The organism is Acinetobacter sp. GG23 (genome assembly GCF_057766365.1).
This window is the reverse complement of the sequence record NZ_JBYMDJ010000008.1, coordinates 1-115,343: the sequence shown is the minus strand read 5'-3', so window position 1 is coordinate 115,343 and position 115,343 is coordinate 1. Positions and strand designations below refer to the sequence as shown.

Here is a 115,343-nt window from a genome sequence, read left to right as displayed (position 1 = left end):
GCAATACAAAATAATAATAAGCAGGAATTTCTTTAGGCAATAGCGCAGTAAAAATACTGGCCAACACAATCGCAATTTTCGGATTTGAAAGCTGGGTAATAAGTCCAGTACTAAAAGCCCGGTGCAGTGACATTTGAGAGTTTGTATCATTATTGCTTTCGATGGGGTCTTTGGCATGTTTAATAATTTTGGCAGCCAACCACAGCAAATATAAACCGCCACATATTTTTAAAGCTAAATAGGCTGACGGCACCGCCAACAAAAATGCCTGTAATCCAAGCACCGCCAACAAACCAAAAATGGCCGCCCCAGTCCCTGTACCTAAAGCGGTAAATAGGCCGTGTTTTCGTGAAATGGCTATTGAATTTTTAGCGACATAAATTGATGTCGGTCCAGGACTCATCGCGCCTAACATGAGAGCAAAGGCAATTGAGCCCAAAATCCAAAATGATTCCACCTGAAATGCCTTTATAAATTAATTTCGTGCTAATTCTACAGTTTAAAAAATTGAATATCTCGCTATTTTTCTCAGACTTTTTGCAATTTCACCGAATAATTCACTAAAATTTTATTCAATCAAGAATTAAAGTATTCTATAAGCCGAATAAAACATTTATTTATTTAAAAGCAGATGAACCAATTAAGAGCATTGCTGCTGAAAGTGATCTACAAAACCGACTTGTAACCCGAATAAATCGATAACAACATGCAGCTAAATAAAGGTAAAAACCAAAAACTAAAGATGAGCTGCAAAATGAACCGACCATATCAATCGCTAATTACCGGCAAAAATTGTAGATTCTGATATTTTAACTCACCATTCAATTGAATTTAAAATTTTAAGCCCTTCCTATTTCATTTTGAAGATTAGATGAGTACAAACCATTTTTCATAGTGATTACATCTTTAAATAAGACAAACAATTTGCAAGGAGTCAGGTATCTACTTCAAATTTTCTTAAATCTGGCCTAGACACCTCAATTTCTTTCCAATCTTTTACTGTTGCACCACCGGTTTGATTTCACGGGCGTTGAGCTGTGAGAGAAGATAATCATGCTCATGAACTGGCATACCGCCAATAATCATGGTACGAACTTCAGTTTTCGGCTTGTTATAATCATCTTTTGCATCACAAGCTGTCAGCAATAACAGCAAGCAAACAGATAAACCCACGGATAGCTTTTTCATTACATATCCTCTTTTTCATAGTTGTTATATTTTCTAGCTTAGCATCAATGCTTGTTTTTTGATCACTTATTTGTGTTTTTAATTCAACTATTTAAGATATTTTTACAAATCAGTACAGAGCGTAAAATTTATTTCAATCATCTTACTTTATAAAATTGAACGCCTTTCCCCTGACATGTCTGTAGCAATTACCGTAGATCCACCCTCTTAAGCAAATAATATAACTATAGATAAAAGTATTTTGCGTACAATACATTTGAATATTCAGGGATCATGATGAAATGTTTGATCAGATTGCGCAGTCAGTAGCATACCAAAAGCTTAATATTAAAGCCCCTGTGACTGTGACCATTAAGCGTTTAGATCAAATTCATCCGCAAATTTCGGGCAATAAATTTTTTAAACTAAAATACAATTTTCTTGAGGCGCAACAACAAGGCTTAAATACGGTTCTGACCTGTGGCGGCGCATATTCCAACCATATTTCTGCAACAGCGTATGCAGCTTATTTATTCGGTTTTAAAAGCGTGGGTATCATTCGTGGTGAAGAACTGGCAACTAAACCATTAAATCCGACTTTAGCCACGGCGCAGCAGTTTGGTATGCAGCTGCATTTTGTTTCGCGTGAACAGTATCGGCAAAAAAATCAGCCTGACTATCTGGGTAAATTGAACCAGCAATTTCCTGAACATTTTTTTATTCCTGAAGGTGGGACCAATCCGCTTGCCATTCAAGGCTGTAAAGAAATTCTGAATGCCGAAGACCTGCAAAATTACGATGTAATCTGCTGTGCCGTCGGTACAGGAGGAACCATTTCAGGAATCATTGAAGCAAGTTCAGAGCATCAAAGCATTCTTGGTTTTTCAGCACTCAAAGGTGATTTTCTGCAATCTGATGTACAACAATGGACGGCCAAGAAAAACTGGAAAATTACTGATGTTTATTGCTGTGGAGGCTATGCCAAAACCACGCCTGAACTTTTACAATTTATGCAGTCTTTTGAAGTCGAGCACCATATTCCTTTAGAGCAGGTTTATACCGCTAAAATGATGATGGGCTTATTTGATTTAATTGAACAAAATTACTTCTCCCAAGACACACGAATTTTGGTGATTCATAGTGGCGGCTTACAAGGTCGTCACACGGGCTAAGATCAATCCTGAAATTGCGGCTAAAATTGTCTATAATGCCCTGCTTTTATCTCCCACGAGTTGTTCCATGTCTACAAATCAGTACGATGTCATTGTTTTAGGTGCAGGTGCATCAGGTCTGATGTTGGCATATATGGCGGCACAACGTGGTCGTAAAGTTTTGGTGATGGAAAAAGCCAACAAAGTGGGTAAAAAAATTCTGATGTCAGGCGGTGGTAAATGTAACTTTACCAACCTCTATGTCGAACCTGAAAACTTCATTTCACATAATCCGCACTTCGTGATTTCAGCTTTGACCCGTTATACCAATTGGGACTTTATTGGCTTGGTTTGCGAACACGGCATTGAATACGAAGAGCGCAAACACGGTCAACTGTTTACCTTAAACGGCGCTAAAGAAATTTTAGCTATGCTGTTGGCTGAATGCGATAAAACAGCTTTAGTCGATATTAAAACCAACTGTGAAGTGAAAGCTGTGACACATGTTGATGATCAAGGTTTTCAAGTGGCAACTTCTGTTGGCTATTTTGAAGCTGAATCAGTAGTCGTCGCAACGGGTGGTTTATCCGTTCCCACCCTCGGCGGCTCAGGCATTGGGTATGAGATAGCCAAACAGTTTGGGCATCATATCCATCCCACCCGTGCAGGCTTGGTGCCCTTTACCTTTTCTGATCAATTCAAAGAAGTCACGACCCGTTTAAGCGGTAATGCGGTAGATGCGACCCTCTCCAATAATTTGAACAGTTTTACCGAAGCCTTGCTGTTTACTCATCGCGGTTTAAGCGGGCCAAGTTCTTTGCAACTTTCTAACTATTGGGATGTCGGGCAAAGCTTCAAGATTAACTTTCTGCCTTATGTCGACCTGGTTGATTTCTTTAAATCGAAAAAAGCCAGTCAACCCAAAGTCTTACTGCGGACTTTGTTAAATGAGCATATGCCTAAAAGTGTGGTACTGGAATTACAAACACTCATCTGGGCTGAATTGGCAGATACCGCAATTGGCAATTTGAGTGATGAAAAGCTGGAACAGATTGCAACGCGCTTGCATGCTTTTGAAGTTAAACCTTCAGGAACCGAAGGTTATCGTACAGCTGAAGTGACTTTGGGCGGTGTAGATACTACAGAAGTTTCATCCAAAACCATGGAAAGTAAAAAGCAAAAAGGCATTTACTTTGTCGGTGAAGTGCTGGATGTATCCGGTCATTTAGGTGGTTACAATTTTCAATGGGCATGGGCGTCTGCACATGCCGCATCACAATATGTTTAACTAGATAGACATTTTGAGCCGATTATTCTAAATAATCTGTAGATAGTAAACGAACAGATTTAGCCTGCTGTAAGCGAGCAATTGCGATATCCATGTTCGCGATTGCTTGTGCTTCAGATGAAGTTTCAGCAATATTTAATATAGTTTTAAATGACTTAAAAAAATTATTTAATAGCATCGTTTCCTCTCCTTTATTATTACTATTCATATATCCTAATATGGTTCTAACCATTTCATACACATTTATCTAAATGCTTATATTATATAAAATAGTTAATTTATAAATAGCACAAAAAGCCAAGAAAAACGATTATTTTTTAGCTATTTTTATTACCCTCTTCTTGTGACTGATCTACTGAATAAGCAGGTTTTACCGGTTCATCTGCTTGCTTTGGTTTAGCAAAAACGAACCTATAGGCACTGACAAAGAATCCTGCAGTAATTCCTGCAATCACAATTGGTGCGATAAGGTTATTCGGACGTTTTTTCGACATTCTTATTTCCTTTTAATGGTTAAATTAAAATCGGCCACATCACTGTAGCCGATTTTATCTCAATTGAACCGATTACGTATTGTTATCGTTCGGGTTAGGTTTTTTGTCAGTATGAATATCAACTTTTGACTCTGATTCACCCGTTGATCCAAATGGATTATTTTTTGGCGGCTGTTGAGGGTCAATGCGTACAGAATCTGGAACTGCCTGATCTGTACTCGTTATATCGTCCTGAGGTGCGGTCGTAAGTGACGCAGGGGTCGGATTAGACAAATTGTTTTGCACTTGAGAACCATCCCCGTCCTGATTGGATAATGGGAATCGACTCTCTGTTGCAGGTTTTGTCAGATCAGAGCTTGCCGGAGACGTGCCTCCATTTATTCCAAATTCAGAAGATTTATCCACTGAAGGATCAATTCCTTTAGCTACGGCGCCATGTTGAGTAAATGCTTGCGCAGCATGGGCAGAGATTGAGGTGGAAGTCATGAGATCGGAATTATCTTGATGTAAAGGATTAGGTTCCTTCGCATCTTTCTTACATTTATCAATTAAATCCGTTAATACGCGTTCGGCTGGCTGACGGCCGCCTAAACCAAAGGCGAGTGCAAATGCCACTGCAACTGCGCCCAAAGTTAAACCAAAGGCAAGGTTGACAATAGAATCGGCAATACCCATTGCGCGTAAACCCATGGCAATCACTAAGCCCATAATCAGAATACGAACCAAGTTTGCTAACCAGCGTGAACTGTTGTATTCACCACGTCCGATTACTTTTGCAACAATGTTGGCTAACCAGAAACCAATCATCAAGATGACAGCACCAAGTAAAATATTGGCACCGAACTGGATAAACATCGAAATCAGTCCGCTCACCTGTTCAAAGCCAAGTCGGTTTGCGGCTTCCGATACTGCAAATAGCATGGTAAAGAAGACAATCATGTATCCGACAATAGTAGATACTTTAGTTGTCCCTAAAAAACGTTGTGCATCTATTTTGGCAGGTAATTCATCAACCCCTGTTCCAGCCAATACATCAACCACCAAATTAGCTACGAAGCGCGAAACTACATAAGCCAAAATCAGAATTAAACCGGCCGCAATAATATGCGGGATGGCATTCATAATTTCATACAGCATCGCAGTTGCGGGCTGTGAAATTGCAGTAATACCTAAGGCTTCAAATGCAATAATGAGTGAAGTAATAATAATGACAGCGAAAACAAAAGAACCTAATACTCTTGGCAAATTGGAATTTTTTAAGAAACCAATTTTTTGTGTTTCATGCTGTAAATTTAAACTACCGACCAAACCTTCAATAATACCGCGTACAATTTTTGCCAGAACATAACCGACAAACACAATAACAACGGCAATAAAGATATTAGGCAAGTAAGAAACAACTTCACTGACCATATTTTGTATTGGGAATAACAGACCGTTCAGACCTAAAATAGACAATACAATTGGAAGGAATAACAATAAAATTAGCCAATAGACAATATCACTAATATTTTTACTGATTGGGCTCACGCCGACATCTGCACTCAGTTTTTCATCTAGCTGAGTACGATCCAACAGTTTTTGCATGCCAGCTCTAACCAAGGTGGCTACAATCCAGCCAATAAAGCCAACAGCCACGGCAGCTAGAAGCTGTGGAATAAACAACAGGAATTGTTGAATCATATTGCTAAATGGTCCACTCACACTGGTGAGATTGAGCACATTTAATGCACCGATGATGGCCATGATCATCACGATCCAGAACACGACGCGAGATACAATACTTTCAATATTTGCGCGATGTCCAGTGGTACTTGAAAGCCTTTGATTTGTTCCTAGTTTTTCTAAAAGTTTTTTAATTCCTGCTGCAATAATAAGAGCAAGAATCCAACCAATCAATAAAATAGCGACAGCAGCCAGAATAGGATGAAATTGATTCCAATAATACATGGCATCAAATTCTCCCCCTCTAGGGCCTCCAGAAAAATATTCATTCATATTGTGATTTCCTCTTGTTATTACTTATTGAAGTCGAAGGCGTAGGAATTGCACTGTTATTTGAGTGACTTATACCTAATATTATGATGTTGAAAATAACCTTAGATTTAGCGTGTTTTTTATTCAATACAAATCAGCATAAATACAACAAAAGCGCACATTACATTGCAAAAAAGCCCTAATCTTTGCAGACCAGGGCTTTAAATTATTACAATAAAGTTTTCGTTTTAATTACCATTGCTTCGTCCAGTCCCCACATTATCAGCAGCATTCTTAATCGCATCACTTTCACCCGCTTCCGTTGCCGTATCGACATCAGTGGCTACTGCCTCATCAGTTGCGGTCGCCGTTGCAGTATCTGGGGTTGTATTATTCGGTGTAGCTGGTACAGCTGAAGGATTAGGATGTCCAGGAGGCGCATCTTGCGCATCCGGCTTGCTATCGGCAAACATATAAGCCAGTAAAGCAATAAAAAACACACCCACAAGAATTAAAATATAAACAGGCAGACGCTTTTTCTGATTCTTTTCTTCCGGGGTGGTTACATGAGGCGGTTTATTAAAATCATGTGGCATATATTTCTCTGCTTTATCTTGTTTTCATATTTTTATACTAGCAATATCCACAGTTTAGTTATGTGTAAAAGCATAGTGACATGGTGAATACATGTAACTTGGCTTAAATACTTTCACATTAGAAAATAAGTTTTAGCTGAAAGTAAGTAGTAGTCTCAACCACCATTTGATGCTCATCTTTAAGATACACGCCTGAAAATTGGAGTTGGCGAGACTGTCTCATTAATACTATTCAACGCTGAATTGCCACTCCTTCAGGTAAACCGCCAAGAGGTACACTGAATGCAATAATGATTTGGCATCACCATTGCCATACATCAAACCATCTAAAATACTGGGGGAAAATATAGATTAAATCTGCGATTGTAATCGGGTTAATAATCGCTCTTCCAAATCTCTGGTGTTACAACCTGGTATTACGAAATTGAGTGATCAGCCTGCATTTTTTGGCGACTAAAATTAAATCCTGATTGCACATAATCTTGTTCACCGCAGCTATCATTTTTGGCAAAAGCAGCCATCTGACTACGCTTCTTTAATTGATCTATGACAAAATATTTTTCTGTTATGTTTCCACTTATTCGGGAGAGGTATTTTTTTATTACAGTTCTAATGTCTGACATACCTAACTGTTATTCTATTTTTTGAAATAAAAAGATTTACCTATACGCCATACCAATTTTAAAATGTGATAAAAAGCTGTTTAATCAACTGTTATAGTAAAATAAATACCGAGTATTTTTATCTTTAATCTTAAATAAAGATGAATTGGGGTGTAGGTGCTGAAAGGCTTAAAATGAGCTATAATTGTGCACCTTGTTTTTCATGCTGCTTAACTTTATGGCGTATCGACAGAAATCTGTAACGCTTGATTTGGACACTGATGTCACTCATCAATGTTGCTTGCATTACACTCGTGATGAACATCTCATTGGGATTATTGAATTTAATAAACCCAGTTACGTGCTTAAATGGGGTGATCTGGAATATTTCCGTCGTCGTACCGAAGAGTTTTCAGTGATGCCTTTTCCTGAATGTATCAATGCGATGGTGATTGATATTCGTAATATCGCACCCTTTTTAGACAATGAAGTGCCGATTATTCCTTGGCGTTTATTGGAAGAAGAGTGCCCAATTCGTTTGGTAGTTCCACAAGATCGTCTTGAACATTATTCAGGCCTGTTTGAACCGACTTGGCTTACTGCGGACGTTGAAACCGCGATCCAAGAAATTCGCGAATATATTGATATGTTTGTACATTAATTAGAATGATTTGATTTAAAAATCCCTCATTAAAGAGGGATTTTTTATGGCTTGAAGGAAAAGTTTAGAGAGAGTTTCTAGTTCCCTCTTCTTTTAGGAGTTGAGCAGTACTATTGCGCAGGGCAGAGAGGTACTATTTCAATAGATTCTCACCCCAGCCCTCTCTTATACTTCGATTTAAAAGCAATGCTTTAAATCTTGCTCAGGGAGAGAGCAAAATAATTTTCGTAGCTTTTACCAATAATTCTCAACTGCAATATTTCCTTCACCACGACGGTTCATGATTAAACCACGTGCCTTTAAGGCTTCTTTGGTGTCTTCCACCATTTGCGGATTACCACACAACATTACATGACTGGTTTCAATATTTAATTTTAGACCAACTGCTTTTTCTAATTCACCATTCTCAATCAGCACCGGTAAGCGGTCATGTAATGCTGCATTAGGATCACGGGTGATAATGGGCACAAATTTAAATCCGCGATGTCCTTCACCAAAACTTGCTGCAATTTCTTGAATACGCTCTACATAAGCCAGTTCGGCGGCAGTTCTTACGCTATAGACTAAATGAATATTTTTATATTTAGTCCAGGTTTCAAAGTCTTGCAGCATGGATAAAAATGGCGCCAAGCCTGTCCCTGTTCCCAACAACCATAAATCTTGCGGTAAAGGAAGCTGATAACGGGCAAGGGTTAAGAAACCATAAGGTGTTTTTTCCAGATACAGTTCATCACCAACTTGTAAATGTTGTAAATTAGAGGTAAATGCCCCGTCTGGCACCACAATTGAAAAGAATTCCAAAGTTTCATCAAAAGGTGATGACACCACGGAATAAGCTCGAACTACGATCTCATCTCCCAATTTCAGTCCAATACGCGCAAACTGTCCTGCAGTAAATTTGAAATGTGCAGGTCGTGTCAGAGTAAAACTGAATAAATTATTGGTCCAACGGTGTACAGATAAGACTTTTTCTAGGCTAAATTTTTCAATTGACATGATTTCAACGTGGCATGAAAGACTATGCTCATGGTAGCATGACCACATAATTTATTAATATTTTTTAAATGTTAAGGCTCTATTCATGCGCATGACTTTACGCCAGTTGGCTGTTTTTGTAGCAGTCGCCCAAGAAGGCACAGTAACCAAAGCCAGTGATGCCGTAAAACTCACCCAAAGTGCTGCAAGTATGGCTTTAGCCGATTTGGAAGATGGCTTAGGTGCTCCGCTGTTCGATCGCTTAGGTAAACGTCTACAACTCAATGATTTAGGTCGTTATCTCTTGCCGCAAGCATTAGAAATTTTAGGTCGTTGTGATGCATTCGAACAGGCAGCCAAAGGTGAGCTACAAAGTATCGACTTACGCTTAGGGGCAACGCTCACGATTTCGGATTACTTAATGCCCGATTTAATGGCAGATTTCCTTCAAATTCAGCCACAAGCACATTTACAACTTCAAGTCGGCAATACCCGCCAAATGATTGAAGCTGTGAACCAGTTTCAGCTGGATTTAGCTTTAATTGAAGGCTCATGTCACCTACCGCAGTTGCAATGTATTCATTGGCGTGATGACGAACTTGCAGTGTGTTGTTCACCAAATCATCCACTGGCGCAGCTTGACCGTGCATTGACTCCTACTGACTTTGAGGCGGCAGGCGTAGAATGGATTTTACGTGAAGAAGGTTCAGGTACGCGTGAAGTCTTTGATAATGCGATTCTCAAAGATTTACCGGATGCCAATATCCGTCTGACCCTCGGCCATAATGAAGCGATTCTTAAAATTGTAGCTGGCGGTATTGGAATGTCCTGTATTTCTAAACTCGCGATTGAGCCTTTGCTTGAAAAAGGTAAGTTGGTCATTTTAGAAACTCCGTTCTGGCAACTTACCCGTCCATTGTTCATGCTGGTGCATCGTCAGAAGTACCAAGGTCCGGGACTAAAAGCCTTTATGAAGTTCTGCGAAAAATAATTTAAAGTCATAAAAAAAGCGCTTAGATGGCGCTTTTTTTAGCGTCTGAATTGGCGCTCGCAAGGTTCACCATCATTGTTACCGTCCATTTGAGTTCCCGGACAATTCCTTAAAAAGAAGACTGCTTCTTCATAGGAGCCCATTTGTGAGCAATGTGTACGCCCATCACATTTAAATTGTGATGTTGTCACAGAAGCTTGAGTCGGTGCTGTAACATTTATTACTTCGGTTCTCAATGATTGGCTCGATGGGTTATCTAGATGTCTTTTTCCTTGTTCTGAAAGGACTCGATCTGGCAAATCACCCAAAGCTTTACGCTGCTGTTCCACAATCTGCGCCTGTTCTTGTATCAACTGTTGGGTTTTCAATTGCTTGGCCTGTTTATAATCTTGATATTTGTTATAAACCAACACTGCGAGCACAGCGATAATAATCAGCCCAATAATTGTGAAAATGCGCCCTTTACCGCTACGCTCATTAAACCGAGAGGAAACATTGTTACTCGTATAAGAGTTTCGTTGGGGCTGCGACTCTAAAGCTGCTGTGTTCTGCTTTAAATCCAAGCGAACAATCTGATCGGCTTTGAATTTGCCATTATCTTCGACAATTCGAAACTTCAACTTTTCCCCTATTTTAGGTTCGACACTTTTATTGGGAAAATCCTTGATATGAAAAAATAGATCTTTCGACTCCCCGTCCATGCTAATAAATCCAAAGCCACGCTCTACGATATAGCTTTTAACTTTCCCCTCAACAAACATAAGTCGCTCTTATTGTTTAAATCTTATGCCGGGAATTGTAATAAAAAAAGCACCTTAATGGCGCTTTTTAATGAGTATTTTAATCATCTAAATAAAATACTTAGATGACGAAAATTTATTCAATCAACGTTTGAAGTTTGATAACAACGCTGTTGAAATGGCTTCATTGTGTTCCAATATTTTTTTCTGTTTGGTTTTAGCTGGATTTGGATCAACACGCTCAATACGTGTTGCTTTCAGCTTCTCGCCATTTTCTTCAAGCACAAATTTTACTTTTTCATTGCGTTTTGGCTCAACCTCTGTGGCTGTGGCAAAATCTGAGATATGGAAAAATATATCTTCGCCTGCCATTGAAATAAAACCGAATCCTTTTTCAGGATTGTATTTGAGTACTTTGCCGAATCTATATTCTAATTTCATGAACTTTACTCTAATCTGTAAACGCTATTAGCACAGTATATAAAAAAGAGGCTTTAAAAGCCTCCTTTCTGATCAAATTGAAAAATTAGTCTTTTTGAACTGAACCAAAAATTTTATCACCCGCATCGCCAAGACCCGGAACGATATAACCATTTTCATTTAAACCATCATCAATCGAGGCGGTAAAAATAATCACATCAGGATGAGCCGCTTCAACACGTTTAATCCCTTCAGGGGCCGCAACCAAAACCATGACACGGATATCTTTACAGCCACTTGCTTTCAATACATCAATCGCTGCAACAAGTGATGAACCTGTGGCTAACATTGGATCGATAATCATCGCAAGACGGTTTTGAACGTCGGGTACTAATTTTTTATAGTAAGTACGTGCTTCTAAAGTTTTTTCATCACGCTCTAAACCCAGAACTGATACTTTTGCACTTGGAATAAGATTTAGGAAACCATCCAACATGCCAATGCCGGCACGTAAAATTGGCACAACGGTAATTTTTTTACCGACAATGCGATCTACAGTCACCTTGCCATTCCAGCCATCAATTTCGTGATCACATACCGGTAAATCTTTGGTTGCTTCATAAGTCAGCAGCATGGTGACTTCTTGTGCTAATTCACGGAAGTTTTTTGTACTAATGTCCGCACGGCGTAGCAAACCAAGTTTATGTCGAATGAGTGGATGACGGATTTCATGAATAGCCACAGGAGAACACCTAAAAGATGAGATAAAATTACTTCTATTATAAATGTTTTTTATACTTCTTATAAACCAAAAAGCCCCCTAAGTAAGGAGGCTTTTTGCTTAAAACTAATCGTTTTTTTAGATTACTGCTGAGAAAGCATGAAATGCAGTGGAGATAAAATCTCTGCTTGAAGCGCCATCTTAATGATCGGGTCTGGATAGACACCAATCACCAATACCGCTAAGGCCGCAGCAAGTACCATAAGACCACCGACTTTTTGACCCCAATGTTTATCAGCATCAATACGTGGGGTATCTGGAGGTGTCATGTACATCACCACCATCACACGGAGGTAGTAATACAAACCGATACCAGAACCCACGATAATCATTGCAGCAAGGAACCAATGTTGCGTAGTTACCGCAGCCATCACCACCAAGAACTTACCAATGAAGCCTGCAGTTAAAGGAATACCGGCAAGAGACAACATCATTACAGTTAAAGTTGCTGTCAGTACTGGACGACGCCAGAACAAACCACGGTAATCCGCCAAACTTTCTGCTTCATTGTCGTTGTTGTACGGGCTCGACATTAACGCAACTACACCGAACGCACCAATTGTGGTTAACACATAAGTGATCACATAAACCGTTACGTTACCCAGGCTTGCGTAAGTCATGCTGATTAAACCAATCAGCAAATAACCAAAGTGTGCAATTGAAGAGTAACCCAAGATACGTTTCAAGTTGACTTGACGTACCGCAAGGAAGTTACCCACCAAGATTGAAAGCACCGCAACAATCGTGATGATAGTTACGATAGAGTCAATCAGGATTGCACCTGAAGTCAGCAAATAACGTACGAACAGACCAATGGTTGCAACTTTTGCAACAGTCGCAAGGAAGGTTGCGATTGGCGCTGGCGCACCTGCATAAACGTCTGGTGTCCATTTGTGGAACGGAGCAAGAGATAATTTAAATGCAACGGCACAGATAATTAGGCCTAGACCTAAAATCACCATCGGTTGCTGGATTGCTTGCATTAATGCTTGCACATTGTCATAAAAAGACAATGAACCGGTATACGCGTAGATATAAGCCATACCCATCAACAACATTGCAGAGGCAGTTGCTGAAAGAACCAGATATTTAATACCCGCTTCTAAAGAGCGTGAACGTTGATGCGTATATGCCAACAGACCGTATACAGGAATCGACATCAACTCAAGGCTGATGAAGAATGATGCATAATGCGAGCTTGCCACCATGAGCATTGCACCCGCGACCGAGCACAACATCAAGATATACAGTTCTTCACGGTTATCTTTGTAGTTTTCAATATAAGCGTGAGACAAGGTACAGCAAGCAAGAGCTGCAATAATAATCACCAATTGATAAAGCATGCTAAATGGATCAACCATAAACATGCCCATCACGTTCGAAGGTGCAAAAGCACCACCGAACATAGCGAATAGAATATATAGCCCAGCAAGGTTTAGGCCCACTACAGATGCTGTTGCAATTAAATTATGGTTACGTTTAATTGCAACAAGAAGCATCACAACGATCGCAGTTAAAGCCACGATCATCACAGGAGCTAATGGCATGAGCTCAGAAAATGACATTGTGAAGTTCATGGCTTATTGGATCTCCACATTTTGTTGAGATACGACCTGTTGAGTCGCATCGACAACGTCTTGAACTGGGATATAGCTGTTTGCTAACCACGCCATACTTGAATTTGAAATATCAAGGAAGCTTTGTGGGTAGATACCAAGCCATAGTAGAGCAACGGCACAAATCAACAGAATAACAATCTCACGCGCATTTAAGTCTTTCAGCGGATTAGTATAATGTTGTTTTTGCTCTTCGTTTGGTGTACCAAACATTGCTTTGTGGATAAGGATTAAGCCATAAAGACCTGCCAGTACCAAGCTGATTGCTGCCAAAATGGTAAAGGTTGGGAATTTCTCGAATGAACCCATCAAAATCAGGAATTCACCAATGAAGTTACCTAAACCTGGAATACCCACAAGGGCTGCAACAAAGAACATCAAGAAAAATGGCAGGTATTGGAACTGACCACGAATACCGCCCATTTTACGCAAGTCACGGGTATGTAAACGCTCATACACCTGACCACACATAATGAACAATGCAGCAGATGAAATACCATGTGCCAGCATCATGATCATTAAGCCTTGGAACGTTAAGATATTACCTGCGTAAAGTGCAAGTAACACAAAGCCCATGTGCGAAATAGAGGTGTAAGCAAGCAGACGTTTCATATCGGTTTGCTGGAAAGCACACCAAGCACCGTAGAACACACCAATTAAACCAAAAATGATCGCGATGTCTGCAAACTGTGCAGAAGCCGCCGGGAAGAATGGAATAACGAAACGAAGTAGACCGTATGCAGCTGTCTTAATCAAGATACCCGCCAAGTCGACAGAACCTGCTGTCGGAGCTTGAGCGTGCGCATCTGGTAACCAGCCATGCAATGGGAATACTGGAAGTTTTACAGCGAAACCAATGAACATACAAAGCATCAAGGCATAAGCCACTGATGGTAACTGTGCATCAAGCGTATTCGCCACACCTAGCAAGTAGTTGTAATCAAATCCGATCATGCCTGTCATCATGTAACCATAAACCACAAGGCCTAGGATACCGATGAGCATGATCAAACCTGCTACCTGGGTATAGATGAAGAACTTAGTCGCTGCATAGACACGCGACTTGTTGTCCGCACCCTTATGACCCCATAACGCAATCAGGAAGTAGATTGGTACCAGCATCATCTCCCAGAAGAAGAAGAACAGGAACAGGTCAATCGCGATGAATACACCGATTACCCCACCCAAAGACCATAAAAGGTTTAAGTGGAAGAAGCCAACGTTCTTTTGAATCTCACCCCATGAACAGCCAACTGCAAGTACACCCAGTAATGCAGTTAAGCCCACCATAAGAAGTGAAAGACCATCCACTGCGAGGTGAATGTTAATGCCGAGTGTTTGAATCCAAGGCAGCATGAATTCGGCAGACCAAGTCGGAACTTTAGCGCCTAATTCATAGTTGAAAGTACCTGATTGCCAAAGTGCAACGGTTAAGCCCAAAGTAATGAGCATACCGAACAAGGCAATGTAACGTGGCATTCTGTCGTCGAACTTGTCGACGAGCCAACAAATAAAACCTGCAATGAACGGTACCAAGATCAGCGCGGGTAAAATCCAGTTGTTTGTGATTTCCATCTTATTTCCCCACTACCTGAATCACGATCAAGATCATCAGTAACACCACTACACCGAGTGACATACTTGATGCGTATTCACGTAATGAACCTGTTTGACGTGAGCTGGTGAAGCTATGACCACCTTTAACAATCGCAGGAAGCACTAACCACAAACCATCAATTGGATCACGACCTAAAATTTTCGCAATCAGCAAATATGGTTTCACAAATACGATGTTATACAACGCATCAAAACCTAGTGCATTTCGACAAATATTGACCAGACCGGCACCAAATGAAGTTTCAGCAAAAGCTTTAACAGCCTTGTAAGCAAAGGCAAATAAGATCACGCCCACTACAAGACCGGCAAGAGCAATACCGACTGCGGTATATTCAGCACCGTGTACACCCGCTTCAAGTGCTTCAGGAATAATAAACGCCGGAATCTTCGCAGAGTTTAAAATTGCTTCTACTGGTGCTTTTAAGAAGTAAGCCAGACCAGTTGAAAGTACCGCCAAGATACCCAACGGAGCCCAATAAGTCGCACCCTTGATTTCGTGATACGGCGTGTTTTCTTTACCAAAGAATACCACCCAGATTAAACGGAATGTATAAATAGAGGTTAAGAACGCACCAGCAACACCCACCCAGTACAGGCTGTTATAAACTGCAATACTTTGTCCCTGCGCCCAAACTGCACCAAGGATGGCATCTTTCGAGAAGAAGCCGATGGTCAAGAATGGAATGGCTGCCAAGGCACCTCCACCAATGGCGAAGCAGGCAAAAAGGAATTTATTGTGTTTGAACAAGCCACCCATTTTGAAGATGTTTTGTTCGTGGTGGAAAGCCAGAATTACCGCACCAGACGACAGGAATAATAATGCCTTGAAGAATGCGTGTGAAAGCATATGGAACAAACCGGCTTGATACGCTTCAGCACCGACTGCCATAAACATATAACCGAGCTGACTCATGGTTGAGTAAGCCAAAATACGTTTAATATCGGTTTGAACCAATGCAGCAAAACCAGCCACAATCAATGTGACCGCACCCGTGATCGAGATAAACATCATCACTTCAGGAGTCATTTCAAACACAGAGAACATACGGCAGCACAGGTAAATACCTGCAGTTACCATTGTTGCAGCATGGATTAATGCAGAAACAGGTGTAGGACCTGCCATCGCATCGGCGAGCCATGTTTGTAATGGAATTTGAGCAGATTTACCGGCAGCACCCAAGAACAACATTAAAGATGTCCAGATCGCAAGTGAATGGTCACCCGCTAAAACTTGAGGTGCATTGGCAACGATTGTTCCGATATGCAAAGTACCAAACTGTTGATAGAGCAAGAACAATGCGATCAGCAAGAATACGTCACCAATACGGGTTACGGTAAATGCTTTAATTGCTGCATAACCATTTTCAGGTTTTTGGTAGTAGTAACCAATCAGCAAGTATGAACATAGACCTACGCCTTCCCACCCCAAGAACAATAACGCCAGGTTATCGCCCAATACGAGAAGCAACATGCTCGCTACGAACAGGTTGAAGTAAGAAAAGAAACGCGCGAAGTCTTCATCACCACGCATGTACCATGATGCAAAGATGTGGATTAAGAAACCGACACCCGTCACCATGCCCATCATCAGTAATGACAGACCGTCTAGATGCAGACTCATGCCCGGCGCTAAACCACCGACGTTGAACCAGGTCCAAAGATGTTGAACCTGAGCAACCGAGCCATTCGCGACAAAGCCCATACCAGCGATCAAAGCAAATAAAGCAGACAGGCCAACTGACCCTACCCCAATAATTGCAGCTACATTTTCAGGAAGCTTGTTACGCCCTGCCGCTAAAAGGACAAAACCAATGAGCGGAAATAATACTGTTAAATATAAATAACTCATCCGCGCATCTCACTAGCAGCATCCACATCCAAATGATGGAAGCGATGGTAGAACTGAAGGACGATCGCAAGACCAATACATGCCTCTGCAGCAGCAAGGGTTAAAATCAGGATGAACATGATCTGTCCATCTGGCTGTAACCATGCGCTACCCGCTAAAACAAACGCAAGTGCAGCTGCGTTCATCATCACTTCAAGGCTCATTAACATAAATAATAGGTTGCGTCGCACCATTACACCGTAGAAACCGAGTGCAAAAAGAATGGTTGCAACGATCAAACCATGTTCTAAAGGGATGTTGCCCATTATTCTTTTTCCTTTTCCGCACTTGGTTCACGTTTACCCAAATGGAATGCTGCAACCAGGGCTGCAAGCAATAACATCGCGGCAACTTCTACCAATAGTAAGTAGTGAGTAAAGAGCGCTGTACCGACAACTTTCGGTCCAATCACCTCTGTGCCCATCACAGGACCAGCAGTGGTGTAATCGGAGCCAAGCATCCAGACAAGCACAAGGCCCATCAGGAAACTCATCATTGCAGGATATGCCCATGCAGATGAAGTGAGCCACTTACGTTCCTGATCAACCGTATGTTGACCCAAATTCAGCATCATCACCACAAACACGAACAACACCATGATCGCGCCTGCATAAACAATAATTTCAAGCGCACCAGCAAATGGTGCACCCACAATCATGAATATTCCTGCCACAGCAAGCAGAGATACGATCAAGCTCAGCAATGCATGTACAGGATTCGCGTTGGTCACAACACGAATCGTAGAGACAATGGCCACGAGTGCCATCAAATAAAATGGCCACATCATGGTAATAAGCTCCGTACGTCAACAGGCGCGCTTTCGCGTTGTGCTTGACCTTTATCTTTACCTGCTACAGCCATACCGGCTACGCGGTAGAAGTTATAGTCAGGATATTTACCCGGACCCGAAATGAGCAAGTTTTCTTTCTCATAAACCAAGTCTTGACGAACGTATTCGCCTAATTCGAAATCCGGTGTCATCTGAATTGCAGTCGTTGGACATGCTTCTTCACACATACCGCAGAAAATACAACGAGAGAAGTTGATACGGAAAAATTCCGGATACCAACGACCATCTTCTTTTTCTGCTTTTTGTAGTGAAATACAGCCCACCGGACAAGCAACCGCACATAAGTTACATGCAACACAGCGCTCTTCGCCATCTGGGTCACGTGTCAATACAATACGACCACGGAAACGCGGCGGAACAATTTGTTCACCTGGTACTTCTGGATATAAAATGGTGTCACGTTTACGTGTCACGTGGCTAAATACCATCCACAATGAACGTACGATTGACCCGAATCCAGCTAGAATTTTATACATTTTGTACTCCCTGCTGTCCTAGGCCTGATTCATCAGAATCACAGCACCAGTCACCAACAAGTTGACCAACGCCAATGGCAAACAAATCTTCCAACCAAAGTTCATCACCTGGTCATAACGTGGACGCATTAACGAACCACGAGCCAAAACAAACATCATCACAAAGAATGCTGTTTTAATGATGAACCAGAAAACTGGTGGAATAAATGGAATTTCTAAGTTGAATGGCGCAAGCCAGCCACCGAAGAATAAAGTAACGATCAATGCCGAAATAAGAACCACGTTGACATATTCTGCAACGAAGAACATCCCCCATTTCATGCCGCCGTATTCGACGTGGTAACCTTCTGCCAATTCTTGTTCAGCTTCTGGTTGGTCAAATGGATGACGATGCGTTACTGCCACACCCGCAACAATAAAGATCAAGAAACCTAAGAATTGCGGAATAACGAACCACACATCACGTTGTGCTTCAACAATCTCACGCATGTTGAATGAACCCGCAATTGCGACTACACCCATCAATGAGATCCCCAAGAACACTTCATAAGAAATGGTTTGAGCTGCTGAACGAAGACCACCCAATAACGCATATTTGTTATTTGAAGCCCAACCACCGAACAGTACTGCATAGACTGCAATACCGGCCATTGCCATAAAGAACAATAGCCCGATACTCATGTCAGCAACACCTAGTGTTGGACTAACAGGAATTACCATGAACGAAAGTACCGCAGTTGCCATGGCAACTGCTGGTGCTAAACGGAAAGTAAGCTTGTCAGCAAACTTCGGTGTCCAGTCTTCCTTGAACATGATTTTCAGCATGTCGGCAACGATCTGGAACATCCCCCCAGGACCAACACGGTTTGGACCGTAACGGTCTTGCCATAATGCCAGTAAACGACGTTCGATGAATGACATCAACGCAGCGACAAGCACCACCACGAGCAAGATCACAATCGCTTGAACCACTGAATAAGCGATTGGCCAGTTCTCAGCCCAAAGCGGTGTTTGACGTATAATTTCTTGATTCATGAATTACACTCCTACCGCGACTGATACAGGCTCTGCAAGTGAAACTGTCGGTGCAAGACCAACTGGATAACCGATATAACCTGTAGGTAAGTATTCAATCACTTGAACTGGAAGGCTTATTGTTGCCTCGCCTGATTTCACCGTGATTTTTTGGCCGTCTTGAACATTTAAGCGTGCAGCATCTTGTTCACCTACCGCAAACATGGCAGCAGGAATACGTGATTCCATCGCCGGAGTTTTCACAGTGAACTCACCAGAACCGAAAATGTGGTGCATCGGTACTAAACGGAAACTTTCTGAATTCACCACAACTGGGGTTGGTGCAACGAAAGTACGTGCAGGACGTTTTTTCAGACGATCAAATAAACGAATGCCTGAATCACCACCTTTCAAGTGACCACCCACGTTGTCCTGGAATTTGTTCCAGGCCTGTGGAGAGTTCCAGCCTGCAGACCATGCAAATGGTACAAGCGAAGACGGGGTCTGATTCCCCACATAACCTTCCATAGAGAACGTTAATGCAGAATCGATATCAATCGGTTGTTTCGGTTCATGTACAGATAACGGCGCACGCATAGCAGTACGACCTGAATAACGGCGTGGTTCACGCGCAATTTTCAAGCCATGCACACGGAAGCCAGCATCTGGTGCCACATCTTGAATGGCTTCAAGTGCAGGGACATTCTTCACAACAGAATCAATGACGTCATCCAGCAATGTCCATGAAATTGCCTTACCTTGTAAGCCAGTTTCAAGGGCATGTAACCAACGCCATGATTCTTTAATCGCATACTCTGGTTTGTGGTAGCTTGGGTCATACACTTGGTAGAAACGTTGTGCACGGCCTTCTTGCGATACCACAGTACCATCACCTTCCGCGAAGCTTGCCGCTGAAAGTACAATCGATGCTTTCGCAACAGTTGCAGTTTCCGCATGATCAAGCACGATCACTTCATTTGCCTTGGCAAATGCCGCGTCCACTTGAGCGGTTGGCAAACGACGGTATAGGTCATTTTCAACCACGATAATGGCATCATAATCTTGAGCGAATGCTTGTTCCAAGCTTAAACCACCGAAGATTGCCAAGCCCATTGAGTTCACTTCAGGAACAGTCAAGCTAAGACCCGCATTTGAACCCAGGTTTTGCGCAACTTGTGCTGCCGCTTCCATGATTGCAGGGTCTTGTAAGCTTGTACCAGAGATGATCAATGGCTTTTTCGCAGCTTTTAATGTGTCAGCAATGGTTTGCGCAAATGCTTTCGCATCGTCATCTAAACCAGTGATATTTTCACCCGCAACTGCTGCAGCAACCGCAAAGCCTAAACGTGCGATGTCGTTCGGAGACGCAACTACTTCACCCGTCGCAACATCTGCTAAACGAGTTTGAGTTGCAGCAAGGATGTAAATGGGAGATTTCGCATCTTGACCAATACGTTGTACCGGTTCAGCCAGCCATTCTTGAGTACGACGTTCTGCAGCCATTTCTTTGGCTTTGTTTTTCGCAGCTTGACGAACAGACAAGGCCATGCGTGGTGCAGTTTGAGTTAAGTCTTCACCCAAAATCAATACAGCATCATAACTTTCGATTTCACGCATCGTCGGGTTATAAACACCATCGGTTTGCATGATTGATGCAGCCAGTTCAACCAGATTTTGTTCTTTTTGGGACATACCTGTTGAATAGTTCTCTTGACCGACCAATTCACGAAGCGCGAAGTTAGATTCAAGAGATGCACGTGGAGAACCAATACCCAAAACTTTTTTGTCTTGAATATTTGCAATCACGGTATCAAGCGCCTGATCTACAGAAACTGTAGTCACATTTCCACCTGAACGGAACTGTGGCTGACGCGGACGATCTTCACGGTTTACATAACCGGTACCGAAACGACCTTTATCACAAAGGAAGTATTGGTTAACGTCACCATTAAAGCGGTTTTCTACGCGGCGGATTTCACCATAACGTTCACCCGGAGAGATGTTACAACCTGAAGAACAGCCGTGGCATACGCTTGGCGCATATTGCATGTCCCATTTACGGTTATAGCGTTCTGAGTGGGTTTTATCGGTAAATACACCCGTCGGACAAACTTCAGTCAAGTTACCCGAGAATTCAGATTCTAAAGTACCTGATTCTGGACGACCAAAGTAAACTCGAGAAGCGCTCGCATACACACCAAAGTCAGTACCGCCTGCATAGTCATTATAGTAACGAACGCAACGGTAACATGCGATACAACGGTTCATTTCGTGTGAAATGAATGAGCCTAGCTCCTGGTTGTAATGGGTACGTTTGGTGAAACGGTAGCGACGACGGTCGTGCTGTGTCATCACCGTCATATCTTGTAAATGACAGTGACCACCCTCTTCACAAACTGGACAGTCGTGTGGGTGGTTGGTCATCAAGAATTCAACAATCGAAGCACGGAAATCCTTCGCTTCTTTGTCTTCAATCGAGATATAGGTATTGTCAGATGCAGGCGTCATACATGACATGACTAAACGACCACGCGTATCTTCTGGATTCGCGTATTGAGTCACGGCACATTGACGGCAAGAACCAACCGAACCTAAGGATGGATGCCAACAAAAGTATGGAATATCCAGACCCAAAGACAAACATGCTTGTAGCAAGTTTTCCGAGCCATTTACTTCGTAGTCTTTTCCATCGACATGAATTGTAGCCATAGTCGAATTCCTTAAACTTGTTCTGCGTGGCTAGCTTGAGCAGCAGGACGATTCGTCACTTTTGCTTCAAACTCGCTACGGAAATGTTTGAGTGCACCCATAAGCGGTTCCATTGCACCCGGGGCGTGGGCACAGAAAGTTTTACCAATCCATAACTTACGCGTTAACTCTTGTAAGTGATCGATATCTTCCTGTTTACCTTCGCCATTCTCTAAAGCTTTAAGCGCTTTTACTGCCCAAGGTAGACCATCACGACATGGAGTACAGAAACCACATGATTCACGCGCAAAGAATTCTTCTAAGTTACGTGTCGCTGAAACCATACATTGGGTTTCATCAACCACCATTAACAAACAAGTTCCTAAACGTGAGCCTGCTTTCATGATGCTTTCAGCATCCATTGGCAGGTCAATGTGTTCAGCAGCCAAGAAGTCTGTAGAAGCACCACCAGGTAACCATGCTTTTAATTTAAGACCATCACGCATACCACCGGCATGATCTTCAATCACTTCACGCGCTGTCGTACCAAAAGGAAGCTCCCATAAACCCGGGAACTTCACCTTGCCTGATGCGCCATAAATTTTTGTGCCTGGATCTTTCGATTTACCCGCAGATAAATTGACATACCATTCAGGACCACGAAGAATGATGGCTGGCAAGTTATTAAAGGTCTCTACGTTATTGACAATGGTAGGACGACCCCAAGCCCCTGCAACTTGCGGGAATGGCGGTTTGGTACGCGGATTGGCACGGCGACCTTCAAGCGAGTTAATCAATGCAGTTTCTTCACCGCAGATATAACGACCCGCACCGGTATGCACATGTAAATCAAAGTTCCAGCCAGTACCAAGGATATTGTCCCCTAGGTAACCTTTGGCACGAACCTGTTCAAGCGCTTCGTTTAAATACTTCGCAGCTTCAATGTATTCACCACGGATGAAGATATAACCTTGAGTTGCTTCTAATGTATAAGCAGCAATCAGCATACCTTCAATCAATTGGTGTGGAAGATCTTCCATCAACAAACGGTCTTTGAAGGTACCCGGTTCCATTTCATCGGCATTACAGATCAGGTAACGTGGACCGCCATCATTTGGCGCCATCAATGACCATTTAATCCCTGCCGGGAAACCTGCACCACCACGACCTTTTACAGTTGCAGCTTTAACCACGTCAAGTACTTCAGCCGGTTTCATGGCAATGGCTTTTTTAAAGCCTGCATAACCTTCAAGCGCTTCGTAATCATCAGCATTACGGACATTGGCTTGTTTGCTTAAACGCCAAGTAAGTGGATGAGTTTCCGGGTTACCGTCACCGTAAATTGGTTTTGGTTCAGTATTCATAGATACTTCTCCAATAACTGTTTAACCGAAGTCACTTCAACCAATCCGTGAGTGTCTTCATCAATCATTAAGGTTGGGCCTTTGTCACAGTTACCTAAGCAGCAAATCGGCAGCAAGGTAAAACGACCATCAGCGGTAGTTTGACCAAACTGAATACCGAGTTCACGCTGGAACGCTTCAGCCAAAGTTTCTGCACCCATCAGGAAACAGGCAATCGAGTCACATAACAAAATTACGTGACGACCAACAGGTTGGCGATAGATACGGTTATAGAACGTTGCAACACCTTCTAAATCCGCAACACTCATAGAGAGCATTTGTGCAATCGCATTCATTTGCGCATCATCTACCCAGCCATTACGGCGTTGAACGCATTTCAATGCATCCAAACATGCAGCACGCGGGTACGGATAATGTTCAATGTGATGTTCGATATCGTGGATTTCTTCCGAAGTTAAAATCCCTTCAATATTCACACGTGGCTTTTTATCAGTCAAAATCATCATAATGCGTTTACCCCTTAGCGATCCACGTCAGCCATTACGACGTCAATTGTCGCTAAATAAATGATTAAGTCAGATACAAGACTGCCGTTAATCACGGAAGGCATTTGCTGTAAATGGGTGAAAGTTGGTGTACGAATACGGGTACGGTAACTCATGGTTGACTTGTCTGAAGTCAAGTAGTAGTTACTTGCACCTTTCACCACTTCTGCCATCACAGATGCTTCACCTGCAGGCATTACAGGCCCCCATGACACGCTCAAGAAGTGCGTAATCAAAGTTTCAATATCTTGTAATGTCTTGTCTTTTGGTGGTGGAACTGCCAGTGGATGGTCTGCTTTATAGGCACCGGACGGCATGTTATCTAAACATTGCTTCACGATTTTCAGTGATTCTTCAATTTCACGGAAATGCACCATAACACGCGCGTAAGCATCGCCTTCGTACTCTAAAGGCACCTCGAAGTCATAGTTTTCGTAGCCGCTATACGGACGATATTTACGAACGTCAAAGTCAATACCTGTTGCACGAAGACCGGTACCGGTTACACCCCAAGCCAATGCAGATTTTGCATCGTACTGCGCAACATTACGAGTACGACCAACAAACACCGAGTTTTTCAGTGCTGCTGTGTAATACTCGTTCATACGCTTCGGCATCCAGTCCAGGATTTCGCGAATCAGGTGCTGCCAGTTGTTGGGAAGGTCGTGCGCAGTACCGCCAATACGGAACCAAGCTGGATGCATACGGTAACCCGTGATCGCTTCGATGGCGTCATAGATTTTCTGACGATCGGCGAACATATAGAATACTGGCGTCATACCGCCGGCATCCTGAATTGCAGTACCGATATACAACAAGTGGTTATTGATACGGAATAACTCAGACATCATGACACGGATACATTGCGCACGGTCAGGAACAGTGATTCCTGCCATTTGTTCCACACCCATCACATAAGGCATGTTTTGCGCACAACCACCCAAGTAGTCAACACGGTCGGTATACGGAATGAATGAATGCCAGGTTTGACGTTCAGCCATCTTTTCCACACCACGGTGGTGATAACCGATATCAGGCACGCAGTCTTTCACTTCTTCGCCATCTAACTGCAAGATTACACGGAATGCACCATGCGCAGAGGGATGGTTCGGACCCAAGTTCAGGAACATGAAGTCTTCATCGGCATTACCGCGTTTTAGACCCCAGTCTTCAGGAACAAAGCGCAAGTGTTCTTGCTCAAAATCCTGTTTCGCCTGGTTCTGCATATACGGCGTATATTCAGTGGCACGTGCAGAATATTCTTTACGAAGTGGATGACCTTCCCAATAGGTTGGCAACAAAATACGACGGAGCATTGGATGCCCTTCGAAGTTAATGCCGAACATATCGTATGCTTCGCGTTCGTACCAGTTGGCATTTGGCCAAATGTTGGTTGCAGTGGGAAGATTTAAATCACTCTCATTCAACGCAACTTTGATACGAATATCACTGTTACGCTCAAGCGACAACAAGTGATAGAACACGGTAAAGTCTGATGCAGGCAAACCGTCGCGGTGGGTACGTAAACGCTCATCTACCGCCGACAAGTCGAACAACATCACGTATGGACGTGCGACTTTCCGCAAGAACATTAAAACGTCTTGTACACGTGCGCGCTCAACCCAGACCGTTGGAAAATCTTCAAAAGTCGCTTGCACGTAGAAGTTCTCACCAAATTTGGTTTTGAGCTCTTCTACAATTGCAAATGCTGGGCGTGAATCAACAGGCGTTGATTCTGGCATAGCAATGTCAGTTTCAGCCATTGGCTTGGCTTCCTATTTAATACAAATTCAAGTCAACTTTAACGACAATTACACCCAGACCGGGTGCATCAATATTTCATCGTTAAAATTATTTAATTTCATCCATAGAGCGTAAGTTTTTCACTGCAATACGTTCAGCATTCTTACGGTCACGTTCTGGCTGCATCTTTGGCTTATATACTGGCTGAAGATCATCACCAATCACCGCTGAAAGTGGACGGCGCTCTAATTGAATTTGGTCTTGTAACAGCATTAATGCTTGCAACAATGCTTCAGGGCGTGGTGGGCAGCCTGGGATGTACACATCGACAGGAATGATTTTATCTACACCCTGTACAACTGAATAGATGTCATACATACCGCCAGAGTTTGCACAAGCACCCATTGAAATCACCCATTTAGGCTCTAACATTTGCTCGTATAAACGCTGAATTACAGGTGCCATCTTCACGAAGCAAGTCCCTGCAACAATCATTAAATCCGCCTGACGCGGTGAAGCACGAATAACTTCGGCACCGAAACGTGACATGTCATGCACACCGGTTAAAGTGGTTGCATATTCTACATAACAGCACGACGTACCAAAGTTAAAAGGCCATACAGAGTTCTTACGGCCCCAGTTTACAGCTGTATGCATCACGTCCTCTAAACGAGTCATGAATACATTCTTATTCACTTCTTCTTCAAGCGGATCGGTTACGATCTGACGCTCCTGAAGTGGATATTGATCAGCATCCGGATTCGCACGGGTTAATGTATATTTCATCCCGAGTTACTCCTTAATAGATGATGTAGCCGGTGTTTTTGCTTTCACACGACCAGAAGATTGAGCTGGAATTTGACCTGTAGGGTCCATAACCAACTCTTCAATAGAGTTAAAGCGAGTAATGTCTGCAAGGTTCATATTTGCTGAACCGATTTTCGGTTGCATAGCTGCTGATTTGCGACGATCGGTTGGCGCCCAATTTAATGCGCCTACTTTCACTGCATAAATCAACGCAATCAATAAATCGACTACAAAAATCACCACAGTGGTAAAACCGAACCAACCTACCTCACGAACCGATGTAGCCCATGCGTAGAGATAAAGTGCTTCTAAGTCAAATACTACAAAGAAAATCGCAACCAAGTAGAATTTAGCAGACAAGCGGATGCGTGCTCCACCCGCACCTACCACACCTGACTCAAATTGCTCTTGCTTCGCACGGCCCCATGACTTACCCCCAAGGAGTAAAGGAACTGTGAGCATAAAGACGCAAAGAAATGTAACGCCGATCACGAAGGCAATAATTGCCCAATCGTATGGAGTAATGGCACTCATGCGGGGATAACTCCTGGCAGGCCTAATTTATTAACAAAGAATGTATGTATTGGCCTTCTAATACACCAAACACAAAATTAATCCCGCCAATTGTACCTGATTTATGATTTCACTTGCTAGCTTATAAGCCTTAGTCTTTTGGATGATATTTTAGTCAGTTTGCTGTTTTTTCAAAGCTTAAGCCCTATTGTTTGTCTAGCAATCGCTTTATTAAATCAAAAAAAGAAAATTGATTATTTTTTTCAAATTTATGTAATTCAGGCTTATATTTCCCATAAAAAACCCAAATCTTGATGCCATCTATTTATTCAAGCATATTTCATTCGGCATAAAACGATCAAACTTTGGCAAAAATTTTCCAGCCCCCGCTCACCTCCAAATCATTACTGTTTTATCTCTTCCATGAAGATCAGTACGGTCAACAGGCTTATGAAGAATATGGGAAGGCTTTTTAGGGGAGTACTAAAGGCCTAACCTCTATATAAGACAACAAACATGACTTTGCAGTCCGTATTTGTGTGTTTTTTTGCAACTCTAATGCTTCTCATGATGACCTCATTTGCTATTTATGCTATTCCTATTTACATTCGTAGACACAAAGAATAAGGAGCAAACACATGGGTTTAGAATACAAACACGAATCAGAGTATTTTTTCTTTGCACAACTTTTAGTGCGTCATGTGGAAGGGTATGTTCAAAAACATCCGGATGCTCAGAATGCAATTTTTGACCTTCGCGATATTTATGAACTTTTCCGCCAAGACTTTGCCTCTGCCACTACAAATCTGGATGCTATTTTAAATCTTGCAGATCAATATAAAGTTGAAACATTAAATGGCGATCAAAAGCTGATTAGCCATTATGCGATCGACCCTAAGAATAATTCCTTATTACTCGACTTCAATGCGGATGCGCTAGAAAGCCTGAAACAAGGAAAACAGATTATTGAACCCGATGCTACTCTTCACGAGTAATGAGTAAGCAATAAAAAAGCACCAAATCTGGTGCTTTTTTTTAATTCATTACTAAGACTCTATGCCGTCTTTGGTCATGCCTAATTTCTTGGCTGATTTATTAAACCTTTGTGCAGGCCAGGTCATGGTAAAACGCGCACCACCCAAAACCGGGCTTTTATCCACATGAATATTACCGCCAAACCAGTAAGCAATACGGCTTACAATAGACAAACCTAAACCATAACCACCAGAAGCACGGGTTCGGCTGTCATCGAGACGTGCAAAAGCTTCAAAGATCCGCTTCCGCTCTTCCTCGGGAATACCTGCGCCATCATCTTCAACTTGCACATAAGCCAGACCCTCCTCGTTAATGCCACCACTCACAATTATCTTGTCATCACAGTAGCGAATCGCATTGCCAACTAGGTTTTGTACCACACGGTGCAAGTAACGGCGCTCTGCATCCACCACAACGCCAGGTTGCGCTACACGTAACTCAATTTCTTTTTGTGTTTTTAGCGCTTCAGTTTCAACCACCACTTGATCCAAGACTTCAAATAAGGTGATTTTTTCAAAATCTAACGAAGGTGTGCCCTGTTCAAGTTTTGCATAGGTCATGATTTCGTCAATCAAGGTGTTTAGCGCTTCAATATCCTTATCAATCTGTTCAACCTGCTGCAAACGGTATTCATAATCATCTTCTTCTGCCAGCATTTCCATACCAAAACGGATACGTGCTACAGGCGTACGTAATTCATGCGAAACCGCGCGCATCAATTCACGCTGTGCTTCAATCAAACGCTGAATATGATCTGACATACTATTGTAATTCGTCGCCAGACTTGCCATTTCATCGGTACCATCGATCGGTAAACGCAAGGTCATATCACCCGACTTCATTCGATGCAAGGCATAATTGACTTCACGCAAACGACGTTGCATCGGCACAAGCAGACCATATACCCCTAAACTCAACACAAATAAGCTAAGCAAGGTAATCCCAGCTGCAAGCTGAAAAGGCATCCAGTTAAATAACGGTACCGGACCCAGTACCAGCACCTCAGAAGGTGAACTTGGCATAGGGGAAACAATTGAAATTGTGGTTCCACGCACCGAGGCATTATCACGATATAAAATAATACTGTGATCTAATCGAAGTCGACCTATCTGTTCGGAATCAAGTGGCAGGTTTTGAACTTTTTCAATTTGAATGGGATAGGAAAAATTCGATTGAATTTTTGCCAAATATTCTTTTTCTTGTCCTGGGTAATACACCAGATAATCCAGAATAAAAATGGGCAACGCTTTCATTTGGCGTTCACCAATTTTGTCTACTTTTATATAAAGCAAATGTTTTGGATCATCTTTCAAGCCAATAATCACGTAAGCAATCGAGTTCTGCGCATCATAACGAACCGCAGCTTTGCGATCACTAATTCGCTTTTGCTCGGCACGCGATAAATCAACTTTATTTGAATCTACATAATAAATGGGCAACTCAAGTAAATCTGAAGCATCAGAAACCCAGTCTTTTTTCTGTTGCTCATTCGGCTGTCGCGCGATGCCTTCACTAATAATATAAGACACCCCATCGGTTAAAGACTCACGATATTCCTGCGCGCGCTGATAATTAATAATCTGAACCAGCAGGTAGCCAAATACCGCCACCAAAGCGACTAAAATCACTAACCCCGCATAAATACGCAAGAATATACTGTGTTTAAACAAGAGGATGTCCTATAAAAATTAGGTACAACTATTAAAGACCGTTGGTTTCTTTAACGAACAAATAGCCTTTACTACGTACTGTTTTAATACGTTTCGGATTTTCAGGATCATCACCAATTTTTGGACGGATACGCGAAATACGCACATCGATTGAACGGTCTTGACCATCATATTCAATACCGCGCAGACGCTCAAAAATATCTTCACGAGATAGAATGCGACCGGCATTTGAAGCCAATAACCACAACAAGTCATATTCAGCACTGGTGAAATCAACCAACTCACCATTCAAAGTCACCGAACGACCACCGTTATCAATCACAAGGTCATCGAATTCGATACGTTGTGCAACTTCATCTTCCGGTACTTTATCAGTACGACGTAGTAATGCACGGATACGCGCCAAGAGAACACGTGGCTGAACAGGTTTAGCGACATAATCGTCCGCCCCCATTTCCAGACCCAAAACTTGGTCCATATCTTCAGTACGTGCAGTCAACATCAGAATCGGTTGATGATAATGTGGACGAACTTCACGACAAATGGTTAAACCATCTGCACCTGGCAACATCACATCCAGTACTACCAGATCTGGTTGTTCAGCAATAATACGGCGGATTGCGCGATTACCGTCAGGCTCTACCCCAACTTCTAATCCATTACGAATCAGGTATTCTTGAGTCAAACGTGCAAGACGCTCATCGTCTTCAACAATTAAAATTTTAGGTAACTTTTCTTCTTGGCTCATAAAATGCCCCTGTTATATGGATTAAGGTATCCTTAAAAATCCGGTGGATACGCTTTAATATATTCAGCAATATACACACGTTTACATTGTAAACAAGATGGCATTCACCAAACTGATACATCAAAGTAGTTTTTTGTTATATTTTTATTAACTATTGAATTAATTGATATTTTCCCATTTAATGCGGCTTGGAGCTATTTTTTTGACACATTATGTTACAAAATGAGGATTTTATATACATTTTGCCATTTTGTTCAGAATATGAGTAATTAATCGCACTCTTTTAACTTATCCACAAGGTTATCTATAAGCACTTAATTCGAGCTTTGGTATGCTAGACCCCTGTCTAATCAGGCTTATACAAGAAGCATAAAAATAGAGATTTTTTTGCAATGAGATATTGCGAAGAAATAGAAAAATTTTTACTAAAATGTCAATATTGATCTAAGCTCATTTTTCCCGTATCTTGTGTTCAATTCGATTTTAAACCACTAGTTCTTGTGTTTATTCCTCAAACACTGAGATGAGATTTCGTCCAGTTCAAATGGTCCACACACATAACCATAGATGACAATGGAGCTATGCCAACATGAGCGTAATCACTTCAATTCCTGGTCAACTTCAGGTGATTAAACGCACCGGTGATGTTGCTACTTTTGATGCAGAGAAAATCTCTGTCGCGATAGGTAAAGCTTTCTTGGCTGTAGAAGGTCAACAAAGCGCTGATTCAAGCCGTATTCATGATCGTATAGAACAACTTACCGAAATGGTGATGAATACTTTTAACCGTCGTTTACCATCAGGTGGCACGATTCACATTGAAGAAATTCAAGACCAAGTTGAACTTGCGCTTATGCGTACAGGTGAACAAAAAGTTGCGCGTGCGTATGTCATCTACCGCGAACAACGCTCTGATGCACGTAAACAAACTGGCGCACACCATCATCCTACTTTGCAAATTACCGCTGCAAATGGTCAGCTTCAACCGCTTGATTTAGGTGCACTAAAAGCACATGTAGAAAAAGCTGCTGAAGGCCTGGAAGGAATTGACGTTCAGGCGATCGTTGATGAAACCATCAAGAACTTGTATAACGGCGTAAAAGAGTCTGACATCTCAACTACTATGATGATGGCGACCCGTACCCGTATTGAACAAGAACCGAATTATACTTATGTAACTGCACGTTTACTTCGTGACAATCTGGTTGCTACAGGTTTAGAGTTCTTGGGTCTTTCTACAGACACCAACGAAGGTGATGCTTTAGAAACCTTCTTGAAGAAAGGGATCGAGCTTGATCTTCTCTCTCCAGAACTGCTTAACTTTGACCTTGCTAAATTGGCCGCTGCGATTCAACCAGAACGCTCAAACCAGTTCACATACTTAGGTCTACAAACTTTATTTGACCGTTACTTCATCCATTCAAATGGCATCCGTTTTGAATTGCCGCAATTGTTCTTCATGCGCGTTTCGATGGGTCTGTCACTTAATGAAGAAAACCGTGAAGATCGTGCCATCGAGTTCTATAACTTGTTGTCTAGCTTCGACTATATGGCTTCAACACCTACCCTATTTAACTCGGGTACTTTACGTCCCCAGTTGTCTAGCTGTTACTTAACCACCATTGGTGATGACCTGTACAACATTTATGGCGCAATGCGTGATAACGCAATGTTGTCTAAATGGGCGGGCGGTTTAGGCAATGACTGGACGCCAGTTCGTGCCTTGAACTCATACATCAAAGGAACCAACGGTAAATCACAAGGTGTTGTTCCATTCCTTAAAGTTGCCAACGATACTGCTGTTGCGGTAAACCAAGGTGGTAAGCGTAAAGGTGCAGTGTGTGCATACCTTGAAACTTGGCACTTGGATATCGAAGAATTTCTGGAACTGCGTAAAAATACCGGTGATGACCGTCGCCGTACCCACGACATGAATACTGCAAACTGGGTTCCAGACTTGTTCATGCAACGTGTATTTGAAGATGGTGAATGGACCCTGTTCACGCCTTCTGAAACACCTGACCTTCATGATTTAATAGGTGCAGAATTCGCTGAGCGTTATGCTTACTATGAAGGCATTGCCAAAGAAACAAACATGTTGCACAAAGTTATTCGTGCAAAAGATTTGTGGCGCAAAATGCTGTCTATGCTGTTTGAAACTGGTCACCCGTGGATTACATTTAAAGACGTATGTAACTTGCGTTCACCACAACAACACGTGGGCGTAGTGCATTCATCTAACTTGTGTACAGAAATTACGTTAAACACCAATGAAGATGAAATCGCAGTATGTAACTTGGGTTCAATCAACCTTGTACAACATGTTCAAGGTGGTGTGTTAGATCGTGAAAAACTGGCGCGTACAGTAAAAACTGCTGTCCGTATGCTTGATAACGTGATTGACATCAACTACTACGCAGTACCACAAGCACGTACTTCAAACATGAAGCATCGTCCAGTTGGTATGGGCATTATGGGCTTCCAGGATGCATTGTATGAAATGAACCTAGCCTATGGTTCTGATGCTGCAGTTGATTTTGCCGATGAATCGATGGAAGTGATCAGCTACTACGCTATTTCAACTTCAAGCGATTTGGCTGTTGAACGCGGTACGTATGAGACATTTAAAGGATCACTTTGGGATCAAGGTATCTTGCCAATCGACTCTTTAGATCTCGTTGCGAAATCACGTCCAGAACGCATGTTCGAAGTGGATCGTACTACTCGTCTGGATTGGGATACTTTACGCAGCAAAGTTCAAAAAGACGGCATGCGTAACTCGAACGTGATGGCGATTGCTCCAACTGCAACCATTTCAAACATTTGTGGTGTTTCTCAGTCTATCGAACCGACTTTCCAAAACCTGTATGTGAAATCTAACCTTTCTGGTGAATTCACAGTGATCAACCCGTACCTGGTACGTGCGTTAAAAGATCGCGGTCTTTGGGATTCAGTGATGGTGAACGACCTTAAACATTTTGAAGGTTCTGTTCAGAAGATTTCGCGTATTCCTGAAGAGCTTAAAGCCATCTTCGCGACTGCGTTTGAAGTTGAACCACGCTGGATTGTAGATGCTGCATCACGCCGTCAAAAATGGATTGATCAGGCACAGTCTCTTAACCTTTACATCTCTGGTGCAAATGGTAAGAAACTGGACATGACCTACAAAATGGCTTGGTTACGTGGTCTTAAAACCACGTATTACCTTCGTGCATTGGGTGCGACTTCTACAGAAAAATCGACCATTAACACCGGTGCATTGAACGCAGTAAAATCAAACATGGGGCCTGCTGTTGTCACTAGCGCACCTGTGGTTGAAGAAGTGAAAAAACCTGAAGCAGTAGCGGAAGATGATTTTGCTCAAGCAGCGCCAGTGCCATTGGCTTGTTCAATTGACAATCCTGATTGTGAAGCTTGCCAATAAGTTTGCATGACCTCCCCTAACCCCTCCTAGAAGGAGGGGGATTCCTCGAAGCAAATGGCGGGATGCAAGTCCCCCTTTGCAAAATGGGGATTTAGGGGATTCCAAAATTTAGGCAATAAAAAAGCCCTATAGCGTCCGTCAAAACTAACTAAAGGGCTTTTCAATCTCGAAGTGATACCAAAATGGTCACGACGAGGCTGGCATTAGCAAATGCGAGATGAATTGTAGCACTGAATTCTTTCTCGAGCCAGTATGAGTCATTTTGATTTGATATGGAGATAACTCTATGGCTACTAAAAAAGTTTCCCGTGATGCTGGTACTGGTCGCTTTGTTACTGAAAAGTATGCACAAAAGCATCCTAAAACGACAGTGACTGAAACCGTTAAACCTACAAAATCATCTAAAAAATGATTTTGTGAATGTGAATCTTAGTCTCGGCTAGGATTTACATTTTAAATAATTATAGGAAAACACCATGCTCCATATGACTCACAACTACATGTTAGGACTTGTTGCACTGGTCGTTTCCTTTGTTCTGACTTTTTATGTCCCGATTGGCTATTTCTGGCTCAAGGCACATAAAGCGAGCAAGCAAAATAAGTAGTGTGGGTATCTGCTCTATCGAACAAGTTTAGTGCTTTCATCGGCAAAACTTAATTTTGCTTACACAATTTAAGCGTATAGTAAGACATCTCAGCCAAGCTGAATGTCTCATAAAAGATATAAAGCAACGTAGAGAGAATTAATATGTCTATCCTAAGTTGGGACGATTTCGAAGATGATTCGCAAAAACCGGCTGCACCTGAACACAAGTCTGCGCCCATCAACCCGCAAAAAGCGGCTGATACGCAGATGGTATCTGATGCACACAACACATCGTCGGATGTGGCAATTGCACAACCCATTGCAACCAGTAAAGGTCGAACAAAACATTCAGCCGATTCACTGGCAAGAGCATCTGCTGCCTTAGAAACACTTGATGTTGCTCCAGGCTTAGAAGAGCTTGAAATGGGTGCACAGCGCGTACAGGTTGATGATAAAGCCATGATCAACTGTCGTGCTGACTTAAACCAGCTTGTGCCGTTTAAATACGAATGGGCTTGGCAAAAATATCTAGACGGTTGTGCCAATCACTGGATGCCGCAAGAAGTCAACATGAACCATGACATCGCACTTTGGAAGTCTGAAAACGGCTTAACCGAAGATGAGCGAACTATTGTGATGCGTTCACTTGGTTTCTTCTCGACTGCCGACTCATTGGTTGCAAATAATCTGGTATTGGCGATTTACCGTCATATTACCAACCCTGAATGCCGTCAGTACATTTTGCGTCAAGCATTTGAAGAAGCGATTCATACGCATGCTTACCAATACTGTATCGAATCTTTGGGTATGGATGAAGGCGAAGTCTTCAACATGTACCGCGAAGTACCGTCAGTAGCACGTAAAGCGGCTTGGGGCTTAAAATACACTCAGTCTTTAAGTGATCCTACTTTCAAAACCGGTACACCTGAAAACGACCAAATCTTGCTTCGTAACTTGATCGCGTTCTACTGTGTACTTGAAGGGATTTTCTTCTATTGTGGTTTCAGCCAGATCCTGTCTATGGGTCGTCGTAACAAGATGAATGGTGTTGCCGAGCAATTCCAGTACATCCTACGTGATGAATCTATGCACTTGAACTTTGGTATCGACATGATTAACCAAATCAAGAATGAAAATCCAAGTCTTTGGACAGCTGAATTCCAGGAAGAAATCATTCAAATGATTCTTGAAGGTACCATGCTTGAAATCGAATACGCACGTGACACTATGCCACGCGGTGTATTGGGCATGAATGCTGCAATGATGGAAGAATACTTGAAGTTCATTGCAAACCGTCGTTTAGCACAACTTGGCTTGCCTGAACAATTTGCTGGTGTGAACAATCCATTCCAGTGGATGTCAGAAATGATGGACTTGCGTAAAGAGAAAAATTTCTTTGAAACGCGTGTTACGGACTACCAAACTGGTGGCGCGTTAAGCTGGTAATAAATATTAAAAAGGGAAGCATAAAAGCTTCCCTTTTTTTACTTTAAAAAATAAGATCGAGAAGAAATAATGTCTGATGATATTTCAGTCAGTTCAATAGAAGAACTTATTAGTGCCTTATCCCAACTAAGCAATTGGGAAATTAAATGGTATAGAGGACAAGGAAATAAAGATTGGAATTTAATACCAATTTTCTTAAGACAAAATGCCAGAACCTCGGAAAAAACTATTGTTAATAGATTCATGCAAAATGCATCAATGCTTCTAGAAAATAAGCCTAACACTTATTTTGATTGGATGTTTCTAATGCAACATTATGGTGTACCAACTAGATTACTAGACTGGAGTGAAAGCCCATTAGTAGCATTATATTTTGCAGTACAAGGTCACAAGGAAGAAGACGGAGCATTATGGATTTTGGATCCAATCCTACTTAATTCTTCTTCAAATGTAAAAAGAGAAGGTGAATTAGATTTTATACCTTCCTTTGAAGATAAGTATCTTACTACCTATACATTCCAAGCTATGGAAGATACTCCTCATATCATTCTTAAACCACTTGCAACAATTGCAACTCGAAACAATGTACGCATTCAAGCTCAACAAGGTGTATTTACAATTCACCAATTAGATAAAACTCCAATTGATGAGCTTTATGAAAAAAACCATGTAAGAAAAATTATTATAAAAAAAGAAGCAAAAGAACAAATTCTAGGTGACTTAAAACTATTAGGTTTCGGTCGTTTTCAATTATTCCCAGAATTAGCAAGCATTGGTGAATTGGTTAGTGGAGCAATCAAATATGAATTACATTGAAACTCATGATTTAAAAAATTCAACCATCATGAAAATGTTTGCAAACCGTAAACGAATTAAGTTAGACCCTCCTTATCAACGGGCTGGTGGCGTATGGAATATTGAAAAAAAACAATTACTCATAGATTCTCTGCTTAATGATTTTGATATTCCAAAAATCTATTTCCATAGCTACACAAGAAATCAGGAAACAAATTCTGAATTTAGTCACTCTGTAATTGATGGTCGACAAAGACTTGAGGCAATTTGGGAATTTATTGAAGGTCGTTTTTCTCTTGCAAGTGATTTTATATATTTAAGAGACCCTAAAATCAACTTATCGAATCTAACTTACAAGGATATTGCTTCCGAATATATTGACATCAGAATAGATTTTGATTCTGTAATCCTCCCTATTATTGAAGTAATAACAGATGACATCGACCTAATAGAAGAAATGTTTTCAAGACTTAATGATGGTGAACCCTTAAATGCAGCTGAAAAACGAAATGCATTTACTGGAGCAGTTACTAATAGTATTAGAAGTTTAATTAATCACCCTTTTTTTACCGAAAAAGTAAAATTTCAAAATATTAGATACAAACATCAGGATATTGCAGCAAAAATACTTTTTACGGAATCCAATTTAACTAATCATAAAAAATTAGTTGATACTAAAAAAATATATTTAGATAAATTTGTTAAAGATAACATTCGTAATAGCACCCATATTGATGGTATCACTCAAAATGTCGTTAAAACATTAGACAATATGTCACATGTCTTCATGTCTAAAGATGAACTACTCAGGGCACAAGGGAATATAGTAGTTTACTATTTATTATTTAAAAATGCCGAATCAAATAACCAATTGCATTTAATTAATCGAACAAAGTTTATTGAATGGAGAAAAAAACTTTCCGACAATAAATTATTAGCAGATATAAGTGATAGTGAAACTGACGAACAAACCAATATCTCGTATGAGTTATTAGAATTTAATAGACTTTCGCAACAGGGAACAAATGACGTATCAAATATTAGAGAAAGGTTAAGAATTTTATCTGACTACTTTGAAATTACTCTAAATTAGTAAATTATATCCCGTTCATGTAGCGGGATTTTTTGTTAAAAATAAAAACCTAGGTTAATACAATAACTTAAAAACAAATAATATGTTTATTTTTCAAAATACTCTACTATTATAAAATTGAATAACAACACTACATTTACGACTTAATACCCATAAAAATAGAGGCAAAAATGAAAGGACAGATTCTAGATTATTCAATCCAAACCAATTCAGGCATTATCAGTGGTGATGACCAAAACCGTTACAATTTTACCGGTGTAGAATGGCGAGGACAACGTCCACCTACTCGTGGCGATCGTGTGGATTTTGATATCGATAGTACAACAGGGAATGCAACTCAAATTTTTACAGCATTGGGTCACGGTAATCCGGTGCAAAATATTTCCAATCAGTTAGACAAACTTTCCGATCAGAATAAAGCTGAAGAACAATTCAACATGATTGACTGGTTTGTCAAATGTTTAAAAAATTACGTCACCTTTGATGGGCGTGCACGACGTAAGGAATTTTGGTTCTTTATGCTCGTTTGTTTCATTTTAGGCATTATTGTACAAGTGCTTGATGCGATATTAGGTACACACCAAACTCTAAATGGTTTATTAAATCTGGCCTTACTCCTGCCTAGCTTGGCTGTAGGTGCTCGTCGTTTACATGACACAAATCGATCAGGTTGGTGGCAACTTCTGATCCTAACTGTTATTGGAATTATTCCACTGATTATCTGGTGGGCATCAGATACAAAAAGGGAAAACAACCAATGGGGACAACCTGCTAAATAAAGCAGATAAAAAAAGGGCGATAACGCCCTTTTACTCAATCAAAATTTAGCCGTATTTGCGGGCAAAGTCTTCATCTGAGGTACACAAGTAAATAATGAACTCGATGAAAGCCACGATTGCCGGAATAAAGGTCCAGCAAAAAATCAGATAAACAATTCCCCAGCCAATTTGCCCCAAATAAAATTTATGAATACCAAAGCCGCCGAGGAAAAAAGCCAAGATTGCTGCAATAATCCTGTTTTTATCGCCCACTTGCGTAGGAAATACTGACGGTGAACTAAGGATATAAATATCATTGGCCTGACCGGTTCCATCCACGCTAAAATCAACTTTTTGACCTCGGGCAGGTGGAATTTGCCCACGCCACTGCGCCCCAGAAAACTGATAGCGGTTTTGGTCATCACCACTGATCACTCCCGAATTGCTCTGAATGGAAAAATCCAATATCTGCCCTTTCATATACACCCTTAGTTTTTTTATATTATCTTTTTAAATTATAGGTTTAATTGTTCGAATTTAAAACAGGTATCGATAGAGAGCTTATTCGGAGAATATCCCACTGTCAGTACATATAATTTTTGTTCTGTCACTTTATAAAATAGAGCAGTTTAATAACTTCATGCCAAAAGCACTTCAAATAAAAAACCCGGACTTTTTAATCCGAGTTTTTAATGAATGATTTAAACTGACGAGTGATAGATTTATCGCAACTCGATTTGATTGATCTTTTCCAAACCTTGTACAGCAGCAGAAAAATCTAACTGACTCGCGGATTCTTTCTCAATTAAAGCAAATTGCTGCTGAATCAAGTGCATACTTGGAAGCTGCAATGACTCTTGCTGAATCAAATCGACTGCAATGCCAATATCTTTTTGCAACAAATCCAGCGCAAAGGTTTTATCAAAACTTCGACTGAGTACCCGCTGCCCCATAATATTTTCAGACATACTGCTTTTACCACTGGAATGATTAATACAGTTCAAAGCTGCCGATAAATCAACGCTCTTAGATTTCAATACGGTGAGACCTTCTGCCAACGCCCATAAGTGGGTGGCCATCAAGGTATTATTAATTGCTTTCACCGCAAAACCAGAACCGCTTTCGCCGACATATTCGATGAGACCTGAAAATGCAGCAATAATCGGTTTGGCTTTTTCAAAGGCAGCTACATCGCCACCAATCATCACGGTTAAGGTGCCTTTTTCAGCGCCGATGGTTTGACCTGAAACCGGTGCATCCAGATATTCCACCCCTATTTTTTTTAAGGCTTGATTTAACTGTTGTGCAGATTTTGGAACACCACTGGTGCAATCAATCCAGATACTGCCTGACTTGGGTGGATGCTCAGCAATCAATTGCTCTACATCCGCACTGGTCGGTAAACATGAAAATATATAATCTGCTTGCACCGCCTTTTCTATATCCACAGATTGGGTTTGAAAGCTGATTGAATGATGATCTGCCTTGGACTGGGTTCTGTTCCAGACCCAGACTTCATGTCCAAGTTTAGGAAGATGGGAGGCCATATGCCATCCCATTGCCCCGAGTCCAATAAATGCAATTGTCTGATTCAAAATGAACTCCTATGGATGTGTGACTGGTGTAACTGATTCGGTATCTACCCTGACTGGAACTGGACTGATTGCATCTTCACCACGATTCAAAAATAGATTCAGTACAATCGCCGCTAAAGTTGCAGTTCCAATCCCGCCTAAATCGAAGATGCCGATTTTTAAACTAAAGTTACCAGCTCCCATAATCAGGCTCACCGCAGCAATAATTAAAGTGCTGTTTTTGCTGAAATCGATTTTGTTATCAATCCAGATTTTTGCGCCAGCCACGGTAATCAAACCAAATACCATTATGGATGCGCCGCCCAATAATGCCACGGGAATAGTACTAATCACGGCACCAAATTTAGGTGACAAGCCGAGCAAAATGGCAAATAGACCTGCCACAACAAAGATCGTCGTTGAATAGACTTTAGTGACGGCCATCACGCCAATATTTTCAGCATACGTGGTCATACCTGTACCGCCGACCGATGCAGACATTGAAGTACATATACCATCTGCAAAGAATGCACGTCCCATGTATGGATCAAGATTTTTGCCGGTCATGCCCGAAACTGCTTTAAAGTGACCCAGGTTTTCAGCCACTAAAATTAGTGCCACAGGTGCAATCAATAAAATGGCATTGGCGTTAAAAACAGGATTATGCAAAGTCGGCAAACCAATCCAAGCTGCGTCTGAAATAATGCTGAAATTAATCGGTGTACCGAACCCCATGACATTGGTCATCAGGAAATAAATAAAATAGGCAGCTACAAGACCGAGTAGAAGCAATAAACGTCGCACCATTCCTCGAGTAAACACCGCCACTACGCTGATACAGATAATGGTGACTACTGCCATCCAGGTATCGAATGAACTAGCAGATACACTTTTAATGGTCACTGGCGCGAGATTCAAACCAATGATCATGACAATTGCGCCCGTCACAATCGGTGGCATCAATTTTTCAATCCAGCGGGTCCCGGTTTTCATGACAATTAAACCAATACCGGCATAAATCAAGCCACAGACCATAGTTCCGCCAAGTGCCAAGGCAAGATTAGGATTAGATCCTGCACCGGCATAACCAGTTGCTGCAGCAACTGCACCAATAAAAGCAAAGCTCGACCCCAGATAACTTGGCATACGCCCGCCGGTAATCAGGAAAAATAAAATGGTCCCGATACCGGTAATTAAAATGGTTAAGTTCGGATCGAAACCCATCAACAAAGGTGCAAGCACCGTTGCGCCAAACATGGCAAAAGCATGTTGCAGTCCTAAAACAATACTTTTCCCCGCAGGTAAATATTCATCTATTTGCACGGGTGTTGTATCTAAATTGCCTTGGTAAGGCTTAAATTCCGGAAACCACGATTCTTTTTTTTGCATGGGTTTCCCCTCCCCTAAATTAGGAATATTGGATTAGTTCATGGGTTGTGGCTCGCAATACGCACGATTGAAATACATCAATGCATTCATACCTTGATTTTGTTTCATGGCTTTGACCTGACAAATCAGTACATCATGGCTACCAACCGACATGCTTTGCACTACTTCACAGTCAAACGAGATCAGTGCATCCTCTAAAACGGGTGCCTGTGTGAGCAATGTCGACCATTTTCCACGCAAGAATCGTTCCGACATGGGTGTTTTTCCACCAAAGATATTTGATAATTCAGCATGATGTGCAGCGAGGGTATTTACACAAAGCACCTGATTACATTTAAAGGTTTCAAATACCGATGCCGAGCGGTTTAAGCACACCAGTAAAGTCGGCGGTGAGTCGGTGACGCTACATACCGCGGAAGCGGTAAAACCGGCCTGACCCGCTGCACCATCTGTGGTAATCACATTGACGGCGGCGCCTAAATTGGACATGCCCTGTCTAAAAGTCGCCTGATCAATTTCTTGATGCGTTTCATGAGTCATCATCTGAAAATTTTGCGCATGTTGTACTAAATCTTTTGTCGATTGAACCGACATGATTTTGCTGTTCATCATCATCTCCATTACTGGAATTCAACTGTTCATTATTCAATGTGAATTTCAGTTTTGTCCTTCATTGATATCAAAAATTACATCTTTTTTGTGAAGTTTCTTCATTTAAACATGCGCGATAGATGCAATTTCGACTAAAGCATCCGGTTTTACCAGACCTGTTTGTACGCAGTAGCGTGCCGGTTTATCCCCTGGAAAATACTCCGCATATACAGTATTGATCGCAGCATAATCGGCCCAGTCTTTGACAAAGACATGATTAAAGGTCACGTCCTCCATTGTCCCACCCGCAGTTTCAATGACTTTTTTGATGTTTTCCAAAATATGACGGGTTTGTGCTGCGGCATCGCCGATATGTACGACATTGTTATTTTCATCAAAGGCCAAAGTGCCCGAAACATAAACTATATTGTCCGCTTTGGTGGCAGGAACATACGGCGCCAATGGTTTTCCTGTTCCTGCGGGTAAAATAATTTCTTTTGGCATGATATTTCCCTTATAAAGTTTCAGGCTGATTTTTCTAAGATATGCGATTTAGATTGAAAGGTTTCGACAAAATTTGCTGTGTCCGACACCCAACCAAAGAAAGTTTTAATGTTATATAAACTGGCTGCATGCGCTTCAATCGGTCCTGCCTGATAACAGGCATCGTCTAGTGCAACACCAAAATACTCAAGGAAAAAGCCGTCTCTTAAAGTCGACTCGACACAAACATTGGTGGCAATCCCGACAAAAACCAGATTCCGAATGCCTTTGCTGCGGAGCATGCTATCCAAAGCGGTATTAAAGAAACCGCTATAACGGGATTTTTCAATCACGATGTCTTGGGCCAAAGGTTTAAGTTCATCAATCAGCTCAAAATCCCAGCCGCCTTTTGCGAGTAATTTCCCTTGTAATTCAGGCTGCTTACGCATGGTTTTTAAGGCGTTGGATTTATGAAAATTTGGGGAATTGATACCACCCGCTTCCACATACTGATCATCCCAGCCATTTTTGAAATAAATCACCTGAATGCCTGACGCATGTGCGGCATCGACTGCTTTTTTGATGTTCTCCACTACAGGCTTAGTCTTTGAAACATCAAAACCTGCCAAATCCAAATAGCCGCCTTTTGAGGTATAGGCATTTTGCATATCAATCACGATTAATGCAGTGTGCTCGGGTGCAAGTTGAATGGCTTCCGGTTCTGCCTTTAACACTTTTCCAGTAGCTGTGGCTTGGGTAAAGCCTGCACAGACCACATTTTCTACAGATTTATTCGTATTCATGCTGACTTATCCAAGACTGAAACTTGAGTTGCTTCACCTTCAACCACAATATGCTCACGGCATTTCATCAAAGGCTGAATTTTTTGGCCAAAATCTTCTACGCCTTGAATAAAATCATCAAAGGTTAAAAGAATGCCTTCCGTTCCTTCGATTTCAGCAATTTCATCTAGCATTTTTGCGGCATTTTCAAAAGAACCGACAATGGTGCCCATGTTGATATTGACGGGTGAAACACTAGATGCCATTTGACGAATATTGGTATCTGCACCGGATTTGGTATCTTTACCGCCTTGATTTATCAGCCAGTTAATTGCTTCGATATCTGCCCCATCGTTATAGCTTTGCCATTTTGCAAAAGCTTCTTCATCGGTTTCTGCCGCAATCACCATAAACAGCACATAAGTTTGCACATCACGGCCGGTTTTATCGGTATGTGCCTTTAAGCGATCATTAATATCTGCATAAGCCTTGGGTGTATTTAGGCCTTTACCAAAGACAAAGTTGTAGTCTGCATATTTAGCGGAGAACTCCAGTCCCGTATCGGACTGCCCTGCACAGATGATTTTCATATCTGCTTGCGGAACTGGACTTACGCGGCAATCATCCATTTGGAAATGCTCGCCTTTAAAGTCCGATTGTCCTGTCGCCCAAAGCTCACGTAAAATTTCGACATATTCAGACAAATAGTCATAACGTTTGGCAAAGTATTCATCACCTGGCCACATGCCCATTTGTTTATATTCAGGCGCTTGCCAACCGGTCACCACATTTAAACCAAAACGCCCATTGGAAATAGAATCAATAGTCGATGCCATACGTGCCACAATTGCAGGCGGCATCACCAAAGTTGCCGCTGTGGCATAAATTTTAATTTTGCTGGTCACCGCAGCAAGACCCGCCATTAAGGTAAATGTTTCGAGATTATGATCCCAAAATTCGGTTTTCCCGCCAAAGCCACGTAGCTTGATCATCGAGAGGGCAAAGTCAAAACCATAATGTTCTGCACGTTGCACAATTTGCTTGTTCATTTCAAAACTAGGTTTATATTGCGGTGCATTTTCAGACAGCAACCAGCCATTATTTCCGATTGGACAAAAGACGCCTATTTTCATTATTAACACCTCATTTTTACCATTTGGTTATAAATTTGCTTCAAGCAAGCCACTTGAACTTTTATAGTTAATATTTAGCAAATGCTGTGCCAATTATATTTAATATATATTTTTCAATAATTTATAAAAATATTATTTTAACAAATAGTAAAATAAGCAATAAGCCAGATGCACTGTTATAGTAATAATGGCTCTAAAAAAATGCACAATCCTTAAAAATCAGAAATTCTGCGCCGATTAATCCCGAATTTTTATGAAAGAGTAAATTAAAAAAAACCGCGATCTTAAAAATCGCGGTTTGATAAAAAATTTACCGGTTATTGCTATAAATAAGCCTGCTTAATTCGAGAATAAAACTACTTTTAAAAAATGATGGTGAAAAAATTGCAGCATGGTTTTGTTTAATAACTCTGGCTGTGTAACTGTAGATGCATGTGCCCCTGTAACAAGCACACTGAGTTGCCCATGACCGAGTCGCTGTTGTAGATCACTCGACTTGTGTACAGGAACCAAAAAGTCATCCTGATTGGCAATGAAATGCAGTTGGCTATGCTGCAACGCTTGTATATGCTGATCATTGATTTTAAATTGCCGGGCAGCTTGAATCCGCTTCATTACATTTGGAGCCGGTGGGAAATCGTCAAGCTGAATATTTTCCAGCGTATTTAAATGCTGATAATTTTTTGAAATCCATGCTGGTGGGTACAAAAATAATCCCTGTGCTCGGACATAAGCTTCTGCACCTGCAGATTTTAATAAATGAACCCTGGCTTCAAAGCATTTTTGGGTATGCGGATCGATTTCATCCCATGAATTAATACAGGTTAAACTTAATAGTTTTATTTCAGATGACACTATTAATATAGCCAGTTCTGCACCAATAAATGCGCCAATCGCATGTCCAATAAAATGAAAACACTGAATTTTTTCTAATTTTATAATTTCCAGTAACTGCAATGCCAGACTAGTAATTGCATACTTATGTGGAAGAAGAGCTGAATCGGCATGACAACCTTCCTGGTCATAAGTTAGAACATGAAAATGTTCTGTTAAAGCCGCAATTTGAGGTTTCCAGAAACTGGCATGACCACCCAAACCTGAAGATAAAATTAAATACTCAGCTGCTGAATTTCCTGTACATCGATGAATTTGATAGCTCATTTTTACCATTCATTAAAATAAATTTAATAAGAAATAGCAAGAATTGTGCCTAAATAATCAAATAAACTGAGTCTATCTCATCAATATCAAATCCCCATTGCAGTGAAATATAGAGAACAAAATTTTATAAAAATAAGAAAAAGTAAAAATTTGAATCTAAAAAATCGCCTAACAAGATTTACTTTCATACTCAAATCTACAACAAAAACAGCTAAACCCAAGTCAAACCAAAAACTTAAAATAGATGAATACAACAAAGACGAATAAAAGAAAAAAATGTAAGAAAATAAGATGCTAAAACAAGCGTCAAAAAATCAATATGCAACTTAATAGGAGTCAAGTTTATAACAATCCCAAACACTCACTGTCTCGTAATGGAACAGTCCGTGCGCTAGAAATGGCAATCACTTCCTACCTATACTTTTCTTGAAAGGTGATGGTTCATGGACATATCAACTGAAGATCCACTATTTCAATGTCACTATCTGCCGCGTTATTTTATTGGGCTGATCTTCATCCCTGCGCTATTTATTGTTTTAGCGCAGCACTCTCTTAATAGCTTAAATATGGTTCAAGATGTTAGTAGTCTGATTCAGTATTTATTACATCAATCCCCGTCAGGTTGGTTATTAGTGACGCTGATCATTCTGCTGGCCTGTATTGCCATGAACATAAAACTTGTAGTTACCCGCCAAACTATATCCATACAAAATATGGGAATAAAACTTAACATCATGGTGCAGCATTGCACCTTGTTTAAAGCTCAGCTTTATTCCTCACATGCTTCAAAGTATCGTGTGCTTAAGCCACTTAAAACCAAGGCATTAGATCAAGAAAAATTGAAAACGAGTAGTGTCGGCTTTATTTTAAAACCGGAGTTTCGCAAACAATTTAAAATGGCACATCTTGATCTGAATATGTTGAATGAAGATAACCGCAGAACACTGGTTAAGACTCTGGTGCAACACTATTATTTAGACCCTAAAAAAATTTTAGATAGAAAACAGCTTACCAGAAGAAAACTACAGCATAAATTTTAATAAAAAAGGCGCTTATAGCGCCTTTTTTATTATTCTTTACTTAAGCAGGAATACGCAGTACTTGTCCTGGATAAATATCATCAGCGTCTTTTAACAATGGACGGTTAGCTTCAAAAATTTTGTTATATTGATTGGTATCACCATAATATGCCTTTGAAATTTTAGACAGGGTATCACCCGATTTAACTGTATAAAACTTACTTGCAGGTTCAGGCGTCGCAACAGTCATCTGATCATCAACTTTTGCAACATGATCCACATTCCCTACCGCCAATACAATTTTTTCGCGGTCTGCCTGGCTTTGCACTTGCCCTTTAAGGGTCGCCAGATCCGAAGTGCTGTTATAACTCACAGATAAACCGGTTACAGGTAAGCCCAACGCTTTAATATGGCCAAGCAATTTATTTGCAATTTCTTGCGCAGATGGCTCTGCTGGAGTAGTTGAAGCTGCTGGAGTTGCCTGTGGTTCTGCTGGTGCAGTATTTTTTTTACCAATACCTTTTACAAAATCAAAAAGACCCATTTTAGTTCTCCATCTTGTTATTTATGCTATTAAAAATAGTGTTCTATTTTTATACCTAAAATTCTGCTTTAAAAAGATGCTCTTTGGTCATGTAAAGGTAACGGTATGTAATAAAAGACCCAACAAGCATTTTTATTTTTCATTAAAAAAGCCACCTAAAAGGTGGCTTTCATTTTCAGCAAAGCTGAAACAACAATTAACCTAGTTTCTTAGAAACATAGTCAATAGCTGATTGAACAGTTGTGATTTCGTTAGAATCTTCATCAGGGATAGTGATGTCAAAATCATTTTCGAAAGACATAACAAGCTCAACTAAGTCCAAAGAGTCAGCACCTAAGTCATCCATAAAAGATGCTTCGTTTTTAATCTCTTCAGCTTTAAGACCAAGTTGTTCTGCAACCGCTTGTTTGATACGTAGTTCGATATCGCTCACAGGAATTCTCCTCATTGCTTGTGGCGTTTTTAATGCCGTTAGTTTAATTGAATATCTAATTTTTTGAAAGTTTATACATCAGCTAATTAGCTCATGTATAGACCGCCATTCACATGTAAAACAGTACCAGTAATGTAATTCGCTTTCTCGCTAGCCAGAAAGCTCACTGCATTTGCGATATCTTGTGGATCCCCTAAACGGTTCAATGCCACTTGTTCACTCATTTTCTTACGAATTTCTTCACTTAACTGTTCTGTCATTTCTGTTGCAATAAAACCTGGTGCAACAGCGTTCACAGTAATTTGGCGACTCCCCATTTCTTTTGCAAGGCTACGGCCAAACGCTTCTATACCTGCTTTTGCAGCAGAATAGTTGGCTTGTCCCGGATTTGCAAAGTGGGCAACGACAGAACTGATATTAATAATGCGTCCAAAACGTGCTTTGGTCATGCCTTTTAAAACACGCTTAGATAGACGATATACGGCTTTCAGATGAATATTGAGAATGTCATCCCAGTCATCTTCAGACATACGTAGTAACAAATTATCTTTGGTAATTCCGGCATTATTGACGAGTGCCAAAACAGGACCATATTTTTGTTCAATATCTGTAACTAAGGCATCAATGGCAGCAGCATCTCGTACATCAAGCATTGCACCGGCCCCATTTTCAGCAAAACTTGCAGATAATTTTTCTGCGCCTGCTTCGGAAGTTGCCGTACCAACGACAAAATAACCGTCTTGAATGAGTTGCTGAGCGATGGCTGCTCCAATCCCTCTGCTCGCACCTGTTACCAAGGCGACTTTACGTTCTTGTGTCATGCAATTTTCCCTTCAGCCACTAAAATGGCATTTAATGCATCTTCTAGACGGCTATTACTGTCCAGTGGAAATGCTTTTTTAATATTTGGCAAACGCTTTGCAAGATTGGCAAGGACATTACCCGGACCACATTCAACCACATACTCTACACCTTGATCTTGCAGGTACTGCATGGTCTTGGTCCATTGCACTGATTGATACAATTGTGCAGTCAATGCCTGACGCACGCCTGCCACATCAGTTGCGATTTCTGCGTTCACATTTTGTATTACAGGAAGGCCAGGTAGCTCAATGGCAGTTTGTTCCAAAGCTGCCGCAAACTTTTCCGCAGCAGGTTTCATCAGTGAACAATGTGATGGAACAGAGACCGGTAATGCAATCGCCTTACCTGACTGTTCTTTTGCCGCAGCCATTACCGCTTCTACTGCTGCTTTATCACCAGCAATGACCACTTGACCTTGTGCATTGTAATTTGCGGCTTCTACTGAACCGTTCGCCTGTGCATTGACTTGCTCACAAAGCTCAATCACCTTGGCATCTTCGAGGCCCAAAATAGCGGCCATCGCACCCTGTCCTTGTGGAACAGCTTCTTGCATAAGTTTACCGCGTAAATGTACCAGTTTAACGGCATCGCCTAAACTCATCGCTCCAGCTGCAACCAATGCGCTATATTCGCCCAATGAGTGACCTGCAAGATATTTTGGTGCAACACCACCCAATTCCAACCACACACGCCATAAGGCAATACTTGCAGTCAGCAATACAGGCTGTGTAAATTCTGTTTGGTTTAACCCTTCACCACTTTGGGCAATGTGCCATAAATCAAAACCAATCGCTTCTGAAGCTTCGGCAAAAGTGTCGGTCACACCACTAAACTGTTCTGCAAGTTCAGCTAACATGCCAACTTTCTGTGAACCTTGACCAGGAAAAACAAATGCAGTTTTTATCGCTTGAGCTGCTTGCTCGAGTCGTTTAGCAGACATATCAAAATCCTTTCATGAGTCTAAGCTCTTTTACGAAGCGAAATTTAACACTTAATTTTTGTTTTGGTAATTGCCAAATACAACAAAAAACGGCAACAAAAAAAAGGGAGCTTTCGCTCCCATTTTTTTCTAATAAGCTTGACGCTTAATATCACCAATTATTCAGCAGCAGCTGCTTTAGCGAATAATTGACGACCACGGTAGATGCCATCTTTAGTCACGTGGTGACGACGGTGAATTTCACCAGATGTTTGGTCTACAGTTAATGCATTCTCGGTTAAAGCGTCATGTGAACGGCGCATGTCACGGCGAGAGCGACTTTTACGGTTTTGCTGAACGGCCATGATGGCTCCTTACAAAGATCGAAAAATGGATCAGAACAAATTCAGTTGTCTTATACTTTAAAGTATAACACAAAAATTAGTTAAGTTTGCCCTTCAAACCTGCCAAAACACCAAACGGATTATCCCGTTTTTCTTCGGCAATGTCATCAGCAGCAGGTTGATGCTTATGCTCACAAACGTCATGTCTAGGAGACAAAGGCATCAACAATAACAATTCATCTTCTATCAGTGCGAGTAAATCAGCAGTCGCAGGTGCATCAAAGCTACCTTTGGTCGTTGCTTCACTCTCACCTAGGACGATGAAATCAGCATCCTCATCCAAGCGCTCTATCAGTGATTCATCATCCACAAGCGCTAAATGAAAGTCTGAAACGAGAGGAATTTCAACGGTATTCAGACAACGCTGACATTCCATTGGAACTTTCGTTTCAACATGACCATCTAACCATACGATACGATGATACGCATCCATTGATAGCTTACAGTCTATGTTAATCAATTGATGATCAATTGATCCAACAGCTTCACGGGAAATACGAACAAAGCGAGACAATGGCAGGGTACCTGACCATGTAAAGCCTTGTTCAGCCCATTTAAACGGCTCAATCTGTGCCGGAAAGGTATTTGCTGACATAATTAAGGCGGCAATTCTACAAATTCATGGGTACTCTGTCAAAGATTAAGATACAATTTTGTACTTATTTAGACAGATCATTTGGGTAATACAAGTCATGCATCAGTTGCAGCCGCAACCTGAAGTCACTACTTCATTACGGTTCACCACTCATTCAACCTCAGATTCTGCGGTTTTTTTAGACCATGTGCAACTCTCACCGTGGGCTAATTTGCAAACAGAAGTTCAACAAGTAGATTGGCTTATACTACACTTTAATCACTGGTTTTCCCACCTAAATGTGACGCTTGTTCGTGGTGATTTTGAACCTGAATATTTTCCAGCGGATAAAGACCTCCCTGCCCGCATTCAGTTTGCCCATGGTTTCTTTAATAGTGCGTTACACGAGATCAGCCACTGGAGCATTGCGGGCGACCAAAGACGCTTAATGGCAGATTTGGGCTATTGGTATGCCCCGGATGGCCGAAGTGCTGAGCAACAAGCGTTATTTGAGCAGGTCGAAATTAAACCGCAAGCCATTGAATGGTTATTCTCTCAAGCTTTCGGTCGAAAATTCCGCGTATCTTTAGATAATTTAACTGGTGATGGCGGTGATGGCACAACTTTTAAAGACAATGTTTATGCCCAAGTTCATCAATATTTTAACGGTGAAGCCAAACTTCCCCGCGATGCAGCACGCTTTATTCAGTGTATCTGTGCCTGTACGCGAAGTGGCAAAACATTACAAAGTGATGAGTTTCAACGCGAAACTCTGGACTGAATTACATAAACTCATCAAAGCATGATTGCAAGACTTTGTAAAATCAACAGATAATGTCTAAAAATAAATCGGGAGAGAATAAATATGCTTCATTTAAGAGTACATCCTGATAATCCTCAACCCCGTTTAATCACGCAGGCGGTAGAACGTATTCGTGCGGGCGATGTGGTGGTCTACCCGACCGATGCCGCATATGCAATTGGCTGTCAAATCGGTAATAAAAATGCCATGGAGCGTATTGCACAAATACGTGGCTTAGGGCCAAAGCATCAATATGCCATTCTATGTTGTGATTTATCCGATATTGCCACCTATGCCAAGGTAGACAATGCCATGTATCGGTTGCTGAAAAATAATACCCCTGCTGTAACCACCTTTATCTTACCTGCAACCAGTGAAGTCCCTAAACGACTAATGCATCCAAAAAAGAAAACCATTGGACTGCGTATTCCCAGTAATCCAATTTGTCGAATGTTATTGAAAGAATTGGACGAACCCCTGTTAACCAGTACGCTAATTCTTCCCAATCACACAGAGCCTTTAGATGATCCGTATGATATTGAAATGGAACTCGGCAAACGGATTGATGTGTTTGTGGATGGGGGTCTAGGAATCTTAAATACCACCAGCATTGTTGATTTATCCGGCGAGCATCCGGAAGTGATCCGTCGTGGGGTCGGAGATGTAAGCGCTTTCGAGTAAGCGCTTTATTCTGCATCCTTGAATACAGAATAAATCAAGCGCCACTCTTCCATTTTTTATTGTATGTCAACGTTTTCTCAGAGACGGGCGATATTCCGATGTCTCTGTAAATGTGATTGCATTGGTTTATACAGCTTGATTGAAATTTGGACATTCAGTAAGGGTTTGCTTGGTCTGATAAATTTCTTGTCTAAATTTATTCTGAATAATATAAGTCGCCGTCACGTTATCGTCTTTATAGACCGTTAAATAAGCATCTACCATATCCGGTTTCTGTCCTTTTAACTTCTCCAGAATTGAACAGCCTAGCTGATTGACACTGTTTTTTATAGGATCCGGAACTTGTTTACCATTAAATTCTGTCAAATACATATAAGTAATAATATTGGGATAGTGATTTAAGATATCCCCATCATCGATCGGTAATCCTGTACTCTTCATTTGCTGGCGCATCGTATCATCCATACGGATATTTTTTAATGTCTCACGCACTTGCTGCTGAAACTTATGCTTCCAATACAGTTCAATCCCTCCAAATAACACTGCAATGATAAATGTGCCTGTAATCACAAATTTAATATTCATCCTCAGCCTGCTTATAATTATCAAAAAATTATTATTATGCCAACCGTATCACTCTTTTTTATTTTCCTTAATGACAAAACCTATTGTTATGTTATTTTTCTTATTCAGTTTGTAAGTTAGTTAAACACTTTTTTCTGCTCTTCCTCTGCATCAAGATTATCTGGCTCGAAATCATTCTGATAAGCTTTTTGAAGATTGATCCATTCTTCATCTAATATTGAAAACCAAGCAGAATCGCGTTTTTGGCTTTTGGCTATAAGGTGTTAACGAAAGGTTTCTTTATACTGAAATCCAAACCTTACAGCCACATATTTTGACGATTGATTCAATACATCATATTTTCACTCAACCTGGCAAAACCTTGCTCAAAATATGCTTTCAATCATAAATAGATCGCTTCAGTCGAGGCAGTGGACTGTTTTATTAAAGGTGAAAAAATATTAGCCAGATCTATAACCTGATCCGTAGGATATTGATTAATTAACCTCACCCATACCGCCACCGTATCATTAACTTTAATTAAATAATGGGTGCTTCCCTTAAAGTCAAAACAACTGTCTAAAGCGATGGGTAATTCATCTTCAACTTTAAGGCCTGAGTAAAATAAATCGTTCCAACAACTGCAAGTTACTTCTGTATTTATACATTGCCACATTTGCTGAAAATGTGCTTCATTGAGTGTAGTCACAGACAAATCATGTAATGTGACACTGTTTCCATAGAGATTTTTTGCTAAAAACTCCACTGCTGAAGGATTGGATACAGCTATACCGATAATTTGACTCTATTCATTTTCTTGTACTTTTTGATAATTCCCCCTAGATGATCACATCGTCTGTGTTACAGTTATATTGCGCAAAGATTTGTTTGATACCCATAAAAAATACATATTTAACAACGACATCAACTACATGGTTTTCCCTTCAATAAAAAATCCCTATTTATTTTAGGTTTTTTTGTCATTTGTTAGCTTTTGTAATTTATTTGAAGGCCATTTTCCTTTAGACTACGCAGATTAATTATGTGCTTTTTCTCTTCACACAGCACCTATCCTGAAAGCTGATCTGAAATAGCATCTTCATGCCTTTGAAAATTCGCGTGGCCTATAACTGTAATGAATCAACCGATCCATAATCCTATGGAGCAAGCTTCACCCATCCGTGTTTTGGGTGAGTGGCAAGAATCTATTCCAGAGGATTTATATATTCCTCCCGCAGCATTTGAAATTCTTTTAGAGCATTTCGAAGGACCACTCGACTTCCTGATTTATCTGATTCAAAAAAGCGGTTTTGACTTATTACAACTAGATATTGCACCAATTGCAGCCCAGTATTTGTCGTATATGGATGCAATGAAGTCACTCAATATTGAATTAACTGCTGACTACATGGTGATGGCGGCTTTATTGGCCGATCTTAAATCACGCTTGCTGTTACCCAAAGCAAATACATCCATTGTGATTGAAAAAGATCCAAAACAACAACTGATTGATCGTCTGGAAACTTATTTACGGGTAAAACAGGCGGCCGAACGCTTGGGGCAAATGCCCGTTTTAGACCGTGACACCTTCCCCACCAATGTTAGTTTAGGTCAAATTGCACAGAATAATGAAGGCTATGATATTGGTCTTTTACGTGATGCTTTATTTTGCGTGTTTAATCGTCCCGAACCGCTGACCCATCAAATTTTACAAGAACCAGTATTGCTTGAAGAACGGATTGCCTTTATTGAAAATCGTTTAAGATCCGGTGAAATTCTAAATTTTCAAGCCTTATTGAAGCCGAGTCAGGGACGTATGGGGATGGTGGTCACCTTTATGGCCATTTTAGAACTGACCCGCCAACAAAAAGTGAATATTATTGCAACCGGTATTGAAGCGCCACTTGCGATTCAAGGAGTACTCGCATGATTGATCATCAAGCCTCTCCTTTATCTGTTGCTGATAACCAACATGAAGTTTTGATGCAACTGGAAGCAATTATTTTTGCAAGTGAAGCAGCAGTTTCACTTGCACGTTTAAAAGAAGCGTTCCAGAATCTATATTCTAAACAAGAATTGCGTCAATTCTTGCAACAACTTGCTATGCTACAACATGGCAGATCGATCGAACTGGTGGAAACAGCACAAGGTTTCCGTTTTCAGGTTCGTGCTAAATATCGCAATATCATTACCCAAGTTTGGCCAGAGCGACCAACTCGCTTATCGCCAACCATGCTCGAAACCCTTGCTGTGATTGCTTACCATCAACCAGTAACCCGAGCAGATATTGAACAAATTCGTGGAGTTTCAAATAATAGTCAGATACTGAGATCGTTGTTTGACTGGAACTGGATTAAAGAGTCCGGTTTTAGAGAGCTACCGGGAAAACCCGCGTTGTTAGTTACAACGCCACAATTTTTAAATGCTTTTGGCCTGGCGTCTTTAGGTCAATTGCCTCCCCTCCAGGATGCCAAGGAAGCTTTTATGGCCCTCGATGCTCACGCACCGAAGTCATAGATAGGTGAACTGTTGATGATAATTTCTAAGGTTATGCTGTCATGAGTGAAAAATTACAAAAGGTGCTTGCACGCGTTGGTTTGGGTTCTCGCCGTTATATGGAAGAAGTCATTGCCGCTGGTCGTGTAAGTATCAACGGACGTGTTGCCCAAGTGGGTGAACGTATTGAACCAGGTGATGAGCTTCGCATCGATGGTCGTAAAGTCCAATTTCAGATTGAAGACGAAATTCGTCGTCGTGTTCTGATTTACTACAAACCAGAAGGTGAAATTTGTTCACGCAATGACCCTGAATCACGTCCGACCGTATTCGAACAGCTTCCAGCAATTCCAGGTGACCGCTGGGTAATGGTCGGCCGTCTGGATATTAACTCGACTGGTCTTTTATTGTTCACGAATGATGGTGAGTTGGCGAATCGCCTAATGCACCCTTCAAACGAAATTGAACGTGAATATGCCGTGCGTGTGATGGGTGAAGTAACACCACAACTTAAAAACAATATGACCAATGGCGTTGTTCTGGATGACGGTCCGGCAAAATTTGAATCATTCTCTGAAATTGGTGGCGAAGGGATTAACCGCTGGTATCAAGTAGTGGTAAAAGAAGGTCGTAACCGCGAAGTTCGTCGTATTTTCGAATCTCAAGGTCTTAAAGTTAGCCGCTTGCTTCGTACCCGTTATGGCACTGTGATTTTACCTCGCGAACTTCGTACAGGTCGCTGGATGGAGCTTGATAAAGGCGACATCGACAACTTGACCAAATCGGTTGAGTTAAAGCCACGTCAAGGTACGGGCTTGTTCGGTATGGCAAAACGTCGTAACGAACGTATGCAGGAAAAACCAATGGCTGCACGTCGTGGTGGTTATTTACGTCAGCAACGTCGTGATAACGAAGAAGACGTTCAAAAGCCAGCTTTCAACCGCGAACGTCGTGAAAACCCAAATGGCTCTGGTCAACGTCGTCAAGACAATAGTCAAGGTACATATGTGCAGCGTGAAACTCGCCAAGACACTAATACCAATACATCTACACAGCGCGAACGTCGCCCGGAAAACTTTGGTAACCAAGTGACTTATGGCCAACGTGAACGCCGTGATGAAAATGCACCACGCAAACCATTCGGCATCAATAAAGGCTTTAAGAAATTTTAATTTCTAAAGTAAAAAAACCACTCATTCGAGTGGTTTTTTATGGCTTCCATTATTTCCTATTTCCGCTTTGCATGAAAAAGGATTAAAAGGACGGTAAAACGGGTATATCGATCCATTGTGCATGTGGAAAATTTTCCGCCAAATATGCTTTTAAATATTCTGAGCTATCTTTAGAAATAAGCTCATCTTGTGATTCGTCATTTAGGTTATAGGCCAAAGCGTAAAGTTCCAAGCCACGGCTTTTCAAAGCCTCCAAGCTCAGTAAAGTATGGTTAATACTGCCCAAACGCCCCGAACTGACCAAAATTACAGGAAATTTCTTTCTTGCTACATAATCAATCGTCAGTAATTCTGTGGTTAAAGGCACCATCAAGCCACCTGCACCTTCCAGCAAAACCACTTCATATTTATTCGCCAGTTGCTGAGTGGCATCTTCAATTTTCTGAAAATCAATTTCACGACCATCAATTTTAGTCGCCAAATGTGGTGATGCGGGATAAGTAAAAATTTCCGGCATGGTGAGTTTAGTTTCATCTTCAGGAAACCAGCCCATCTGCATAATTTCACGGTGCCGTTCGATATCTTCAGAAATATCGGTATTGCCGGTTTGGATCAGCTTTTGGGTAATGGTTTTTTTGCCCTGCTCATTCCATAACTTTGCCAGATAACCCGTGGTATAGGTCTTGCCAATACCGGTATCAATACCACTAATAAAATAAACCGCTGCGGTCATGGCTTGCTCCGTGCAATGCAATAAATAGGATGATAACTCAGCTGATAATGACGTTGACCACGCTGATCAAGCTCTGAAAATTGCAGATAATCTTGATAAAACTGTTGTAACGACTGTTTGGTCCAGCGATGCTGCGATGCGGTTGCAGTAACGCCTGTGGCTTTTAAGTGTTGCAGTACTTCTTTAGGATGTGAAAAAGTTAATGTTTCCATACCTTCTGAAAGATGCAAAATTTCAAAATCCTGCTGCAGCAACTTTTGCTGAATAGATTCAATACCTAGATAACCCAAACCCTGTCCAGTCAATGCCTTAATCTCTTTTAAATTCTGCTGACCAAAAGTCGAAAAACACAAATAGCCTTGCTGCGTTAAAGCTTCAGAACATTTTTTAAAAACGGCATCCAGATCAGCAATCCATTGCAAAGCTGAACTGGAAGTAATCAGATCAAGTGTTTGTGGAAAATTCAGTTGTTCTACATCACCAATCAGCCATTGCAAATTTTCTTTTGCTTGAAAATGCTGCTGAACTTCAGGATACAGGTCATTTAAAAACAGTTGTTTGATTGCAAAATGCTGCATCAGCAAATGACTTAAATTTCCCGAACCACAGCCAATTTCAAAAACACAATCTAAACTTTTTTTGGATAAATGTTCTTGCATCAACCGAATTAAATCTTGGCAAATCTGTTTTTGCACTACCGCATGTTGAGTATAGCTTTGCGCTGCTTTTTCAAAGCGCTGCGCGACTTGTAATTTATCAATATTCACCTTGCAAACTCACAACAATGTCACAAGCTGATCGAGATCAGTTTGGCTCACTTGTGTAGTCAGTGAAATACGTAATCTTGAACTATGCTTGGGTACAGTCGGTGGTCGAACCGGCATGATATAAAAACCGGCCTGCTGTAACTGCATTGCTTTATCTACGGTTTTTTGTGATTCCCCGATAATCACCGGCACAATATGTGAGGTAGACGGACAAGCAAAACCTTTACTTAAAACCGCTTGCTGTAGGGACTGACTGATATTGTTTAAATGCTGGCGCTCATTTTTTAAAGTTAAAACTTTTTGAAAAATAAAATCAGTCCACGCCATACAGATCGGTGGCTGCGCAGTACTGAAAATCAGCGGTCGCATTGAATTAATCAAATATTCACGGATGATGGGATGACAAATCAAATAGCCTCCAACGGATGCAAGCGCTTTACCAAATGTCCCCACCAGCAAATCAATATCATCAATGACGCCATATTGTTCAGCACACCCTAAGCCTTGCTCTCCTCGTACCCCAATGGCATGTGCTTCATCGACATACAGCATGACTTTAGCAAATTGCTTTTTAATCCGAACCAGTTCAGCTAAATCTGTTTCATCACCATCCATACTAAAAATAGATTCAGTCACCACAATAATGCGATCAAAAGCTTCATCTGCATGGTAAGTTTGCAAAAGCTGGGTTAAATGCTGGAGGTCATTATGACGATAACGCACATATTTGGCCGTAGATAAACGAATACCATCAATCATGCTGGCATGTACCAGTTTATCAGCCAAGATAAGGGTTTTATTGTCACTCAGTGCAGGTAAAATCCCGATATTCATGTGATAGCCACTGTTAAACAACAGTGCAGCGCGGCCATGAAAAGCCTGACTTAAGCTAGCCTCTAGCTGCTCATATTCAGAAAAATTACCGGTCAGCAAACGTGAAGATGATGAACTCATGATCCGCAGCTCATTTGGTGTTTCATCAAAAAATTGTTTACGTAAACTCAAGTCAGAGGCCAAACCTAAATAATCATTAGATGAGAGATTGAGCATCTTCTGATTCTTAATTTCGATCATACGACCATGCTGAACATTGGAAGTAAATTGGCGCAGATTGCCCTGTTGCTTTAATTCATCCAGCTTTGCTGCATAGTCATTCAACAGGTTCATGCTGAAACCTTTTGCATCTGCTCAACCACATCAACCAATTGCTCTAGCAAAGTATTCAGCTCTTGCTCACTAATTACGTACGGTGGCATCACATATACCAGTTTACCAAATGGACGTATCCAGATACCGCGCTTAACAAACTGTTGTTGCAAGGTTTTCATATCGACATTAAAGCTTAGCTCAACCACGCCAATAGCACCCAATATCCGCACATCCTGTACATAGTCAAGTTGTGACAGAGGCTGTAAATGCTGATCTAATTGTTTTTCAATACGCTGAATATTCGCTTGCCAATCTTGTGCCAATAAAACTTCAGTACTTTTCAACGCGACAGCACATGCCAGTGGATTGGCCATAAAGGTTGGACCATGCATAAACACCCCCGCCTCACCTTGACTAATGGTTTCCGCAACCTGCTTTGTCGTTAAGGTTGCCGAGAGCGTCATATAACCGCCAGTTAAACCTTTGCCAATGCACATAATATCCGGTTCAACTTGTGCATGTTCCCATGCAAATAGCTTGCCGGTACGCCCAAAACCCGTGGCAATTTCATCAAAAATTAACAGCACCTGGTACTTTTCACAGAGCAATTTGGCTTGACGTAAATATTCAGGATGATAAAACCGCATCCCGCCTGCACCCTGCACAATCGGTTCAAGGATTAAACCGGCAATGGTTTGATGATGTTCAGCTAAAGTTTTTTCCAGTTCAGCAATATCGTCCTGATTCCATTCATCATAAAAACCCACTTGTGGAGCCGGAACAAAGAAACGATTCGGTAGACTGGAACCAAAAATCTGATGCATGCCAGTAACTGGATCACAGACCGACATCGCATTCCAGGTATCGCCGTGATAGCCAGAACGCGGGGTCACGAAATTGGTCTTTTGAGTCTGACCTTGTGCAGAGCCATCTTTTGCAGACCAGTATTGCACAGCCATTTTCAGCGCCACTTCAACAGCGACCGACCCTGAATCGGCATAAAAAATTTTATCCAAACTTGGCGGGGTGATTTTTAAGAGTAATTTTCCCAATTCAATTGCGGGATCATGGGTAAATCCACCAAACATGATATGCGACATCTTTTGCAATTGATCCGTTACTGCCTGATTCAGCTCAGGATGGTTATAACCATGAATGGCACACCACCAAGACGACATCCCATCAATCAGTTGTCGTCCATCTTCCAGTTCAATGATTGCACCATAAGCCTGTTTCACTTTAAATGTCGGCAATGGTTGCGTCATGGAGGTATAAGGATGCCAAATATGTTCAAGATCAAATTCCAGATCAGTTAACTCGGTCATCCTTACCTCTAACAATGCATAAAAATTCTAATTTTCAGATCTTAAACTGACACCGAATAAAAAGGAATTGCGATATAAGCCATTTCTTAAGCTGTTTGTTTTATTTTCTTTAAATAATGGCAGATTTTGTCAGTTGTTTCTTCTACATTAAATATAGGGAAGCCATGTGAACCAGCCATCAGATCCGCTTCTAAAAATTTTGCATTGAAATTTTGAAGATTTTCCGTAACTTTGCAGCTAACCAAAGCATCCTGCTGTGCAAGCAAATGATATTGATTCCCTGGATATTTTTTTAATATATCTACAACATTTAATTTCTCCAATAAATTTAAACCTTGCTTTAATAGCTGAATTTGCTGCGGCTGAATTAAACTTTGCAAAGTGATGAAATCTGCCTTGGTACTTTTCACCCCCTGACAGACCATATAGCCAAATTTCTTTAATGTCGCAATGGCATCCTGTTCAAAGGACTGTTGAAACTGCTGAAAGGTGAGTTGATCCATTGCAGTTTGCCATGAGTCGTGGGCCACAAAACGAGGATTAGAAGCGAGGGTAATAAGGACTTTTTGTTGTGTATATTGTTGTTCAATTTGATCCACCAGCAAAGCGGCCAATTGTCCACCTAAAGACCAACCTACTATCACATCAAACTGTTTAGCCAGTTCAACCTGTTGTTGCACTATCTGCTCATCCAAGGCATTAAAGATATTGATCAACTCAACTTGATGGCCTTGTTGTTGTAATGCCTGTTCCAAAGGATTAAGCAATTTGGTGCCACCCCCCCAGCCTGTGATGAGTAAAATACGTTGCTGCAATGTTAATCCTTAAATCCGTGCTCTGACTGACTACAGTATATAAAATTTCATTGTTTTTAAACTGCACAAAATCCATCAAAAATCATGTACCTCATATCAATATAATTTTGTTAGTATTTAGAGATATCACAACAAAAAGAATGTTATGAACCTTTCTAAAATATGCATAATCACTCTGCTCTGTATGAGTGGAAGCTTAAGTTTTTCTCAGCTTGCATCTGCTGAAAGTTCCATTTTTTCAAAGTCTGAAACATCTCAAAAACAATGGGTTGGAAAATCGGCTCCCGCTTTTAAATTACAGGATCAAAACAGCAAATGGCATTCACTAAGCCAATATAAAGGCAAATGGATCGTTCTATATTTCTATCCTAAAGATAATTCACCCGGTTGTACCCAAGAAGCCAATCAATTCAAGGCACTGTATCCGCAATTTTTAAAAAGCAATGCTGTGGTATTAGGCGTCAGTCTGGATGATGTGAAGTCTCATCAAAAATTTTCAGAGAAATTGGGTTTACCTTTTCCCATTTTGGCAGACAATAATCATCAATTGGCAGATCAATTCGGGATTGTCCGAAATCTGGGCATTACTAAAATAGCCAAGCGGGAAAGCTTTTTGATTGATCCCAAAGGAACCATTGTTTATCACTATAATAGCGTAGATACACAATCGCATGCTGCTCAAGTCTTGGCAGATATTCAAAAGTTTTCTAAATAGATCTTCGATTATTCAAATATTAAAAATCTAGACAATAGACTTCTTTCGTAAATCATTTTTTAATTACTATAAGTCGTTCTTAAAACCAAAATTAAAAATAAATTTTAGTAGGCATTACAGTCATGAATGTGGCATGGATGCCACACGTTCCCCATCCCTTGCGCTGCATTTAAAGCCGTGCTTAAAACTGACTCAGGATGTCGTGCATGGGGAATAAAAGGTTTTCCTTGCGAACTCAAAATATATTTTGATGTTCTCATTTTAATCTTTCAAAAATAGAGATAATGCCTACGCAAAAGCATAAAAATTGAATCAATTAAATGAGGCAGTGCCGATTTTCAAAATCCAGTATTGAACGTTTTTGACTTATGCAAGTTGTCTAATATGATGCGGCACAAATAATAAAAATTTAAGATAGAAAAAAGCCCGACTCTTGTCAGGCTTTCTATATCTATCTCTGCAATCTTACATTTGTGATTGAATATAGTTTTGTAAACCAATCAGCTCAATCAGACGAATTTGCTTCTCCAACCAGTAGGTATGATCTTCTTCAGTATCAGACATTTGCTGACGAAGCATCTCACGGCTCACATAATCGCCTTTTTCTTCGCAAAGTTTCACACCTTGCGCCAATTTTTCACGCACATGATATTCGAGTTTTAAATCTGCTTTTAAACACGTGACCACATCTTCTCCTGTTTCGATGTCATCACGGTTCATATTCGGTGTACCTTCTAAAAACAATACACGGCGAATAAGCGCATCGGCATGTGATGCTTCTTCTTGCATTTCATGATCGATACGTTCAAAAATCTTGGTTAAACCCCAATCTTCATACATACGAGAATGAATAAGATATTGATCACGAGCCGCCAGTTCTCCACCGATCAACATATTTAGATAGTCTACGACTTCTGGATTGCCACGCATTTCAATTACTCCATACCCTTTTTCTAACATTATGGACAAAACCAACCTTGAATGCAAAATAAAAATTATGTAAGTTTATGATTTTTATAAAATTAAAATGAGAAACATACGCATTTGCAGTAATTTAACAAAACTTTCCATATAAAAAATAAGCCTTTGCGCCATTGAAGCAATTTCCCCAAGGCTTATTTAAACTGTAAAAGTATATTTTTAAGATTTGTAACGAGTACAAATGGTTCTTATTTCATCAGCCAATAAAAGACATGAACTTCGTGATACCTGTATTACGAGACTGTCGTTCAGCAGCATACCCTTCTTGTTTAAATAAATTAAATACATGTCCAGTATTTATTTAATAATAAAAGCCGTATGGCTACGTACAAAGTTTAGCTAAAGTAAGCATCAATCAGTCAAAGACAAGCTCGTGATTTACCACTAAGATAGATGTAAATTTAAAAACAACAATGGTTTACCTCATGACAAATCCACAACACAGCGCTCCCATTCTTGTAACAGGTGCTACAGGCTACATCGCCAGTTGGGTGATTAAAAACTTATTGGAACAAGGTCATACCGTGCATGCTACTGTCCGCGACCTGAATAAAAAACCAAGCTTTGCACATTTGGATAAAATTGCCGCTGAAACCACCGGCACACTTAAACTTTTCAAAGCCAATCTACTTGAAGCAAGTTCATTTGATGAAGCCATGCAGGGCTGTGAAATCGTATTACATATGGCATCGCCTTTTGTAGTGAACAACTTTAAAGATGCGGTAAAAGATATTATTGAACCTGCTATTTTAGGCACTGAAAATGTATTGAATAGTGTTAATAAAACCGATTCAGTGAAGCGTGTGATCGTGACCTCAAGTATTGCTGCGGCTTATGGCGATGCCATAGATATTCAACACACCGCAAAGAATGAGTTTGATGAGTCGCATTGGAATACCACCAGTTCTAAAACACATCAGCCCTATTCTTATTCTAAAGTCATGGCAGAACGTAAAGCCTGGGAGATGCAAAAAGCACAACAACGTTGGGATCTGGTGTGTATTAACCCGGCGCTGGTTCTCGGTCCCTCATTAACCGCAACTACCCAATCAGGCAGTGTAGAAGTTCTACAGCAGTTTGCCAACGGCATGACTTTACTTGGCGTACCGCCTATGTGGAATGGTATTGTCGATGTCCGGGATGTAGCAGAGGCACACGTTCAAGCTGCATTTAACCCTGATGCTGAAGGTCGCTATATTATTAGTGGGGGTACTTTAAGCTTATTGGAAATGGGGAAAATTTTACGTCAGAACTTTGGCCCGAAGTTCCCTTTCCCGCGTAACCAGCTCCCGAAAGCGGCTTTCAAACTGTTTGGTCCTTTGGCAGGTTTCTCCAAGTCATTTGTTGAACTGAATATGGGTTATCCGATCTATTTTAATGCCCATAAAAGCCAGCAACAACTCGGCATGCAATACCGTAACATTGAAACCAGCTTGATTGAGCATTTCCAGCAGTTACTCGATGATGGGGTGGTGAAGAAATACCTTTAAATATTGAATCTCACCAACTAAAAAGCCACCGCAAAGGTGGCTTTTTAGTTGAACTTTACATTTGTCCGTATTCAGCCATCAAGCTTAAAAATTCGGTTTCATTCATCACTCGTACGCCCAGCTTTTCAGCTTTTTCAAGTTTAGAACCCGCTTTCTCACCTGCAACCACGCATTTGGTTTTACTCGACACGCTGCCGCTGACACGCGCACCTAAAGCTTGCAGTAAATGTGTCGCGTCATCACGTCCCATACTGCTTAGCGTACCAGTGACCACCCAGCTCTCACCATTAAGTGGCTGACGTGTTGGTGCAATGGGTGCATCCCAGTGAATTCCTGCTTCAAGCAAACGGTTCACTACTTCCAGATTATGTTCGGCTTGGAAAAAATCGATAATCCATTCAGCGGTAATATCACCGACATCTGGGGTTTTCTTTAAGGCTTCAAGATCAGCGGCTTTAAGAGCATCAAAAGTTTGAAACGTATTGGCAAGCATCCGCGCTGTTGTTTCACCGACACCGCGAATTCCAAGTGCATAAATGAATGAAGCAAGCGTGGTTTTCTTGCTATTTTCAATCGCATCAAACAGGTTCTGAACAGACTTTTCGCCCATTTTTTCAATGGTGAGTAACTGTTCCCGATGTTCATGCAGGCAATAAATATCAGCCACATTTTTCAATAAATCGAGGTGTAATAAACATTCCACCCAACGCTCACCCAGACCTTCAATATCCATGGCCTTACGCGAAACAAAGTGACGAATCGCTTCAATACGCTGTGCAGCACAGTATAAACCACCTGAACAGCGTGCCAGTGCTTCACCTTCCGGCATCACCACAGGTGATTCACACATTGGACACTGTTCTGGAAGATGAACTTCAACTGCATCCTCTGGGCGGAATTCCGGCCAGACTTTTTCTACCTTGGGAATTACATCACCACTACGGTACACGCTGACCGTATCGCCAATGCGGACATCTAAACGATGGATTTCTCCAATATTATGCAGAGTCACATTCGATACCGTTACCCCACCCACTGCAACCGGATTCAAACGCGCGACAGGCGTTAAAGTACCGGTACGCCCCACTTGCCAGTCAATATTTTCAACCGTGGTTAAAGCGGCAACCGCCGGAAATTTGTACGCCGTTGCCCAACGTGGTTCACGACTTAAAAAACCCAATTGTTTTTGCTGTTTTAAGCTATCGACTTTAATGACCATGCCGTCAATTTCGACACTCAAATTCGGTCGTTTCGCATTGATTTCTTCATAGCGTTGCTGCACTTCCTGAATGCTGTCACAAATAAAATGGCATTCCCCTACCGCAAAGCCAAACTGAGTGAGCCATTCCAGACTGGCAGACATGGTGGTTTGACCATGATGCGGTTCACACTGCGCAATTCCATAGGCATAAAAGGCCAAAGGACGTGATGCGGCAATATTTGGGTCAAGCTGACGTAAACTACCTGCCGCAGCATTACGCGGGTTGGCAAAGGTCTTTTCACCTTTGGCTTCATTTTCCGCATTGAGTTTCTCAAAGCCGGCTTTTGGCATCAGGACTTCACCACGAACCTCTAGTAGCACGGGAACTGAACCTTGAACAGGTGAAAGTACTTTAGGCAAGTTACGAATGGTTCTGACATTATGGGTAATATCTTCACCCGTTTCACCATCACCACGCGTTACGCCACGAACCAAAATACCATGTTCATACCAGAGGGAAATGGCCAAGCCATCAAACTTCAATTCAACATCATATTCAATTTTCTGATTAGGTAAACGCTCCTCTACACGGCGTGCAAAAGCATACAGGTCTTCTTGATTAAACACATTGCCCAATGACAGCATGGGCACTGCATGGGTCACGCTTGCAAATTTAGTGAGTGCCTTTCCTCCCACTTTATTGGTCGGTGTATCGGCTTGTATATATTCAGGATATTGCTCTTCTAAGGTTTTAAGCTGGTGAAAGAGTTGATCATATTCACTATCTTCAATACTTGGTTCATCCATCACATAATAGGCATGATTATGCTTGGCTAAAATTTGAATCAATTGACGCATTTGCGCTTTGATAGTTGAATCTTGAGTCATTTCTACACCATAAAAAAGGGCGGTTTATTTCCGCCCTTAAAAAATTTTATCTACTCGCCATTATAGAAATCGCGTCGTCCAGTTTCAAACTAAACTTCTGCATTTTGTTTTGAACGATAGTCAATTGCCTGATGGCGCCATTGCTCACGCAACTGTGGCGTAAATTCCTGATTGTTCTGATCATAAACGGTGCCATCAATTTCACGTGCAATCAGACGTGAAAGACTGTCCATTGTATCAAAGGCATTTTGAACATCACTATGTGGCAAGGCCAAGAAGAATGCTAAACCTTTCACCTGTTCAGTCGATAAGGTTTCAAGGTCAAAGCCAGCTGCGCCTTCATCGGTAATTTGTAAAACTGAAAAGAGTAATTTGCTATCGTCTTGACTGTAGCGATGAAAACACGCCATTTCACCAAAACGCAAACCATACTTCAGCAATACTTTTAAGGTTTTTTCACCTGACAGAATGCGGCGTTCTGGGTAAACATTTAACGCAATAAAATCAACCGCTGTTGATAAAGCACTTTCTTCATCAACACGTTGCTGCTCATGTAAATGTTCATCCAGAATACTGCTTTCATCCTCAAACTCTGAAATTTCAGCTTTTTCAATTGTTCCGTTCAGGCTGAGTTCTTCTGAATCTTTGGCTGCAGTTTTGTCAGCTTGACTCGCCTTATCTTTTGTAAGGTCTAATGCAGCATCATCCATTTTGACCACTGAATCTGCTCTTAATTCGACCTGATCCGTGTTTTCTGTCGCAGCAGCGACTGGTGTCTGAACTTCAGCCTTCTCAGTTTTTCCTTCTGTCTTATTTGCTTCTGTCTTATGTGAACCTTGAGCAAGCTCAACAGCGGGTTCTGTCAAAGTCGGTTCAACACGTTCTATACTTGATGGCTCATTGGTACTTTGTAATTGATCACGGACATGGCGAGGAATCACCGGTTTCTGGCTATCTGTGTCGACATGAAGTTCTGAATCTAATGATGGTGCTGCATCAGCAGGTTTTTTTAGCAGTATTCTTAAACCGAATAACATAATGATAACGGCGATAACTATACCAACGACGGTGGTGATTTCCATATTATGACTCCGCGACTAAACCGTATTCTTTTGCCTGTTCCAAATCGACAGTGACTAATTTTGATGTACCGGCTTCTGGCATGGTAACACCTAACAAATCGGTTGCCATCGTCATTGCAACTTTATTATGGGTAATGTAAATGAATTGGACTTGTTCAGAAAGTTCTTTTACCAAATTACAAAACCGACCCACGTTTGCATCATCCAAAGGAGCATCCACCTCATCCAGAACACAAAACGGTGCCGGATTTAAACGGAAGATGGCAAATACCAATGCCAATGCTGTTAATGCTTTTTCACCACCCGATAACAGTGCTAAAGAGCTATTACGTTTACCCGGTGGTCGAGCCATTAGTTTTACACCCGATTGCCAGTCATCTTCAAGGCTTAAACTCGCTTCTCCGCCATTAAATACTTTCGGGAACAAGTTTTGCAGCTCAAGATTGACCTGATCGAAGGTGGTCATAAACAGCTTTCGGGTTTCCTGATCAATACTTTTCATGGCGCCTTGTAATTGATCAACCGTTTTTTTCAGGTCCTCAATTTGATGACTCAGCTTTTCAAAGCGCTTGGATACTTCCTCATATTCTTCGGAAGCGGCTAAATTGACCGCACCCAGTTTTTCAAAGCGTTGCTGGGCTTTTTCCAGCTGTTGTTGATGTGAAACGATATCAATATTTAAACCGCTAATCACTTGACTATTCAAAGCATGGAGTTGTTCTGAATAATGTTGAAAATCGGATTTAGCGACTTGCCAAGCCAGACGTTTTTGTTCCAGTTGACCACGTAATTTTTCATCCTGCTGTTGCTGCTGATGGCGCTGCTCAGTCAGGCTTTGCTGTTTTTCCTGAATGTTATTCAGTTCAACTTGCCACTCATTCCAGGTTTTCTGCAACTTCTCGGTGACTTGAGATTGTTGATTAAATTGCGACTCTAATGCCGGCAGTTCTAGCTGTACCGGATCGACAAATCTTTTCGCCTGTTCCATTTGCACAATAATCTGCTGATATTGTGCTTTTAAGAATGATGCATCTTTTTCCAGTAATTCTATCTGCTGCTGGGTTTGCGTAACTTGACGACGCAGCAACTCCAACTCTTGTTGAGCTTGCTGCCACGCGTGCTGGGTATTTTCCAGCTGTTCGGTCAGCCCCTCAACCTGAAATTGCAGGGTTTTATAATTCGGTAAAGCCTGCTCAAGTTTCAAATTCAACGCATGCAAATCAATTTCCAGATCATCTTTTTGCATAGCATCTTCTTCCAGCTGCTCATCCAGTTGTTGTAACTGATTTTGCAATTGCTGCTTTTGGACTGAAAATGCCTGAGCCGTGCTTTGTACTTTGGCAATATTGACATCCATTTGCTGCAACGCCTTTTGCTGTTGCTTTAACTGGCCTTGCTGGTCCTGAATTTTTTTTTGCAGGTTTTGAATCTGTTGTAACACAGCTGGCAATTGCTGTTCCGCAGTTTCAAGCTGAGGTAGCTGCTGTGCCAGTGCAGTTTCAATTTCATCTAAACGGATACGATGGCTGAGTGCCCCTTGTCCGGCTTGGCTTGCCTCATCATAAAACAGGCCAATTACCCAATCCGCACCCACATGATAGCCATCCAAACTTAAGATGGACTGCCCCATGCCTAATTGGCTTTGTAAAGACAAGGCTTGAGTTAGATTGTCTGCAACTGCCACTTGCTGCCAAATGGAATGTTGTGGCGATTCAATCCAGTCAGCCAAGCAAGACAAACCAGCGATCTGAATCTGATCTTGCGAACTATTGCTTTTCAACTGACGGGCAATACTCTCACCAAAACCAGCCTCGGTATCAATGATGTGTGCAGAGAGCCATTTCGCCAAAAATTTTTCAATTAAATTGGCATGCGCTTTGGCCAGATCTTTTAATTTTAAGACCTGCATCAACTGCACAGCATCATTCTGAACTTTCGGACTGTTCTTAATCAGCAATTGATTCAGGTTTTTCTGTTCCGATTGCAACACCTGAATGGCAGATTTCAAATTCGAAACATCATTTTTCTGCTGCGCATACTCCGCTTGCACTGACTCTAATGATTTTTTCTGCGTTTGAATGGCTTGTTCTAACTGTTCAATTTGCTGGCTAAGTTGAACTTTTTCACTTTCAAGTTGTGCAATATCATCTTGCTGATCTTGGTGTTGAAGCTGTGCTGTTTGCTGTTGCAGATTATGCTTTTGCTGTTCGATTCGGGCAATATTTTTAGCTAATTGCTCACTTTGCGCCAGCATCTGCATTTTTTGCTGTTGCTGTTTTTCTACCTGTAGCTTAACTCCTTCAAACTGTTGCTGCACCTGTTGTTGCTGCGCTTTTAAATCACCCAGATTTTGGCCTTGGTCTTGTCCCTGACTTTCTTGCTGCTGTAATTGCTCGCTCTGCTGTTGATGTTGCGATTGCAAAGTTTCGATTTGTAGTTCAATCAGCTGTAACCGTTCTTTGGTCTGTAATTTTTGTTGTTCGAGCTGGGTTAAAGTAGAAGTATTTTGCTGCAACAAAGACTGTTTCTGTTCCAGTGTCATTTTCAATTCAGAGCATTTTTTCTCGGCCTGTTGCCACTCATTTTGCAATGGGGTGGACTGCTGAATCAGTCGTTGAAACAGTTCACTGGTCGCCGTTAAATCATGTTCCAAAGTAGTCAGTTCTGAACGAACCAATTTAAATGTTTCGCCCAATTCATTCATCTGAAGAGTATATTCTTGCTGTAATCGGCTGCTTTGTTCGCATTGAAAAGACAACACTTCAACTTTAATGGTACGAATCTGGGTTTCGAGTTCTTTATATTGAACTGCGGATTCCGATTGACGTTTCAGGGTTTTCAGCTGTGACTTGAGTTCCGATGCAATATCTTCAAGGCGCGATAAATTCTGCGTGGTGTGATCTAGATGCAATAATGTTTCGCGACGACGCGCCTGATAACGTGAAACGCCGGCAGCTTCTTCAATAAACACCCGCATTTCTTCAGGTTTGGCATCAATTAAACGATTAATCATGCCCTGTTCGATCACCGCATAAGAACGTGGACCGAGTCCTGTCCCTAAGAAAATATCGGTAATATCACGACGACGGCACTTGCTGCCATTTAAAAAATATTCAGACTTGCCATCGCGGTTGACCTGACGACGTACCGCCAATTCATTATAGGCATTGTATGCACCACCGAGCTTGCCATAGGTATTATCAAAGCGCAGTTCTACACTTGCTACCCCAACTGGTTTACGTTTGGCAGTACCGGTAAAAATGACGTCCTGCATGCTGCCACCCCGAAGCTGGCGTGCACTGGATTCTCCCATCACCCAGCGAATGGCATCAATTACATTGGATTTACCACAACCGTTTGGCCCAACCACAGCGGTACGATTCGCCTTGAAATGTAAAGTGGTACTATCGGCAAAAGATTTAAAGCCGGAAAGTTTTAAGCTGCTTAAACGCATAATGTCCTGATCAACGTCGTGAACGTCTTGCCCATGCAAGTTCGATTTGTTTCATCCGTGTCAGAGATTCCAACACAAGGTTGCGCAAGTGTCGACAAAAATCATCCATAAATAAAGTAGCTTGTTGTGATTTTCGGATCAAAACTGCATCAGTCACTAACTTAAATAGTTCAAATGATTCCTCTAGCTCACGACGAGAAATATTTAAGGTTAAAAAATAACTGCGACGCATTGAGGGCAACAGCTCTTTATAGAACTTCATCAAATAAGGATTACTCACCATTTCATGCTGGCGCGCCATGCCTTGAAAGATTAAATCGTAGAATTTTTCAGTATTCCCCTGACGTGTCTCTTGATGCAATTGATCCAATAAGGCCTGAATTCTTTCGGCTTCATGAGTGCGCCAAGTTTCCGCCACCCGATGAATAATTTGTCCCAATAGCAAAGCGCTCATATCAAATAAAGCACGAACTTGTTGTGCAGACATTTCTGACACAATTGCACCACGGCGTGGGTAAATTTCAATCAGGTGGGTGCGTTGCAACAGCAATAATGCTTCGCGCACGGAACCACGACTGACATCGAGTTCAGCCGAGATTCGCAACTCTTGAATGCGTTCACCTTCAACCAATTCGCCACGAATAATTTGCTCACTAATATGCTTTGCAATTTGTTCGGACAAACTGTCCTTTTCCTGTTCTTGCATACTCGTCCTATGTTGTTTTTATAAGATGCAATCGAAAAAATTTCACACGTTTATATTGACCTTGTTATTTTTACTTCATTTTATGAATTTAACAAATGACATTGTCAGACAATTTATTCGTCTTTAAAGCCAATATAAAAAGGTCTGAACATTTGAACTGTAACACACCTTTTCATTCTATTTTTCTCTTATTTAAAATTAAAAATAGGTCGAAAACCCTTGATATATAAAATATAAACCAACCACAGTTAAAAGGCAGGCAAAACATCTTTTCAGCATGGCGGGTGATAATTTATGTGCCACTTTTGCCCCAAGTTTTGCAGTAATAAAGCTCATTACACTAATGCCAATGAAGGCATAAATATGCACATAACCAATACTATGCGGTACTTCAACCGAGGTATCCGAGCCAAACCACATAAAGCCTAATGCCCCGGCAATTGCAATAGGCAAGCCTCCTGCTGCTGAAGTTGCTACAGCTTTTTGAATGACCACACCATGACGGATTAAATACGGTACCGTAAGACTGCCACCACCGATACCAAAAATAGCCGATGCAATCCCGATGCCTCCACCTGCAAGCAGTTGCAATGCTTTAGAAGGCAAATGATGCGAAGGATCAACAGGCCGACTTGCACCGGTAAACATACCGTATGCAACCCAAACTGCAAAGAATCCAATCAGCAACTGCAAGCCCTGACCTGACATATAGTCAGCAACACCGGCACCTAAAAATGACCCTAAAGCCAGCCCCGGTGCTAAATTGCGAAATACATCCCACATCACTGCACCGCGTTTATGATGCGCTGAGACAGAGCTAATTGAAGTCACAATAATGGTTGCCAATGATGTACCAATGGCCAAATGCATAATCACCGAAGGATCATAATGTAGCTGCGTGAACACAATATACAAAATTGGCACAATAATCAGGCCACCACCGACACCAAATAGTCCAGCGGCAAAACCAGCCATTGCACCAATCAATAAATATATGATTAACTCCATTCTTCACATTCCAACTATTTCTTAGATTTAAATGGATTTAGAGACTCGACAACTGCAAAAAATCCTCAGCGAAGCTCATCAGCTCCCTGAGGTTTTAATACTGAAACCCGTCACGACTTCAACCAATGATGATGTACGTGAAATTGCACTCAAAGGCGTTCATAGCGTTTTAGTCTGTAGTTTGAGACAAACTCAAGGTCGTGGACAACGCCAACGACAATGGGTCTCCCCTGAAGGAAACATCTATTTAAGCACATTGCTAAATACACGAACAGCCATTGATGGACGGCTTGCCCTTGAAATTGCATTAAATATTTTACAAATGCCAAGTCTTAAGAACTTGGACCTGCAAGTAAAATGGCCGAATGATCTATTTAGCAAACAAGGTAAATGGGGCGGTATTCTGGTTGAACCCATTTCTCCGCATCAGGTGATTGTCGGGGTCGGTATTAATCTTGCGCCTATTCCGAAAGAACAGATTGACCAGCATGCCACCTCACTGCGCGAGTTAGGCTTAATCGCAATTCCACGTACTGAATTGATCGCAGAATTATATATGGCCATTCAGCAAGCCAGTGAATGGTTTGATCATCATTGTTATAACCTGGCTGCGCGTTTTAATCACTATGCTGCTTTTAAAAATCAGGCGGTTGAGTTTGAGCATCATTCAGGGCTATGTTCAGGCATTTTCTTAGGTATTCAGGATGATGGCGCAGTCAATATTGAAACCAGTGAAGGCTTAAAACAATTTTATCAAGGACGTTTACGTCGCCTAGAAACCTCTCTTTAGAGAAATGCAATGAAGAATTTATGGCTAGATATTGGGAATACTCGTCTAAAATATTGGATTACCGAGAATCATCAGATTATTGAACAGGCTGCAGAATTGCATTTGCAATCCCCTGCGGAACTGCTGTTGGGTTTAATTCAGCATTTTAAAAGTCTAGATCTGCACCAGGTTGGCGTGTCTTCAGTTCAGGACAAGAAAAATAATGAACGTATCCAGAAAATTTTAAAATTTTTAGATGTACCGGTGACCTTTGCCAAAGTGCAGGCTGAATATGCTGGGTTACGCTGTGCCTATGAGGATACCAGCAAGTTCGGTGTAGACCGTTGGTTACAAATGCTGGCCGTGGTCCATGATCCAAAGCAACAATACTGTGTCATTAGTTGCGGAACTGCTTTAACCATTGATCTGACTGATGGTATGCAACACTTGGGGGGTTATATTCTGCCGAACCTGTATTTACAGCGGGATTCTTTAATTCAAAATACCAAAGGCATTAAAATTCCCGATGCTACCTTCGATGAGCTTAGCCCAGGTCGAAATACTATTGATGCGGTGCATCACGGTATTTTGTTAAGCTTGGTGAGTACCATTGAAAAGGTACTGGATAAATACCCAAGTCAATTGATTCTGACTGGCGGTGATGCACCATTATTTGCCAAATATCTTGTACAGTATCAACCCATAATTGAGCCGGACCTGTTACTCAAAGGTCTGCAGAATTATATTTATTCCTTGGCTGAAGCCTGATCTAGTCGAATTAAATAGGGTTGTATAACCTGCCAAACTTCAGGCAGTTCCGTACAACCTTCAGAATCAATAAAGTGTCCCTGCCATTGGGCAGAAATCAGCTCTGTATCTAGACTTTTGGCCTGCTCAATACTGAATTTTGGCGGAACATGCTCATCGCCTTCCGAATAGATCACCACACGATGTTCAATCTGGCGTCTAAGCAATTCAAAATCAATCTGGGCTGCATCAATAAAAGGATAGACTTCTTCTAAGCGCCCTAAACGACCATTAAAACCGGCAACTAAAACCAACTGTTTAATACGCTGATGGGTTAAATTTTTGGATAAATAATGTAATGCCGCGACAGTTCCTAAACTATGCGCAATCACAATACTATTTTCATCCAGACTTCCTATTTGCTCATTTATTTGTGATTCCCACCCTGATAGCTCCGGTCTCGGTGAAGGATCCAAACGCAATACTTTTAAACTGTAATGCTGCTGATCTGCATTTTGCTGGATCCAGGGATACCAGTTTTCTTCTGGGCTGGCGGTATAACCATGTATCACGTTCACTTGAGCCATTATTCTTGTTCCATCTGCTTGAGCTGTTTTGGTGTGCAATAAGCTTAGTCTGAATTGAGTGATTTAATTGTTGGTCTTTTTATAAAAATGTCCACTCAGAAAGTACTTCTTCCCCTGTAACTCAATCCTCCCTTTAAGGTTTAAAATAAATCCCAACTCTATCAATGCCGTAGAAAAATTTTCGTTACACTGCAAACTTGTCTAAATTCATCAAAATCCTCACTTGGCATAAATTGTTCAGCATGATTCAGCTCTTGCATTTAGGCATTAATAAAATGCCCGAGCAGGACTACTTTAGGCGGTGACACATAAAGATTATTGCAGGAAAATAGTAAAAACGGATCGTAATCTGTTTTTTTGCAAAATGACCACGTCTAATTTTGCCTGTCGGATAAAACCATCTAATTCAGATAAACTTTCTTTAGCTAGGCCATGTTTTCTTCTTATATTTTTGACTTGGTTAATTTAGCCTTATGCCTAGCGTTTAATTAGCGCTTTTGTTATTCCGTTTAGGATTAAATATGCAGAGTTATTCTCATAGGGTATTTTCTGTATTGCATAATTTTAGCTATAAAAAAGGCGCATATAGCGCCTTTTTACGATGAGAAGTACAATCTTACTTCTTGTCGTTTCCACCAAACAATGGTCCCATACCGCCGCCACCGCCTAATTTATTTTGCATACCGCTCAATGATTTCATCATTTTTGCCATACCTGACGGATTGGCAAATTTCTTCATCATTTTCGCCATTTGCGCATGTTGTTTAATCAGTTTATTGACTTCAACCACTTCCATACCACAACCTGCTGCGATACGTTTTTTACGGCTCGGGTTCATCAGGTCTGGATTACGGCGCTCTTTAATGGTCATCGACTGGATAATCGCTTCCATTTTTTTCACTTGCTTTTCAGGGTTTGCTTGCGCAATTGCATCTTGAATACCTGCATTGCTCATGCCAGGCAACTTGTCCAAGAAGCCCATCATGCCACCCATTTTGTTCATTTGTTCAAATTGCATCAGCATATCTTCAAAATTGAAGCTGCCGCCTTTTTGCAACTTTTTCGCCATTTTTTCGGCTTTTTCTTTGTCGACTTTACGTTCAAGTTCTTCGACCAAAGAAAGTACGTCACCCATACCCAAAATACGCTGTGCCACACGCTCAGGATGGAATGGCTCCAAGGCATCAAGCTTTTCACCCATACCCAAGAATTTGATTGGTTTACCGGTAATTGCACGTACAGAAAGCGCCGCACCACCGCGTGCATCACCATCGGTTTTGGTCAGGATCACACCGGTTAAAGGTAGAGCATCGTTAAAGGCTTTTGCAGTATTTGCCGCATCTTGACCCGTCATAGCATCGACTACGAACAAGGTTTCAGTGGGTTTAATAGCTGCATGAAGCGCTTTAATTTCGTCCATCATGTCATCATCGACATGTAAACGACCTGCGGTATCGACAATCAGAACATCAGCAAACTGAATTTTTGCTTGCTCAATTGCTCGATTGGCAATGGTAATCGGGTTTTCATCAGCACTCGATTCCAGAAAAATCGCGCCTACTTCGCCTGCAACTGTTTGGAGCTGTTTGATTGCCGCTGGACGATAAATGTCTGCAGACACCATGGCTACTTTTTTCTTTTGGCGTTCTTGTAAGAAACGGGCAAGTTTTGCAGCAGTGGTGGTTTTACCTGCACCTTGCAAACCTGCAAGCAGGATCACCACAGGTGGTTTTGCTGCCAGGTCGAGGCTTTCATTGGCCTCGCCCATCATTTTTGTCAGTTCGTCATGGACGATTTTTACGAATGCCTGGCCTGGTGATAACTGAGTCATCACTTCCTGACCCAATGCTTCTTCCTTAACTTTCGCGATGAATTCACGAGTTACAGGTAACGCAACATCGGCTTCAAGAAGTGCCATACGTACTTCACGTAACGTATCTTTAATATTGTCTTCGGTTAGCTGCCCTGAGCCAGTAACATTTCTTAAACTCTGCGTGAGTCGTTCTGTTAAGGTATCAAACATTGCAAAATCCGCTTAAAATTGCCAGTTGCAAAAAAATCTTTCTTAAAATAGAAAATTTATGCATAAGATGCTATAGGATACTGTAGTTCACGTAGAATTTATATAAATGAATATTCAACATCCTGAAAAAGGTTTGACATGATCAGTCTCCCCTTGGTTTACACGATCTTAGCATTAATCGCTTATACCACATCTTTCTGGTATTTGTTTATTCACTTAATGTCAAAGCGTGATCCGAACCATTGGTTTGTAGGGCTTGTACTCGGTTTAGGTTTACTGCTACACGCGGGTGTTCTGTATAACGATATGCTGACGCCGCTAGGTGTAAATTATGATGTATTCCTGTTACTGTCATTCACATCTGGTCTGATGTTATTGCTGAGTTTAATCTTTAGTACTTACCGCCCCATTTTGGCCCTTAATTTATTGGGCATTCCTGTTGCTGCGACCGGCTTGATTCTAGGTTTTGCCTTAAGCAAGCAAAATCAGGTGATTGAACCACACTCCATAGGTTTGGACATTCATATTATTTTGTCTTTATCGGCCTATGCCGTTCTACTGATGGCAACCATACAAGCGGTGATTTTATGGTTCCAAAATCGCGAATTAAAAAACAAGCAGAAAAGAATCTGGGTCAATTTATTGCCTTCATTTCAGGCCATGGAATCTTTGCTGTTTGATTTAATCATTACCGGTTTTATCTTACTGACCTTAGCTTTAGGTTTTGGCTTCTTCACCATTGAAGATTTCTTTGCCCAGCATTTAGCCCATAAAACGGCCTTCAGTATTATTTCATGGTTTGTCTATGGGTCGCTGCTGATTGGTCATTACCAATTTGGCTGGCGGGGCCAAAAAGCGATTCGCTTTACCTTAAGTGGTTTTATGCTACTGGCGATTGGTTTTATTGGTTCCAAGTTTGTATTAGAAATGATTTTAGGGAAATAAATACAATTTCCCCTTTCAACTTCTTTTTTAGTAAAAATGCAGAACAATAACTAAATATTTATCGTGAAATTGGATAAATTAATGAAAAAGCCTGATCTTTATAGATCAGGCTTTTTTAATAACAATTAAGCTAATAATTTTAAATAAATAATAAAATAATTTCAGGAAATCTGTATGATCTTCATTTTAGGGAAACTAAATATTCTTTTGATTCACACGCTTTGACAATTGCTCAGCACTTTCGACCCGTTCAGAATAACGGTCAGTCAAATAAGCTGATTGTCCTCTTGTCAGAAGGGTGAATTTATACAGCTCCTCCATCACATCCACAATTCGATTGTGATAAGGAGACGGTTTCATATGACCATCTTCTTCAAATTCCAGAAACGCTTTCGGTACAGAGGATTGATTTGGAATCGTGATCATCCGCATCCAGCGCCCTAAAACACGCAATTGATTCACCGCATTAAACGATTGCGAACCTCCACATACCTGCATCACAGCCAGCGTCTTGCCCTGAGTGGCACGAATTGCACCTGCTGCCAGAGGAATCCAGTCAATTTGGGCTTTCAAAATTGAACTCATCGAACCATGACGTTCAGGCGAACACCAGACCATGCCTTCTGCCCAGGCTAAAAGCGCATGCAGCTCTGTAACTTTAGGATGAGTCGTGTCTGCATCTTCAGGTAAGGGCAGTCCTTTAGGATGAAAGATTTTGACCTCGGCACCAAAATATTCCAGTACTCGGCCTGCTTCCTGAACAGCGAGCCGGCTATAGGACCTGTCACGGTTTGAACCATACAGCAGCAAAATACGCGGTGGATGTTGCAGTTCTTTGGCCTGAACTTTGTCCAAAGTGGGTCGTTCAAGCAGATCCAAATCTACATTCGGGAGATTCATCAGGTTATGCCTCTTTATAAACTTTTTTTCTTAGCCACAGTGAAACGCTGACCAAGGCAATCAAGACTGGAACTTCAACCAGAGGGCCAATAATGGTGGTAAAAGCAACCGGTGAAGCCAGACCAAAAGTGGCAATGGCAACAGCGAGTGCCAGTTCAAAATTATTGCCTGCTGCGGTAAAAGAGATGGCCGCAGTTTTTGGATAATCATTTCCCATCCACTTGCTCATAAAGAAGCTGATAAAGAACATCAGCACGAAGTAAATGGTTAAAGGTATTGCAATTCTGAGCACATCGAGTGGCAAACTGACCACTTCGCCACCTTTCAGGCTAAACATGGCAACAATGGTAAATAACAACGCAAGCAGACTGAGCGGACTAATCTTGCGAATAAATTGAGTTTGATACCATTCTAGACCTTTCTGTTTGACCAAGGTCAATCGGGTAAGAAAGCCCATTAAAAATGGAATACCTAAATAAACCAGTACCGCATGGGTAATTGTCCAGAAGCTGACATCAATTACTTGTGCTTCAACACCAAAATAAGGCGGCAAGAAGGTCAAAAACAGCCAGGCATAAGTACTAAAGAACAGGATCTGAAAAATACTGTTAAATGCCACCAATCCGGCAACATATTGATTATCGCCACAGGCCAGGCCATTCCAGACCAAGACCATCGCAATACAACGTGCCAAACCAATCAGAATCACACCAGTCATATATTCAGGATAGGATTGCAGGAAAATCAGCGCCAATGCAAACATCAGGCACGGCGCAATCAGCCAGTTTTGAACCAGAGATAAAGTAAGCGTGCGCTTGTCTTTAAATACCTGCGGCAAGGTCGCATAGTCCACTTTGGCAAGTGGAGGATACATCATGATAATCAGACCGATTGCTATCGGGATATTCACCGAATTAACACTCATCTGGTCTAATGCAACCGATGCTTGCGGAAAGAAAACCCCGATCGCAATACCCAGCAACATGGCGATAAAAATCCAGATGGTCAGATTTTTATCTAAAAATGACATTTTTGAGGCAGCCATGGTATTACTCAATATTTGAAATTTTATTGATTTCTGCAATCAGCTTAGGACGAGAAAGCTGCTTGGTATCCAATGCAAATAAAGCATCCAGACGTTTATTAATATGATCAACCGTCATAAAAAAAGCGTTGAGCTTTTCTTGTTCAGGTAGCTCTAGATGAGAGGGATCAGACAGGCCCCAATGCGCCTTAATCGCACCGCCCAGGTAAAGTGGACATGCTTCTTGTGCTGCCGAATCACACACAGTGATCACCACATCAGGCTGATACTGTTCACAGGCAGCAATGCTCTTACTGGATAAGCCATCGGTAGATAAGCCTAAGTTTTGCAAAGTCTTCATGGTTAATGGATGAACCTGACTAGAAGGTTTACTACCGGCACTATAAGCTTTCCAGCCTTCAGGTGCACGGCTATTGAATAACACTTCTGAAAGAATGCTACGGCAACTGTTTCCAGTACATAGGAATAAGAATTTCATTGATATTACTCGCAATGGATTGAAATTGAAGCATTAACATGAGGATTTTCCAGCATGTCATCATTTTGTTTGGAGATAATGTCTAAAACCTTACTTGCCCATTCAGGAAGATTCGGATTCAGACGGTAATACACCCATTGCCCCTGTCTTTGATCAAGTAAAATCGAAAGGTTCCTAAGCAAAGCCAAATGGCGAGAAATTTTAGGTTGGCTGAGTTGCAACTGTTCCGTCAGTTCACATACACAAACATTTTGTTTGACCATGACTAACTTCAAAATGTCCAAACGGGTAGTGTCAGAAAGACACTTAAAAAAATCTGTTTGATTCATTTTATGATTACTCAATATATTTGCTATTGCGAATATACGTATATCCATATATAAATGCAATATTGTTTTTGCATTGAGAAAATTCATGTCACAAAAGATTAAGATTTATCACAACCCTGCCTGTGGAACGTCGAGAAATACACTTGAACTCATTCGAAATACAGGACAAGAACCTGAAGTCATTGAATATTTAAAAACACCACCAAGTAAAGAAGAGCTAATGACTTTAATTGAAAAATCAGGGCTTTCTGTACGCGGCGCCATTCGTAAAAATGTTGAACCTTATGAGCGTTTTAAATTAGATCAACCGCATTGGACTGATGATCAGTTGATGAGTTTGATGCTTGAACATCCAATTTTAATCAATCGCCCATTTGTGGTGACAGAGCTGGGTATTAAATTATGCAGACCCTCTGAGTTGGTACTGGATCTATTATCTGCTCCTCAACTTAAGGCGTTTAGCAAAGAAGATGGTGAAGTGATCATTGATCAAGAGGGCAACAAAATGAAGTAAAGTTCATATATTTACTTTATCTATTTAATATAATTGTGCTTATACGAAATTCAATTTAAATAATATATTAATATCAATAAGTTAATATAAATTAAAAGATCAGCAGAATCCCGGCTTGAAAATCAAGTCGGCTTTTTTCAATCCATTTCGATATTTTTTACCTACAAAATCGCTTAATAAGCGATCACATCAATACATCATTACCAGTGATCAATCATTCCAGACCCGAAACAATCCCCAAGTTTCAAGGAGAAAATAGGGATAGTTTTTAGCCAGCTTTGTACGCATTTGCTCACAACAATTCCGGCTCTTTGCGGCTATACGATCTTGCTGCAATTTCCTATGATAGGGACATAGAGAACAGGAAGTTCCACAGAATAAAAACAATAACAAACAACATAAGGAATGTGCGGTACGACAGGAGTTATACCTAAGCATCAAATACGAAAAACCCCGACAGGATGTCGGGGTTTTTTTATTAGCTGTTTAAAGGTAAATAAAACTTCGATAAACCTTTAACATATGGATTAAAGTCCTGACTCACTTTTTTTGTTTCATCCTCGTTCAACTACCCTACTAACCTGTAAGCAGCAAGAGCCTGTTTGAAGGTTAGATGAAAGATTGAGCTTCTCAAAATCAATTATTTACTGTTTTAACCAGTTATTGCTTGCTTACTTTTTCTACAACAGGTTGTGAACTATCCGATTGATGGCTTGCAGAAGCAGTGGTTAGAGCTTTATTTATTGAACGATTATCAATGGTTGTAGTCGCTGGTGATACACGCCAGATCATATTACCCACGTCATCGGCGACCAAAATAGCCCCAGAATGATCCACGGCTACTCCAACCGGCCGCCCCAAAGCATCCCCTTGATCACTTAAAAAGCCTCTCAATACATCTTGCGGTTGACCAGAAGGCTGACCATTTTTAAACGGTACAAAAATGACTTTATAACCGCTATGAGGTTTGCGATTCCATGAACCATGCTGCCCAATCAGCGCACCGCCGCGGTATTGTGGCATTAATTCTGCCTTATAAAATGTCAGCCCTAATGACGCTGTATGATTACCCAATGCATAATCAGGTGGAATCGCGCGAGCGACCAGCTCAGGTTGTTGCGGTTTTACCCGTATGTCCACATGTTGACCATAATAACTATACGGCCAGCCATAAAAAGCTCCGGCTTTGACTGAGGTTAGATAATCAGGCACTAAATCATTACCAATTTCATCACGCTCATTTACCACCGTCCATAGCGCGCCACTTTGTGGTTGCCAGTCCATCCCATTTGGATTACGAAGTCCGGTCGCAAATGGACGTGCTTTGCCACTGGCAATATCAAACTCCATAATCAGGGCGCGACCAGCTTCTTTATCTAAGCCATTTTCAGCGACGTTACTGTTTGAACCCACCGTAATATAAAGTTTAGTGCCTGCAGAATTGGCAATTACATTTTTAGTCCAATGGTGGTTTAGGGGGCCACCCGGCAAATCCAGTACTTTAGTGCCACTTGCTGTAATTTGAGTAGCACCCGCTTGGTAAGGAAAACGCATGAGGGAATCCGTGTTGGCCACGTACAGCATATTGCCGACCAGTGTCATACCAAATGGAGAATTGAGATTTTGTAGAAATACGGTTTTTTGGTCAGCCACACCATCACCATTGCTATCCCGGAGCAAGCTAATGCGGTTGGCACTCGGATGTGATGAACCTGCACGCTTCATCACCAGTTTCATAATTTTGCCTTTAATGCCCTTGCTGTCGTCCGGCTTAGGCGGAGCATCGGTTTCAGCCACCAATACATCTCCATTAGGCAATACATATAGCCAGCGCGGATGTTGAAGTTCTTTTGCAAATGCCTGTACTTTTAAACCTGTGACAGGAGTCGGCATCATACCCGCAGGCCAGCCTTTGGCAGGAGCAATATTCACCGTAGGCAGTAAACTTGATTTGGGTGCAGGCAGATGGGGTTGCGGACCATAGCTGTCTGTAATCGGGGACGTAGAGGATGATGCACATCCTGCTAATGCCAATACAATGGTAGAGCCCGCTATGGGGAGTAAAATGGGCAGTAAAAATCGAGCAGACATTTTTTTCTCCTTATTTTTGTCGCAATAGTCTTATCTTACTGTCACCTATAAATCTAAAACTTGCTTTAGTCTTTTAGTAAAGAATAAGAACCCGAGAAAATGCAGGCTTCTGGCAGAATATCAAGGATTATTATTTGCTGAACACTTAAATTGATTTTAATGAATAAATAGGTATGCACTATATCTGATGATGTTTTAAGGATAAAAGCCACATAAAAAACTGTTAAAACGACTTCAAAATATCACTACGATTTATGGAAATTTATTTATTGGGGATTACGGCAACTCAACAATCGGGCTTTTAATATCATCATGATAGTCTTAACGTTTATTCATCCTCCTATTTAATAAAAAATTTGTTATACCGGAGATAAATACTTAAATTACCCATGTAGATTTTTGTAATTCAAGCCCTAAGCTAGACAACCTTCTTAAAAAAACGTATAACCCTGTTTTTCTTTGTACAGGTCTGACACTTTGAAACTTGTTCTTGCGCCCATGGAAGGCTTAACCGATCCTATTATGCGTGATGTATTAACGCATGTCGGCAGCTTTGACTGGTGTGTAACCGAGTTCATTCGTGTGACGGACTCTGTCCTGCCCGACCATGTTTATCATAATTACTGTCCTGAATTACTAACCGATGGTAAAACTGCCGCTGGAACACCAGTTCATGTCCAGTTTTTAGGCAATAACCCTGAAATGCTGGCCGCTAATGCCATTCGTGCGGTAGAGCTGGGTGCCCCTGCCATTGACATGAATTTCGGATGTCCTGCAAAAACGGTAAACCGTCATCGTGGCGGCTCAGTTCTGTTAGATGAACCTGAAGTGGTACACATGCTGATCAAAGCCGTTCGAGATGCCGTACCTGAGCATATCCCGGTTTCAGCCAAAATGCGTTTGGGTTATATGGACAGAAACTTCACTTTAGAGAATGCCCATGCCATTGAAGATGCCGGTGCAGCCTGGCTAACAGTACATGCTCGAACCAAAGCAGAGGGCTATACGCCACCTGCATTTTGGGATCAGCTGCAACCGATTCGTAAAGCATTGAAAATCAATGTCATCGCCAATGGTGAAATTTGGACCAATGCAGATGCCAAAAAATGTCGTGTAGAATCCGGTTGTGAAGATTTAATGATAGGCCGGGCTGCGGTGACCACACCGGACATTACTCAATGTATTCGTAAAAATACAGATGAGGCTTTGATTAGCTGGAATGAACTTTTAGCCTTACAAATACGCTTTTTGAGCGGTCCCTATAAAAAAGAAATCAATATGGTGGGACGCTATAAACAATGGATTGGCATGATGTCTAAACATTATCCGGAAGCAAAAGAACTTTGGAATGAAGTGAAACGCATTAAGCAACTCAATGAAATTGTTGAAAAAATTTATACCACTACAAATTAATCTCATTGATACACCCTCATTTAAGCTTATTGGCGGATGGCTCAGCTAAGGCTTAAATGAATGAGTTGACGGTCAGCTATTATCTTTGCGTTGTTGCAAGTTTGCGACATGCAAGCGATCTGTTAGCCAAGATTTTTCCAATATCTCTTTCTCAATCCGCAATTGAATCCGTTTAAGTTTCATCGACGAAATAACCACATCTTTAAAACCTTTGACATAGGTAGTCCAAGTCTTGCCTCTAAATACATTTAGGGGCATTTTTGTTTTAAATTCACAGTCAGGCATAAACACAATTACAGAATGTAAGTATTCAGCACTTATAATATCTACCAGAATCTGCTCTAAAACCTTTTGGTGTTTATAATTTTGATGCAGCGGATTTTGAAATTTATAGCTTTGTTTAAATATTTTCTGGGTCCACATTTTTTGGCGTTCACCCCCAAAAATCCAGCCTTTATAGTTTTTGGTTTCAATAATAAACACGCCATACGGACTTAATAAAATATGATCAATTTGTGTAGTTCCATTTTGTTCATCCGGCAAAGTACAGTTATTTAACAGAATATATTCTTCAGTTAAATATTTTTTTGCGTGAATACCAACAGCGAACTCTCCAAATTTTCCTTTTAAAAAAGGCTTAAAAATTTTGAATAATGCCGCAACAATAAAAAATAAAGGTAACCACCAGAGCATAGATATGAACTGTGAAAAAATTTGACCCAAAATATTCCCCGCTACTCTTTAAATCGTTTAATTTATAAATTTTTATGATTGTTTTAGATTTATTGAGCCTGCTCAATTTTTAACAAGATATCTTTATTTCCTAGTCCTCCGGCAAAGCCGACCAGTTTTCCGTTCATCCCTATTACGCGATGGCACGGCGCGATAATCGAAATCGGATTTTTCCCATTGGCGGCCCCCACTGCGCGAACTGCTTTCACATTGCCAATTTGTTCTGCAATATCACGGTAACTTCGGGTTTCCCCAAATGGAATGCTGAGTAAAGCTTGCCAGACTTTCTTCTGAAATTCTGTTCCTTCAAAATCCAAAGGCACATCAAATTGCTGTCTTTTTCCTGCAAAATATTCAGTTAACTGTTTTTGGGTTTCTAGCAAAATAGGATGATCAATTTGCTCTATTAATTCTGCTGAGCGTACACGTTTAGGGTTTTCATTTTCCCAAAGCACGGCGACTAAAGCCGTTTCATGGGCGACCAGTTTTAAGGTTCCCACAGGAGAAGCCATTTCTAAAAATGCCAGTTTCATTTGTCTTCTCCTGCAGTGAAATAAATGATCCAGAGTTTATGATGATGACAGTTTCATCAATACTAATCCAGAAATAATCAGGACTGCCGCCAACATACGCATTGCTGATGCTGGCTCGCCTAAAATAAAGATTCCAACCAAGAACGAACCGACTGCGCCAATGCCTGTCCAAATGGTATAGGCTGTACCGAGCGGCAAGGTTCGCATGGCATAAGCCAGCAAACCAAAACTCAAAATCATGAACACCAAGGTAATAATACTGGGCGTTAAACGTGTGAAACCTTCTGAAAGTTTCATTGCATAAGCCCATACAATTTCAAAAAGACCCGCTAAAATTAGAACCACCCAAGCCATGACGACTATGCTCCATTTGATGAGAATCAGGTCGTCCTGACGAATTTTCTTGGTGCAGAGATTAATCAAATTGTACCAAGGGAGGTCGTTCCTCCTTTTATTTAAGATAATTATATAAATAATTAATTTAAATGGGTGCAGTATTTACATTTTTTGACCCATTGATCACCTAAACAATGTCCAAATAAAAAATCCGATAGACATCAGTCCATCGGATTTGCTGATTTTAAATAACTTTAAATAGTTTTAAAAACTTTAAAATTTAAACCGAATGCCTGCACCATATAACCATTCATTTCCGGAATCCGATTGTTGTTGCCAAGCCGTCTGCTGATTCCCTTTAGTATAACCGTATGCGATATCTACGAAAGGCATGACCTTTTTATTGATTTCATATCGGGTTTCCAGCCCCAGTTGGGCACGACTTAAACCTGACTTTTTGGCATAGTTTGAATCGTCGCTCAATACGATATTCACATCTAAGTAAGGTTTCAGAATCAGTTTTTGAGTCAGCAATAAATCCCGCTCGGTTTCCAAGCTCAAAGACCATTGCTTGTCCTTTCCCAGATATAAGTAGACATCGGTTTCAAAAAAATACGGTGCCAAGCCATGAATACCTAAAACGGCTCCTAGCTGCTCCGAATCCACTTCACGATTCTGGTTATTCAAGTAATGCAGACCGGTCTGCACATCCCAAAAATCATTCAGCATACGGCTATATAACATTTTGGCCTCATATTCAGTTTGCTCTGATTCAGCTTGATCGGCATGGACTTTGATAAAAATCTTGTTTTCATCCGTGCCAATTCGGGTTTCAAGTTGCGACTTTAAAACACCTTCGCCATCATCATTGCGCAGCCATTTACTTTCAACCGTGGTGTGTTGATAAACCTGCCCACCATGCTCTTTGATATGTGCAGCATGATCTGCCTGATCTGAACTGGATTGCTCTTGTTGTAGGGGTTGCGGTTTTTTCTCAGTCGCAGTCTTGGGTAGCACTGACTCTGTTTGATGCTGTGAATGATTTACAGGAATGTCAGCTGGCTGTTGGTTCTGAGTCGTAGGCATTGGCATTGTGTGATGCCCATTCGCAAAACTCTGCCCACTCAGCAGCAAGGAAGCACTTAAGGTACTCATGGCAAATAAATTAATGATGCGCATGTGAGTCTCCTTGTCCTTGCTGAGCTGAATTTGGTTTAGATGCCCTGGTGGTTGGATGATTTGCACCAACATTCGCGACAATTAACTTGCTCATCATGCCGGCTGACATGTGATACAGCAGATGGCAATGAATGGCCCATTCACCCAACTCATCCGCAGTCAACAATGCAGTCACGGTTTTGCCCGGTGGCACAACCAAGGTATGTTTATTGGGCATATCCTGCATACTTTGACCATTTTCAAGCTGCATAAACATGCCATGCAAATGCATCGGATGCGCCATCATGCTTTCATTGATAAACTTCAATCGAACACGTTCACCATATTTGACCTGTAAGGGTTCTACTTCAGTAAATTTCTTGCCATTAATGGTCCAGATATAACGCTCCATCGTACCGCCTAAACGCACTTCCAATTCACGTTCTGCCGGACGGGTATCGGGCTGTGGCGTTAAAGATTTCAAATCGCTATATTGCAGTGCTTTATGACCTGCTGGAGTTGACGCATTAGCCCAGCCATAAACAGGCTGCTCCTGATCATCCACTGTTGGTTTCGCTGCTGCGTGTGCTGAATGATCCATATGCTGCTGTGGTTTAGAATCAGACTTGGCTGGGTGTTGTGAATGATTAGCACCTTCGGCATGGTTCATTTGCGAATGATCCATTGGCGCAGGCTCATGTTTCATCATGGAATCATCCATCTTAGAATCATCCATAGCCCGATGATTAAGGTGATTCGAGCTTTGTGAATGCGCACTTTCTTGACTGGCGTTCATCTGAGCATGATTCATGTTTGCATGCTCACCCGATGAAGAACCGTGTCCCATATCTTCCATCGTGAGCAAGGCACGTGGACGTGCTTTTGGCATATGAATCGCGTGCGCCACTGGTGAATTTTCATTATGCAATGTGCCAATCGCAAAACCGCTGCGATCAATCGATTCTGCTTCAATTTGGTAATGATCGGCTTTCGGCTCAACCATCACATCATAAGTTTCTGCAGTGCCGATTCGAAACTCATCGACTGGCACAGGTTGAACTGGCTGCCCATCTGCACTCACTACCGTCATTTTCAAGTTGGGAATACTGACATCATAAAAAGACATGGCGGAAGCATTAATAAAGCGTAAGCGGACTTTTTCATTCTGCTTAAATACGCCCGTCCAGTTTTGCTCTGGCGTTTTTCCATTGATCAGAAAAGTATAACCGGTAACATCGGACAAATCGGTTTTCAGCATCCGCATTTGATTCCACATGCCACGGTCTTGCCAAGTATTTTTCAAACCGTCACGCTGCACTTGTTTAAATACATCCGCTAAAGTTTCACGCTGATTCTGATAGTACTCTGCTGACTTTTTCAGATTTTTCATGATCTGGTCACTGCTGGACTGATGAAAATCAGACAACATCACTACATAATCCCGATCAGTTTGTTCATGCGCTGCGACTGGCTTTTTATCTTTCGGATAAATCACCAAAGCACCATATAAACCGTCCTGCTCTTGACCTTTGGAATGCGCGTGATACCAATAGGTGCCATTTTGACGCACCTTAAAACGATAGACAAAATCACTTTTCGGTTTAATCCCTTTGAACTGATTAAAACCCGGCACACCATCCATTAAACCGGGCAGCAATAATCCATGCCAATGAATGGAGGAATCTTTATTTTTTAGCTTGTTATGCACATGAATAACGGCATCATCGCCTTCTTCAAATTCCAAAAGCGGTGCAGGAAATTGGCCATTCACGGTAATGCGTTTTAAAGGCTTCCCGGTCACATTGACCAGCTGCTCATCAATACTCAGATGATATTCTTTGACCGCAGCACACGCCCACGATGAGGACACGAGACACACCCCGGCCCAGAGGCTTTGAGTTAACTTAATAGACATGACTTAACCTGTAATTTAAAAATAAAAAATGTTTTTTTAAATCAAGATTAAGCTTTGGGAGGACGTAAGATTTGTTGCCAGAAACCCATTAAATGCTGGGCGGAATAATCAAAATTGCGCTGGGGATGTTCTTGAATATGATCAAAACTGAGTAATTCTGTTGTTTGTGAATCCAACCAGCTGGTTAAACTTTGACAATGTAACGGCACACAATCATTACAACTAGAATGCTGCACCTGATTCTGTATGGTCTGGTGACAATCTTGATCATGCGATGCTTTTACATATTCTGAAGGATTCGGATGAGTGTGAAATTGAACCTTGACTGACTCATGGCAACCCGACATGGCGGTCATCGCTTGTTGATGCTGTGCAACACTGGATTGCTTCATCATTTGCTGATGCATAGGCTTTGCTGATGCAAAGGCGACACTACTCCACCCGAGGGCAAAAACCATCAGCAGCACAAACCAAGCCTGTTTGCGTAATGAAGTCAGCAAAGAATTATCCTTTCATCATTCCAGAATGAATATAAATCATTTTACTTTGATTTAGATCTAACAGCATAACCAAGAACAAAGTTATACACAATTCTTTAAATTTATACTCAACAATTCATCGTTCGCTATTTTTATGTCTATTAAAACAATAAAGTTATTTTTTAAACAGGCTTATTTGTAAGCGTAGATTAATAAACAGCCATATTTTTTAATACCTTAAGACATCAAAAAAGCACTCCATTGAGTGCTTTTTATACGTTTAATGTCTAATTATTAAACTATTATTCCATAATCGTTTATAAACTAATCAAGTTATCCATACAGTTATCTACACAGATATCCATATGGTTATCCATAAAGTTATCCACAACTTAGCTTCAATTAATTGTAGATTATTAGATATTTACAGAACCGACTTTTTCAAGTTCTGAACGCATTTCATTAATTACAGCTTGATAATCCGGTTTACCGAAAATAGCTGAACCGGCAACAAACATATCTGCACCCGCTTCTGCAATTTCACGGATATTGGCTGGAGTTACTCCGCCATCCACTTCTAAACGAATATCACGACCTGAAGCATCAATAATTTTGCGTGCTTGACGAAGTTTATCTAAAGTCATTGGAATAAATTTTTGACCGCCAAATCCTGGGTTGACACTCATCAAGAGCACTTGATCGACTTTATCCAAAACGTAATCCAGATAATGCAAAGGCGTTGCCGGATTAAACACCAAACCGGCTTTCGCACCACCGGCTTTAATCAACTGTAATGAACGGTCAATATGATCGGTTGCTTCCGGGTGAAACGTAATAATGTCTGCACCTGCCTCCAGAAAATCATCAATCATACGATCGACTGGTGAAACCATCAAATGTACGTCAATCGGTGCCTGAATCCCATATTTCTTTAATGCCTTACATACGCCTGCACCAAATGTCAGGTTAGGCACATAATGGTTATCCATCACATCAAAATGTACGACATCTGCACCAGCAGCGAGTACATTTTCGACTTCCTCGCCTAAGCGAGCAAAGTCAGCAGATAAAATTGATGGTGCAATTAAATATGGCTTAGACATGGGGAGAACCTGGCTATAGATTTGAATTGATTTTTCACATTATAACAAATTGAAACTGGCTGCTGTAATCCAATCCAGCTTCGATACTATTTATTCAGCATTCCAAAACTGCGACATTGCGTTGCATTATTTAACTTTAGCTATTTTTATAATCTGTTATGTTGATATCACAACACAAGGTAAATGAGAATGAAAAGCAATACACAAATCGCTACTCCAGAAGCTACCCGCATCGCCAAGCGCTTACTCAATCACTGGAAACATAAATTTGAAGTTGCTGAAACTGACGGCAATTATAGTATTTTTATGCCAGATGCAACCGTAAAGCTAATGCCGCAAGCGGAACAATTATTAGTCTCCATTGACAGTCCTTTAGAAGACTTAAGCAGACTAGAAAAAGTAGTTCTTGATCATTTAAGCCGTATGGCTCAACAAGAATTTGCTGCAACATGGCAGCACCAATAAAAAAGGGAGAATTATATTCTCCCTTTTTATGCAATATTATGCTTCAAGTTGCACCGCATGGAATTGCAGATGGTCATCGATAAAACTTTGAATAAAGTAATATCCATGATCATAACCTTCGTGTTCACGTAAGGTGAGCGACTGAGCTACTTCTGCACAGGCCTGTTTAAATAATACCGGATTCAATTGTGCATAGAATTGATCTTTCGATCCTTGATCTATTAGAATCTCTTTAAATAATGCACCTTTTTCTTGAATTAAGGCAGTGGCATCGTGCTTTAACCATTCATTCCGATCTTCACCCAAATAATTCGAAAAGGCTTTTTCACCCCATGGGCATTGGCTCGGTGCACAAATCGGCGCAAAAGCCGACACAGATTTAAATTTTTCTGGATATTTAAATGCCAGTGTTAACGCCCCATGGCCGCCCATGGAATGTCCGAAAATACCGATCGAATCTGCTTGAACGGGGAAATTTTGAGTGACTAAATCATACAGCTCATCCGCAATAAAACTTTCCATTTGATAATGTTCGGCCCATGGCGTTTGAGTTGCGTTAATATAAAATCCTGCCCCTTGACCGATATCCCAAGAATCACCTTGTGCAACCTGCTCACCTCTTGGCGAAGTATCTGGGCTAATCAAGATTAAACCCAATTGAGTGGCCAAGCGTTGCGCATGGGCTTTAATACTAAAAGTTTCCTCAGTACAGGTCAGACCGGCTAAATAAAAAAGTGCTGGGCATGGCTGTCCCCTTAAAGCTTGAGGTGGCAAGAAAATGCCAAACTTAGCTTCGCCCTTTAGCCACTTAGAATTAAAAGCATAAATGCGCTGTTCACCATCAAAGCATCGGTTATGTTGGATTAATTCCATGTCTATTTTCCTTATGGTGTTTGAACACTTAATTGTGGTGTTTCTATTTTGATATCTGTTTGAATTTTAGCCGGAAATAAGCGCTGCTCCAATTGTGGCAACATAAATTCCATATTTTTCCCAATCGACCATTGCGGTTCAGAGGGCTCAAAACCTTGAGCCTTTTCCCATTGCGCCACCGTCTCTTTGCTTTGTTCAAATGCGGCACTGATTGAAGTCTGCTCGCGCATAGACTGATCAAAGAAAGCCCGTCCAAAATAAGTATAATCGGCTTCATTCGAACAGCCAAAGGATGCGCGATCGGCAGCAGAAGCAGTAATAATTAAAGTATTGTCATCTTGCAAGGCAGGAACAAAACTGCCTGAATAACATGCAGAAATTACAATCACGCGCCAACGAATTCCCGACTTATCCAAAGTATCTTTTAGCCATTTTGGATCGACGTCGTTTAAATCTATGGGTGCATTTTCCATTTCAAACTGATTTGGCAAGCCATGCGATGTCATATATAAAAATAATACATCGCTTTCACGATTCATTTGCTGCCCGATACGGCGTAAAGCCATTTCCATACTGGTACGTGAAGCAATTGGAGTTTTAGTGCGTGTTGCAGGATTATTGACTAATATAAGTGAGCGACCGAAAGTCCCAAAACGGGTATCAAACTGTTCTTTTATCCGCTCGACTTCCGACTTAAAAACGTCTTGATAGCCTGCGCCTGCTACGCCTAAAAAGTACCAATGCGATTGGGCGAATTCACCATACTGAACGGCTTCAAGAGATTTGCTCAATACTCGACTTTGTGCGTAAAAGGCATCTTCGGCAAACGTTGGCGGGCTTTCTTCCACTTTCCAGATTGGTTGACCTTTGACCGACATTTGCCAGACTACGAGGGTAAACAGGGTTGCCGCGACAATCAATCCCCGCTCCCACCACGGCCACTTTAATTCACGTGAAAAAACCCAGACCACAGCCAGACTTTGCCAGACAAACAGCACCATGAATATCATCGGTAGATAGTCATAAAAGATGTAAGGCAATACGTCGATATAACCCAGATACTGAATCAGACTTTGCAAAAGCGCGATATGGGTATCCAGTACCAGCCACAGTAAAGCGGGCACCAACATCAAACGCGGATTATTAATCCGTTGTGATAGGAAAATACCGACAATCAGCGCAATAAAAGGCCATAAGGCATAGCTGATCAAGCCTTGAGGATTAAACTCCCCTACTTCCCCTGAACTTAACCAACTAAATAAACTGTTGGCACTACCGCCTAAAATCCCCCAAAAAATCAGCTGTAATATCGAGGGTCGAACAATTTGTAAAGACCGACGTGATCCCAAAAAGAGCCACATCCCTGCAGTTTGGTTGCTTTTAAAATCATGCCAAAAATTAATGGAGGGTTTAAAGTCGATCATAGGATTTAGGGTTAGCTGTAGCTCGCTGGTTCACAATGTAAGTTTATGCTTGATGGGAGTTTTATCAATGCCGTTTTTTAACTATATAACAAATTAGTGCCCAATATTGAAGCAATTACCAAACTACTCTACAAGGTGCTGCTGAAAGTATGCATCAAAACGACATGCATCACCTTGCCATTGATGATTGGGTTCTTGGCTCGCTAAATATACCGCTAAACGAGGCCGCTTTACCACCACCCGTTTTGCTATTTTTTGTGCCAAAATCAATAAATTATCCCCTAGATCCATTTCACCATCTTCAGGTAATAACATATGCAGTAATTGCATCTGCTTTTTGACTTGAGCCTGTTTTTTAATCGCTTGCTGGTTTTGATCGCGTTGTGGAAACATGGGATCCAGATAAACCACATCTACGATATTATTATGCTCAGCTTGCTGAATCAGGTAATCGGTTGAATCAGAGAAAACCAGATCAATCCGTGCAACCACTGAACTTAAAAAAGCATCATGTTCAGCATGAGTTTTAGTATCTTCAAGCAAGGTAAACAAGATGGGATGTCGCTCAACCAAGGTGACATCAGCACCTAAATGTGCCATCAGTAAACTGTCATGCCCCAACCCTGCGGTCGCATCGATCAAGTTTGGTTTTTCCCCCAGATTACACGCTCGCGCAATCATTTCAGATTTTAAGGATGCTCTTTTTAAACGTGGCACCTCTGCTTTCCAGTCCGGCTGCATCTTCATGCCATTGGCACATAACCACAGACCGGATTCATCTACGCATAAAGCAAGCTCAGGATGAAAACGCAAAAATCTGGCATTGAGCTTTTCAATGACTTCAAGATTTACCTTCACTCCACGACAAAAAAGCACAGCAGAATACTGCTGTGCTTTCTGTTGAAATTCTTGTTCTACAAATAAGCGGATCTCGCTTACCATAATTTCCAGCCTGTAAATGCAAAGAGTAAGATTAAAAGACCCGAGGCAATACGATACCAGGCAAAAACCATAAAATCACGTTTCGCGACATAGGCCACCAATACACGAATTAGAATCAAAGCCGAAACAAATGACACTATAATTCCTGTTGCAAGAACGGCCCAATCTTGTGTACTTTCGAATACATGGTAGCTTTGATACAGATCTAACAGGCCTGCACCAATAATCACCGGTATGCCCAAGAAGAAGGAAAATTCTGTTGCCGCTTTACGGGATATGCCTAAGAACATTGCACCAATAATGGTTGCACCCGAACGTGAAGTCCCCGGAATTAAAGACAGCACTTGAATTAAACCAATCCAGATCGCTTCTTTATAGCTAATGTTCTCGACTTCTTCAGCATTGACTTTAAGTGGATTTTTCTCAATCCAGATAATAATGAAACCACCAACAATTAAACCAATCGCAACGGCAATATCATTAAATAATAACTCTTTGACTGCCTGTCCAAAAGTCAGACCAATCAATACGATTGGAATAGAAGCCATGATCAGGCTAAACCCCAAATGGCGACCTTTGGGTTCACCGGTAAACATACCGGTTGCCGCGCCCCACAGACGAGCCCAGTATTCATAAATCACTGCTGCAATCGCGCCCATTTGAATGGCAATCACGAACACATCACTTTTTTCTTTAGTCCAGAAATTCATTAACTCTGAAGCGAGAATTAAATGCCCAGTACTGGAAATAGGTAGAAATTCGGTAACACCTTCTACAATACCCATAATTGCCGCTTTTAGCAGCAGTAAAAGATCCATAAAAAATCCTAATTATGATTTGCCCTGTTCTGGAATTTTTTTCCAAGCGTTATCACGTAAATACACAGGTAATGCCTGTTCAGCACTGACCCATTTTTTTTGTTCAACATCTGCGCGCGCAATGGTAGCAATATCTTGCGCAGTCGCACTTAAGTCTTTGTATTGTATTTGTTCAGGCTTAATTAAAGCTGAACCAGAACCTACAAGTTCAAATTTAACCGCATGACTGGCATCATTGTAATTTAACAGTCGTTCTTCATCCACAGCCTGCATAATGCCCTGTGAATCGAGTTCAAAACTCGCAATATAGACTTCCTTCATCCGAGCATCGAGGACTGCTGTCACGGCGGTTAAACCTGCAATGCGGTGTGCCGCCTGTGCCAAGGCTTGTAAAGTTGAAACAGGAATAACCGGCAGGTCATTTGCCCATGCCAATGCCTGAGTCACAGCTGCATTAATTCGTACACCACTAAAAGAACCGGGACCACGGCTAAATGCAATTGCAGTTAGTTCAGATGCAGATAGACCAAGCTGGGTAAATGCCTGCTCAATCATCGGGAGAATCGTTTGCGTTTGTGCTTTTGCTCGCGCATCTAATTGGAAAAATAATTCTTGGGTTTCATCTACAATAGAGACGGAACACTGCTCATTGGCAGTTTCCAACGCCAGCAATTTCATGCACGACCTTAATTAATTTAAATGTAAAAAACGAGACATATGATACTCCACTCATCCGCACTAGGCGAGATTTTCCATCTGGGGAATACAAAAAAGCCAAGCATTTGCTTGGCTGAATAAAGTCATCAAATTACAGTTCAATTCTTTCCAAGTTCTGAAAATTCTTAAAATGTTCTGCGTAATGCAGGGCACTCATTTTGAGTTTAACTTCAGCAGTCCCATCTAAAGTTTTGATGATTTTCCCGGGCGAACCCATCACTACAGAATTGTCTGGAATGATCTTGCCTTCAGGAATTAGTGCATTCGCGCCGATAATACAATTTTTACCAATCACTGCATGGTTTAAAATGACTGAGTTGATACCAATTAAAGTGTTATCCCCAACAGTACAGCCATGCAACATGGCTTGATGCCCAATCGTGACATAATTGCCAATATGCATTTCAATGCCAGCATCGGTATGTAGCACTGCATTCTCCTGAATATTGCTAAAATCACCAATTTTGATTTTGCTGTTATCACCGCGGATTACCGCGCCAAACCAGACACTGACCTGCTTTCCCATTTCAACTTGACCAATCACCGTCGCATTGTCTGCTACCCAGCCATCCCAAGGCTGATGTGTTGCTTGAGGTGCATAACCATTAAATTTGTACAGCATGATGTGATATTCCCTTATCTATTGCGTTTAATTTTATTGGTATGAAAAGCTGGAGAATTTAACAAAAATGGCCACTCTTTCTGATAATTTAAACCATATTGAAATAGTGATATCAACATCCGTGCGGTTAAGCCCCAGACAATTTCATTTTCCACCCGCATACTGGGAAAATATAAAGACTGGTGTGCATAACGCACTTCATAGGGAATGGGTGGCGCGTTCATTAGACTACTTAGGGATGCAAAGAAAATACGATCAATTTCAGTCGGTTGAGCAGTCAAATTGACTTCAGCTGGAATTACTCCCACTACAGGTTTAACCAACATGCCATTGCGTGCTTTTTGCATCGGTAAATCACCAATCAATTGCACATCAAATGGATTTAATGCCGTTTCCTCATAGGCTTCACGTAATGCCACGACGATATTACTGGTATCTTGTGGATCTCTTTTCCCTCCCGGAAATGAAACCTCTCCAGCATGATTGTTTAAATATAAAGAACGTCGGGTAAGTAGAACTTTTGGATCAGATTCATCTGTAATCGCGATTAATACAGCAGCCTGTGCCGGCTTGACCCGTGTTGAAAAACGTAATCTTTGCTGTAACGATTGTATTAATGAATGGTCATCCATACCTCTACTCTCCCGTCATTTCTTCTTAGTTTCATCATAGCTGAATTTTTATTCTAAAAGATAGAAATGATGCCAAAGTTGAATTTTTCAGTTATGCTGAACACACCTTTATCATTGACGATGAATATGAATTTCTGTGTAATTTGTGGACATAAAACAACGGGAAAAATCCCACTCGGCGATCATCAATTACGCCGTGTTTGTACAGATTGTGGCAATATTCATTACATCAATCCTAAGGTTATTTGTGGAGCACTGGTACTTTGGGAGAATAAAGTTTTGCTTTGTCGCCGTGCCATTGAACCTCGTTATGGGTTATGGACACTTCCAGCCGGTTATATGGAATTATTTGAAACCATGGAGCAAGGTGCAGCTCGTGAAACCCGTGAAGAAGCTGAAGCTGAAGTTGAAATAGAACAACTCTACTGTATGTATAACATTCCTCGAATTGGGCAAATTTATGTTCTGTTCAAAGCCAATCTGGTAAATGGGATATTCGGTGCCGGCGAAGAAACTATTGAATCACGCTTATTTGAAGAACATGAAATTCCGTGGTCTGAACTGGCTTTTCCAAGTGTAGAACGCACCTTAAGGCATTATTTTGAAGATCGTAAAACTGCTTCTTTCAGCATGCATTTAGAAACTTTAGGTACCCGTTTAGATCATACCGGTTAATCCATTTAATAAAAAAATAAGCTCCTAAAAAGCCCATCCTGTGATGGGCTTTTTAGGGATTACTTAATTTTGACTGTATAACACGGAGCCAAAGATAGCTCTAAAGTCCCACCATTCAGTTTAGCTAGGGCTTTATCATTCTCTGTCACCAAGCTGGGGTTATTTATATTATAAATACCCTGGAAACTCGCCAAGCTATTGCCCCATTTCACAGCACTATTATCCGAGTTAGTAAAGCTTACTGCTGTTGGTTTCGTTCCAGTGGGTATTGACGGATCCAGCAAGTTGGTCAAACGCAATAATGCACCTCCCACAACAATACTTTCAGCTGATGCTTCAGTCGATGTTTTAATCGTAGAATTCATCCCGACTAATGCACCATCAATTTTTGAAAATGCTGCACCTGCTAAAATCATACGCATGGAAATCGATTGTTCTGGCGTAAAGGTACGTGCAATGGTGCCTAAACGGTATTGCTGTACATTATTTGTATCCTTAAATGAATTCGGAAGTATATCCTCGCCACTGCATCCATTTACTCCATCTGTAGACATATCATTTTCAGTAGAATCAGGCTTCATATTGGTACGAATATCCCCATTACGGTCTATAACAATCCCTAATTTCACATCAGCTACCCCAGTAGTGGTAAATTTGAATGTTAAATCGGCATATAGGGGAAAGACATACTTGTCTCCTAAAGCCACATTATTAATCGATTTAAAGACTTTTCTATCAAGATAGGTAATCGGGAAAATTTTATACAGATCTAAACTACCTTTATATACCTCACCCGAGTTGGTATTTTGCTGCCATTGACCCAAATCCAGTAAATCACTGGCAGTAAGTGTCGTTTTCTTGGTCAGTAATTTATAAAAACTTTCTTTTCCGGCAATCATATAATCGTTGTAAAGTTTACCCTGATTAATGATGAGAGGTTGAGAACTTACATCCTCTAGATCAAACTGATAATCCTGATCAATTTTTTTGCTGACCGGATTAATCCAATGAGACTGTGCTGCAGCGGTCATCCGTACTGGTCTTGCGTTACGGATCAATCCAGCATTTACAGAACTGAGTGCAGTTGAAGGTGGGGAAGAAGGTGTAATAGTACCTCGCCATTGTAAACCACTACCCAAGGTATACCCCTGACGGTCAGTAATTAACATGAAATGCCCAAATAAAAACTTGATGGATGTATCCGTTGTAGTACAGACATCTTTATTACACCCCACCAAACCATCAGAACCCGACAGCAAGTTCCCCACTACACCACTGGTAGAAAATAGAGAAAATTCTGGTTGATATACTGCTGCACTGGCAATGGTCATTAATTTCTTGACCACTTCAAATGCTTGATCATCCGTAATTATATTTACATCTACCCATGGTTTAATGATGGCTATATATTCGCCGTTAATGATTTGTTGAGTTGTTAATGACTTTAAAATCAGATCTAATTTTGTTCGCATTGCATCGGTAATATATAAAGCCTGAATATCTGTCGGCTCAACAATTTTATTATCTTCCAAAGCCAATACTTGCAAAATTTTTACCAGACTCATTGCCACCTTAACGGTCGCATCACTCTGATCCAGATTTATTGCAGACTGTCCTGTAATCCCTTGTGCAATATCGAGAATGGTCAAACGTGGAATATGCCCTGTCGTACTGACGAGTGCAATTTTACTTAAATCCACTGTTCCCAGATTAATCTCTTTATCTTTTTCACCTTTTATAAAGAAACTGATTTTGTCACCATTTCTACAGCTACCAGTAGCCACATTATTGGCTAGATCTATAATAGAAATAAAGCTGTTGCTTGTATCGCTACTACATTTAAAGTTAAGTCCATCCAGCGGATAGTCCAATGCAAATTGCACACAGCCATTCGTACCTACAGTACATGCACCATTTTCCGTACTCGAATCATAAGCTTCCGGGATAATATTGGCGCTTTCACCACCACAACCACTTAAACCAGCCATTAATGTTGTTAAAGCAAAAGGGAGTAAATACTTATTTTTCATCCTAGTTCTCTTCTTATATCCTTAGCGAATTGCTATTAATTTTAATTGCCCCTGATTGGTGAGCGCTTTGTTTTCCAAATCTATTGCACTAGCTAAAGGAGTCAATAATATATATTGACTTTGAGCAGGAATATGAACGATTCCTTCAATCTTTTGATATGTTGTAAAAGATTGAACATTTTCATTATTTTTAAACCCCCCAGTACCCTCAAGCACGCAACCACTCGAATCTAAAAAAACCACAAATGGCCAATAAAAGGTCGGATTCTGTTGTCGTGATGCATAAGAGCTAATCTGAATATTCTGAATTGCATTGGAAACTTTCACAATTTCAAAATCAAACTGTTCTTTTAATGGGGCACGAGGCCAAATATTAAGGTCCTTATCCAAACTGAGGGTTTTCGCATTTTTAATTTTTTTATCCTTAATACATTGTTGACCTAAACTTTTAATGGCATCTGCTTGAGAAACCCGATAATAAGTCGATGACAATGTAATCGGGCCAGTATTCTGTTTTTGATTCTTTTTAAAAATTGATTGCAGCAGAGATTTACTTACTCCTTTTTCACGCTCAACCGTTTGTAAACGTGTCGCTCCATGCTTGATATCAATTATCCCTTCAGGCATAGCGTAAAAGCGTTTTTTCCCTTCTAAATTAAATTCTTTATTTTCCAAGTATTCATTTTTAATATATTTTTCACCAGAAATCATCGTAAAAGTATCCGTGCTTTCAGATTCTTCTTGCTTGACTAAAGTATCGGACAAATGAATTTTCGTTTCCTCATTTTTAAGCTTTGGTTGGGCATTTGAAACATATTTTACTTGTTCTACATTTTTCGATTCAACTTGAACTAGAGGGTACTTATGCTCTTTTTTATTCACAAGAGCTGAATTATTTTTTTTAGTTACAGCAGAAATTGATCCATTTTCTACTGGTAATTGTGCAGATTTAGATAACTTTATTTCAGTTATAGTTTTTTGTGTTTGTGTTTCTTGTACATTGTTTTGAATTGTAGTTAGAGGTTGCTGCACCTTTAAAGCTTCAGCAACCTTAGGTTTTGACTGGATGGGTTGTTGTACGATCATCGGTCGACCATCAGGGCCAATAATAGTATAAAACTCGCCTGCATATGAAAAAGATACCTGCGCTACACATAGCATAAGTATTGATTTCACAAATGAATTCCCTCTCATTATTTTCAAATCGCTTACCATCTCGTTCTATAGTTCAATCCTAAAATCGTTATTTTGGTATCTGTTTTGACATTTAAACCCGCATATGGATTCAATAAAATATTATTTACCCCAGTACAGTTAGATAAACAACTCGAATTGGCAGGAATATTATCTTTACTACGTAAAAAACCAATTGATAAATCTAAATCAGTTTCAGCATCAAAACGATAGCCGACACCCAAACCAAACAATTGCGCATTGTTAATGGGAATCATTGTATTTCTTCGACCATCAGGAATAGCACTGCTACGTGGTTCATATCCGGCACGTAATTTCAAACGATCCGTCGCAGAATATTCAACACCTATTCCAAAACTCCAAGGTGAAGTAAATTCCATAGGCAAAGCTAATGAAGTATCTCCAATATTTTCAGAGAGCAACTTGGCTATTTTTAATGCTGAAATTTGTCGGTCAAACTCAAATTTAAATTTGTCCCAAGCCTTATAGTCTGTCCAACCTACATCAAAATTGACCTGTAAATCGGGTAAAAGCTTATATTTTATCCCAGCTTGAAAATGTGCTGGATATTCAAAGTCCATTGAAACAAGCCCAGACTCACTGGCAGGTACAGCATTTGGAAAACCTAAAATTGCTGCAAGAATTTGTCCAGTAGGCGATGACATTAAGCCTTTAATTAATTCACGTGGTGCTTTGGCATTATCAATATGATACTTACCTTTCAAACGCATTTTTGCCGCACTTTGATAGACCATACCGAAGCTAAAATCTTCAGTCGGCTCCCACAAAACACCGAGGTTATAACTCGGACTTAGCGACTGTTCTAAAGCTAGTTGCATTTGACCAAATCGGCCAAATGGGTTCATCCCCTCTTCGGTATTACACATACCGAGTAATAAAATATCAGTAATGATATCTGAGTTTTCTTTAAAAGGTGTGCAGACAACCTCATCGATCATGCGCAACATACCAATCAATTCATTTGGAAAACGTAAATCTGTTTTTAGCCCAATGGCTTGATATGACATCCCTACAGAAGCGCCAACCGATAAATGGTCATTTACTTCATATGCAATAGAAGGGGATAAATATGTAATCCGCTCTAGAGCAACTTGTTGCCCCATATAATTACCTGGGTTTCCATTTTCTGCACCAAAACCGGCAACCAACGGTGCATACATTGCAGTCGCGAAAGTTGTTTTGGAACCTGGCGGATTGTAAGCAATACCTGCTGTAGGCGCTGCCAATGGAAAACCTTCACCAAGATCAACCATCTTTTTTAATACGGGTACATATAAACTTACGTATTCTACATCACCACTAACGGTCCCTTTAAAGTCGGTACATAAATCCGAAGAAACCTCAGGTCCATCATTACATACCATTGGATCATCAGAATAACCAAATACGTTATAGCCTGGAGGAACCGAGAATTCTCGCTTAATATCGAAATTAGCAAGGATACCTTGTACGTCAGTTTGCAAGCCTTCAATTTTAGTCAAGGCTGCAGGATTAAAATGAATTGCACTAATTCCGGGAGGATCTGCAGTAACCGCATTCCCCATACTCAATGATCTGATATCAACAGATAAGTTGGTTCCTAATTGAGCAAAAGTTGCACTTGAACAGCCCGATATGATAATTGCTGCGGCTAACGGGCGAAGTCGAATCTTATACATACGACCACCCTCTTAGCGTAGTTTCTTGCCGAAACCTAAAATATCAAGTGGGAATGACAAACCCAAAGATACATCAGGTGCATCTTCGGTTAAGCCTATACCCACAGTTCCATTTACAATTGTCTCGGGTGAAACACGAACACCTAATGAAATTGCTAAAGTAGAACTGGTTTGATCAGCCGGTGAATAGCTTTCACCTGAACTATAAGTAAACTCTGATCCCGTATTAAAACTTTGCTGATATGACATAGTCATAGAAACATCGTAGTTGAATGAATAAGCAAAACCAAAAGCAAAACCACCGCTAATCCCTGGTGTAAACTCATCAATAATACGCGAACCACGACGTTGATTAAGTCCAGTTTCTTTAAATCCGTAATTTGCGGAAACAGAGGCAAAAAGTACCACTGGATCTATATATTTGCGTGTACTTGCCCCAACGCCCGCAGAGTAATAGCCTTTACCCGTTGATAAATCATCTGCAGCATTTATTTCATATGGGCTATCACCGGTTTTAGTAGATATATTACCAAATAGGATTAAAGGTAAACGACCAGCTTTAAGTGGGAAAGGTTCCCAACGTGCACCAAAAGAAATATCACCTAAACCCGCGGTAGAGGCATCTTTTAATAAATCTGTTTTTGCGACTAAAGGGAGCGAAGCCGTAAATGTCAAATTATCCAAAATGCCGTATTGTGCAGTAAAAGTATTAGTAATTGAGTGGGTCGCATTTTCTTGAACACGCAGTTGGTAAAGCTGTCCTCTCGCCATTTCAGCATCAATTTGTGTATCACGATAATAGGTATAATCGATATCATAATAAGACGAAATATCACCTTTTTTAATTAATGAATACTGTCTTTCATTAGAAGTAAAAACTTCTTGTAAATTAGTTTCTTTACTCGCATCTCCTTCTTGCTGCTGTAAGGCTGAAGATGCTTGAGAACGTTCATCTGTCGGCTGTGATTGCACTAGAGAATTAGTATTTACAGGTATTGCTGCTGCCCCTGTTTCCTGGTGTTCCTCGACAGCTTCATATTCGCCGAGTGCTGACTCTTCTACCTCAGCATTTACCCCTGCTGCCGTTTGTTCATTTACAGTCCGTGACGGAGTAGATTCAACTTCTGTTTCCTGTTGATCGACGACCTCATATTCCCCCAGTGCTGGTTCCTCTGCATATGCAATCCCTATTGTCATTTGAATACTCAAGGCCAATAAGGTTTTGTTCATCCATTTACGATTCATATTCCATCCCACCATTTTTATTTTTTTAATCTGCTACTTTTAAACGCTATTTACTCTTGTAATAAAGTCGTAAAAAATTATATGTCGGTGCACCAAAGCTCTCTGATTCTTCATTTAAGTTTTTATCTAAACGAATCGTTGATGCTTTATCAGCAATCTTTTCCATATAAAATTGCGGATATTGTATATTAATAAAAGCATAACGATTAACAGTGGCATCCTCCACATGTCTTAAATCTGAATCATGCAGAGCCAATAAATTTTTTCGCTGTTCAGGCGCCACATTAATTAAAAAAAGTGTATTGTTTTCCCAAATTTCTTTAAAACGCTGCTCATCAAAACTGATATTCCCCAGTGCAGGATCAGCGACATAAATGCGGCCATTTTTATAGGCTTTAAAAACAACAAAATGCTTAAACCCTGCATATGAAATTGGTACGATTGCAGGTTCTGCCTGTTTTATTAAATCTGAAAACTCACCTTTATATCCCCCACTATCTAGGCCCAACGCTCCTACAAAGCGCTTCATATCTAGCAAAGAAAAACTTCGACGTTCAACGATTTTTTCAGTTTCTCCAAACTTTAGAAGACCTTCCATAGTTTGTTGTTCAGACAGTTGTGTTCCTACATAACCATTTAACAATGTTGTTAAGGCGGCAGATCCACAACTATAGTCATAGGCTTGGCGTACAATGCCACGAAATTGGTCTTGTAAAGCGGGTTTAATAAGGACAGGCTCTCTATGCATCCGGTTAAATGAATCTTGTCGAGAATCCAAAGTTTCTGTGTAATAGACCGCTTCTGCGGGTTTTTTCTTAATATCAAAGGCTTCTGTGGCAAAGTAGTACATCAATGCCGAGCCTAATGCAATCTCTAACATATCTTTTAACTTTTCTAGTTATCGGCATGACGCGCCTTTGTTCATTATTTTTTTAGAGCTAATGCTCTACATCCATGTAAAAAGGAAGATACCCTTTTTTATAAAAAAAAACAGCTTTTTTTTAGTTTTTTTGAAAAATTTCACATTATTTTTGTAAAAAAAAGCGCGTGATTTCACGCGCTTTTTTTTATATAAAATTAACGACCAGAAATACTAATTACAGAACCTTTAGTATAGCTAGCACCATAGAATGTTTGTAGACCTTGAACTTCTACATCACCAATAGAACCACCAGCACGGCTACCTAAATGGATGCCTTTAACATAATTATCAATTTTGTCATTTGTGCTTACAATACGTACAAAGCCTTTATTCGCTGCTGACTCGCCAAACACACTCACACTAGCTTTCATGGTTAAATCATTTGTACCTGCATCAGCAACTTTGATGCTTTCAATGAAGATTTCACCCGGGCCTGATGTAGTAATATTAGTCGGAGGAGTACCTGGTATTTGTGCAACTAAAGCACCCTTGGTTGAGTTGTCCAGAATACCTAAGTTTTTAATTTCAAGACCACCAATCATTTTACTGTCTAATTTAATCATTGCACCTTGAGGAGCTGCACCCAACTGAATATTTGCAGTCATTTTACCTGTTTTAACAGACAAACCACTGATGATTGCATTGTAATTGTCATCCTTACCGCCACGACGGATGTTAGCTGAAGGATCATTTGTACCAGATGCAGTTACACCAATCTCACCAAGGTGAATTTCTAAGCCAGAAACTTGAGCTGCGATATTGATGAATGCAGTATTACCATTGCCTGCCCCAGCATCACTATCAATTTGTAAATCAGCAAGATTACCAGTAGCTAACAATGATTGGTAGTTCGCACCAATAAAGATACCCTGATCTTTACGATCAATTGTAGAACCATTGGTTAATGTGATTGTCTCTGAATTTGTTGCACCTCTGATTGAAATAGCACCTGCATTACCAGTACCGCCTAAAGCAGTAACAGGAGTACTTACACCAGAAGCATCTTTCGTACTTAAACCATCATTATCATGAACAAACATTTTATCAATGGTAATTCTAGAAATACCAATCCCGATGTTAATACCATCTTGACCAGTTGTAGCACCTAGCGAAGCATCATCCATTGCTTGCATCGCCATCGCATTTGCACTAATTGCTAATGAAGAAACTAAAGCAAGTTTAGTAAATTTTTTCATCTCGTACTCTCCCAAGAGTATTATTTTTTTGATTGTCAACCACTCGATATCCCATGTTGTTTTTTATTTTTGGACAACAATGAAACCTTTCCTTGAGCAGCCTATTTGCCCTACTAAAGTTATAGGTGTGTCATTTTTTGTTCAACTGCTGTTGGTCGTAATCCATATGTTACCGATAAACGGTATTTACAGTTTTTATGCATAAATATTGTTATAGAATACGTTATCTCTGTATAGCATTTTATAATTTAACATCGTATGGATAATCCTGTTTTTTTTAAAAAACTGTTGACTGAACAATGGCTTAATACAGCTCAAATCCTGTCTTCTTTATCGCATCTCACTCATCTGGTTTACTTGAAAAATGTAAACCAACCTGTGATCGCTTTTTTTGCATCTGAATATCTGCTTAAACAAGGTGAGGTCACTCAAAATTTCACACGAGTTTCGCTCCATCAATATCAAAAAAAATCTCAATCTATTAATTTTAATCATTTTTTTAAAAATAATACTCAAACCTACCATTCTGATTTTAATGGTGGACTGATTGGCTTTATCAGTTATGATCATGCAGCACAACAACAAGTTTACATTAGAGAAAAAAAGCAGCCGTCTTTATTTTTAGGGGTTTATCGCAGTTATCTTAAACTTACCTCTCAGGGGTGGACTTTTTTTAGCGATGAAGAAGATGCTGAAAGAATTTTTCACGTGATTCAGAACGCAATAAAACACAAAAAACACCCATCTTTCTCACTCACTCAACCTTGCAGTGCGCGCTGGAATAAACATGAATATAGAACTGCCTTTAAGAAAGTTCAAAACTATATTAAAGCCGGTGATTGCTATCAAATTAATCTGACTCAAGAATTTACAGCAAAAGCCCAAGGATGCTTATTAACCACAGCTGAAAAGTTTTGGAAACTCACCGATGCACCTTATTCTAGTTATTTAAAGGTTGATGACTTTGAACTATTAAGCTGTTCACCTGAATTGTTTATTAATTTTGAAGAAAATCGAAAAATTGTCACTCGACCAATCAAAGGTACAATGCCCCGTTATGCTGATCCGAAACAAGATGAACAATCCAAAAAAAACCTGATTCATTCGAAAAAGGATCAGGCTGAAAATGTGATGATTGTCGATTTACTGCGCAATGATTTAAGTGTATATGCAGAAACAGGTTCGGTAAAAACACCGCAACTCTTCGGAATCGAATCTTTTAATCAAGTTCATCATATGGTCAGTGAAGTCACTGCCACATTAAAGCAAGATATTAATCCCTTTAAGGTGTTAATGTCTGCATTACCTGGAGGTTCGATTACGGGTGCGCCAAAAATTCGCGCAATGCAGATTATTGATGAAGTTGAAGGGGCGCCTCGCGGAGCTTATTGTGGATCAATGGGCTATTTTAATTTTGATGGTACAGGCTCGTGGAATATTTTAATTCGTTCCATCCAAAAATATCAGGAAGATGTTTCTATTTGGGCAGGTGGTGGAATCACCATTGCCTCAGATTGTGATGCAGAATATCAGGAATGTTTTGATAAAGTTTCTGCCATGCTCGATTTACTCAATACATGGCAGAAAGAATCCTAACTTAGTTCTTTTAAAAAGAGCTTAAGCCAAAATCTCATTTAGAGTATCAACAAGGCGTTGATTTTGTTCATCTGTACCAATAGTAATACGTAGATACTGATTAATACGAGGCTTATTGAAATAACGTACAATAATGCCGCGTTCACGTAATTCAGCTGCTAATTCAGCTGCATCTTTACTTAGGAGTGAGGCAAAAATGAAGTTGGCTTTTGAAGGTAAAATCTTAAAACCAATCGCTTCTAAATCAGTAACTAACTTTTCACGGCTATCAATCACTTTTTGGCATTGTGCTTCAAAATAAGTTTGATCTTCAAATGAAGCCACAGCAGCTGCAATCGCAAAACGATCCATTGGATATGAATTAAAGCTATTTTTTACCGCTTCCAACGCGGCAATTAAATGGGGCTGAGCAATCGCAAATCCCACACGTAGACCCGCCAATGAACGTGATTTAGAGGTGGTTTGACACACGACTAAATTTTCATATTTTTCCACTAAATTCACTGCTGATTCTGCACCAAAATCAACATATGCTTCATCAATCACCACCACTGAGTCAGGATTCGCTTGCAATACTTCCTCAATTGCAGACAATCCCAATGCAATACTGGTTGGTGCATTCGGATTAGTGATAATGATGCCACCATTGGCTTGTTTATAGTCATCCACCACAATTTCAAAAGCATTATTGAGGGGTAAAACTTTGGTTTTTACCCCAAAGAATTGACTATAAACGGGATAGAAGCTGTAAGTAATATCGGGATAGAGTAATGGCTGCTCTTGCACAAAAAATGCTTTAAAAATATGGGCGAGCACTTCATCTGAACCATTACCGACAAAGACATTGCTTACATCAACATTTTGTTGAGCGGCTATGGCTTGCTTTAATGCAGAGGCATCTGGATCTGGATATAAACGCAATACATCGGCTGAGTTTTCTAATACTGCTTGTACCGCTTCTACCACTTTTGGAGAAGGTGGATACGGATTTTCATTGGTATTCAGTTTCAATAAATTTTGAATTTTCGGTTGTTCGCCCGGTGTGTACGGTTCCAATTCACGTACATCTGGACTCCAAAAACGCATTTGTTGTGTCGTGATGGTAGACATTGTTTTTATCTCTTTAATGCACTCAACTTACTTTCGCGTAAGCCCTCTCCTTCTAGGAGAGGGTTTGGGAGAGGTTTATGACTCCCAAACTGAGTTAAATATTTCCCCCTCTCCTAACCTCTCCCATAGGGAGAGGAAGATTCATTACTGAATAAATGAGGGATTTAAATTTATATTATTGATAACGATATCTTGCTGATCTCGCATGCGCATCCAAATTTTCTTGCTGCGCTAATACATCAGCGGTCTTCGCTAAAGTTTTCACGCCTTCTTGCGAACACATGATCAGGCTTGAGCGCTTCTGGAAATCATACACGCCCAGCGGTGACGAGAATCGTGCTGTACCCGAGGTCGGCAAAACATGATTTGGACCTGCACAGTAGTCGCCAATGGCTTCAGGCGTATAACGCCCCATAAAAATTGCACCCGCATGGCGAATATCTTCAGCCATTTCCTGTGCTTCATCCAAGCAAAGCTCTAAATGTTCAGGAGCAACTTGATTAATTAAATCAATCGCCTCGGCACGATCTTTCACCAAAACCAAAGCCCCACGATTGGCAATAGATGTACGTGCAATTTCAGCTTTAGGCAATTCAGCTAGATGGTCTTCAATGGCTTGCTCAACATCATTTAAAAGCTGTTCATCGGGTGTAATGAACACAGCTTGAGCCACAGTATCATGCTCAGCTTGTGACAATAGATCCATTGCCAGCCATTTCGCGTTATTTTTACCTTCGGCATAAACCAGAATTTCAGAAGGTCCGGCAATCATGTCGATACCGACTTGGCCAAACACAGCACGTTTGGCAGCTGCAACAAAACGGTTACCTGGACCGGTAATTTTATCTACGCCCGGAACAGTTTCTGTACCATATGCCAAAGCTGCTACAGCTTGTGCACCACCGATGGTAAATACACGAGTCACACCTGCCAAATAAGCCGCAGCCAACACCAATGGATTCAACTCGCCATTCGGCGCTGGAACCACCATAATAATTTCAGTAACACCAGCAACATGCGCAGGTACAGCATTCATCAACACTGAAGACGGATAAGAGGCTAGGCCACCCGGCACATAAATCCCGACACGATCAAGCGGCGTGATTTTTTGCCCCAGTGTATTGCCTAAAGCATCCACATAAGTCCAGCCATCCTGCTTTTGCGCTTGATGGAACTCACGGATTCGATTTGCAGCCAATTCTAAAGCTTCACGAACTTCCGATTCCAAACCATCAAAGGCCGTTTTGAGTTGTTCTTGAGTAAGTTCAAGATCTGAAAACTGATGCGCTGGATGTCGATCGAACTGTTGAGTGAGTTTAAGAACATGAGCATCACCATGCTGACGCACATCAGCAATGATTTGATCTACGGTTTTTAAAAGTTCTGGGTCACTCACGGTTTCAAAAGCCAACAAATCAGCAAAGACTTGTTTGAAATTTTGATCCTGAGTCGATAAACGTCGCATCAATTTATCCACAATGAAAATAAAGGGAAGCTTTAGTTTACCTGTTTTATCTGCATTTGTCGGTAGTTAGCTCTGACTATCACTCTGAGTTTTATTGGAAATAGCTTTCGGTAAAATTGATTAAACTCATGTTTGTATACATTTTTATGAGCTATAAAAAAAACCGCCCAATTGGACGGTTTTTATTAAAACAAGAAATTAAGCTTGTTTTGCTTTTTCACGATCATCTACTGCTTTTTCAAGCTGGGCCAGAATCGGATTCAATAAAGTCTGCTTACGTTTAAAGCTGGCTTTATTCACAATCAGACGTGAAGAAACTTTGCAAATTTCTTCAAGCGGCTCAAGACCATTAGCACGCAGCGTATTACCAGTATCAACCACGTCGACGATGTAATGACCTAGACCCACAAGTGGTGCAAGTTCCATTGAACCGTAAAGTTTAATCACATCCACTTGCTCACCAAGGCTTGCATAGTATTGACGGGTTAAATTTACGTATTTAGTGGCAATTTTTAAACGACCTTTCGGACGTTCCATCCCCACTTTACCGGCTGTCATGAGTTTACATACAGCAATTTTCAAGTCCAATGGTTCATACACATTTTGCGCGCCATGTTCCATCAACACATCTTTACCCGCGACACCAATATCTGCTGCGCCATTTTCAACATAAGTGGGTACATCAGATGCACGTAAAATTAAAATACGCACTTGCTTATGTGTCGTTGGAAAAATTAACTTACGTGATTTGTCTGGATCTTCCAGCAAGTTAATTCCTGCTGTTTCAAGCAATGGTAAAGTTTCTTTTAAGATACGTCCTTTGCTTAATGCTAAAGTCAAACCATGATCAAAATTGCCCATTACGTCAAAGTTTGGATCATCGTTTCTCATATCGCTCATTAACTTACTCGCTTAATTTGGGCACCTAAACCCTGTAACTTCGCTTCAATATCTTCATAACCGCGGTCAATATGATAAATACGGTCAATCAATGTTTCTCCGTCTGCAGCTAAAGCTGCAAGAACCAAAGAGAATGAAGCGCGTAAATCGGTTGCCATCACTGGTGCTGCAGAAAGTTTATCCACTCCAGTCACAACAGCATCATTACCTTCAACCTGAATATTTGCACCCATACGTGAAAGTTCAGGCACATGCATAAAACGGTTCTCAAAAATCGTTTCAGAAATAGTGGCAAAACCACGACCAATGGCATTTACCGCCATGATCTGTGCTTGCATATCTGTTGGGAACTCTGGATGTGGCAAGGTCTGGAAGCTGACTGCTTTTGGACGTTTACCCATCATGTCGAGTTCAATCCAGTCATCACCACGAGTTACTTCCGCACCCATTTCTTCAAATTTATCCAAAACAGATTCGAGCAATGATGGATCGGTATGCGTAGTTTTGATTTTACCGCCAGTAATGGCAGCAGCAGCTAAGTACGAACCTGTTTCAATACGGTCCGCAACAACCGCATATTCACAGCCATGCAAGCTTTCAACACCCGTTACTACCAAGGTATCCGTATCTAGGCCTTCAATTTTTGCGCCCATTTTAATCAGCATTTGCGCAAGGTCAGTAATTTCTGGTTCACGCGCCGCATTACGAATCGTGGTCACTCCATCAGCCACAACTGCAGCCATGAGAATATTTTCAGTACCACCTACAGTCACCATGTCAAAGATAACTTCGCCACCTTTTAGACGACCGTCCACTTTGGCATGCACATAACCATTTTCCACTTCAATTTCAGCACCCAAAGCTTCTAATGCTTTTAAGTGTTGATCGACAGGACGTGAACCAATGGCACACCCCCCTGGAAGCGACACTTGTGCACTACCATAGCGCGCCAGCAATGGACCAAGCACCAAAATTGAAGCTCGCATGGTTTTGACCAGTTCATAAGGTGCAAACTGATTGTTCAATGTAGAGGTATCAGCCTTAACCGTGTCACCTTCATAAGACATTTGAATACCCAGACCCGCAATCAGTTTCACTAGTGTATTTACGTCTTTAAGATTAGGCACATTGGTTAAGATGGTTGGCGTATCAGCAAGAATCATCGCTGCAAGTAAAGGCAATGCTGCATTTTTCGCACCCGAAATACGCACTTCACCTTCGAGCTTAACACCGCCCTGAATTAAAAATTTATCCATTTAGTTCTAAGCTCCGAATAAGCTTGCTTTACGCCATTCTTCTTTGGTCATTGCACGAATAGTTACCGCGTGTACTTCACCGCTGGCAATATATGAATTTAACGGAGCATAAACCGTTTGTTGACGTGCGACTGGGCGCTTGCCTTCGAATTGCTCATCGACGATTCGAAGATCAAACTTACCGCCTTGCCCACTAACTGCAACTTCAGCCTCTGGAAAAGCAGCTTTTAAAATTTCAGTGAGCTGTTCACTATTCATCACAAAGACCTCTTATAGGACCAACGGTGTAAAAACCTGCCATTTTACTATAAATATGAAAAATAAATCATTAACGCATAACATTTTATACATAAAAAAGAGGTCTCTAAAAAACCTCTTTTCGTTTAAAAATCAAACTATGCAAGCACAGGCTGAGATCCAATTTGCATTTTCCGGTATTTGTGTAATTGTCTTTTTAGTTTTTCTGTTAGCTTCTTAATCGCCGCATACATATCATCGGCACTGGCCTGGGCAAACATCTCTATCCCGGGTAAACGAATAATCGCTTCAGCAATGTGATTGTCACTGCCTTTTTTAGTAATTTTGTCTATTTGATGATCTTTTGAAAGTTTGACCTGCATACTGTTTACTTGATCTAAATGTTTTATCATTTGCGCAAATCTAAGGCGAATATTTTCTTCAATTGCAGGGGTAATAGTTAAATGGTGACCACGAATTGTTATTTGCATAGTTCTATCCCTCACCTTCTTTTAGGATTAGAAAAGAATAGCCAAGCCGACCTAATGACAGCAAAAAATACAATCCTGCGCATTTAACATTAAATCATTTCAACTATTCCTTAAGTAAAAAGAGATTCATTATCTTGTCATAATGAATCTCTAGAATAGCCACACTTTAAAATTTAGATCAAGACTTTTCGTTCAGAAGATGAAGGAATATGTAACGACTCTCGATATTTAGCCACCGTTCGACGGGCCACATCAATCCCGTCTTCTTTCAATAAATTAGCAATAATATTATCTGATAAGGGTTTACGTGGGTTTTCTTCAGAAACCAACTTTTTAATTTTGGCCCGAATGGCAATGGAAGATGCTTCCCCGCCCGAAGTTGTTGCCACGTGACTAGAGAAAAAGTATTTCAGCTCGAATAAACCGCGTGGGGTGAGCATAAATTTGTTGGTGGTTACACGCGACACTGTAGACTCGTGTAACTCTACCTCTTCAGCAATCTCACGTAGCACCAAAGGTCTCATCCCTTCTGCACCAATTTCTAAAAACATTTTTTGATGTTCAACAATACAAGTTGCAACTTTTAATAAGGTTTTATGGCGTTCATCTACACTTTTAATAAAATTTTTTGCATCTAACATTTGATTACGTAAATATTGATTATCATTGCTTTGATCGGCACGCTTAATCATATTGGCATAAAATGAATTAATGCGTAATTTCGGCATGATATCTGGATTTAACTGCACCTGCCAATGGGCGTTTTTTTTCATTACCACCACATCTGGAATTTGATAATCCGAATCTTCTTCTTCAAACTCCAGACCAGGATAGGCTTTTAAAGTTTTTAACAGATCAACTGCACATTTTAATTGATCAGGACTCAAACCTGTTTGTTTAACTAATTTTGCTAACTCATTAGAAATCAATAACTCATAATGACTTAATAATTTGATTGCTTCACCACGATACGCTGTTTGCACAGGTAAAATTTCCAACTGGATCAACAAGCATTCAGCCAAATTACGTGATGCCACCCCGGGAGGATCAAGATGCTGAATATGCTTTAAAACCGCAACCACTTCATCATCTTCAACCTCATCATCGTAATCCATAGATTCTAATAAATACTGAACGGTGGTGGTTATTTCTGTAATTTCTGCATCCAAAAAGCCTTTTTCATCCAAAGAATCAACAATACAATGCGCAATTAATTTATCGACCTGTGAAAAATGCAATAAATTAATCTGTTCAAGCAGATGCTCTTTTAAGCCGAAATGACCTTGACGATTGTCTTCACGCTCTTCATATTCAGGTGAGCCTAGACTCGTTGGTTGATGCGTATAAACATCATCCCAATCGGTATCAACCGGTAAATCAACCGGTAAAGTATTGGCATTTAATTCATTGGTTAGGTCTTTATTATCATGTTCCTGTTCTTCCAAAGAAGATAGACTTTCAATATTTGACTGTTCTTCTATTTTTTCTAATAAAGGATTACTATCGAGTTGAGTTTGAATTTCTTGCTCGAGTTCTAAACTAGATAGTTGAAGCAAACGAATGGCTTGCTGCAAATGCGGTGTCAACGACAAGGAGTTCGCAACTCTTAATCCAACCGATAACTTCATAACACCCCTACTCTTTTTTGAACGCTTATTGTAAGCAATTTTTATGCCGATTTATAATTTTATAGCATAAAATTATTAAAAATCATACAATTTTTAAAGTTTGAAAAGATTAGAATTTATTGACCTTTACTGTACTAAAAAATTAGCGAGAAAATAAGATTCCATCGCCAACCTAAATTTACTTCTGGTTATGCCTCATACCCTACAGATTGATTAGCATTTAGCAAAGTTGAACATCCTTCTCAGTCATTTCGATATTTATTTTAAATGTAATTTAAGATTATTTATTGAAGCCACCCTTTATCGAAATCGAACAGGCTGTCCTTGGCATGATTTACCGAAAGTCTTTGGTAAACCCACTCCATGGTTAAGAAGTTCACTTCAGGGTCTAAAACCAATAAGCAACTCAAAATATTTAATTTATTACCAAATGATGCGGATATAGAATAGACCTTTATTGAAATTAATCATGTTCGTATGCATAAACATGCTACAGCAATTAAAAACCAGAATACTGCAAAGAGGGGCGCTAAAAATAGCCCCAACACTCAATTAACATTCGATACCACGGCTATAGTAAAGAGTTTATTGAGTTTACTTTTACCTTAACACACTAATGAGAAATGGCTATTGTTGGACAGAGCTTTCAGCAGCTAACGCAATCCAAAGCTGAATTTGTCACCGGCTTTGTGTCCTACAAAAACCAGGGCC

114 protein-coding genes and 2 pseudogenes (1 of these 116 running past the window's edge) are annotated in these 115,343 nt (G+C 40.8%); 28 read left to right on the top strand and 88 right to left on the bottom strand.

Annotated features, from left to right (window positions below):
* Positions 1-457, bottom strand: partial view of a LysE family translocator gene (locus tag AC3CAU_RS13345; RefSeq protein ID WP_447053539.1) — the 5' portion only. The gene continues 167 nt to the left of window position 1, outside the view; only the first 457 of its 624 coding nucleotides appear in the window; the start codon lies at positions 455-457; its stop codon lies off the left edge, out of view.
* A gap of 539 nt (positions 458-996) precedes the next feature.
* Positions 997-1,188, bottom strand: a complete 192-nt coding sequence (locus AC3CAU_RS13340) for an NF038215 family lipoprotein (RefSeq protein WP_447053540.1) — start codon at positions 1,186-1,188, stop codon at positions 997-999.
* Positions 1,189-1,469: 281 nt separating this feature from the next.
* On the opposite strand from AC3CAU_RS13340, the gene AC3CAU_RS13335 reads away from it, so the two are divergent.
* Together AC3CAU_RS13335 and AC3CAU_RS13330 are read left to right on the top strand one after the other, a co-directional pair.
* Positions 1,470-2,339, top strand: coding sequence for a 1-aminocyclopropane-1-carboxylate deaminase/D-cysteine desulfhydrase (locus tag AC3CAU_RS13335; protein ID WP_447053541.1), 870 nt, complete (start codon positions 1,470-1,472; stop codon positions 2,337-2,339).
* Positions 2,340-2,406: 67 nt separating this feature from the next.
* Entirely contained in the window at positions 2,407-3,606 is a 1,200-nt protein-coding gene (locus tag AC3CAU_RS13330) for a BaiN/RdsA family NAD(P)/FAD-dependent oxidoreductase (RefSeq protein ID WP_447053542.1), read from the top strand.
* Between the two features lie 22 nt (positions 3,607-3,628).
* Here the strand turns inward: AC3CAU_RS13330 and AC3CAU_RS13325 are convergent, their stop codons facing one another.
* The 5 genes and pseudogenes from AC3CAU_RS13325 to eutB all read right to left on the bottom strand — a co-directional run.
* On the bottom strand, positions 3,629-3,814 hold the full coding sequence (locus AC3CAU_RS13325; protein ID WP_447053543.1) for a hypothetical protein: 186 nt from the start codon (positions 3,812-3,814) through the stop codon (positions 3,629-3,631).
* A gap of 109 nt (positions 3,815-3,923) precedes the next feature.
* The gene (locus AC3CAU_RS13320; protein ID WP_447053544.1) at positions 3,924-4,100 is read right to left on the bottom strand and encodes a hypothetical protein; all 177 of its coding nucleotides are present in this window, start codon (positions 4,098-4,100) and stop codon (positions 3,924-3,926) included.
* 72 nt (positions 4,101-4,172) lie between these two features.
* Positions 4,173-6,098: a mechanosensitive ion channel gene (locus AC3CAU_RS13315; protein WP_447053545.1), complete on the bottom strand. Its 1,926-nt coding sequence runs from the start codon at positions 6,096-6,098 to the stop codon at positions 4,173-4,175.
* Between the two features lie 227 nt (positions 6,099-6,325).
* A complete protein-coding gene (locus AC3CAU_RS13310) occupies positions 6,326-6,673 on the bottom strand; it encodes a hypothetical protein (protein WP_131214205.1) in 348 nt (115 codons plus the stop codon).
* Positions 6,674-7,027: 354 nt separating this feature from the next.
* A pseudogene (gene eutB / locus AC3CAU_RS13305) lies at positions 7,028-7,187 on the bottom strand (ethanolamine ammonia-lyase subunit EutB); the annotation flags it as partial.
* Between the two features lie 326 nt (positions 7,188-7,513).
* On the opposite strand from eutB, the gene AC3CAU_RS13300 reads away from it, so the two are divergent.
* On the top strand, positions 7,514-7,936 hold the full coding sequence (locus tag AC3CAU_RS13300; RefSeq protein ID WP_131214207.1) for a hypothetical protein: 423 nt from the start codon (positions 7,514-7,516) through the stop codon (positions 7,934-7,936).
* A 234-nt stretch (positions 7,937-8,170) separates the two neighbouring features.
* Here AC3CAU_RS13300 and AC3CAU_RS13295 read toward each other — a convergent pair whose 3' ends face one another.
* Positions 8,171-8,932: a ferredoxin--NADP reductase gene (locus tag AC3CAU_RS13295; RefSeq protein ID WP_447053546.1), complete on the bottom strand. Its 762-nt coding sequence runs from the start codon at positions 8,930-8,932 to the stop codon at positions 8,171-8,173.
* Positions 8,933-9,017: 85 nt separating this feature from the next.
* Between AC3CAU_RS13295 and gigC the strand changes: the two genes are divergently transcribed.
* Positions 9,018-9,902, top strand: coding sequence for a LysR family transcriptional regulator GigC (gene gigC / locus AC3CAU_RS13290; RefSeq protein WP_131214211.1), 885 nt, complete (start codon positions 9,018-9,020; stop codon positions 9,900-9,902).
* A gap of 38 nt (positions 9,903-9,940) precedes the next feature.
* Here gigC and AC3CAU_RS13285 read toward each other — a convergent pair whose 3' ends face one another.
* The 16 genes from AC3CAU_RS13285 to ndhC form a co-directional block, all read right to left on the bottom strand.
* Entirely contained in the window at positions 9,941-10,663 is a 723-nt protein-coding gene (locus AC3CAU_RS13285) for a cold shock domain-containing protein (RefSeq protein ID WP_447053547.1), read from the bottom strand.
* A 123-nt stretch (positions 10,664-10,786) separates the two neighbouring features.
* On the bottom strand, positions 10,787-11,083 hold the full coding sequence (locus tag AC3CAU_RS13280) for a cold shock domain-containing protein (RefSeq protein WP_424620740.1): 297 nt from the start codon (positions 11,081-11,083) through the stop codon (positions 10,787-10,789).
* An 85-nt stretch (positions 11,084-11,168) separates the two neighbouring features.
* Entirely contained in the window at positions 11,169-11,804 is a 636-nt protein-coding gene (gene upp, locus AC3CAU_RS13275) for a uracil phosphoribosyltransferase (RefSeq protein WP_067726419.1), read from the bottom strand.
* Between the two features lie 122 nt (positions 11,805-11,926).
* The gene (nuoN, locus tag AC3CAU_RS13270) at positions 11,927-13,420 is read right to left on the bottom strand and encodes an NADH-quinone oxidoreductase subunit NuoN (RefSeq protein ID WP_424620742.1); all 1,494 of its coding nucleotides are present in this window, start codon (positions 13,418-13,420) and stop codon (positions 11,927-11,929) included.
* A 3-nt stretch (positions 13,421-13,423) separates the two neighbouring features.
* The gene (gene nuoM, locus AC3CAU_RS13265; protein WP_171459117.1) at positions 13,424-15,028 is read right to left on the bottom strand and encodes an NADH-quinone oxidoreductase subunit M; all 1,605 of its coding nucleotides are present in this window, start codon (positions 15,026-15,028) and stop codon (positions 13,424-13,426) included.
* A gap of 7 nt (positions 15,029-15,035) precedes the next feature.
* Positions 15,036-16,925, bottom strand: a complete 1,890-nt coding sequence (nuoL, locus tag AC3CAU_RS13260; RefSeq protein WP_447053548.1) for an NADH-quinone oxidoreductase subunit L — start codon at positions 16,923-16,925, stop codon at positions 15,036-15,038.
* Positions 16,922-17,230 (bottom strand): NADH-quinone oxidoreductase subunit NuoK, encoded by a 309-nt coding sequence (gene nuoK / locus AC3CAU_RS13255; protein ID WP_067726428.1) that lies wholly within the window; start codon positions 17,228-17,230, stop codon positions 16,922-16,924. Before nuoK ends, nuoL begins: the two co-directional genes overlap by 4 nt.
* Positions 17,230-17,748, bottom strand: coding sequence for an NADH-quinone oxidoreductase subunit J (gene nuoJ / locus AC3CAU_RS13250; RefSeq protein ID WP_370983980.1), 519 nt, complete (start codon positions 17,746-17,748; stop codon positions 17,230-17,232). The genes nuoK and nuoJ overlap by 1 nt, the downstream gene beginning before the upstream one ends.
* Complete coding sequence (nuoI, locus tag AC3CAU_RS13245) at positions 17,748-18,290, bottom strand: NADH-quinone oxidoreductase subunit NuoI (RefSeq protein WP_067870251.1); 543 nt, start codon at positions 18,288-18,290, stop codon at positions 17,748-17,750. Before nuoI ends, nuoJ begins: the two co-directional genes overlap by 1 nt.
* A gap of 18 nt (positions 18,291-18,308) precedes the next feature.
* Positions 18,309-19,325, bottom strand: a complete 1,017-nt coding sequence (nuoH, locus tag AC3CAU_RS13240) for an NADH-quinone oxidoreductase subunit NuoH (RefSeq protein WP_131214221.1) — start codon at positions 19,323-19,325, stop codon at positions 18,309-18,311.
* A gap of 3 nt (positions 19,326-19,328) precedes the next feature.
* Positions 19,329-22,013 (bottom strand): NADH-quinone oxidoreductase subunit NuoG, encoded by a 2,685-nt coding sequence (nuoG, locus tag AC3CAU_RS13235; protein WP_447053549.1) that lies wholly within the window; start codon positions 22,011-22,013, stop codon positions 19,329-19,331.
* Positions 22,014-22,024: 11 nt separating this feature from the next.
* Entirely contained in the window at positions 22,025-23,356 is a 1,332-nt protein-coding gene (nuoF, locus tag AC3CAU_RS13230; RefSeq protein ID WP_447053550.1) for an NADH-quinone oxidoreductase subunit NuoF, read from the bottom strand.
* A complete protein-coding gene (nuoE, locus tag AC3CAU_RS13225) occupies positions 23,353-23,862 on the bottom strand; it encodes an NADH-quinone oxidoreductase subunit NuoE (protein WP_131214224.1) in 510 nt (169 codons plus the stop codon). The genes nuoF and nuoE overlap by 4 nt, the downstream gene beginning before the upstream one ends.
* 14 nt (positions 23,863-23,876) lie before the next feature.
* Entirely contained in the window at positions 23,877-25,664 is a 1,788-nt protein-coding gene (gene nuoC, locus AC3CAU_RS13220; RefSeq protein ID WP_131214225.1) for an NADH-quinone oxidoreductase subunit C/D, read from the bottom strand.
* An 88-nt stretch (positions 25,665-25,752) separates the two neighbouring features.
* Complete coding sequence (locus AC3CAU_RS13215; RefSeq protein WP_086199188.1) at positions 25,753-26,430, bottom strand: NuoB/complex I 20 kDa subunit family protein; 678 nt, start codon at positions 26,428-26,430, stop codon at positions 25,753-25,755.
* A gap of 6 nt (positions 26,431-26,436) precedes the next feature.
* Positions 26,437-26,985, bottom strand: a complete 549-nt coding sequence (gene ndhC / locus AC3CAU_RS13210) for an NADH-quinone oxidoreductase subunit A (RefSeq protein ID WP_131214226.1) — start codon at positions 26,983-26,985, stop codon at positions 26,437-26,439.
* 617 nt (positions 26,986-27,602) lie between these two features.
* On the opposite strand from ndhC, the gene AC3CAU_RS13205 reads away from it, so the two are divergent.
* Positions 27,603-27,959 carry a hypothetical protein gene (locus tag AC3CAU_RS13205; protein WP_131214227.1) on the top strand — a complete coding sequence of 119 codons (357 nt, stop codon included), beginning with the start codon at positions 27,603-27,605 and terminating at the stop codon, positions 27,957-27,959.
* Between the two features lie 51 nt (positions 27,960-28,010).
* On the opposite strand, the gene bfmS is transcribed toward AC3CAU_RS13205, so the two are convergent.
* Positions 28,011-29,669, bottom strand: a complete 1,659-nt coding sequence (gene bfmS, locus AC3CAU_RS13200; protein WP_131214228.1) for a sensor histidine kinase BfmS — start codon at positions 29,667-29,669, stop codon at positions 28,011-28,013.
* Positions 29,670-29,700: 31 nt separating this feature from the next.
* Positions 29,701-30,417, bottom strand: coding sequence for a response regulator transcription factor BfmR (bfmR, locus tag AC3CAU_RS13195; RefSeq protein WP_067870229.1), 717 nt, complete (start codon positions 30,415-30,417; stop codon positions 29,701-29,703).
* A 589-nt stretch (positions 30,418-31,006) separates the two neighbouring features.
* Between bfmR and AC3CAU_RS13190 the strand changes: the two genes are divergently transcribed.
* From AC3CAU_RS13190 to AC3CAU_RS13160, 7 genes are all read left to right on the top strand, one after another.
* Positions 31,007-33,841 (top strand): ribonucleoside-diphosphate reductase subunit alpha, encoded by a 2,835-nt coding sequence (locus AC3CAU_RS13190; RefSeq protein ID WP_131214229.1) that lies wholly within the window; start codon positions 31,007-31,009, stop codon positions 33,839-33,841.
* A gap of 286 nt (positions 33,842-34,127) precedes the next feature.
* Positions 34,128-34,253 (top strand): hypothetical protein, encoded by a 126-nt coding sequence (locus AC3CAU_RS13185; RefSeq protein WP_284702734.1) that lies wholly within the window; start codon positions 34,128-34,130, stop codon positions 34,251-34,253.
* Positions 34,254-34,317: 64 nt separating this feature from the next.
* Positions 34,318-34,446, top strand: coding sequence for a hypothetical protein (locus tag AC3CAU_RS13180; RefSeq protein WP_284702735.1), 129 nt, complete (start codon positions 34,318-34,320; stop codon positions 34,444-34,446).
* Between the two features lie 143 nt (positions 34,447-34,589).
* The gene (locus tag AC3CAU_RS13175) at positions 34,590-35,873 is read left to right on the top strand and encodes a ribonucleotide-diphosphate reductase subunit beta (protein WP_131214230.1); all 1,284 of its coding nucleotides are present in this window, start codon (positions 34,590-34,592) and stop codon (positions 35,871-35,873) included.
* A 69-nt stretch (positions 35,874-35,942) separates the two neighbouring features.
* A complete protein-coding gene (locus AC3CAU_RS13170; protein WP_447053551.1) occupies positions 35,943-36,689 on the top strand; it encodes an FRG domain-containing protein in 747 nt (248 codons plus the stop codon).
* Positions 36,676-37,761, top strand: coding sequence for a DUF262 domain-containing protein (locus tag AC3CAU_RS13165; protein WP_447053552.1), 1,086 nt, complete (start codon positions 36,676-36,678; stop codon positions 37,759-37,761). The genes AC3CAU_RS13170 and AC3CAU_RS13165 overlap by 14 nt, the downstream gene beginning before the upstream one ends.
* Before the next feature lie 170 nt (positions 37,762-37,931).
* Positions 37,932-38,540: a DUF805 domain-containing protein gene (locus AC3CAU_RS13160; RefSeq protein ID WP_447053553.1), complete on the top strand. Its 609-nt coding sequence runs from the start codon at positions 37,932-37,934 to the stop codon at positions 38,538-38,540.
* A 45-nt stretch (positions 38,541-38,585) separates the two neighbouring features.
* Here AC3CAU_RS13160 and AC3CAU_RS13155 read toward each other — a convergent pair whose 3' ends face one another.
* The 8 genes from AC3CAU_RS13155 to rutD form a co-directional block, all read right to left on the bottom strand.
* Positions 38,586-38,999: a TM2 domain-containing protein gene (locus AC3CAU_RS13155; protein WP_447053554.1), complete on the bottom strand. Its 414-nt coding sequence runs from the start codon at positions 38,997-38,999 to the stop codon at positions 38,586-38,588.
* A 242-nt stretch (positions 39,000-39,241) separates the two neighbouring features.
* The gene (locus tag AC3CAU_RS13150) at positions 39,242-40,114 is read right to left on the bottom strand and encodes an NAD(P)-dependent oxidoreductase (protein WP_447053555.1); all 873 of its coding nucleotides are present in this window, start codon (positions 40,112-40,114) and stop codon (positions 39,242-39,244) included.
* Between the two features lie 9 nt (positions 40,115-40,123).
* Positions 40,124-41,482 carry a pyrimidine utilization transport protein G gene (gene rutG, locus AC3CAU_RS13145; RefSeq protein WP_447053556.1) on the bottom strand — a complete coding sequence of 453 codons (1,359 nt, stop codon included), beginning with the start codon at positions 41,480-41,482 and terminating at the stop codon, positions 40,124-40,126.
* A 33-nt stretch (positions 41,483-41,515) separates the two neighbouring features.
* On the bottom strand, positions 41,516-42,076 hold the full coding sequence (rutF, locus tag AC3CAU_RS13140) for an NADH-dependent FMN reductase RutF (protein WP_447054336.1): 561 nt from the start codon (positions 42,074-42,076) through the stop codon (positions 41,516-41,518).
* Between the two features lie 120 nt (positions 42,077-42,196).
* Complete coding sequence (gene rutC, locus AC3CAU_RS13135) at positions 42,197-42,577, bottom strand: pyrimidine utilization protein C (RefSeq protein WP_447053557.1); 381 nt, start codon at positions 42,575-42,577, stop codon at positions 42,197-42,199.
* 20 nt (positions 42,578-42,597) lie between these two features.
* Positions 42,598-43,359, bottom strand: coding sequence for a pyrimidine utilization protein B (gene rutB, locus AC3CAU_RS13130; protein ID WP_447053558.1), 762 nt, complete (start codon positions 43,357-43,359; stop codon positions 42,598-42,600).
* Positions 43,356-44,471, bottom strand: coding sequence for a pyrimidine utilization protein A (gene rutA / locus AC3CAU_RS13125; protein WP_447053559.1), 1,116 nt, complete (start codon positions 44,469-44,471; stop codon positions 43,356-43,358). The genes rutB and rutA overlap by 4 nt, the downstream gene beginning before the upstream one ends.
* A gap of 339 nt (positions 44,472-44,810) precedes the next feature.
* Positions 44,811-45,632: a pyrimidine utilization protein D gene (gene rutD / locus AC3CAU_RS13120; protein WP_424620143.1), complete on the bottom strand. Its 822-nt coding sequence runs from the start codon at positions 45,630-45,632 to the stop codon at positions 44,811-44,813.
* A gap of 443 nt (positions 45,633-46,075) precedes the next feature.
* On the opposite strand from rutD, the gene AC3CAU_RS13115 reads away from it, so the two are divergent.
* Positions 46,076-46,672 (top strand): hypothetical protein, encoded by a 597-nt coding sequence (locus tag AC3CAU_RS13115; protein ID WP_447053560.1) that lies wholly within the window; start codon positions 46,076-46,078, stop codon positions 46,670-46,672.
* A 40-nt stretch (positions 46,673-46,712) separates the two neighbouring features.
* Here the strand turns inward: AC3CAU_RS13115 and lysM are convergent, their stop codons facing one another.
* From lysM to AC3CAU_RS13085, 6 genes are all read right to left on the bottom strand, one after another.
* The gene (gene lysM, locus AC3CAU_RS13110; RefSeq protein ID WP_447053561.1) at positions 46,713-47,195 is read right to left on the bottom strand and encodes a peptidoglycan-binding protein LysM; all 483 of its coding nucleotides are present in this window, start codon (positions 47,193-47,195) and stop codon (positions 46,713-46,715) included.
* Positions 47,196-47,391: 196 nt separating this feature from the next.
* Positions 47,392-47,628, bottom strand: a complete 237-nt coding sequence (gene acpP, locus AC3CAU_RS13105) for an acyl carrier protein (RefSeq protein ID WP_004651013.1) — start codon at positions 47,626-47,628, stop codon at positions 47,392-47,394.
* An 86-nt stretch (positions 47,629-47,714) separates the two neighbouring features.
* On the bottom strand, positions 47,715-48,449 hold the full coding sequence (gene fabG, locus AC3CAU_RS13100) for a 3-oxoacyl-ACP reductase FabG (RefSeq protein WP_424620138.1): 735 nt from the start codon (positions 48,447-48,449) through the stop codon (positions 47,715-47,717).
* Positions 48,446-49,432 carry an ACP S-malonyltransferase gene (fabD, locus tag AC3CAU_RS13095; RefSeq protein WP_424620136.1) on the bottom strand — a complete coding sequence of 329 codons (987 nt, stop codon included), beginning with the start codon at positions 49,430-49,432 and terminating at the stop codon, positions 48,446-48,448. The genes fabG and fabD overlap by 4 nt, the downstream gene beginning before the upstream one ends.
* Before the next feature lie 158 nt (positions 49,433-49,590).
* On the bottom strand, positions 49,591-49,776 hold the full coding sequence (rpmF, locus tag AC3CAU_RS13090; RefSeq protein WP_067870197.1) for a 50S ribosomal protein L32: 186 nt from the start codon (positions 49,774-49,776) through the stop codon (positions 49,591-49,593).
* Positions 49,777-49,852: 76 nt separating this feature from the next.
* Positions 49,853-50,410 (bottom strand): YceD family protein, encoded by a 558-nt coding sequence (locus tag AC3CAU_RS13085; protein ID WP_425918098.1) that lies wholly within the window; start codon positions 50,408-50,410, stop codon positions 49,853-49,855.
* Between the two features lie 97 nt (positions 50,411-50,507).
* Here AC3CAU_RS13085 and AC3CAU_RS13080 point away from each other — a divergent pair, with 97 nt between their 5' ends.
* Both AC3CAU_RS13080 and AC3CAU_RS13075 read left to right on the top strand, forming a co-directional pair.
* Positions 50,508-51,170: an elongation factor P hydroxylase gene (locus AC3CAU_RS13080; RefSeq protein WP_424620133.1), complete on the top strand. Its 663-nt coding sequence runs from the start codon at positions 50,508-50,510 to the stop codon at positions 51,168-51,170.
* 84 nt (positions 51,171-51,254) lie between these two features.
* Positions 51,255-51,872, top strand: a complete 618-nt coding sequence (locus AC3CAU_RS13075) for an L-threonylcarbamoyladenylate synthase (protein WP_424620131.1) — start codon at positions 51,255-51,257, stop codon at positions 51,870-51,872.
* Positions 51,873-51,998: 126 nt separating this feature from the next.
* Here AC3CAU_RS13075 and AC3CAU_RS13070 read toward each other — a convergent pair whose 3' ends face one another.
* Together AC3CAU_RS13070 and AC3CAU_RS13065 are read right to left on the bottom strand one after the other, a co-directional pair.
* Positions 51,999-52,457, bottom strand: coding sequence for a hypothetical protein (locus tag AC3CAU_RS13070; protein ID WP_131214245.1), 459 nt, complete (start codon positions 52,455-52,457; stop codon positions 51,999-52,001).
* A gap of 382 nt (positions 52,458-52,839) precedes the next feature.
* Positions 52,840-53,145, bottom strand: a complete 306-nt coding sequence (locus AC3CAU_RS13065) for a hypothetical protein (protein WP_447053562.1) — start codon at positions 53,143-53,145, stop codon at positions 52,840-52,842.
* Between the two features lie 426 nt (positions 53,146-53,571).
* On the opposite strand from AC3CAU_RS13065, the gene AC3CAU_RS13060 reads away from it, so the two are divergent.
* The 3 genes and pseudogenes from AC3CAU_RS13060 to rluB form a co-directional block, all read left to right on the top strand.
* The gene (locus AC3CAU_RS13060; RefSeq protein WP_447053563.1) at positions 53,572-54,366 is read left to right on the top strand and encodes a segregation and condensation protein A; all 795 of its coding nucleotides are present in this window, start codon (positions 53,572-53,574) and stop codon (positions 54,364-54,366) included.
* Entirely contained in the window at positions 54,363-54,953 is a 591-nt protein-coding gene (gene scpB, locus AC3CAU_RS13055; RefSeq protein WP_131214248.1) for an SMC-Scp complex subunit ScpB, read from the top strand. The genes AC3CAU_RS13060 and scpB overlap by 4 nt, the downstream gene beginning before the upstream one ends.
* 41 nt (positions 54,954-54,994) lie before the next feature.
* Positions 54,995-55,847 (top strand): annotated as a pseudogene (gene rluB, locus AC3CAU_RS13050) (23S rRNA pseudouridine(2605) synthase RluB); the annotation flags it as partial.
* 339 nt (positions 55,848-56,186) lie between these two features.
* On the opposite strand, the gene bioD reads toward rluB, so the two are convergent.
* The 5 genes from bioD to AC3CAU_RS13025 form a co-directional block, all read right to left on the bottom strand.
* Complete coding sequence (bioD, locus tag AC3CAU_RS13045; RefSeq protein WP_447053564.1) at positions 56,187-56,837, bottom strand: dethiobiotin synthase; 651 nt, start codon at positions 56,835-56,837, stop codon at positions 56,187-56,189.
* Positions 56,834-57,604, bottom strand: coding sequence for a malonyl-ACP O-methyltransferase BioC (bioC, locus tag AC3CAU_RS13040; protein WP_447053565.1), 771 nt, complete (start codon positions 57,602-57,604; stop codon positions 56,834-56,836). Before bioC ends, bioD begins: the two co-directional genes overlap by 4 nt.
* Positions 57,605-57,613: 9 nt before the next feature.
* Complete coding sequence (locus AC3CAU_RS13035; protein ID WP_447053566.1) at positions 57,614-58,771, bottom strand: 8-amino-7-oxononanoate synthase; 1,158 nt, start codon at positions 58,769-58,771, stop codon at positions 57,614-57,616.
* The gene (bioA, locus tag AC3CAU_RS13030) at positions 58,768-60,078 is read right to left on the bottom strand and encodes an adenosylmethionine--8-amino-7-oxononanoate transaminase (protein ID WP_447053567.1); all 1,311 of its coding nucleotides are present in this window, start codon (positions 60,076-60,078) and stop codon (positions 58,768-58,770) included. The genes AC3CAU_RS13035 and bioA overlap by 4 nt, the downstream gene beginning before the upstream one ends.
* A gap of 86 nt (positions 60,079-60,164) precedes the next feature.
* Positions 60,165-60,893, bottom strand: coding sequence for a YqiA/YcfP family alpha/beta fold hydrolase (locus AC3CAU_RS13025; protein ID WP_424621598.1), 729 nt, complete (start codon positions 60,891-60,893; stop codon positions 60,165-60,167).
* Positions 60,894-61,077: 184 nt separating this feature from the next.
* On the opposite strand from AC3CAU_RS13025, the gene AC3CAU_RS13020 reads away from it, so the two are divergent.
* The gene (locus tag AC3CAU_RS13020) at positions 61,078-61,608 is read left to right on the top strand and encodes a peroxiredoxin (protein WP_424621596.1); all 531 of its coding nucleotides are present in this window, start codon (positions 61,078-61,080) and stop codon (positions 61,606-61,608) included.
* 104 nt (positions 61,609-61,712) lie between these two features.
* Here the strand turns inward: AC3CAU_RS13020 and AC3CAU_RS13015 are convergent, their stop codons facing one another.
* A complete protein-coding gene (locus AC3CAU_RS13015) occupies positions 61,713-61,868 on the bottom strand; it encodes a hypothetical protein (protein ID WP_447053568.1) in 156 nt (51 codons plus the stop codon).
* 205 nt (positions 61,869-62,073) lie between these two features.
* On the bottom strand, positions 62,074-62,538 hold the full coding sequence (gene ftn / locus AC3CAU_RS13010) for a heteropolymeric bacterioferritin subunit Ftn (protein ID WP_131214256.1): 465 nt from the start codon (positions 62,536-62,538) through the stop codon (positions 62,074-62,076).
* Between the two features lie 476 nt (positions 62,539-63,014).
* Between ftn and AC3CAU_RS13005 the strand changes: the two genes are divergently transcribed.
* On the top strand, positions 63,015-64,079 hold the full coding sequence (locus AC3CAU_RS13005) for an SDR family oxidoreductase (protein ID WP_447053569.1): 1,065 nt from the start codon (positions 63,015-63,017) through the stop codon (positions 64,077-64,079).
* 55 nt (positions 64,080-64,134) lie between these two features.
* Here AC3CAU_RS13005 and ligA read toward each other — a convergent pair whose 3' ends face one another.
* The 5 genes from ligA to AC3CAU_RS12980 form a co-directional block, all read right to left on the bottom strand.
* Positions 64,135-66,168, bottom strand: coding sequence for an NAD-dependent DNA ligase LigA (gene ligA / locus AC3CAU_RS13000; RefSeq protein WP_447053570.1), 2,034 nt, complete (start codon positions 66,166-66,168; stop codon positions 64,135-64,137).
* An 89-nt stretch (positions 66,169-66,257) separates the two neighbouring features.
* Positions 66,258-67,250, bottom strand: coding sequence for a cell division protein ZipA C-terminal FtsZ-binding domain-containing protein (locus AC3CAU_RS12995; protein ID WP_447053571.1), 993 nt, complete (start codon positions 67,248-67,250; stop codon positions 66,258-66,260).
* 1 nt (position 67,251) lies between these two features.
* On the bottom strand, positions 67,252-70,704 hold the full coding sequence (gene smc, locus AC3CAU_RS12990; protein WP_447054337.1) for a chromosome segregation protein SMC: 3,453 nt from the start codon (positions 70,702-70,704) through the stop codon (positions 67,252-67,254).
* 10 nt (positions 70,705-70,714) lie between these two features.
* On the bottom strand, positions 70,715-71,410 hold the full coding sequence (locus AC3CAU_RS12985) for a GntR family transcriptional regulator (RefSeq protein ID WP_447053572.1): 696 nt from the start codon (positions 71,408-71,410) through the stop codon (positions 70,715-70,717).
* 198 nt (positions 71,411-71,608) lie between these two features.
* Positions 71,609-72,418, bottom strand: a complete 810-nt coding sequence (locus AC3CAU_RS12980) for a sulfite exporter TauE/SafE family protein (protein ID WP_447053573.1) — start codon at positions 72,416-72,418, stop codon at positions 71,609-71,611.
* 31 nt (positions 72,419-72,449) lie between these two features.
* Here AC3CAU_RS12980 and AC3CAU_RS12975 point away from each other — a divergent pair, with 31 nt between their 5' ends.
* Complete coding sequence (locus AC3CAU_RS12975) at positions 72,450-73,208, top strand: biotin--[acetyl-CoA-carboxylase] ligase (RefSeq protein WP_447053575.1); 759 nt, start codon at positions 72,450-72,452, stop codon at positions 73,206-73,208.
* 9 nt (positions 73,209-73,217) lie between these two features.
* Entirely contained in the window at positions 73,218-73,955 is a 738-nt protein-coding gene (locus AC3CAU_RS12970; RefSeq protein ID WP_447053576.1) for a type III pantothenate kinase, read from the top strand.
* Here AC3CAU_RS12970 and AC3CAU_RS12965 read toward each other — a convergent pair.
* Positions 73,934-74,521 carry an RBBP9/YdeN family alpha/beta hydrolase gene (locus AC3CAU_RS12965; RefSeq protein WP_447053577.1) on the bottom strand — a complete coding sequence of 196 codons (588 nt, stop codon included), beginning with the start codon at positions 74,519-74,521 and terminating at the stop codon, positions 73,934-73,936. The two genes, AC3CAU_RS12970 and AC3CAU_RS12965, sit on opposite strands and share 22 nt — an antisense overlap.
* Positions 74,522-75,137: 616 nt before the next feature.
* Positions 75,138-76,544 (bottom strand): signal recognition particle protein, encoded by a 1,407-nt coding sequence (ffh, locus tag AC3CAU_RS12960; protein WP_131214265.1) that lies wholly within the window; start codon positions 76,542-76,544, stop codon positions 75,138-75,140.
* A gap of 138 nt (positions 76,545-76,682) precedes the next feature.
* Here ffh and AC3CAU_RS12955 point away from each other — a divergent pair, with 138 nt between their 5' ends.
* Positions 76,683-77,489, top strand: coding sequence for a cytochrome C assembly family protein (locus tag AC3CAU_RS12955; protein ID WP_447053578.1), 807 nt, complete (start codon positions 76,683-76,685; stop codon positions 77,487-77,489).
* Between the two features lie 195 nt (positions 77,490-77,684).
* On the opposite strand, the gene arsH is transcribed toward AC3CAU_RS12955, so the two are convergent.
* Genes arsH through AC3CAU_RS12935 form a run of 4 tightly spaced genes read right to left on the bottom strand, consistent with a single transcriptional unit; the run spans position 77,685 to position 80,241 of the window.
* The gene (gene arsH, locus AC3CAU_RS12950) at positions 77,685-78,389 is read right to left on the bottom strand and encodes an arsenical resistance protein ArsH (protein ID WP_131214267.1); all 705 of its coding nucleotides are present in this window, start codon (positions 78,387-78,389) and stop codon (positions 77,685-77,687) included.
* A gap of 4 nt (positions 78,390-78,393) precedes the next feature.
* Positions 78,394-79,434 (bottom strand): ACR3 family arsenite efflux transporter, encoded by a 1,041-nt coding sequence (gene arsB, locus AC3CAU_RS12945; RefSeq protein ID WP_131214268.1) that lies wholly within the window; start codon positions 79,432-79,434, stop codon positions 78,394-78,396.
* Positions 79,435-79,438: 4 nt separating this feature from the next.
* The gene (locus tag AC3CAU_RS12940; RefSeq protein ID WP_424621632.1) at positions 79,439-79,912 is read right to left on the bottom strand and encodes an arsenate reductase ArsC; all 474 of its coding nucleotides are present in this window, start codon (positions 79,910-79,912) and stop codon (positions 79,439-79,441) included.
* A 5-nt stretch (positions 79,913-79,917) separates the two neighbouring features.
* Positions 79,918-80,241: a metalloregulator ArsR/SmtB family transcription factor gene (locus AC3CAU_RS12935; RefSeq protein ID WP_131214270.1), complete on the bottom strand. Its 324-nt coding sequence runs from the start codon at positions 80,239-80,241 to the stop codon at positions 79,918-79,920.
* 85 nt (positions 80,242-80,326) lie between these two features.
* Between AC3CAU_RS12935 and arsC the strand changes: the two genes are divergently transcribed.
* Positions 80,327-80,755 (top strand): arsenate reductase (glutaredoxin), encoded by a 429-nt coding sequence (gene arsC / locus AC3CAU_RS12930; protein ID WP_131214271.1) that lies wholly within the window; start codon positions 80,327-80,329, stop codon positions 80,753-80,755.
* 660 nt (positions 80,756-81,415) lie between these two features.
* On the opposite strand, the gene AC3CAU_RS12925 is transcribed toward arsC, so the two are convergent.
* Complete coding sequence (locus AC3CAU_RS12925) at positions 81,416-82,846, bottom strand: PQQ-dependent sugar dehydrogenase (protein WP_447053579.1); 1,431 nt, start codon at positions 82,844-82,846, stop codon at positions 81,416-81,418.
* Positions 82,847-83,323: 477 nt separating this feature from the next.
* Here AC3CAU_RS12925 and AC3CAU_RS12920 point away from each other — a divergent pair, with 477 nt between their 5' ends.
* A complete protein-coding gene (locus tag AC3CAU_RS12920) occupies positions 83,324-84,259 on the top strand; it encodes a tRNA dihydrouridine synthase (protein WP_447053580.1) in 936 nt (311 codons plus the stop codon).
* 72 nt (positions 84,260-84,331) lie between these two features.
* Here AC3CAU_RS12920 and AC3CAU_RS12915 read toward each other — a convergent pair whose 3' ends face one another.
* From AC3CAU_RS12915 to rpe, 7 genes are all read right to left on the bottom strand, one after another.
* Complete coding sequence (locus AC3CAU_RS12915) at positions 84,332-84,985, bottom strand: nuclease-related domain-containing protein (RefSeq protein WP_447054338.1); 654 nt, start codon at positions 84,983-84,985, stop codon at positions 84,332-84,334.
* 56 nt (positions 84,986-85,041) lie between these two features.
* Entirely contained in the window at positions 85,042-85,524 is a 483-nt protein-coding gene (locus AC3CAU_RS12910; protein WP_447053581.1) for a methylated-DNA--[protein]-cysteine S-methyltransferase, read from the bottom strand.
* 36 nt (positions 85,525-85,560) lie between these two features.
* A complete protein-coding gene (gene sugE / locus AC3CAU_RS12905; protein WP_424621643.1) occupies positions 85,561-85,878 on the bottom strand; it encodes a quaternary ammonium compound efflux SMR transporter SugE in 318 nt (105 codons plus the stop codon).
* A 255-nt stretch (positions 85,879-86,133) separates the two neighbouring features.
* Positions 86,134-87,039, bottom strand: coding sequence for a copper resistance protein B (locus AC3CAU_RS12900; RefSeq protein WP_447053582.1), 906 nt, complete (start codon positions 87,037-87,039; stop codon positions 86,134-86,136).
* Positions 87,026-88,933: a copper resistance system multicopper oxidase gene (locus tag AC3CAU_RS12895; protein ID WP_447053583.1), complete on the bottom strand. Its 1,908-nt coding sequence runs from the start codon at positions 88,931-88,933 to the stop codon at positions 87,026-87,028. The genes AC3CAU_RS12900 and AC3CAU_RS12895 overlap by 14 nt, the downstream gene beginning before the upstream one ends.
* Positions 88,934-88,980: 47 nt before the next feature.
* Entirely contained in the window at positions 88,981-89,433 is a 453-nt protein-coding gene (locus AC3CAU_RS12890) for a hypothetical protein (RefSeq protein ID WP_131214277.1), read from the bottom strand.
* A gap of 395 nt (positions 89,434-89,828) precedes the next feature.
* A complete protein-coding gene (rpe, locus tag AC3CAU_RS12885; protein WP_131214278.1) occupies positions 89,829-90,515 on the bottom strand; it encodes a ribulose-phosphate 3-epimerase in 687 nt (228 codons plus the stop codon).
* A 189-nt stretch (positions 90,516-90,704) separates the two neighbouring features.
* Here rpe and AC3CAU_RS12880 point away from each other — a divergent pair, with 189 nt between their 5' ends.
* Positions 90,705-90,980: a DUF2218 domain-containing protein gene (locus AC3CAU_RS12880; protein WP_424621624.1), complete on the top strand. Its 276-nt coding sequence runs from the start codon at positions 90,705-90,707 to the stop codon at positions 90,978-90,980.
* A 36-nt stretch (positions 90,981-91,016) separates the two neighbouring features.
* Here the strand turns inward: AC3CAU_RS12880 and fghA are convergent, their stop codons facing one another.
* The 7 genes from fghA to AC3CAU_RS12845 form a co-directional block, all read right to left on the bottom strand.
* Positions 91,017-91,853 (bottom strand): S-formylglutathione hydrolase, encoded by an 837-nt coding sequence (fghA, locus tag AC3CAU_RS12875; RefSeq protein ID WP_131214280.1) that lies wholly within the window; start codon positions 91,851-91,853, stop codon positions 91,017-91,019.
* Positions 91,854-91,864: 11 nt separating this feature from the next.
* Positions 91,865-93,277: a C13 family peptidase gene (locus AC3CAU_RS12870; protein WP_424621621.1), complete on the bottom strand. Its 1,413-nt coding sequence runs from the start codon at positions 93,275-93,277 to the stop codon at positions 91,865-91,867.
* 123 nt (positions 93,278-93,400) lie between these two features.
* On the bottom strand, positions 93,401-94,219 hold the full coding sequence (locus tag AC3CAU_RS12865) for a class I SAM-dependent methyltransferase (RefSeq protein WP_447053584.1): 819 nt from the start codon (positions 94,217-94,219) through the stop codon (positions 93,401-93,403).
* Complete coding sequence (locus AC3CAU_RS12860) at positions 94,213-95,037, bottom strand: undecaprenyl-diphosphate phosphatase (RefSeq protein WP_447053585.1); 825 nt, start codon at positions 95,035-95,037, stop codon at positions 94,213-94,215. Before AC3CAU_RS12860 ends, AC3CAU_RS12865 begins: the two co-directional genes overlap by 7 nt.
* A gap of 12 nt (positions 95,038-95,049) precedes the next feature.
* Positions 95,050-95,715 carry a tRNA (adenosine(37)-N6)-threonylcarbamoyltransferase complex dimerization subunit type 1 TsaB gene (tsaB, locus tag AC3CAU_RS12855; protein WP_131214284.1) on the bottom strand — a complete coding sequence of 222 codons (666 nt, stop codon included), beginning with the start codon at positions 95,713-95,715 and terminating at the stop codon, positions 95,050-95,052.
* 130 nt (positions 95,716-95,845) lie between these two features.
* Complete coding sequence (locus tag AC3CAU_RS12850) at positions 95,846-96,376, bottom strand: gamma carbonic anhydrase family protein (RefSeq protein ID WP_447053586.1); 531 nt, start codon at positions 96,374-96,376, stop codon at positions 95,846-95,848.
* A 14-nt stretch (positions 96,377-96,390) separates the two neighbouring features.
* Complete coding sequence (locus tag AC3CAU_RS12845) at positions 96,391-97,008, bottom strand: NUDIX hydrolase (protein WP_447053587.1); 618 nt, start codon at positions 97,006-97,008, stop codon at positions 96,391-96,393.
* A gap of 126 nt (positions 97,009-97,134) precedes the next feature.
* Here AC3CAU_RS12845 and AC3CAU_RS12840 point away from each other — a divergent pair, with 126 nt between their 5' ends.
* Entirely contained in the window at positions 97,135-97,683 is a 549-nt protein-coding gene (locus AC3CAU_RS12840; protein WP_447054339.1) for an NUDIX hydrolase, read from the top strand.
* A 59-nt stretch (positions 97,684-97,742) separates the two neighbouring features.
* On the opposite strand, the gene filF is transcribed toward AC3CAU_RS12840, so the two are convergent.
* The 6 genes from filF to filA form a co-directional block, all read right to left on the bottom strand.
* A complete protein-coding gene (filF, locus tag AC3CAU_RS12835) occupies positions 97,743-99,713 on the bottom strand; it encodes a putative pilus system protein FilF (protein WP_447053588.1) in 1,971 nt (656 codons plus the stop codon).
* Positions 99,714-99,734: 21 nt separating this feature from the next.
* Complete coding sequence (gene filE / locus AC3CAU_RS12830; RefSeq protein ID WP_447053589.1) at positions 99,735-100,889, bottom strand: putative pilus assembly protein FilE; 1,155 nt, start codon at positions 100,887-100,889, stop codon at positions 99,735-99,737.
* 32 nt (positions 100,890-100,921) lie between these two features.
* Positions 100,922-102,586: a putative pilus system OmpP1/FadL family transporter FilD gene (gene filD, locus AC3CAU_RS12825; protein ID WP_131214289.1), complete on the bottom strand. Its 1,665-nt coding sequence runs from the start codon at positions 102,584-102,586 to the stop codon at positions 100,922-100,924.
* A gap of 12 nt (positions 102,587-102,598) precedes the next feature.
* Positions 102,599-103,831: a putative pilus system protein FilC gene (filC, locus tag AC3CAU_RS12820; protein ID WP_447053590.1), complete on the bottom strand. Its 1,233-nt coding sequence runs from the start codon at positions 103,829-103,831 to the stop codon at positions 102,599-102,601.
* Between the two features lie 46 nt (positions 103,832-103,877).
* The gene (gene filB / locus AC3CAU_RS12815) at positions 103,878-104,711 is read right to left on the bottom strand and encodes a putative pilus system C39 family peptidase FilB (RefSeq protein ID WP_447053591.1); all 834 of its coding nucleotides are present in this window, start codon (positions 104,709-104,711) and stop codon (positions 103,878-103,880) included.
* 197 nt (positions 104,712-104,908) lie between these two features.
* Positions 104,909-105,949, bottom strand: coding sequence for a putative pilus system protein FilA (gene filA, locus AC3CAU_RS12810; RefSeq protein WP_447053592.1), 1,041 nt, complete (start codon positions 105,947-105,949; stop codon positions 104,909-104,911).
* A 258-nt stretch (positions 105,950-106,207) separates the two neighbouring features.
* Between filA and pabB the strand changes: the two genes are divergently transcribed.
* Complete coding sequence (gene pabB / locus AC3CAU_RS12805; protein ID WP_447053593.1) at positions 106,208-107,545, top strand: aminodeoxychorismate synthase component I; 1,338 nt, start codon at positions 106,208-106,210, stop codon at positions 107,543-107,545.
* 21 nt (positions 107,546-107,566) lie between these two features.
* On the opposite strand, the gene hisC is transcribed toward pabB, so the two are convergent.
* From hisC to AC3CAU_RS12770, 7 genes are all read right to left on the bottom strand, one after another.
* A complete protein-coding gene (gene hisC, locus AC3CAU_RS12800; RefSeq protein WP_447053595.1) occupies positions 107,567-108,655 on the bottom strand; it encodes a histidinol-phosphate transaminase in 1,089 nt (362 codons plus the stop codon).
* A gap of 175 nt (positions 108,656-108,830) precedes the next feature.
* Positions 108,831-110,132 carry a histidinol dehydrogenase gene (hisD, locus tag AC3CAU_RS12795; protein ID WP_424619514.1) on the bottom strand — a complete coding sequence of 434 codons (1,302 nt, stop codon included), beginning with the start codon at positions 110,130-110,132 and terminating at the stop codon, positions 108,831-108,833.
* Between the two features lie 186 nt (positions 110,133-110,318).
* Positions 110,319-111,020 (bottom strand): ATP phosphoribosyltransferase, encoded by a 702-nt coding sequence (gene hisG / locus AC3CAU_RS12790; RefSeq protein WP_424619512.1) that lies wholly within the window; start codon positions 111,018-111,020, stop codon positions 110,319-110,321.
* Positions 111,020-112,276 carry a UDP-N-acetylglucosamine 1-carboxyvinyltransferase gene (murA, locus tag AC3CAU_RS12785; protein ID WP_447053596.1) on the bottom strand — a complete coding sequence of 419 codons (1,257 nt, stop codon included), beginning with the start codon at positions 112,274-112,276 and terminating at the stop codon, positions 111,020-111,022. Before murA ends, hisG begins: the two co-directional genes overlap by 1 nt.
* Before the next feature lie 6 nt (positions 112,277-112,282).
* Positions 112,283-112,534 carry a BolA family iron metabolism protein IbaG gene (ibaG, locus tag AC3CAU_RS12780; RefSeq protein WP_004650949.1) on the bottom strand — a complete coding sequence of 84 codons (252 nt, stop codon included), beginning with the start codon at positions 112,532-112,534 and terminating at the stop codon, positions 112,283-112,285.
* A 137-nt stretch (positions 112,535-112,671) separates the two neighbouring features.
* The gene (hpf, locus tag AC3CAU_RS12775; RefSeq protein WP_424619507.1) at positions 112,672-113,004 is read right to left on the bottom strand and encodes a ribosome hibernation-promoting factor, HPF/YfiA family; all 333 of its coding nucleotides are present in this window, start codon (positions 113,002-113,004) and stop codon (positions 112,672-112,674) included.
* 173 nt (positions 113,005-113,177) lie between these two features.
* Complete coding sequence (locus AC3CAU_RS12770; protein ID WP_447053597.1) at positions 113,178-114,632, bottom strand: RNA polymerase factor sigma-54; 1,455 nt, start codon at positions 114,630-114,632, stop codon at positions 113,178-113,180.
* Between the last annotated feature and the right edge of the window lie 711 nt (positions 114,633-115,343).

Coding starts and splice junctions, on each gene's coding strand:
- AC3CAU_RS13340 (WP_447053540.1), bottom strand. CDS start 1,188: ATGAAAAAGCTATCCGTGGGTTTATCTGTTTGCTTGCTGTTATTGCTG.
- AC3CAU_RS13335 (WP_447053541.1), top strand. CDS start 1,470: ATGTTTGATCAGATTGCGCAGTCAGTAGCATACCAAAAGCTTAATATT.
- AC3CAU_RS13330 (WP_447053542.1), top strand. CDS start 2,407: ATGTCTACAAATCAGTACGATGTCATTGTTTTAGGTGCAGGTGCATCA.
- AC3CAU_RS13325 (WP_447053543.1), bottom strand. CDS start 3,814: ATGAATAGTAATAATAAAGGAGAGGAAACGATGCTATTAAATAATTTT.
- AC3CAU_RS13320 (WP_447053544.1), bottom strand. CDS start 4,100: ATGTCGAAAAAACGTCCGAATAACCTTATCGCACCAATTGTGATTGCA.
- AC3CAU_RS13315 (WP_447053545.1), bottom strand. CDS start 6,098: ATGAATGAATATTTTTCTGGAGGCCCTAGAGGGGGAGAATTTGATGCC.
- AC3CAU_RS13310 (WP_131214205.1), bottom strand. CDS start 6,673: ATGCCACATGATTTTAATAAACCGCCTCATGTAACCACCCCGGAAGAA.
- AC3CAU_RS13300 (WP_131214207.1), top strand. CDS start 7,514: ATGGCGTATCGACAGAAATCTGTAACGCTTGATTTGGACACTGATGTC.
- AC3CAU_RS13295 (WP_447053546.1), bottom strand. CDS start 8,932: ATGTCAATTGAAAAATTTAGCCTAGAAAAAGTCTTATCTGTACACCGT.
- gigC (WP_131214211.1), top strand. CDS start 9,018: ATGCGCATGACTTTACGCCAGTTGGCTGTTTTTGTAGCAGTCGCCCAA.
- AC3CAU_RS13285 (WP_447053547.1), bottom strand. CDS start 10,663: ATGTTTGTTGAGGGGAAAGTTAAAAGCTATATCGTAGAGCGTGGCTTT.
- AC3CAU_RS13280 (WP_424620740.1), bottom strand. CDS start 11,083: ATGAAATTAGAATATAGATTCGGCAAAGTACTCAAATACAATCCTGAA.
- nuoN (WP_424620742.1), bottom strand. CDS start 13,420: ATGAACTTCACAATGTCATTTTCTGAGCTCATGCCATTAGCTCCTGTG.
- nuoL (WP_447053548.1), bottom strand. CDS start 16,925: ATGAGTTATTTATATTTAACAGTATTATTTCCGCTCATTGGTTTTGTC.
- nuoK (WP_067726428.1), bottom strand. CDS start 17,230: ATGGGCAACATCCCTTTAGAACATGGTTTGATCGTTGCAACCATTCTT.
- nuoJ (WP_370983980.1), bottom strand. CDS start 17,748: ATGTGGCCATTTTATTTGATGGCACTCGTGGCCATTGTCTCTACGATT.
- nuoI (WP_067870251.1), bottom strand. CDS start 18,290: ATGTATAAAATTCTAGCTGGATTCGGGTCAATCGTACGTTCATTGTGG.
- nuoH (WP_131214221.1), bottom strand. CDS start 19,325: ATGAATCAAGAAATTATACGTCAAACACCGCTTTGGGCTGAGAACTGG.
- nuoG (WP_447053549.1), bottom strand. CDS start 22,013: ATGGCTACAATTCATGTCGATGGAAAAGACTACGAAGTAAATGGCTCG.
- nuoF (WP_447053550.1), bottom strand. CDS start 23,356: ATGAATACTGAACCAAAACCAATTTACGGTGACGGTAACCCGGAAACT.
- nuoE (WP_131214224.1), bottom strand. CDS start 23,862: ATGATGATTTTGACTGATAAAAAGCCACGTGTGAATATTGAAGGGATT.
- nuoC (WP_131214225.1), bottom strand. CDS start 25,664: ATGGCTGAAACTGACATTGCTATGCCAGAATCAACGCCTGTTGATTCA.
- AC3CAU_RS13215 (WP_086199188.1), bottom strand. CDS start 26,430: ATGAAATATACATTAACCCGTGCGAATCCGGATGCTGATCAATATCCA.
- ndhC (WP_131214226.1), bottom strand. CDS start 26,985: ATGAGTGCCATTACTCCATACGATTGGGCAATTATTGCCTTCGTGATC.
- AC3CAU_RS13205 (WP_131214227.1), top strand. CDS start 27,603: ATGGGTTTAGAATACAAACACGAATCAGAGTATTTTTTCTTTGCACAA.
- bfmR (WP_067870229.1), bottom strand. CDS start 30,417: ATGAGCCAAGAAGAAAAGTTACCTAAAATTTTAATTGTTGAAGACGAT.
- AC3CAU_RS13190 (WP_131214229.1), top strand. CDS start 31,007: ATGAGCGTAATCACTTCAATTCCTGGTCAACTTCAGGTGATTAAACGC.
- AC3CAU_RS13185 (WP_284702734.1), top strand. CDS start 34,128: ATGGCTACTAAAAAAGTTTCCCGTGATGCTGGTACTGGTCGCTTTGTT.
- AC3CAU_RS13180 (WP_284702735.1), top strand. CDS start 34,318: ATGCTCCATATGACTCACAACTACATGTTAGGACTTGTTGCACTGGTC.
- AC3CAU_RS13175 (WP_131214230.1), top strand. CDS start 34,590: ATGTCTATCCTAAGTTGGGACGATTTCGAAGATGATTCGCAAAAACCG.
- AC3CAU_RS13170 (WP_447053551.1), top strand. CDS start 35,943: ATGTCTGATGATATTTCAGTCAGTTCAATAGAAGAACTTATTAGTGCC.
- AC3CAU_RS13165 (WP_447053552.1), top strand. CDS start 36,676: ATGAATTACATTGAAACTCATGATTTAAAAAATTCAACCATCATGAAA.
- AC3CAU_RS13160 (WP_447053553.1), top strand. CDS start 37,932: ATGAAAGGACAGATTCTAGATTATTCAATCCAAACCAATTCAGGCATT.
- AC3CAU_RS13155 (WP_447053554.1), bottom strand. CDS start 38,999: ATGAAAGGGCAGATATTGGATTTTTCCATTCAGAGCAATTCGGGAGTG.
- rutG (WP_447053556.1), bottom strand. CDS start 41,482: ATGCAAAAAAAAGAATCGTGGTTTCCGGAATTTAAGCCTTACCAAGGC.
- rutF (WP_447054336.1), bottom strand. CDS start 42,076: ATGTCGGTTCAATCGACAAAAGATTTAGTACAACATGCGCAAAATTTT.
- rutC (WP_447053557.1), bottom strand. CDS start 42,577: ATGCCAAAAGAAATTATTTTACCCGCAGGAACAGGAAAACCATTGGCG.
- rutB (WP_447053558.1), bottom strand. CDS start 43,359: ATGAATACGAATAAATCTGTAGAAAATGTGGTCTGTGCAGGCTTTACC.
- rutA (WP_447053559.1), bottom strand. CDS start 44,471: ATGAAAATAGGCGTCTTTTGTCCAATCGGAAATAATGGCTGGTTGCTG.
- rutD (WP_424620143.1), bottom strand. CDS start 45,632: ATGAGCTATCAAATTCATCGATGTACAGGAAATTCAGCAGCTGAGTAT.
- AC3CAU_RS13115 (WP_447053560.1), top strand. CDS start 46,076: ATGGACATATCAACTGAAGATCCACTATTTCAATGTCACTATCTGCCG.
- lysM (WP_447053561.1), bottom strand. CDS start 47,195: ATGGGTCTTTTTGATTTTGTAAAAGGTATTGGTAAAAAAAATACTGCA.
- fabG (WP_424620138.1), bottom strand. CDS start 48,449: ATGACACAAGAACGTAAAGTCGCCTTGGTAACAGGTGCGAGCAGAGGG.
- fabD (WP_424620136.1), bottom strand. CDS start 49,432: ATGTCTGCTAAACGACTCGAGCAAGCAGCTCAAGCGATAAAAACTGCA.
- rpmF (WP_067870197.1), bottom strand. CDS start 49,776: ATGGCCGTTCAGCAAAACCGTAAAAGTCGCTCTCGCCGTGACATGCGC.
- AC3CAU_RS13085 (WP_425918098.1), bottom strand. CDS start 50,410: ATGTCAGCAAATACCTTTCCGGCACAGATTGAGCCGTTTAAATGGGCT.
- AC3CAU_RS13080 (WP_424620133.1), top strand. CDS start 50,508: ATGCATCAGTTGCAGCCGCAACCTGAAGTCACTACTTCATTACGGTTC.
- AC3CAU_RS13075 (WP_424620131.1), top strand. CDS start 51,255: ATGCTTCATTTAAGAGTACATCCTGATAATCCTCAACCCCGTTTAATC.
- AC3CAU_RS13070 (WP_131214245.1), bottom strand. CDS start 52,457: ATGAATATTAAATTTGTGATTACAGGCACATTTATCATTGCAGTGTTA.
- AC3CAU_RS13060 (WP_447053563.1), top strand. CDS start 53,572: ATGAATCAACCGATCCATAATCCTATGGAGCAAGCTTCACCCATCCGT.
- scpB (WP_131214248.1), top strand. CDS start 54,363: ATGATTGATCATCAAGCCTCTCCTTTATCTGTTGCTGATAACCAACAT.
- bioD (WP_447053564.1), bottom strand. CDS start 56,837: ATGACCGCAGCGGTTTATTTTATTAGTGGTATTGATACCGGTATTGGC.
- AC3CAU_RS13035 (WP_447053566.1), bottom strand. CDS start 58,771: ATGAACCTGTTGAATGACTATGCAGCAAAGCTGGATGAATTAAAGCAA.
- bioA (WP_447053567.1), bottom strand. CDS start 60,078: ATGACCGAGTTAACTGATCTGGAATTTGATCTTGAACATATTTGGCAT.
- AC3CAU_RS13020 (WP_424621596.1), top strand. CDS start 61,078: ATGAGTGGAAGCTTAAGTTTTTCTCAGCTTGCATCTGCTGAAAGTTCC.
- AC3CAU_RS13015 (WP_447053568.1), bottom strand. CDS start 61,868: ATGAGAACATCAAAATATATTTTGAGTTCGCAAGGAAAACCTTTTATT.
- ftn (WP_131214256.1), bottom strand. CDS start 62,538: ATGCGTGGCAATCCAGAAGTCGTAGACTATCTAAATATGTTGATCGGT.
- AC3CAU_RS13005 (WP_447053569.1), top strand. CDS start 63,015: ATGACAAATCCACAACACAGCGCTCCCATTCTTGTAACAGGTGCTACA.
- ligA (WP_447053570.1), bottom strand. CDS start 66,168: ATGACTCAAGATTCAACTATCAAAGCGCAAATGCGTCAATTGATTCAA.
- AC3CAU_RS12995 (WP_447053571.1), bottom strand. CDS start 67,250: ATGGAAATCACCACCGTCGTTGGTATAGTTATCGCCGTTATCATTATG.
- smc (WP_447054337.1), bottom strand. CDS start 70,704: ATGCGTTTAAGCAGCTTAAAACTTTCCGGCTTTAAATCTTTTGCCGAT.
- AC3CAU_RS12985 (WP_447053572.1), bottom strand. CDS start 71,410: ATGCAAGAACAGGAAAAGGACAGTTTGTCCGAACAAATTGCAAAGCAT.
- AC3CAU_RS12980 (WP_447053573.1), bottom strand. CDS start 72,418: ATGGAGTTAATCATATATTTATTGATTGGTGCAATGGCTGGTTTTGCC.
- AC3CAU_RS12975 (WP_447053575.1), top strand. CDS start 72,450: ATGGATTTAGAGACTCGACAACTGCAAAAAATCCTCAGCGAAGCTCAT.
- AC3CAU_RS12970 (WP_447053576.1), top strand. CDS start 73,218: ATGAAGAATTTATGGCTAGATATTGGGAATACTCGTCTAAAATATTGG.
- AC3CAU_RS12965 (WP_447053577.1), bottom strand. CDS start 74,521: ATGGCTCAAGTGAACGTGATACATGGTTATACCGCCAGCCCAGAAGAA.
- ffh (WP_131214265.1), bottom strand. CDS start 76,544: ATGTTTGATACCTTAACAGAACGACTCACGCAGAGTTTAAGAAATGTT.
- AC3CAU_RS12955 (WP_447053578.1), top strand. CDS start 76,683: ATGATCAGTCTCCCCTTGGTTTACACGATCTTAGCATTAATCGCTTAT.
- arsH (WP_131214267.1), bottom strand. CDS start 78,389: ATGAATCTCCCGAATGTAGATTTGGATCTGCTTGAACGACCCACTTTG.
- arsB (WP_131214268.1), bottom strand. CDS start 79,434: ATGGCTGCCTCAAAAATGTCATTTTTAGATAAAAATCTGACCATCTGG.
- AC3CAU_RS12940 (WP_424621632.1), bottom strand. CDS start 79,912: ATGAAATTCTTATTCCTATGTACTGGAAACAGTTGCCGTAGCATTCTT.
- AC3CAU_RS12935 (WP_131214270.1), bottom strand. CDS start 80,241: ATGAATCAAACAGATTTTTTTAAGTGTCTTTCTGACACTACCCGTTTG.
- arsC (WP_131214271.1), top strand. CDS start 80,327: ATGTCACAAAAGATTAAGATTTATCACAACCCTGCCTGTGGAACGTCG.
- AC3CAU_RS12925 (WP_447053579.1), bottom strand. CDS start 82,846: ATGTCTGCTCGATTTTTACTGCCCATTTTACTCCCCATAGCGGGCTCT.
- AC3CAU_RS12910 (WP_447053581.1), bottom strand. CDS start 85,524: ATGAAACTGGCATTTTTAGAAATGGCTTCTCCTGTGGGAACCTTAAAA.
- sugE (WP_424621643.1), bottom strand. CDS start 85,878: ATGGCTTGGGTGGTTCTAATTTTAGCGGGTCTTTTTGAAATTGTATGG.
- AC3CAU_RS12900 (WP_447053582.1), bottom strand. CDS start 87,039: ATGCGCATCATTAATTTATTTGCCATGAGTACCTTAAGTGCTTCCTTG.
- AC3CAU_RS12895 (WP_447053583.1), bottom strand. CDS start 88,933: ATGTCTATTAAGTTAACTCAAAGCCTCTGGGCCGGGGTGTGTCTCGTG.
- rpe (WP_131214278.1), bottom strand. CDS start 90,515: ATGTCTAAGCCATATTTAATTGCACCATCAATTTTATCTGCTGACTTT.
- AC3CAU_RS12880 (WP_424621624.1), top strand. CDS start 90,705: ATGAAAAGCAATACACAAATCGCTACTCCAGAAGCTACCCGCATCGCC.
- fghA (WP_131214280.1), bottom strand. CDS start 91,853: ATGGAATTAATCCAACATAACCGATGCTTTGATGGTGAACAGCGCATT.
- AC3CAU_RS12870 (WP_424621621.1), bottom strand. CDS start 93,277: ATGATCGACTTTAAACCCTCCATTAATTTTTGGCATGATTTTAAAAGC.
- AC3CAU_RS12865 (WP_447053584.1), bottom strand. CDS start 94,219: ATGGTAAGCGAGATCCGCTTATTTGTAGAACAAGAATTTCAACAGAAA.
- AC3CAU_RS12860 (WP_447053585.1), bottom strand. CDS start 95,037: ATGGATCTTTTACTGCTGCTAAAAGCGGCAATTATGGGTATTGTAGAA.
- tsaB (WP_131214284.1), bottom strand. CDS start 95,715: ATGAAATTGCTGGCGTTGGAAACTGCCAATGAGCAGTGTTCCGTCTCT.
- AC3CAU_RS12850 (WP_447053586.1), bottom strand. CDS start 96,376: ATGCTGTACAAATTTAATGGTTATGCACCTCAAGCAACACATCAGCCT.
- AC3CAU_RS12845 (WP_447053587.1), bottom strand. CDS start 97,008: ATGGATGACCATTCATTAATACAATCGTTACAGCAAAGATTACGTTTT.
- AC3CAU_RS12840 (WP_447054339.1), top strand. CDS start 97,135: ATGAATTTCTGTGTAATTTGTGGACATAAAACAACGGGAAAAATCCCA.
- filF (WP_447053588.1), bottom strand. CDS start 99,713: ATGAAAAATAAGTATTTACTCCCTTTTGCTTTAACAACATTAATGGCT.
- filD (WP_131214289.1), bottom strand. CDS start 102,586: ATGTATAAGATTCGACTTCGCCCGTTAGCCGCAGCAATTATCATATCG.
- filC (WP_447053590.1), bottom strand. CDS start 103,831: ATGAATCGTAAATGGATGAACAAAACCTTATTGGCCTTGAGTATTCAA.
- filB (WP_447053591.1), bottom strand. CDS start 104,711: ATGTTAGAGATTGCATTAGGCTCGGCATTGATGTACTACTTTGCCACA.
- filA (WP_447053592.1), bottom strand. CDS start 105,949: ATGAAAAAATTTACTAAACTTGCTTTAGTTTCTTCATTAGCAATTAGT.
- pabB (WP_447053593.1), top strand. CDS start 106,208: ATGGATAATCCTGTTTTTTTTAAAAAACTGTTGACTGAACAATGGCTT.
- hisC (WP_447053595.1), bottom strand. CDS start 108,655: ATGTCTACCATCACGACACAACAAATGCGTTTTTGGAGTCCAGATGTA.
- hisG (WP_424619512.1), bottom strand. CDS start 111,020: ATGAGCGATATGAGAAACGATGATCCAAACTTTGACGTAATGGGCAAT.
- murA (WP_447053596.1), bottom strand. CDS start 112,276: ATGGATAAATTTTTAATTCAGGGCGGTGTTAAGCTCGAAGGTGAAGTG.
- ibaG (WP_004650949.1), bottom strand. CDS start 112,534: ATGAATAGTGAACAGCTCACTGAAATTTTAAAAGCTGCTTTTCCAGAG.
- hpf (WP_424619507.1), bottom strand. CDS start 113,004: ATGCAAATAACAATTCGTGGTCACCATTTAACTATTACCCCTGCAATT.
- AC3CAU_RS12770 (WP_447053597.1), bottom strand. CDS start 114,632: ATGAAGTTATCGGTTGGATTAAGAGTTGCGAACTCCTTGTCGTTGACA.